Annotated in this window: 92 protein-coding genes, 1 other RNA gene and 2 pseudogenes (2 of these 95 running past the window's edge); 51 read left to right on the forward strand and 44 right to left on the reverse strand. The window is 38.3% G+C overall.

The features are described from left to right. The 3 genes from AA637_RS07675 to AA637_RS07685 all read right to left on the reverse strand — a co-directional run. Positions 1 to 2,403, reverse strand: the 5' portion of a protein-coding gene (locus AA637_RS07675; RefSeq protein ID WP_446682256.1) for a TonB-dependent hemoglobin/transferrin/lactoferrin family receptor. The gene continues 228 nt to the left of window position 1, outside the view; 2,403 of the gene's 2,631 nt are visible here — the first part of the coding sequence; it begins with the start codon at positions 2,401 to 2,403; its stop codon lies off the left edge, out of view. A gap of 155 nt (positions 2,404 to 2,558) precedes the next feature. Then, positions 2,559 to 3,377, reverse strand: a complete 819-nt coding sequence (locus tag AA637_RS07680) for an ABC transporter ATP-binding protein (RefSeq protein ID WP_446682257.1) — start codon at positions 3,375 to 3,377, stop codon at positions 2,559 to 2,561. A 14-nt stretch (positions 3,378 to 3,391) separates the two neighbouring features. Further along, on the reverse strand, positions 3,392 to 4,330 hold the full coding sequence (locus AA637_RS07685; RefSeq protein ID WP_446682258.1) for a FecCD family ABC transporter permease: 939 nt from the start codon (positions 4,328 to 4,330) through the stop codon (positions 3,392 to 3,394). A 375-nt stretch (positions 4,331 to 4,705) separates the two neighbouring features. On the opposite strand from AA637_RS07685, the gene ychF reads away from it, so the two are divergent. The 4 genes from ychF to pheT all read left to right on the forward strand — a co-directional run bounded on the left by ychF (position 4,706) and on the right by pheT (position 9,510). After that, positions 4,706 to 5,800: a redox-regulated ATPase YchF gene (gene ychF / locus AA637_RS07690; protein ID WP_446682259.1), complete on the forward strand. Its 1,095-nt coding sequence runs from the start codon at positions 4,706 to 4,708 to the stop codon at positions 5,798 to 5,800. A gap of 495 nt (positions 5,801 to 6,295) precedes the next feature. Next, positions 6,296 to 6,574, forward strand: coding sequence for a hypothetical protein (locus tag AA637_RS07695; protein WP_446682260.1), 279 nt, complete (start codon positions 6,296 to 6,298; stop codon positions 6,572 to 6,574). A gap of 36 nt (positions 6,575 to 6,610) precedes the next feature. Next, positions 6,611 to 6,817 (forward strand): hypothetical protein, encoded by a 207-nt coding sequence (locus tag AA637_RS07700; RefSeq protein WP_446682261.1) that lies wholly within the window; start codon positions 6,611 to 6,613, stop codon positions 6,815 to 6,817. Between the two features lie 260 nt (positions 6,818 to 7,077). Next, positions 7,078 to 9,510: a phenylalanine--tRNA ligase subunit beta gene (pheT, locus tag AA637_RS07705; RefSeq protein ID WP_446682262.1), complete on the forward strand. Its 2,433-nt coding sequence runs from the start codon at positions 7,078 to 7,080 to the stop codon at positions 9,508 to 9,510. 150 nt (positions 9,511 to 9,660) lie between these two features. On the opposite strand, the gene bchI is transcribed toward pheT, so the two are convergent. After that, the gene (gene bchI, locus AA637_RS07710) at positions 9,661 to 10,734 is read right to left on the reverse strand and encodes a magnesium chelatase ATPase subunit I (protein WP_446682263.1); all 1,074 of its coding nucleotides are present in this window, start codon (positions 10,732 to 10,734) and stop codon (positions 9,661 to 9,663) included. Between the two features lie 348 nt (positions 10,735 to 11,082). Between bchI and AA637_RS07715 the strand changes: the two genes are divergently transcribed. Next, a complete protein-coding gene (locus tag AA637_RS07715) occupies positions 11,083 to 11,454 on the forward strand; it encodes a cyclic nucleotide-binding domain-containing protein (protein WP_446682264.1) in 372 nt (123 codons plus the stop codon). Between the two features lie 9 nt (positions 11,455 to 11,463). Further along, positions 11,464 to 12,678, forward strand: a complete 1,215-nt coding sequence (locus AA637_RS07720) for an acetate kinase (RefSeq protein ID WP_446682265.1) — start codon at positions 11,464 to 11,466, stop codon at positions 12,676 to 12,678. Positions 12,679 to 12,891: 213 nt separating this feature from the next. Here AA637_RS07720 and crtD read toward each other — a convergent pair whose 3' ends face one another. Continuing rightward, positions 12,892 to 14,373 carry a C-3',4' desaturase CrtD gene (crtD, locus tag AA637_RS07725; RefSeq protein WP_446682266.1) on the reverse strand — a complete coding sequence of 494 codons (1,482 nt, stop codon included), beginning with the start codon at positions 14,371 to 14,373 and terminating at the stop codon, positions 12,892 to 12,894. A 236-nt stretch (positions 14,374 to 14,609) separates the two neighbouring features. Between crtD and ndhI the strand changes: the two genes are divergently transcribed. From ndhI to hemJ, 6 genes are all read left to right on the forward strand, one after another. Then, entirely contained in the window at positions 14,610 to 15,146 is a 537-nt protein-coding gene (gene ndhI, locus AA637_RS07730; protein ID WP_446682267.1) for an NAD(P)H-quinone oxidoreductase subunit I, read from the forward strand. 64 nt (positions 15,147 to 15,210) lie between these two features. After that, the gene (locus AA637_RS07735; protein ID WP_446682268.1) at positions 15,211 to 15,816 is read left to right on the forward strand and encodes an NADH-quinone oxidoreductase subunit J; all 606 of its coding nucleotides are present in this window, start codon (positions 15,211 to 15,213) and stop codon (positions 15,814 to 15,816) included. 24 nt (positions 15,817 to 15,840) lie between these two features. Further along, complete coding sequence (gene nuoK, locus AA637_RS07740; RefSeq protein WP_446682269.1) at positions 15,841 to 16,152, forward strand: NADH-quinone oxidoreductase subunit NuoK; 312 nt, start codon at positions 15,841 to 15,843, stop codon at positions 16,150 to 16,152. 75 nt (positions 16,153 to 16,227) lie between these two features. Beyond that, a complete protein-coding gene (dndD, locus tag AA637_RS07745) occupies positions 16,228 to 18,207 on the forward strand; it encodes a DNA sulfur modification protein DndD (RefSeq protein WP_446684551.1) in 1,980 nt (659 codons plus the stop codon). Positions 18,208 to 18,424: 217 nt separating this feature from the next. Then, positions 18,425 to 20,596: a molecular chaperone DnaK gene (dnaK, locus tag AA637_RS07750; protein WP_446682270.1), complete on the forward strand. Its 2,172-nt coding sequence runs from the start codon at positions 18,425 to 18,427 to the stop codon at positions 20,594 to 20,596. A gap of 120 nt (positions 20,597 to 20,716) precedes the next feature. Beyond that, entirely contained in the window at positions 20,717 to 21,289 is a 573-nt protein-coding gene (gene hemJ, locus AA637_RS07755) for a protoporphyrinogen oxidase HemJ (RefSeq protein WP_446682271.1), read from the forward strand. A gap of 89 nt (positions 21,290 to 21,378) precedes the next feature. Here the strand turns inward: hemJ and AA637_RS07760 are convergent, their stop codons facing one another. Together AA637_RS07760 and AA637_RS07765 are read right to left on the reverse strand one after the other, a co-directional pair. Next, positions 21,379 to 22,818, reverse strand: coding sequence for an aminotransferase class I/II-fold pyridoxal phosphate-dependent enzyme (locus tag AA637_RS07760; protein ID WP_446682272.1), 1,440 nt, complete (start codon positions 22,816 to 22,818; stop codon positions 21,379 to 21,381). Positions 22,819 to 22,821: 3 nt separating this feature from the next. After that, on the reverse strand, positions 22,822 to 24,048 hold the full coding sequence (locus AA637_RS07765) for a methionine gamma-lyase family protein (protein WP_446682273.1): 1,227 nt from the start codon (positions 24,046 to 24,048) through the stop codon (positions 22,822 to 22,824). 179 nt (positions 24,049 to 24,227) lie between these two features. Here AA637_RS07765 and AA637_RS07770 point away from each other — a divergent pair, with 179 nt between their 5' ends. The 4 genes from AA637_RS07770 to AA637_RS07785 all read left to right on the forward strand — a co-directional run bounded on the left by AA637_RS07770 (position 24,228) and on the right by AA637_RS07785 (position 29,057). Beyond that, positions 24,228 to 25,070, forward strand: coding sequence for a universal stress protein (locus tag AA637_RS07770; protein ID WP_446684552.1), 843 nt, complete (start codon positions 24,228 to 24,230; stop codon positions 25,068 to 25,070). An 86-nt stretch (positions 25,071 to 25,156) separates the two neighbouring features. After that, entirely contained in the window at positions 25,157 to 25,759 is a 603-nt protein-coding gene (locus AA637_RS07775; protein ID WP_446684553.1) for a DUF1517 domain-containing protein, read from the forward strand. A gap of 33 nt (positions 25,760 to 25,792) precedes the next feature. Next, positions 25,793 to 26,671, forward strand: coding sequence for a hypothetical protein (locus AA637_RS07780; RefSeq protein WP_446682274.1), 879 nt, complete (start codon positions 25,793 to 25,795; stop codon positions 26,669 to 26,671). 151 nt (positions 26,672 to 26,822) lie between these two features. Next, a complete protein-coding gene (locus AA637_RS07785) occupies positions 26,823 to 29,057 on the forward strand; it encodes a transglycosylase domain-containing protein (protein WP_446682275.1) in 2,235 nt (744 codons plus the stop codon). Between the two features lie 24 nt (positions 29,058 to 29,081). Here the strand turns inward: AA637_RS07785 and recG are convergent, their stop codons facing one another. Beyond that, positions 29,082 to 31,580 carry an ATP-dependent DNA helicase RecG gene (gene recG / locus AA637_RS07790; RefSeq protein ID WP_446682276.1) on the reverse strand — a complete coding sequence of 833 codons (2,499 nt, stop codon included), beginning with the start codon at positions 31,578 to 31,580 and terminating at the stop codon, positions 29,082 to 29,084. Positions 31,581 to 31,844: 264 nt separating this feature from the next. Here recG and AA637_RS07795 point away from each other — a divergent pair, with 264 nt between their 5' ends. The 9 genes from AA637_RS07795 (at position 31,845) to AA637_RS07835 (ending at position 40,835) form a co-directional block, all read left to right on the forward strand. Continuing rightward, on the forward strand, positions 31,845 to 32,861 hold the full coding sequence (locus AA637_RS07795; RefSeq protein ID WP_446682277.1) for an Npun_R2821/Npun_R2822 family protein: 1,017 nt from the start codon (positions 31,845 to 31,847) through the stop codon (positions 32,859 to 32,861). 121 nt (positions 32,862 to 32,982) lie between these two features. After that, positions 32,983 to 34,407, forward strand: a complete 1,425-nt coding sequence (locus tag AA637_RS07800) for an alkaline phosphatase family protein (protein ID WP_446682278.1) — start codon at positions 32,983 to 32,985, stop codon at positions 34,405 to 34,407. Between the two features lie 15 nt (positions 34,408 to 34,422). Then, complete coding sequence (locus tag AA637_RS07805; protein WP_446682279.1) at positions 34,423 to 35,235, forward strand: Stf0 family sulfotransferase; 813 nt, start codon at positions 34,423 to 34,425, stop codon at positions 35,233 to 35,235. Between the two features lie 69 nt (positions 35,236 to 35,304). Continuing rightward, on the forward strand, positions 35,305 to 36,483 hold the full coding sequence (locus AA637_RS07810; RefSeq protein ID WP_446682280.1) for a polysaccharide pyruvyl transferase family protein: 1,179 nt from the start codon (positions 35,305 to 35,307) through the stop codon (positions 36,481 to 36,483). Between the two features lie 16 nt (positions 36,484 to 36,499). Further along, positions 36,500 to 37,189, forward strand: a complete 690-nt coding sequence (locus AA637_RS07815; RefSeq protein ID WP_446682281.1) for a hypothetical protein — start codon at positions 36,500 to 36,502, stop codon at positions 37,187 to 37,189. 18 nt (positions 37,190 to 37,207) lie between these two features. After that, complete coding sequence (locus AA637_RS07820) at positions 37,208 to 38,122, forward strand: glycosyltransferase family 2 protein (RefSeq protein ID WP_446682282.1); 915 nt, start codon at positions 37,208 to 37,210, stop codon at positions 38,120 to 38,122. A 43-nt stretch (positions 38,123 to 38,165) separates the two neighbouring features. Further along, positions 38,166 to 39,179: a sulfotransferase family protein gene (locus AA637_RS07825; RefSeq protein WP_446682283.1), complete on the forward strand. Its 1,014-nt coding sequence runs from the start codon at positions 38,166 to 38,168 to the stop codon at positions 39,177 to 39,179. A gap of 98 nt (positions 39,180 to 39,277) precedes the next feature. Then, complete coding sequence (locus AA637_RS07830; protein WP_446682284.1) at positions 39,278 to 40,180, forward strand: glycosyltransferase family 2 protein; 903 nt, start codon at positions 39,278 to 39,280, stop codon at positions 40,178 to 40,180. 100 nt (positions 40,181 to 40,280) lie between these two features. Next, positions 40,281 to 40,835 (forward strand): glycosyltransferase, encoded by a 555-nt coding sequence (locus AA637_RS07835; RefSeq protein WP_446684554.1) that lies wholly within the window; start codon positions 40,281 to 40,283, stop codon positions 40,833 to 40,835. Between the two features lie 402 nt (positions 40,836 to 41,237). Here AA637_RS07835 and AA637_RS07840 read toward each other — a convergent pair whose 3' ends face one another. Together AA637_RS07840 and ffs are read right to left on the reverse strand one after the other, a co-directional pair. Further along, positions 41,238 to 42,149, reverse strand: coding sequence for a glycosyltransferase family 2 protein (locus tag AA637_RS07840; protein WP_446682285.1), 912 nt, complete (start codon positions 42,147 to 42,149; stop codon positions 41,238 to 41,240). A 314-nt stretch (positions 42,150 to 42,463) separates the two neighbouring features. Beyond that, positions 42,464 to 42,561: signal recognition particle sRNA small type (ffs, locus tag AA637_RS07845), an RNA gene on the reverse strand. A gap of 163 nt (positions 42,562 to 42,724) precedes the next feature. Here ffs and AA637_RS07850 point away from each other — a divergent pair. From AA637_RS07850 to AA637_RS07865, 4 genes are all read left to right on the forward strand, one after another. After that, positions 42,725 to 44,122, forward strand: coding sequence for an aromatic ring-hydroxylating dioxygenase subunit alpha (locus AA637_RS07850; protein ID WP_446682286.1), 1,398 nt, complete (start codon positions 42,725 to 42,727; stop codon positions 44,120 to 44,122). 191 nt (positions 44,123 to 44,313) lie between these two features. Continuing rightward, positions 44,314 to 45,714, forward strand: coding sequence for a magnesium transporter (mgtE, locus tag AA637_RS07855; protein ID WP_069789908.1), 1,401 nt, complete (start codon positions 44,314 to 44,316; stop codon positions 45,712 to 45,714). Between the two features lie 10 nt (positions 45,715 to 45,724). Continuing rightward, complete coding sequence (locus tag AA637_RS07860; RefSeq protein ID WP_446682287.1) at positions 45,725 to 47,245, forward strand: WD40 repeat domain-containing protein; 1,521 nt, start codon at positions 45,725 to 45,727, stop codon at positions 47,243 to 47,245. Between the two features lie 204 nt (positions 47,246 to 47,449). Beyond that, positions 47,450 to 47,992, forward strand: coding sequence for a DUF4330 domain-containing protein (locus AA637_RS07865; RefSeq protein ID WP_446682288.1), 543 nt, complete (start codon positions 47,450 to 47,452; stop codon positions 47,990 to 47,992). 66 nt (positions 47,993 to 48,058) lie between these two features. Here AA637_RS07865 and AA637_RS07870 read toward each other — a convergent pair whose 3' ends face one another. The 3 genes from AA637_RS07870 to AA637_RS07880 all read right to left on the reverse strand — a co-directional run bounded on the left by AA637_RS07870 (position 48,059) and on the right by AA637_RS07880 (position 50,222). After that, the gene (locus AA637_RS07870; RefSeq protein ID WP_446682289.1) at positions 48,059 to 48,802 is read right to left on the reverse strand and encodes a DUF561 domain-containing protein; all 744 of its coding nucleotides are present in this window, start codon (positions 48,800 to 48,802) and stop codon (positions 48,059 to 48,061) included. 78 nt (positions 48,803 to 48,880) lie between these two features. Continuing rightward, positions 48,881 to 49,072, reverse strand: coding sequence for a DUF2949 domain-containing protein (locus tag AA637_RS07875; RefSeq protein ID WP_069789904.1), 192 nt, complete (start codon positions 49,070 to 49,072; stop codon positions 48,881 to 48,883). Positions 49,073 to 49,760: 688 nt separating this feature from the next. Then, entirely contained in the window at positions 49,761 to 50,222 is a 462-nt protein-coding gene (locus tag AA637_RS07880; protein ID WP_446684555.1) for a DUF192 domain-containing protein, read from the reverse strand. 263 nt (positions 50,223 to 50,485) lie between these two features. Between AA637_RS07880 and AA637_RS07885 the strand changes: the two genes are divergently transcribed. Further along, a complete protein-coding gene (locus tag AA637_RS07885) occupies positions 50,486 to 51,241 on the forward strand; it encodes an LmeA family phospholipid-binding protein (protein ID WP_446682290.1) in 756 nt (251 codons plus the stop codon). A gap of 145 nt (positions 51,242 to 51,386) precedes the next feature. Here the strand turns inward: AA637_RS07885 and AA637_RS07890 are convergent, their stop codons facing one another. Then, entirely contained in the window at positions 51,387 to 52,169 is a 783-nt protein-coding gene (locus tag AA637_RS07890) for a DUF6816 family protein (RefSeq protein WP_446682291.1), read from the reverse strand. Between the two features lie 189 nt (positions 52,170 to 52,358). Between AA637_RS07890 and AA637_RS07895 the strand changes: the two genes are divergently transcribed. Continuing rightward, positions 52,359 to 53,030 carry a response regulator transcription factor gene (locus tag AA637_RS07895; protein WP_069789901.1) on the forward strand — a complete coding sequence of 224 codons (672 nt, stop codon included), beginning with the start codon at positions 52,359 to 52,361 and terminating at the stop codon, positions 53,028 to 53,030. Between the two features lie 96 nt (positions 53,031 to 53,126). Next, positions 53,127 to 54,443, forward strand: a complete 1,317-nt coding sequence (locus tag AA637_RS07900) for a four-carbon acid sugar kinase family protein (RefSeq protein WP_446682292.1) — start codon at positions 53,127 to 53,129, stop codon at positions 54,441 to 54,443. A 4-nt stretch (positions 54,444 to 54,447) separates the two neighbouring features. Here the strand turns inward: AA637_RS07900 and pth are convergent, their stop codons facing one another. From pth to AA637_RS07925, 5 genes and pseudogenes are all read right to left on the reverse strand, one after another. After that, a complete protein-coding gene (gene pth / locus AA637_RS07905; protein WP_446682293.1) occupies positions 54,448 to 55,044 on the reverse strand; it encodes an aminoacyl-tRNA hydrolase in 597 nt (198 codons plus the stop codon). A gap of 64 nt (positions 55,045 to 55,108) precedes the next feature. Then, positions 55,109 to 55,993, reverse strand: a complete 885-nt coding sequence (locus AA637_RS07910; RefSeq protein WP_446682294.1) for a hypothetical protein — start codon at positions 55,991 to 55,993, stop codon at positions 55,109 to 55,111. A gap of 116 nt (positions 55,994 to 56,109) precedes the next feature. Next, positions 56,110 to 56,772: a translation elongation factor Ts gene (tsf, locus tag AA637_RS07915; protein ID WP_446682295.1), complete on the reverse strand. Its 663-nt coding sequence runs from the start codon at positions 56,770 to 56,772 to the stop codon at positions 56,110 to 56,112. 226 nt (positions 56,773 to 56,998) lie between these two features. Then, positions 56,999 to 57,808, reverse strand: coding sequence for a 30S ribosomal protein S2 (gene rpsB, locus AA637_RS07920; protein WP_446682296.1), 810 nt, complete (start codon positions 57,806 to 57,808; stop codon positions 56,999 to 57,001). Positions 57,809 to 58,042: 234 nt separating this feature from the next. Continuing rightward, positions 58,043 to 59,133, reverse strand: a pseudogene (locus tag AA637_RS07925) (transposase). Positions 59,134 to 59,309: 176 nt separating this feature from the next. Here AA637_RS07925 and AA637_RS07930 point away from each other — a divergent pair. Further along, positions 59,310 to 60,110 (forward strand): annotated as a pseudogene (locus AA637_RS07930) (IS5 family transposase). A 27-nt stretch (positions 60,111 to 60,137) separates the two neighbouring features. On the opposite strand, the gene AA637_RS07935 reads toward AA637_RS07930, so the two are convergent. The 5 genes from AA637_RS07935 to AA637_RS07955 all read right to left on the reverse strand — a co-directional run bounded on the left by AA637_RS07935 (position 60,138) and on the right by AA637_RS07955 (position 64,659). After that, positions 60,138 to 60,461: a cupin domain-containing protein gene (locus AA637_RS07935; RefSeq protein ID WP_446682297.1), complete on the reverse strand. Its 324-nt coding sequence runs from the start codon at positions 60,459 to 60,461 to the stop codon at positions 60,138 to 60,140. Between the two features lie 34 nt (positions 60,462 to 60,495). After that, positions 60,496 to 60,966 (reverse strand): transposase, encoded by a 471-nt coding sequence (locus AA637_RS07940; protein WP_446682298.1) that lies wholly within the window; start codon positions 60,964 to 60,966, stop codon positions 60,496 to 60,498. A 70-nt stretch (positions 60,967 to 61,036) separates the two neighbouring features. Further along, the gene (locus AA637_RS07945) at positions 61,037 to 61,219 is read right to left on the reverse strand and encodes a hypothetical protein (RefSeq protein ID WP_446682299.1); all 183 of its coding nucleotides are present in this window, start codon (positions 61,217 to 61,219) and stop codon (positions 61,037 to 61,039) included. A gap of 118 nt (positions 61,220 to 61,337) precedes the next feature. Beyond that, the gene (locus AA637_RS07950) at positions 61,338 to 64,082 is read right to left on the reverse strand and encodes a phycobilisome rod-core linker polypeptide (RefSeq protein WP_446682300.1); all 2,745 of its coding nucleotides are present in this window, start codon (positions 64,080 to 64,082) and stop codon (positions 61,338 to 61,340) included. Between the two features lie 187 nt (positions 64,083 to 64,269). Beyond that, positions 64,270 to 64,659, reverse strand: coding sequence for a thiol-disulfide oxidoreductase DCC family protein (locus tag AA637_RS07955; RefSeq protein WP_446684556.1), 390 nt, complete (start codon positions 64,657 to 64,659; stop codon positions 64,270 to 64,272). 57 nt (positions 64,660 to 64,716) lie between these two features. Here AA637_RS07955 and AA637_RS07960 point away from each other — a divergent pair, with 57 nt between their 5' ends. After that, a complete protein-coding gene (locus AA637_RS07960) occupies positions 64,717 to 65,685 on the forward strand; it encodes an aldo/keto reductase (RefSeq protein ID WP_446682301.1) in 969 nt (322 codons plus the stop codon). Between the two features lie 2 nt (positions 65,686 to 65,687). Here AA637_RS07960 and AA637_RS07965 read toward each other — a convergent pair whose 3' ends face one another. From AA637_RS07965 to hmpF, 3 genes are all read right to left on the reverse strand, one after another. Continuing rightward, on the reverse strand, positions 65,688 to 66,116 hold the full coding sequence (locus AA637_RS07965) for a DUF4278 domain-containing protein (RefSeq protein ID WP_446682302.1): 429 nt from the start codon (positions 66,114 to 66,116) through the stop codon (positions 65,688 to 65,690). A 401-nt stretch (positions 66,117 to 66,517) separates the two neighbouring features. Beyond that, complete coding sequence (locus tag AA637_RS07970; RefSeq protein ID WP_446682303.1) at positions 66,518 to 67,258, reverse strand: hypothetical protein; 741 nt, start codon at positions 67,256 to 67,258, stop codon at positions 66,518 to 66,520. A gap of 59 nt (positions 67,259 to 67,317) precedes the next feature. Next, a complete protein-coding gene (hmpF, locus tag AA637_RS07975) occupies positions 67,318 to 68,949 on the reverse strand; it encodes a pilus motility taxis protein HmpF (RefSeq protein WP_446682304.1) in 1,632 nt (543 codons plus the stop codon). A 191-nt stretch (positions 68,950 to 69,140) separates the two neighbouring features. Here hmpF and AA637_RS07980 point away from each other — a divergent pair, with 191 nt between their 5' ends. Further along, a complete protein-coding gene (locus tag AA637_RS07980) occupies positions 69,141 to 71,846 on the forward strand; it encodes a CBS domain-containing protein (RefSeq protein WP_446684557.1) in 2,706 nt (901 codons plus the stop codon). Positions 71,847 to 72,007: 161 nt separating this feature from the next. Here the strand turns inward: AA637_RS07980 and AA637_RS07985 are convergent, their stop codons facing one another. Next, positions 72,008 to 74,584 (reverse strand): M1 family aminopeptidase, encoded by a 2,577-nt coding sequence (locus AA637_RS07985; protein WP_446682305.1) that lies wholly within the window; start codon positions 74,582 to 74,584, stop codon positions 72,008 to 72,010. A gap of 165 nt (positions 74,585 to 74,749) precedes the next feature. Between AA637_RS07985 and grpE the strand changes: the two genes are divergently transcribed. Beyond that, on the forward strand, positions 74,750 to 75,532 hold the full coding sequence (gene grpE, locus AA637_RS07990; protein WP_446682306.1) for a nucleotide exchange factor GrpE: 783 nt from the start codon (positions 74,750 to 74,752) through the stop codon (positions 75,530 to 75,532). A 246-nt stretch (positions 75,533 to 75,778) separates the two neighbouring features. Continuing rightward, entirely contained in the window at positions 75,779 to 77,794 is a 2,016-nt protein-coding gene (dnaK, locus tag AA637_RS07995) for a molecular chaperone DnaK (RefSeq protein ID WP_446682307.1), read from the forward strand. 299 nt (positions 77,795 to 78,093) lie between these two features. Here the strand turns inward: dnaK (AA637_RS07995) and AA637_RS08000 are convergent, their stop codons facing one another. After that, complete coding sequence (locus tag AA637_RS08000) at positions 78,094 to 79,089, reverse strand: ribose-phosphate pyrophosphokinase (protein ID WP_083260381.1); 996 nt, start codon at positions 79,087 to 79,089, stop codon at positions 78,094 to 78,096. A gap of 146 nt (positions 79,090 to 79,235) precedes the next feature. On the opposite strand from AA637_RS08000, the gene bioD reads away from it, so the two are divergent. Then, a complete protein-coding gene (gene bioD, locus AA637_RS08005) occupies positions 79,236 to 79,907 on the forward strand; it encodes a dethiobiotin synthase (RefSeq protein WP_446682308.1) in 672 nt (223 codons plus the stop codon). 68 nt (positions 79,908 to 79,975) lie between these two features. On the opposite strand, the gene AA637_RS08010 is transcribed toward bioD, so the two are convergent. Further along, positions 79,976 to 81,922, reverse strand: coding sequence for a PhoX family protein (locus AA637_RS08010; protein WP_446682309.1), 1,947 nt, complete (start codon positions 81,920 to 81,922; stop codon positions 79,976 to 79,978). 408 nt (positions 81,923 to 82,330) lie between these two features. On the opposite strand from AA637_RS08010, the gene AA637_RS08015 reads away from it, so the two are divergent. Further along, a complete protein-coding gene (locus AA637_RS08015; RefSeq protein ID WP_446682310.1) occupies positions 82,331 to 83,269 on the forward strand; it encodes an isoaspartyl peptidase/L-asparaginase in 939 nt (312 codons plus the stop codon). Between the two features lie 47 nt (positions 83,270 to 83,316). Here the strand turns inward: AA637_RS08015 and AA637_RS08020 are convergent, their stop codons facing one another. Then, the gene (locus AA637_RS08020; RefSeq protein WP_446682311.1) at positions 83,317 to 84,447 is read right to left on the reverse strand and encodes a transporter substrate-binding domain-containing protein; all 1,131 of its coding nucleotides are present in this window, start codon (positions 84,445 to 84,447) and stop codon (positions 83,317 to 83,319) included. A gap of 249 nt (positions 84,448 to 84,696) precedes the next feature. On the opposite strand from AA637_RS08020, the gene AA637_RS08025 reads away from it, so the two are divergent. Together AA637_RS08025 and AA637_RS08030 are read left to right on the forward strand one after the other, a co-directional pair. Next, complete coding sequence (locus AA637_RS08025; protein ID WP_446682312.1) at positions 84,697 to 85,968, forward strand: ABC transporter ATP-binding protein; 1,272 nt, start codon at positions 84,697 to 84,699, stop codon at positions 85,966 to 85,968. A 45-nt stretch (positions 85,969 to 86,013) separates the two neighbouring features. Next, the gene (locus AA637_RS08030) at positions 86,014 to 87,546 is read left to right on the forward strand and encodes a hypothetical protein (RefSeq protein ID WP_446682313.1); all 1,533 of its coding nucleotides are present in this window, start codon (positions 86,014 to 86,016) and stop codon (positions 87,544 to 87,546) included. Between the two features lie 35 nt (positions 87,547 to 87,581). Here AA637_RS08030 and gltX read toward each other — a convergent pair whose 3' ends face one another. Then, positions 87,582 to 89,021, reverse strand: a complete 1,440-nt coding sequence (gene gltX, locus AA637_RS08035; protein WP_446682314.1) for a glutamate--tRNA ligase — start codon at positions 89,019 to 89,021, stop codon at positions 87,582 to 87,584. A 735-nt stretch (positions 89,022 to 89,756) separates the two neighbouring features. Between gltX and AA637_RS08040 the strand changes: the two genes are divergently transcribed. Continuing rightward, positions 89,757 to 90,002, forward strand: coding sequence for a MoaD/ThiS family protein (locus AA637_RS08040; RefSeq protein ID WP_446682315.1), 246 nt, complete (start codon positions 89,757 to 89,759; stop codon positions 90,000 to 90,002). A gap of 91 nt (positions 90,003 to 90,093) precedes the next feature. After that, positions 90,094 to 91,215, forward strand: a complete 1,122-nt coding sequence (locus tag AA637_RS08045) for a 5-(carboxyamino)imidazole ribonucleotide synthase (protein ID WP_446682316.1) — start codon at positions 90,094 to 90,096, stop codon at positions 91,213 to 91,215. A gap of 63 nt (positions 91,216 to 91,278) precedes the next feature. Here the strand turns inward: AA637_RS08045 and AA637_RS08050 are convergent, their stop codons facing one another. The 4 genes from AA637_RS08050 to AA637_RS08065 all read right to left on the reverse strand — a co-directional run bounded on the left by AA637_RS08050 (position 91,279) and on the right by AA637_RS08065 (position 94,872). Then, positions 91,279 to 92,022 carry a Tic22 family protein gene (locus AA637_RS08050; RefSeq protein ID WP_069789876.1) on the reverse strand — a complete coding sequence of 248 codons (744 nt, stop codon included), beginning with the start codon at positions 92,020 to 92,022 and terminating at the stop codon, positions 91,279 to 91,281. Positions 92,023 to 92,274: 252 nt separating this feature from the next. Next, positions 92,275 to 92,979, reverse strand: a complete 705-nt coding sequence (locus tag AA637_RS08055; protein ID WP_069789875.1) for a response regulator transcription factor — start codon at positions 92,977 to 92,979, stop codon at positions 92,275 to 92,277. A 183-nt stretch (positions 92,980 to 93,162) separates the two neighbouring features. After that, positions 93,163 to 93,654 (reverse strand): NUDIX domain-containing protein, encoded by a 492-nt coding sequence (locus tag AA637_RS08060; RefSeq protein WP_446682317.1) that lies wholly within the window; start codon positions 93,652 to 93,654, stop codon positions 93,163 to 93,165. A 3-nt stretch (positions 93,655 to 93,657) separates the two neighbouring features. Continuing rightward, entirely contained in the window at positions 93,658 to 94,872 is a 1,215-nt protein-coding gene (locus AA637_RS08065; RefSeq protein ID WP_446682318.1) for an RNA polymerase sigma factor, RpoD/SigA family, read from the reverse strand. A 309-nt stretch (positions 94,873 to 95,181) separates the two neighbouring features. On the opposite strand from AA637_RS08065, the gene AA637_RS08070 reads away from it, so the two are divergent. Beyond that, positions 95,182 to 96,636, forward strand: a complete 1,455-nt coding sequence (locus tag AA637_RS08070; RefSeq protein WP_446682319.1) for a sensor histidine kinase — start codon at positions 95,182 to 95,184, stop codon at positions 96,634 to 96,636. Between the two features lie 278 nt (positions 96,637 to 96,914). Here AA637_RS08070 and AA637_RS08075 read toward each other — a convergent pair whose 3' ends face one another. The 5 genes from AA637_RS08075 to AA637_RS08095 form a co-directional block, all read right to left on the reverse strand. After that, positions 96,915 to 98,303 (reverse strand): MFS transporter, encoded by a 1,389-nt coding sequence (locus tag AA637_RS08075; protein ID WP_446682320.1) that lies wholly within the window; start codon positions 98,301 to 98,303, stop codon positions 96,915 to 96,917. 57 nt (positions 98,304 to 98,360) lie between these two features. Then, the gene (locus AA637_RS08080) at positions 98,361 to 99,278 is read right to left on the reverse strand and encodes an NAD(+) kinase (protein WP_446682321.1); all 918 of its coding nucleotides are present in this window, start codon (positions 99,276 to 99,278) and stop codon (positions 98,361 to 98,363) included. A 178-nt stretch (positions 99,279 to 99,456) separates the two neighbouring features. Continuing rightward, positions 99,457 to 100,734: a hypothetical protein gene (locus tag AA637_RS08085; protein WP_446682322.1), complete on the reverse strand. Its 1,278-nt coding sequence runs from the start codon at positions 100,732 to 100,734 to the stop codon at positions 99,457 to 99,459. A gap of 156 nt (positions 100,735 to 100,890) precedes the next feature. Next, positions 100,891 to 102,819, reverse strand: coding sequence for a sulfite reductase, ferredoxin dependent (gene sir / locus AA637_RS08090; protein WP_446682323.1), 1,929 nt, complete (start codon positions 102,817 to 102,819; stop codon positions 100,891 to 100,893). A gap of 96 nt (positions 102,820 to 102,915) precedes the next feature. After that, entirely contained in the window at positions 102,916 to 103,407 is a 492-nt protein-coding gene (locus tag AA637_RS08095) for a DUF1176 domain-containing protein (protein ID WP_446682324.1), read from the reverse strand. Between the two features lie 207 nt (positions 103,408 to 103,614). Between AA637_RS08095 and metK the strand changes: the two genes are divergently transcribed. From metK to AA637_RS08110, 3 genes are all read left to right on the forward strand, one after another. Continuing rightward, positions 103,615 to 104,856 (forward strand): methionine adenosyltransferase, encoded by a 1,242-nt coding sequence (gene metK, locus AA637_RS08100; RefSeq protein WP_446682325.1) that lies wholly within the window; start codon positions 103,615 to 103,617, stop codon positions 104,854 to 104,856. 92 nt (positions 104,857 to 104,948) lie between these two features. Continuing rightward, the gene (locus AA637_RS08105; protein ID WP_446682326.1) at positions 104,949 to 105,185 is read left to right on the forward strand and encodes a hypothetical protein; all 237 of its coding nucleotides are present in this window, start codon (positions 104,949 to 104,951) and stop codon (positions 105,183 to 105,185) included. Further along, positions 105,170 to 105,574, forward strand: a complete 405-nt coding sequence (locus AA637_RS08110) for a type II toxin-antitoxin system VapC family toxin (protein WP_446682327.1) — start codon at positions 105,170 to 105,172, stop codon at positions 105,572 to 105,574. Before AA637_RS08105 ends, AA637_RS08110 begins: the two co-directional genes overlap by 16 nt. Before the next feature lie 48 nt (positions 105,575 to 105,622). Here AA637_RS08110 and gghA read toward each other — a convergent pair whose 3' ends face one another. Continuing rightward, on the reverse strand, positions 105,623 to 108,130 hold the full coding sequence (gene gghA, locus AA637_RS08115) for a glucosylglycerol hydrolase (protein WP_446682328.1): 2,508 nt from the start codon (positions 108,128 to 108,130) through the stop codon (positions 105,623 to 105,625). Positions 108,131 to 108,403: 273 nt separating this feature from the next. Between gghA and AA637_RS08120 the strand changes: the two genes are divergently transcribed. The 4 genes from AA637_RS08120 (at position 108,404) to AA637_RS08135 (ending at position 112,750) form a co-directional block, all read left to right on the forward strand. After that, entirely contained in the window at positions 108,404 to 109,294 is an 891-nt protein-coding gene (locus AA637_RS08120; protein WP_446682329.1) for a PhzF family phenazine biosynthesis protein, read from the forward strand. 90 nt (positions 109,295 to 109,384) lie between these two features. Continuing rightward, positions 109,385 to 111,178 (forward strand): serine/threonine phosphatase, encoded by a 1,794-nt coding sequence (locus AA637_RS08125; RefSeq protein WP_446682330.1) that lies wholly within the window; start codon positions 109,385 to 109,387, stop codon positions 111,176 to 111,178. Positions 111,179 to 111,437: 259 nt separating this feature from the next. After that, a complete protein-coding gene (locus AA637_RS08130; protein ID WP_446682331.1) occupies positions 111,438 to 112,064 on the forward strand; it encodes a CHRD domain-containing protein in 627 nt (208 codons plus the stop codon). A gap of 104 nt (positions 112,065 to 112,168) precedes the next feature. After that, complete coding sequence (locus tag AA637_RS08135) at positions 112,169 to 112,750, forward strand: esterase/lipase family protein (protein ID WP_446682332.1); 582 nt, start codon at positions 112,169 to 112,171, stop codon at positions 112,748 to 112,750. A 3-nt stretch (positions 112,751 to 112,753) separates the two neighbouring features. Here AA637_RS08135 and cofG read toward each other — a convergent pair whose 3' ends face one another. Next, positions 112,754 to 113,704 carry a 7,8-didemethyl-8-hydroxy-5-deazariboflavin synthase subunit CofG gene (gene cofG, locus AA637_RS08140; protein WP_446682333.1) on the reverse strand — a complete coding sequence of 317 codons (951 nt, stop codon included), beginning with the start codon at positions 113,702 to 113,704 and terminating at the stop codon, positions 112,754 to 112,756. A gap of 104 nt (positions 113,705 to 113,808) precedes the next feature. Next, positions 113,809 to 115,343, reverse strand: partial view of a diflavin flavoprotein gene (locus tag AA637_RS08145; RefSeq protein WP_446682334.1) — the 3' portion only. Its footprint extends 214 nt past the window's final position; 1,535 of the gene's 1,749 nt are visible here — the last part of the coding sequence; the start codon falls outside the window, past its right edge — the gene reads right to left on this strand; its stop codon occupies positions 113,809 to 113,811.

Here is a 115,343-nt window from a genome sequence, read left to right on the forward strand (position 1 = left end):
GTTTGTTTTTGCCCCTACAAATGTTCCGACTAATTCTGAACCCCATCTATCTTCGGGGGCTCGATACCGTACACCTACTACGGCTTGAAAGGGATCAATGGAGTTGAGTGGTATAGAGTTACCATCGCTGTTATTATTACCTTCAGTCCATGCTAGGCTACCCACTAAGCTAAAACCGTCTTGTCTGGTGGGATTAAAGAAATATTCTGCCCTTGCTTCTACACCGTAAATTTCTGCACTATCAATGTTTTGAGCTTGAAATTGTCTAAATCCGTCACTGGGGCGATCGCCCAGAGCCACATTATCGATAAAATTATTGTAGTTGTTATAAAATCCTGCCAAACTAAAATCCACTTGAGGATATGAACCACGCACCCCAATTTCAAAACTATCACTGGTTTCAGGGCTTAAATTAGCATTGGGTAACACCGCATATTGAAATGCAAAATTAGTAAAACCAATATTAGCATCATCATAGGGAGGACTGCGAAAACCTCTGGCATATTGCCCATATAAAGATAACTCTGGGGTAGCCTTGTAAACTACGCCAATTTTGGGAGAAAAAGCCGAGTCATTACGATTTTCCACCTCGAAATTATCCACATTAATACGGCGAAAATCATCATCCTCATTGGCATTGAGACTAAAATAATCCCACCGTAAACCAGGTATTATTGACCATTTACCGATTTCAATTTCATCCTGAATATACGCCCCGATGCGAAGGGTATCAGTATCAGGGAAAGTCTTGTTAGGAAATTCCTCCCCAATGACAAATTTACTGGTAGTGCCATCACCGAAAATTAAGGTATTATCCCTTGGGCGAGAAGTGCTGGTGTTAAATAACTCTAAGCCATAAACTAAACGATGGGATGCTCTGGAGGTTTGAAAGTCACTTTGTAACTGAATTTCACCACCAAATACTTCTTGGGAAAACTCGTTAATTTCGTCTCTGGTGACAGAGGCAAATCTCGGTGGCCCCATGCCAAAGGATTGTTGGATACCGCTAGATATTTTTTGTTCTCGAATGAAGGCATCTTGATAATATATCTTGGCGTTAATGGCATCTAACCATGAAGGGCTAGGGTTGGTGCTGTTGTAGTCGAGGCTGAAACGGTTTCTTTTACGGGTGTCTGTGGCTTCGGATAATTGGCGATCGAAAAATACAAGATTAGGGGGGCGAAGGTTAAAAGGTGTTCTACCCACTTCATCAAGAAGGTTGGTTTCTACTTCCTCATCCAAAAATTCCCCTGTAAATTTAAGGCTACTATGGTCATTAAAGTTATAGACTAATTTGGCAGTAAGGCTTAAATCTCTAGTGTCTTGAGGATTGGCGATCGCATCTCCCCTCGTTTTAAATTCTGAACCACTACCAAAACCAAACACCGTGGAAAATTGTAGTTTTCCGTCTTCATCTTCCCCTGCTAATACCCCTGTGAGGGAAATGCTTTCATCTCGGCTATCGTAACTTATCTGCCCACTAGTATAAAAGGAGTTTCCAAAAACATCCAGATAGTCTTGAGGGTCTTTGGTAATAAAAGAAACTACACCGCCGATCGCATCGCTACCGTATAATGCAGAGGCTGGCCCTTTAATAATTTCTACCCTTTTGGTGGTTTCCATATTAAAGTAATCTCTACCCCTACCCACATAATTATCAGGTACTCTGATACCATCAACTTGTAATAATACTCGGTTGCCGTCAATGCCTCGAATATTAAAATCTTGATTACCAAAACGATTTGATGCTCTGCCGACGGATACCCCAGGCTCATATCTAACCAAGTCTTGGATATTTTGAATTAGTTGTCTTTCTATTTGTTGGGAGTCGATAATGGTAATGGAGTTGGCAGAATCAAGAAGTCTTCGGGCGGTTCGTGTGCCTGTTATGGTGATGGTAATGTCATCTTGGTTAAAAATGTTTTGTGCGGTGTTTATTTGTCCTGTGGTTAGGCTCAAAACTAGGTTGTCGGGGGAGGGTACTATTTCACCGAACGGGGTTTGTTGAGTGCCTGTAACTACCATTCTAACGGTGTTATCATCAAGGGTGGTCAGGGTAATATTACCAATGTCTGAGCTAACGTCATTTACCTGAAATTGGTTGTCACCGTTAATGTTGAGGGTGGTATCAACAAAGTCAATGATTACTTGCTCTGATTCGTTCATAATTAGGGGAACGGGGCGGGTGCCGTCTTCGGTTTCGATGGTGATTTCGATTCCTGATGGTTGGGGGTTGATTTGGATACCTGTAATGATGGTTTTGTTATCATTTTGGGCAACAATCAAGGGTTGCTGTTGATTTTTTATGGTTGTTTCTTGGGCTTCTACGGGATTGCCTATGGTAAGAATTGTTAATGATAATAGGGTTGATTTTTTTATTATTTGTCGTCGGGTTTTGTTCATTTTTTTGATGAGTTTTTATAAAGTTTTCAAGTTTTATCGTTCTATTTTTTTTTAATAGATCCCCCCTAACCCCCCTTAATAAGGGGAGAATGAGTGTTAGGTTTTTTAAATTTCTCAACTATGAAAGATTTTGACTCTCATGGTTTTGGTACTTACTAGGAGGCAAGGGGATTAAGCCCCTTGTTAAAAGGGTTAGCGGCAACAGAGGTACTAAGGGGACAAATTTGTTTGCCGATGGGGGTATCAATAATGATGGTTTCTACGTCAAAAACGGCGGATATATTTTCGGGGGTTAAGACGGTGTCTATGTCGCCGATTTGATAGATTTGTCCTTGTTTGAGGAGGCCAAGGCGATCGCTATAGCGCACCGCAAGGTTAATCTCGTGTAATACTGTTATGATGGTCAAACCTTGTCGATTTAACTGTTTCAATAGTTCTAATAGTTGCAGTTGATAATGAATATCAAGGTAGGTGGTAGGTTCATCGAGTAATAACACTTGGGGATTTTGGGCAAGGGCAAGGGCTAAAAAGGCTCTCTGTCTTTCCCCCCCTGATAATTGGCTGACGGGGCGATCGCCATAAGCCATTAATTCGGTTTCTTCGAGGGCTTGATATACCGCCTGTTGGTCTTCCCCTGTCAAATCCCACTGATACCATGATTGGTGAGGAGTACGCCCCAAACTGACCAATTGACGAACGGTTAAACCTTGGGGAATGGTTTGCTGTTGGGGTAAGATAGCGATTTTTTTGGCGACGGTTTGGGGAGGGAGGTTATGAATGTCTTTACTATCGAGTAAGATTTTTCCCTGACTAGGTTTGAGGATACGACAGATGAGCTTGAGGAGGGTTGACTTTCCTGAGCCGTTAGCACCCACTAAACTAAGCCATTCTCCCCTTTCTAAATCGAGGTCAACGGATTTAATAATCGCACTTTTACCGTAACCCCCATATAGGTTATAAGTATTTAAAGGCATGATTGATGATGATGTTAAAAAGAGCGTTTATACAGTAGCCAAACAAAAAGGGGCGAACCGATGAGGGCAGTAACAGCGCCCACGGGCAACTCCACCGCACCGATGCGAGAGAGTAAATCGGCCCAAGACAATACCATCGCCCCCCCTAATGCAGACATGGGTATCAAAAGGCGATAATCATTACTTTTGAACAAAAAGCGCATGGTATGGGGTACGAGTAAGCCCACAAAACCGATTAGTCCAGCGATGCTTACAGCCCCCGCCGCCAAGAGAGTTGCAGTGCCACCGATGAGTAAGCGCGATCGCCCCAAGGGAATCCCCAAACCCACCGCCAAATCATCACCGAGGTTAAGGACATTGACAAAACGGGCTAATAAACAAGCAAAGGCGATCGCCACTATAATGTAAGGACTAGCAAGGCGTAACTCCGCCCAACCACGCCCATTAAGGCTACCCACAATCCAATTAAGAGCCCTTTGAATCCTGCCATCATCCGAGAGTAACAGTAATGTAGTTTGTATCGCCCCAAACAGAGACGAAACCGCCACTCCTCCCAAAATTAAACGCTCTACGCCGATACCATTTCCCGTCCTTGCCAAGGAATAAACCAAAGCAGTGGTCAACACCGCCCCTAACCAAGAAGCAAGGGGAATCATGTACAGAAAAACATTGAAGGTGATTAACACCACCACCACCAACCCCGCCCCAGCGGAAATTCCCAGTAAAAAAGGAGTTGCCAAAGCATTACGTAACATCCCCTGTAACAACGCCCCAGAAGTACCTAAAGCCGCCCCCACCACAAAAGCAGCCAATATACGAGGTAATCTTAAATCCCAAATGATTACTTGATTAATTTCTTCCCCTTGATGTCTGAGGGCTTGATAGATTTCTGTAAACGTAAGAGAAACTGAACCAGATGATAAAGAAATAAAAAAAGTTAACAGTAGAGCCACACAAATAAATATAATTATCAATTGTGTTTTTTTACTATTGTTCTGATTTTTTAAATTTTTTAATGAACGGCTAGTTTCAACAGGTCTCATTTCTGTATCAACAGTCATGGCAAATTACTGCACTTACTATTATTAAAGGATTATGTAAAAACATAGCATAGGTTTATTGTCACAAACGCTATTAATTTCTTTTCTCATTTATAACCAATCCTGAAAATTATTGCAAATAATAATCAATTGATATAATAGTCAAATGAGAATAATATATAACAGTTTCATGATGCAGTGAGTCCATCACCCCATATTTAGTCAATAGTTGATTAATCGATCGCCCTTAGCAGATAATGAATTATTGATCAGTAAAAGAGAAATTATATGTTAAGAGCAGGAATCGTCGGACTTCCCAACGTAGGAAAATCAACCTTATTTAATGCCGTAGTAGCCAATGCCAAAGCCGATGCGGCGAACTTCCCCTTTTGTACCATCGAGCCTAATGTGGGAGTTGTAGCTGTACCTGATGGGCGTTTAGATGTACTCGCAAAAATATCTAACTCCGCCAAAGTAGTACCTACCCGTATGGAATTTGTGGACATCGCTGGGTTAGTAAAAGGTGCTAGTAAAGGGGAAGGGTTAGGTAATCAATTCCTTGCTAATATCAGAGAAGTAGATGCCATTATCCATGTGGTCAGATGTTTTGATAGTGATGATATTATCCATGTTTCTGGGTCAGTAGATCCAGTGCGTGACATGGAAGTTATCAATTTAGAGTTATCCCTCGCTGATTTAACTCAAGTTGAGCGCCGAGTAGAAAGACTCAAAAAACAAGCCAAAAGCAACAATAAAGAAGCAGTGGCAGAAATGGAAATATTAGAAAAAATCTTACCCATTCTCAACGAAGGTAAGGCCGTTAGGGAATTAGAATTTACCCCCGAAGAGGAAGAAATTATCAAGCCCCTTGGTTTGTTAACCTCAAAACCCGTTATCTATGCAGCTAATGTCAGTGATGAAGATTTAGCCACAGGTAATCAATGGGTAGAAGGAGTGAAAGCAGAGGCTACCAAACAAAATGCCATGGTTGTCATCGTTTCTGCGCAAGTAGAATCGGAGTTGGTGGAATTAGGGCCAGAGGAAAAGGCGGAATTTTTGGAATCTTTGGGGGTTGAAGAAGGGGGTTTACAGTCTTTGATTAGGGCTACTTATGAATTACTCGGATTACGCACCTATCTCACCACTGGGGAAACGGAAACTAGGGCATGGACTATTATTGCGGGAATGAAAGCCCCCCAAGCGGCGGGGGTAATCCATTCTGATTTTGAAAGGGGTTTTATCCGTGCTGAAACCGTTGCCTATAATGATTTGGTTAGTTGTGGCAGTATGGGGGCAGCCAAGGAAAAGGGTTTGGTTAGGGCTGAAGGTAAGGAATATGTAGTGCAAGAAGGAGATGTATTATTATTCCGTTTTAATGTTTAATTTTCTCTCAAACTATTACTTTTTAACATTTTTAAAATAGTTATATTTTTATTTTATGGGTAGGGGCGATCGCCCTTACTTTTTTATTATCAATAACAATAGCAACATAATTTTTAATTATTTTTATCTATTTACTATTATCCTATACTTAGTCTAGTTGAGTATAAATAATACATAAATGACTAAAAAATATGAAATTGCTTTAACAGGACTTTTAAATAATATTTTTTGTTATTTCTTTTATTTTATCTTTAAAAAACTTAAATATTGTGATGATAAACAAATACTATTTATCACCGATGACTATAAAAAATAAGAGAAAATCAATATTGTGATTACATTTATTAACTAATATAAAAATAACTTATTTAAAAGGTAAAGACAAAACAAAGTTGAGGTAGGGTAAAACGTACAAAAATTAGTAGTAAACATATTGATAATTAAAAATATATAAGTCATAATATCTTTTACAACATTAAGAACAAGTTAAGACAAATGAAAAACAACCGTATTTGGACATTACTAATGATTTTGTTATTGGGTGGTGCTTCTGTATCCCTCGCCGCCTGTGGAGATAACACCGAAGTAACTCCTCCTCCTTTAGGGGAAACCGAAGAAACTGAGGAAACTGAAACTGACGGAATGGAAACCGAAGAAACTGAGGAAACTGAAACTGACGGAATGGAAACCGAAGAAACTGAGGAAACTGAAACCGACGGAATGGAAACCGAAGAAACTGAGGAAACTGAAACCGAAGAAGGTGGACAACAGTGATTATGGTTAGTCAAGGATTTACAAACTGGTGATTTAATGTGTTATGCCACCTTACAAAACCCTGAAGGTAATGAAATTTATAAAGGAGCGAGTTTTGAAATTTGTGCAGATTCGCAAATCTATATAAATCAAACCGTTAGGCTAAGTTATGAAGTGGTAAATATCAACGATTGTGAATCTATTGAACCCTGCGGGAAAACTCGTCAAGAGGAAATTATCACAGGGATGGAAATTATTCCATAATGGTTACTAATTAACCATTTCACTCATTTTGAATTTTTGGTGTCAGGAGTTGGGGGAGAAGGAAAAAGTTTATTTTCATCAAGATAAATTTGATTACTTTTACCCGAACTTTTTTTGTGGAAATTAATAATAGATAATCAATCACCTAACACCCATTATCCATTGCCCATTTTCCCACCTCCCCAGACGACTTGTTTAACACCTCCAAAGTAGTTAATAATAGGAGATTAGGTTATTAGAAAAAATTTATATTTTAAACAATGCGTATCTCTTTCAAGTGGTTACAAGAATTAGTCGATATTAATATTTCCCCCGAAGAATTAGCTAAAACCCTCACCATTGCAGGTTTTGAAGTTGAAGACATAGAAGATAGACGCACTTGGGCTGATGGGGTGGTTGTCGGTAAAGTGTTAGAGTGCGATCGCCACCCAAACGCTGATAAACTAAGTTTATGTCAAATCGACATTGGCGAAGAAACCCCCTCCCAAATCGTCTGCGGTGCGCCCAACATAAGAAAAGATATATATGTGGCGATCGCCACCCTTGGTACATATTTACCCAACGTAGATTTAAAAATCAAACCAGCCAAACTCAGAGGAGTAGAAAGTAAAGGTATGGTTTGCTCATTAGCTGAATTAGGATTAAGCAAAGAAAGCGAAGGTATCAAAATCCTTGAAGGAGACTTAACCCTAGGGCAAGACGTGCGCCCCCTATTGGGGTTAGATGATGTCATCCTCGACATTACCGCCACCGCCAACCGTGCCGATGCCCTCAGTATGGTAGGTATCGCCAGAGAAGTAGCCGCCCTCACAGGAGGAGAATTAAAACTGCCCACCACCGAAACTACCACTTCCATTAATCAGACAGATAACCTCACCCTCGATATTCAAGAAACCTCCGCCTGTCCAGCCTATATTGGTACAGTCATAGAAAACGTTAAAATTGCCCCTTCCCCCCAATGGTTGCAATGGAGATTAGAAGCATCGGGAGTGCGCCCCATCAATAACGTAGTTGACGTAACCAACTATATACTATTGGAATGGGGGCAACCCTTACACGCCTTTGACAGGGAAAAACTAACCCAAATTACCAACAGCCAAACCTTAAATATTGGGGTGCGCTTTGCCCAAGAAAACGAAACCCTCACCACCCTTGACGGACAAAAAAGACAACTCAAAGAGCAAAACCTACTCATCACCGCCAACAATCATCCCATCGCCCTAGCAGGAGTCATTGGAGGCGAAGAAAGCGAAGTAGATGACAATACCCAAAATATTATCCTAGAAGCAGCCCTTTTCGAACCTGTGCCAATCCGCAGAAGTGCCAGAAGTCAATCCATCCGCACTGAAGCCTCCACCCGTTATGAAAGGGGAGTTAACCAAGTACAACTAGAAAAAGCCCTTCACCACGCCGTAACCCTTATTACTGAGTTAGCCCAAGGTAATCCTACCGCCCAAGCTACTGCTGATAATCGTCGAGGAGACTTTACCAACACCATCCAACTCAGACTTGAGCGTTTACACCAAGTATTAGGAAAAGTCATTGACGGGGAAGGTTTAACCGACGTTGCGCCCCAAGACGTGGAAAGAATTTTAACCGACTTAGGTTGTCAGTTGAAAGTAGAAATAGAAAAACCCTTAACATGGCTTGTTACCGTGCCACCTTACCGATACCGTGACTTGGAAAGGGAAATCGATTTAATTGAAGAAGTCGCAAGGTTATATGGTTATGATCGTTTTACCGATACCTTACCCCCTCAATCTCAAGTGGGTTATTTATCCTCAGAGGTGACAATTCAGCGCCAAATTAGCTCCGCATTAAGGGGTTTAGGCTTAACAGAATTGGTGCAATATTCCCTCGTCAGCCCCGAAAAAGCCCAAATCAAAATCGCCAATCCTCTTTTTAGTGAATATTCCGCCCTCCGTAGCAACCTCATGGACGGCTTAATCAATGCCTTTGAATACAATCTTGCCCAAGGAAATGGTTATTTAAACGCCTTTGAAATTGGACGAGTTTTTTGGCTTGAAAATGATAATCGGTGTGAAGGGGACGCTCTCGGAGGCATCCTCGGTGGTGATTTATATAGGGATGGTATTTGGGTAAATAGTGGCAAACCGAAACCCCTATCATGGTACGAAGCCAAGGGAATTTTAGACAGTTTATTTAACAGCCTCAAAGCCCCCATCACCTATCAAGCGGAATCTGATGATGAGCGTTTGCACCCTGGGCGCACCGCTGGTTTATGGTTACATAAAACTAAAATTGGGGTATTTGGGCAACTTCATCCTCAACTAAGGCAGGACAAAGATTTACCTGATAGTGTTTATGTTTTTGAGTTAAAACTTGCTCCTTTGATGGACTATATTAGCCAACGATATTTACAAGTGCCTACTTTTAAGGCTTATTCTACTTATCCTAGTGTGGAGCGTGATTTGGCCTTCTTTGCCCCTATGGATTTAACGGTGGCAGAAATTACCAACGCTATGCGCAAGGCAGGGGGTAAAACTCTGGTGGATGTGAAGTTGTTTGATGAGTATAGGGGGGAAAGTGTGGAGGAAGGTAAGCGCAGTTTGGCGTTTAGTCTGGTTTATAAGTCTCCTGATGGTACTTTGAAGGATAGTGATGTTGATCCTATTCATAACAAGGTTAGAGATAAGTTAGCGAAGCAATTCCCTGTGGAGTTACGCAGTTAGTTTTCTTTTTACTAAGGAAAGTAGTTGGTTTCGTTACTTTAACTTTCTCAAAAATTTTTAAGGTGGGTAATGCCCACCCTACTAATTATTCATTATTGAAAATGGTTTTTTGTCTCCCCAATGGAAAGTTGAGGAGGCTTTTTTTATGGTTTATTCAACTTCTAAACCGAAAATACGATCAACGGCTTTTTCTACTTTGTAGCCAGAATCAATGGATTCTAAGGGATCTTTACGTAAACGATGGCGCAGACATAGGGGCATTACACGGCGGATGTCATCTACAGTTACTTCGGTACGTCCTTCAAAAGCGGCGATCGCCTTTGCTGCCCTATTAGTAACAATGTCTCCCCGTAAACCATCTACATCTAATTCAGAACAAATTTCCGATACTTTTACTCTGATTTCATAATCGATGGTGAGTTGGGGTAACAGATTTTGAGCATCAACTAACTTTTGTTGTAAAGCCTTTTGATCATCATCATACTTCGCCAAGAAACCTTGAGGATCTTGATCAAATTCCCCTCTTTGTTCTACAATTTGTACACGAAGGTCTGGATCTTTTACAGTACGAATTTCAGCGTGCATCCCAAAACGATCTAACAATTGAGGACGTAATTCTCCTTCTTCGGGGTTTCCAGAACCAACCAACACAAAACGGGCGGGGTGACGGATAGAAATACCTTCTCTTTCCACGGTATTCCAACCACTGGCGGCGGAGTCAAGGAGTACGTCCACTAAGTGATCATCAAGTAAGTTTACCTCATCCACGTAGAGGATACCACGGTTAGCCTTAGCCAAAAGTCCTGGTTCAAAGGCTTTTACCCCTTCAGAAAGGGCTTTTTCGATGTCGATAGTACCACACACACGATCTTCGGTAGCCCCCAAGGGTAAGTCAATCATAGGCACTTTTTTCTGAACAGTATCAATTTGTTGATTTTGTTCTAATTTTTCTCTCAACTCCTCTCCCATCATTTCCATGTCTTCAGGATCTGAGTTAAAGGGATCTCCTGCTACCACAGCAATTTCGGGTAAAAGGTCGGCTAATGCCCTGATAGTGGTGGATTTGCCTGTGCCGCGATCGCCCATAATCATGACCCCACCAATTTTAGGATCGATAACATTGAGCAACAAAGCCAATTTCATCTGCTCTTGTCCGACAATGGCAGTAAAAGGAAATACTAATCTACGATTTTTTTTAGGGGGTGCTTGTAAGGTGGTTGTCATAGGTTATTAAATTTTATTATTGAGATACTCTAATTTTTATGTATGTAATTTAAGGATAACCTTTCTATGGTATGTGTTTGTTAGATCCGAGTCAAGAATTAATTACCTCTTAGAATTCAAATCTTAAATCTTAAGTATCATATTTGTGGAGAATACATAAATATACCTTAGAATTTGGCTACCAATTAAGTTGTGCTGACTAAATCTTAGGGGCTTAAACTGTTGTTGAAAAATACTATTATCAATTATTCACTCTCAATTATCAATTACTTAAACTGCTCTTAACGTTAAATAAACTAAGATCCTGACATAATAAAGTTTGACTAATACAAACTAATAAAAAATACCATGTTAGAACCAGGAGATCTCGCCAATCTTTTTTTTGAACACTTAGAAGTTAAAATCATTCCCGCAGGGAGCGTCATTTTTAACGTAGAAGATAAAGGCTCGGTAATGTATGCCCTTTTGAAAGGCGAAGTAAATTTAATAGTCCATGACAAAGTAGTGGAAACCATTTTTGAACATGATGTTTTTGGACAGGGGGCATTGGTACAACCTGAGCATACTAGGGCTTCCACGGCTGTAGCCCATACTGAATGTCAAATTGCCGAGTTAGATAGAGAAAAATTTGTCTTTCTGGTACAAGAAACTCCTTTCTTTGCCCTAGAAGTAATTCGCAGTCTTTCCACTCGTCTGCGTAAAATAAAAGGTGAAGTTTAGGTTTTAGTTATGAAAATATTAGTTCTCAATGCAGGTTCCAGTAGTCAAAAAAGTTGTCTTTATGAAATCCAACCCCATACAGATTTATCGACTCCCCTAGAACCTCTTTGGGAGGCTAGTATTGATTGGACGGTAAATGATGAATATGGGTTATTAAAGGTTTTTGCTAATAATCAAAAGCGCAAAATTGACCTACCTTTAGATAATAAGGGGGAAAGTATTTTGATTATGCTCGAAACCATTACCCACGGACATACCAAGGTTTTGTCCAGTCTTGAAGAAATTGATATTATCGGTCATCGCATCGTCCATGGGGGACGAAACTATTCTCAGTCTTGTGTCATTACCCCAGAGGTGGAACAAGCCATTCAAGATTTAATACCCCTTGCCCCTAATCATCACCCTGCCCACCTAGAGGGCATAAGGGCGATCGCCCGTACCCTCCCCAAAACTCCCCAAGTGGCGGTATTTGACACGGCTTTCCATAGTAAAATTCCCCCTGAAGCAAAAGTTTATCCAATCCCCTATGAATTGTACGAAAAGGGCATCCAGCGTTATGGTTTCCATGGTATCTCCCATGAGTATGTAAGCCAACGAGCGGCCAAAATTTTGGATAAACCATTGGAGGATTTAAGAATTATCTCCTGTCACCTTGGCAATGGTTCATCTATTACTGCTATCAAAAATGGACACAGTATCGACACGAGCATGGGTTTTACTCCCCTTGAGGGTTTGATGATGGGTACCCGTTGCGGTTCTATTGATCCTGCTATTCTTCTTCATCTTATGGATGAATATGGTTATGATAAAGAGCAATTAAATCAGTTACTCAATAAGGAATCGGGGTTATTGGGGGTTTCTCAAGTGTCCGCTGATGTTCGTAGTATTATCAGTGCGATCGCCAATGGCAACCATCAAGCTCAATTAGCCCTTGATATATTCGTGCATCGGGTACAATCGGTTATCGGCTCTATGATTCCTAGTCTTGGGGGTTTAGATGTTCTGGTATTTACCGCAGGAATTGGGGAAAATTCCCCTTTAGTGCGTGAGCAAGTGTGCGCTGGGTTTTCCTTTCTCAATCTTCAGTTAGACCTTGAGCAAAATAATCTTAAGTGTCTTGATCACAATATCGCCTCTGCTGATTCCTCCGTGGCTGTGGTGGTGGTTAAAACCCAAGAGGACTGGGCGATCGCCCTTCAAACTCTTCCTTTTTCCCCCTCATAAATATTAAAAAATGTTACAAAAATCGACTTTTTTCTTGACTTTTGCCCCCAGAAAGGAGATGATGAGAATGTCTTTACAATAATGGAAATCTGTCTGTTTATATTTGAAAATGCCAGTATTCCCATTATACAATAAGCATACCACAAACCCTGCCCCATAAACAACTCCAACCCCTTTTTTTGATAAAACTTTACACATTGATTATTCATTAAATTAATCAATTTGCCGAACAACCGTTAGAGCAGAATAACTAACTCCAGCGGTGCCTTCCCCCGGGTAAACACAATCCCCCACCAACCAAAGGTTTTTAATGGGAGTACGGGGGGCAAAACCAAAAGGACCAAAAGTATTGATGCGTTGTCCCACACCGCCCACCATGCCGTCTTCCCGGGCAGTATATTTAGCAAAAGTTAGAGGGGTGGCTACTTCTTGATGAATGATATGCTCAGGGCTGAGGTTAAAATATTCCCCTAAACGAGCGATCGCCTTTTGGGTGTATTCTTGTTTTAATTGGTCATAATCAACCTTATTTTTATTCCACCATAGGGCAGTATCCGTAAAAGAAGAAGCGATAATGGTGCGTTTACCCTGGGGCGCTCGTCCATCGTTAGGTTTACTCACCGACACAAACAAAGAATTCATCTCGCCAATTTCGCCCTCATAGTCATACAGAAATTGTAAATGGGGAGGACAATTTTCGGGAATAGCAGATTCATTTACCCCCAAATAAATAACAAAAGCCCCAGAAGCAGGTTCTAGTTTTTCTACTCTTTTACCATAGCCAGAAGGTAAATTTTCGGTCATTTTTACAAGGTTATTTACTGTCAAATTTCCCACTACATGATCAGCATTTTCTGTGAAGATTTCTCCTTTTTTCTTATGCTTAATAGTTACCCCTTTTACTTGACCATTTTCTGTGTGAATTTTTTCCACAAAATAGCCCATTTTTAACTCACCACCATATTTTTTGAGGGCAGTTACAAGGCGATCGCTCAGAACCTGCATACTACCATCTAAATGATATAATCCTTGGGGTTCTTGGGACACAGAAAGGGCCGTGGCAGCATATAATAGAGCCGTTTCCTCCATACCTACCTGAGAATATAACTTAAGTTGTAAATCAAGGAAAGTTTTTAGCCGGCGATCGCCCTTTAAACCCAATAAATCAAGAACATTAGCCACCGTCATAAAAGTAAAAGGAACCGTAATAAAAGTATCCCATCTCAAAGCCTTAATAAGCTGAGAAAAATCCCATAAACTGCGAGGAGGTAACACAGGATCTCTACCTTGAAAACGCCAACTAGCATCAAACAAAACCTTAAATAAAGACCAAAATCTTTCACTATCAGGAAACTGCTTATTTCTCTCTTCCTGCCATTTTTGAGGATTTCTCCACACCATAATCGGCTCCTTTTCATCAGGTAAAAAAACCGCACAGGCAGGATCACAAACCGTCATCGAAGGTAACTCCACATCCAACTCCCGAAAAATACGCTCATGGATACCCCCCTTCTCCAATCCAGCCACCTGAGTTGCCCCCACATCAAAAGTAAAACCCCGACGCTTAAAAGTAGAAGCACACCCGCCTGGCACAATAGCCTGATCATAAATCGTCACATCATAACCCCTTTTAGCCAACAAAGCCCCAGCCGTTAAACCTCCAATTCCCGCCCCAATGACCACAACTTTTTTCACAACTTAACCTTTATGCCATAACTTACTTAACATTTCTTAATCTTTATTATAAACCTTCTCATATTAATAAAAAATAAACACAGAACACTTTTTCTCAAACAAAAACCCTCAAACTCCATCAAAGCCACTCCCAGAGGCTTTAACCCCAAAAGCCTTTCCAAATTCTGATAACATCTTAAAGTAAACGACTAACGATGAGATAAAATAGACCCAAATAGCACTTATAGCAACGCACTATGTTTAAATTTCTCAAACAAGTAACCGATTACGCCAAAGGAAGTGTTGAAGCCGCCAAATATATCGGGCAAGGATTCGCCGTAACCTTCGACCACATGAAAAGGCGCCCCGTCACCGTACAATATCCCTATGAAAAACTAATCCCCTCCGAAAGATATAGAGGTAGAATTCACTTTGAATTTGATAAATGTATCGCCTGTGAAGTGTGTGTAAGGGTTTGCCCCATCAACCTTCCCGTAGTAGATTGGGAATTTAACAAAGAAGTCAAGAAAAAAGAATTAAAACACTACAGCATCGACTTCGGTGTGTGTATTTTCTGCGGTAACTGCGTGGAATATTGCCCCACCAACTGCCTATCCATGACCGAAGAATATGAACTAGCCGCCTATGATCGTCATGACTTAAACTATGATAACGTAGCCCTTGGACGTTTACCCACCAAAGTAACAGAAGATCCTATGGTAACACCTCTCAGAGAATTAGGATACCTTCCCAAAGGAGTAACCGAACCCCACGACTTACCCAAAAAAAAGTAAAAAATAGATAACATCCAGATAAAATTTGACCAACATCCATAAAAAAAAGGAGTAATAAAAAACAGTGGAAATATCACAAGGAGTTCAGTTTGTAACCTTTGCTATCCTTGGGGTAATGATGATAGCATCAGCCCTAGGAGTAGTTTTACTAGAAAATATCGTTTACTCTGCCTTCCTACTCGGGGGAGTATTTATTAGCATTTCAGGATTATATCTACTCCTCAACGCAGACTTTGTCGCCGCTGCCCAAATTCTGATTTATGTAGGGGCTATTAACGTCTTGATTCTTTTTGCCATCATGTTGGTAAACAAAACCGAAAACTTTGCTGAAATCAAAGGTAGATGGATTCGTAAAGTATCCACTGCGGCAGTTTGTGCAGGGCTTTTTGGCTTACTCAGCACCATGATTTTATCCACCTCTTGGAATATATCAACAATTTCTGCTTCCGTCATCGAAAACACTACCATTGAGCTAGGAAAGCACCTTTTTAGTGATTTCTTACTTCCCTTTGAAATTGCGTCAGTATTACTACTCATCGCCATGGTAGGTGCCATTATCCTTGCTAGAAGAGACTTTATCCCCTCCGCTACCAAAACAGGTGACGGTTTTACCACTTCTTTAACCCTTCCTGAGCAACCCAGAGAATTAGTTTCTGCCGACGATAAATAAAATTATAAGCACCAATCAACGATTATGGAATTACAATTACAATATTTTTTATTATTAGCCGCCGCCTTGTTTTGTCTTGGTATCTACGGTTTAATTACTAGCCGTAATGCCGTTAGGGTATTAATGTCCATTGAATTATTACTCAACTCCGTTAACATCAATTTGATGGGTTTTTCTAATTATTTAGATCCTGATAATATTAGAGGTCAAATATTTACTATCTTTGTGCTTACCATTGCAGCAGCAGAAGCCGCTGTGGGTTTGGCAATTATTTTGGCTATTTACCGCAACCGTGACACCATTGACATGGAAAAATTCAATTTACTTAAATGGTAAATATTCGTTGACACAATAGTTATATTGAATGTCATTATTATGGTGGGCATTGCCCACCTTCACTATTATCACAGAATGATTTTTAAAGAATTAATCTTAGAGAATTTTGGTCCTTATCAAGGCAAAAATATTATTAATCTTACCCCTGACACTGAGCAAAATGGCGCTTCAATAATTTTGATTGGTGGTATGAATGGGGGAGGAAAGACAACCATAATTGATAGTATTAAATTAGCTTTGTATGGACGTAGGGCAGAATGTTCTACTCGTAAAAATTTGAGTTATAACGATTTTTTATTAGAGTCCATTAATCGTGGGGCAAACATAACTGAGGTAACCAGAGTTGAGTTAACTTTTGAACATTTTATTAATGAGCAATGGATTGAGTTAAAAATTATTCGTCATTGGCAAAGTAATGTTAGGGATGGAAAGGATAATTTAATCATTATTGAAGGAGAATTTCCTGACCTCAATTTGACGGAAAATTGGGATGAATATATAGAGGATATTTTACCGTTAGGGATTTCTAATTTGTTTCTTTTTGATGGCGAACAAGTGAAGGAATTAGCAGAGCAAGATATTCCTAATCCTTCGGTAGTAGATGCCATGAGAGCTTTATTGGGCTTAGAATTAGCAGATAAATTAGCCAATGATTTACAAATTTTAGTTAGCCGTAAAAGAAAGAGTTTAGAAAGTACGAAAGAACAAAAAGAGTTATTAAATATTGAAGAGGAGTTAAAATTTTTAGAAAAGGATAAAAAAAGTGTTTTACAAGAATTAAAAATAGCTGAAAAGGAGTTAAAAACGGCTTCAAAAAATTATCGATTAGCTTCTGAGAGTCTTCGGACTGAGGGAGGAAAAATAGCTGAGAAAAAATATGAACTTAAGCAGAAAATTGATTCTTTATCTCAAGAAATAGAAATAATTAGAGAACAATTAAGTAATGTTTTTACTCAATATTTACCTTTGGGATTAATTAAATCTCATTTAAATTCTGTAAGGGTTCAATTAGCACAAGAGGTGAGGGTTAGTAAAATTCAAAATTCCTATGATATTCTCAGAAAAAAAGATCAAAAGTTATTGGAGTTTTTAACTACTTTATCTATTGATGATATTAATTATCAAAAAATAAATGGTTTTTTAGAGTCACAAAATGATAGTTTGGGGCAGGAAATCAATAATATTGATGTTTATTTAAATGGACAGGAAAAGGAGTTAAATTATTTAGATAATATTCTTAGTTATTCTTTGCCAAGGGAAGAAGAGAAGGCGAAAGAATATGTTGAAAAGTTAACAATGTTGGAGGAAGAATTAATTAATGTTGAGGTGATGGCTCTTAATGTGGAAGTATCTAAAGACTATCAAAGATTGGAGAAGGATTATCAACAAAAAGAGCAAAGGGTAGTGGAGTGTAAGGCGGAGGTGACAAGGTTACAAAAAACTTTGGAATCCATGGAGCGAGATATACAGTCTAAGTTGAAAAAGTTGGGAAAATATAGCGATCGCACCATAGAAGATTTACAGGCAGATCATTTATTAAATGCGATGCCAAAGGTAGAAAAGACCTTAATGCTTTTTAAGGAAAAACTTACTCTTAGGAAGTTAAACAAGTTAGAAAATGAAGTAACCAGTTGTTTTCGTTATCTTTTACATAAGTCTAATTTCGTCGGTAAAATAATTATTAATACTGACAATTTTGTACTTAATTTGTATGATAATTTAGGTAATTTAATTACTAAAAATAGATTATCAGCTGGAGAAAAACAGCTATTGGCGATCGCCCTTTTATGGGGATTAGCAAGGGTATCAGGCAGACAACTGCCCATCGTCATCGATACCCCCCTCGGCAGACTAGATTCCTCTCACCGCCATAATTTGCTAGAGCGTTATTTTCCTACCGCTTCCCATCAAGTAATTTTACTCTCTACCGATACCGAAATCGGCGAAGCAGAATTAGAGCAACTGCATCAGCAAAATGTCATTGCAAAAGAATATTTACTAGACTACAATTCAGCAAAAAATCAAACTACTATAAAATCAGGCTATTTTTGTTAAATAGGAGTAAAACTATTTACTACTTTTAAACATTGCACCACGGATATGAGCAATATCGTATGTTACCAATTATCAACTTCTTGTCAATTCCCTTGTAAATGCTAAAGTATAATAAATCGTTAAAAACAAGAATTAAACTGATATAGTTTAAATCACATTAATTAGTCAGCGCCCCCAGGGCAAATAGCGAGAATCACAACTGGAGAAAAAATCAACAATGGGAAGAGTCGTTGGTATAGACTTAGGTACAACAAACTCGGTAGTAGCTGTAATGGAAGGTGGCAAACCGTTAGTAATTCCTAATTCTGAAGGTAGCCGCACTACTCCTTCTGTGGTGGGATTTAATAAGGATGGAGAGTTGGTGGTAGGGCAGATGGCTAGGCGCCAAGCGGTTTTAAACCCCCAAAATACCTATTATGGTATCAAGCGTTTTATGGGGCGTAAATATGGAGAATTAACAGAGCAATCAAAACGGGTACCCTATACCATTCGCCGTGATGAGGTTGATAATATCAAAATTCGTTGTCCCCGTATAAAGAAAGAATTTGCCCCAGAGGAAGTTTCGGCGATGATTTTGCGTAAATTAGCACAGGAGGCAGAAAGATATTTAGGGGAGGAAGTAACGGGCGCTGTAATTACTGTACCTGCTTATTTTAATGATGCCCAACGTCAAGCCACAAAAGACGCTGGAAAGATTGCGGGATTGGATGTATTAAGGATTGTAAACGAGCCTACGGCGGCATCTCTGGCCTATGGTTTGGAGAAAAAAGGTAGTGAAAAGATACTGGTTTTTGACTTGGGGGGTGGTACTTTTGATGTTTCTATCCTTGAAGTGGGGGATGGGGTTTTGGAAGTCCGTGCCACCAGCGGTGATACTCAGTTGGGGGGTAATGATTTTGATAATAAGATTGTTAATTACCTTGCAGAGCGGTTTTTGGAGGAGGAAGGAGTTGATTTAAGGCGCGATCGCACTTCACTCCAGAGATTAACAGAAGCCGCTGAAAAAGCCAAAATTGAACTATCAGGGGTAAGTAACACCGAGATTAATTTACCCTTTATCACCGCCACCGAAGATGGCCCCAAACATATCGAAACTAACCTCAGCAGAGCCAAATTTGAAGAGATTTGCGGAGAATTAGTATCCCGTTTACGGCGCCCCATCCAACGAGCCTTAAAAGACGCAGGATTAAGCCCTATTCAAATCGATGAAGTAGTATTAGTAGGAGGCTCAACCCGTATTCCCTTGGTACAAGAATTAGTACGGAGCTTTATCGACATCGAACCTAACCAAAATGTTAACCCTGATGAGGTTGTAGCCGTTGGAGCAGCCGTTCAAGCAGGAATTTTGGGCGGAGAAGTCAAAGATATATTACTCCTTGATGTAACTCCCTTATCCATCGGTGTGGAAACCATTGGAGGAGTAACCAAAAAACTATTACCCCGTAACACCACCATCCCCGTAAGACGTTCCGATGTTTTTTCCACCTCAGAAAATAACCAAACCTCTGTGGAAATTCATGTGGTGCAAGGGGAAAGGGAAATGGCAGAAGATAACAAATCCCTTGGACGTTTTAAACTGACGGGGATTCCCCCAGCCCCTCGGGGAGTACCTCAAATACAAGTCGCCTTTGACATTGACGCTAACGGTATCCTGCAAGTTATGGCAAGGGATAAAACCACAGGTAGAGAGCAAAGCGTAGTAATTCAAGGGGCTTCCACCCTTTCTCAGGTGGAAGTTACCACCATGATGCAAGAAGCGGAAGCCTTTGCCAGAGAAGATAGAGAAAGACGGGAAAGAGTCGAAAAACGTAATCGAGCCAAGGCTTTGACCGATCAAGCCCAGAGAAGGTTACGGGAAGTTACCCTCGATTTTGGCAGTCAGTTTACTAGCCCCTATCGTCGGGATGTGGAGTCTTTATGTCGGGAAATTTTGGATAGTTTAGAACAAAATGACGATCGCAAATTAGACCGTACCCAAGCGGACTTACAAGATGTATTATATGAGTTAAACCGAGAGGTAAGACTGCAATACAATGACGAAGAGGAAGGCTTCTTTGAATCCATCAAGAAAACCTTTATCGGTGATGATGAGGACGAATTATATAATCCTCGAGATTCCAGAAATATTTATCGTCAAACTGATTCTACCCTTTATGGTGGCAGAATGTCCTCTGGTTATGACCGTGGTTATGGTGGTAACAGTGTTAATGACTATGATTATGGGGCAGGGCTTTCCTCTCCTCCCAGTCGTCGCCCTCCTTCACGCCCCGCACCTCCTCCTAGCCGAAGGGGAGGATATGATGATTATCCCGAAGATAGAAATTATCGCACCAATCGCAAACGTGACATCCCCTACGAGAATGACTGGGATGATGATGAATGGTTTTAAATAATTGATAATGGATAATTGATAATGGATAATGAAAGACTAGGGGAATGGGGAATAGTGAAAATTTGTTTTTAATTGCTTATTCTCTTTTCCTTGATTTCAAAGATATTAAAAAAAACTATGGCATATTATTGGTACAAAGCGTTTCATATTATTGGGATTGTAGTTTGGTTTGCTGGACTATTTTATATAGTGCGTTTGTTTGTTTACCATGCAGAAGCGAGGCAAGAAAGCGAACCGGCGCAAACTATTTTGACAAAGCAGTATGAGATAATGGAGAAGCGTCTCTACAACATTATTACTACCCCTGGGATGATTTTAACGGTAGCCATGGCAGTGGGGTTGATTTCCACTGAGCCAGAGGTGTTAAAATCGGGATGGTTACACGCTAAATTTTTGTTTGTGGGCTTACTCCTCATCTACCATTTTTGGTGTGGGCGTATCATGAGAAAGTTGGAAAAGAATGAAAATTCTTGGACGGGGCAACAATTTCGAGCTTTTAATGAAGCACCCACAATTCTTTTATTAGTTATTGTTTTATTAGCTATATTTAAAAATAATTTACCCCTTGATTTAACTACATGGTTAGTGGCAGGTTTGGTAATTTTAATGGCGGCAAGTATTCAATTATATGCAAAAAAACGTCGTCAAAATAAAGAAAAATTAGCCCAAGAATTGGCTCAGGAAAATTAGATTTTATTAGGGTGATTTGTTTCTTTTATTATTTAATATAAAGTGCAATCGCGAAGTGGCTCTGCGAGATCGCCCTTATTTATTTTCCTTTAATTAATTACCTTGATTGTATTTAAACTACTATCTATTGCTCCTGTAATAGTCGCCCCAGAAATAACAACTTTTTTAAGATAATCTAAGGCTTCTATGGTAATTTTTTCCCCCGCCATTAGAATAGGGATACCAGGAGGGTAAGCCGAAATTGTTTCTGCACTAATTTGATTTAAACTATCCTCTAAACCAACAACTTTTTTCTCTGCCCAATAGGCTTGACGGGGAGAAATAGAGAATTGAGAATCAAAATGAAAATAGCCATAATTATAAGATATTTCAGAGACCTCTTGATAAAAATTAGTAAGTTTTTTAAAACCATTAATTAATAAATTAATATCAGTATCGTCATTACCAATAGAAATAATAAAAGTTAAATTTTTTAGAGATGGTAACTCACAAGTAACGCCTAATTTTTCATGAAGAATTTCATCTGCCACATAACCAGCTATGCCCAATTTACTAACATTAATCGTCAATCTAGTAATATCTAAATCATCAAAATAAGGGGTCGCTTTTTCAAAATCAAGCACCTGAAAATAATCTAAATTTCTAATAGCTTTCTTTGCCATGGTTGCCAGATAAATAGTTTTATCTAATAACTCCCTTCCTTCCTCCGCCATCTGGGTAGTGGCAGACTCCAAAGAAGCTAATAAAAGATAACTAGGACTAGAAGACTGTAATAATTGTAATGCGTTACTAATGCCATCAGGGTTAACTAAATCCCCCTGTAAATGAACCATGGAAGCCTGAGTTAAAGCCCCCAAAACTTTATGGGTAGATTGAATAACAACATCAGCACCGCCATCTAGGGCGCAAGTTGGTAGTTGAGGATGAAAAGCAAAATGGGCGCCGTGGGCTTCATCTACTAGCAAGGGAATACTATAACTATGGGCAACCTTAGCGATTTCTATTATGTTGCTACAGATACCATGGTAGGTAGGGGAAACAATCATTACGGCTTTGACATCTGTATTTTGTTGTAAAGCTAGTTCGATTTGTTGGGAAGATAATCCATAACAAATATCAAAATTTTCATCATATTTCGGATTAATAAAAATAGGAATTGCTCCTGATAAAACTAACCCATAAATTACTGATTGATGAACATTTCTAGGTAAAATAATTTTATCTCCTTCTCGGCAAGTTGCCAAAATGGAGGCGATAATTCCACAGGTTGAACCATTAGTTAAAAACCATGTTTTTTTTGCGCCAAAAGTATGGGATGCAAATTTTTGGGCTTCTTTTATCACTCCTTCCGGGGCGAAAAGATTATCTAATTCTGGTAATTCTGGTAAGTCGGCTTTAAATACTAATTCCCCAAAGGCTTCTTTTAATTTTTTACTAACTCCCTTTCCTTGTTTATGTCCAGGGGCATAAAAGGGAGCATGATGTTTTTCTAAGGATTTTTTGAGTTGATTTAAAAGGGGATTATTCATTGATTACCCCATTATCTCTTGTAGTGCGTGTTCAAGGGCGATCGCACTGTGAGTCCAATGGGTACCGCCCTGGCAGAAAGCAATGTAGGGTTCTCGTAAAGGACCATCGGCGGACAATTCGGACGTACTACCATCAATAAAAGTACCCCCAGCCATAATCAAATTACTCTCGTATCCTGGCATGGGCGCAGGTACAGGATCAAGATAGGAACCCACGGGGGAATACCTCTGAATAGCACGGCAAAAGGCAATGAGGGCTTCAGGATTACCAAACTTAACCGCTTGAATAATATCTCGTCGGGGGGCAAAAGGAAAAGGATTCACCTCATAACCCAACTCAGCAAACACCATGGCAATTAGATGGGTACTTTTTATGGCCTCCCCCACCATTTGCGGTGCTAAAAATAACCCTTGAAAAAGAAGACGATTTTGGTCAAAAGTAGCTCCTCCACTACTGCCAATTCCCGGCGCCGTGAGACGACAACAGGCTTTTTCTACTAAATCTTCTCGCCCTGCAATGTAACCCCCTGCGGTTACGATGGTACCCCCCGGGTTTTTTATCAGCGAACCTGCCATCAAATCTACCCCCACCGCTGTGGGTTCAAGGGTTTCGATAAATTCCCCATAACAGTTATCCACAAAACAAACCGTATCAGGATTTTGAGCCTTAACTATGGTTACAATCCTTTCAATGTCTGCTACCGAAAGACTTTTACGCCAAGAATAACCACAGGAGCGCTGGATTAACACTAATTTTGTTTCTGGTTTTACCGCCGTTTGTAAACCTTCCCAATCAATTTCCCCAGAGGGAGTTAAATCTAATTCACGATACTTGATGCCCAATTCCCTAAGGCTTCCTTGCCCTTCTCCCCGAATGCCGATAACTTCCTCTAGGGTGTCGTAAGGATGTCCTGCCACCGCCAACATTTCATCAGCGGGGCGTAACACTCCATACAAGCAAGAGGCGATCGCATGGGTCCCCGATACTATTTGCACTCTTACGGCACTACTATTCGCCCCCACAACCCTCGCAAAAACCTGATCTAATACCTCTCTCCCAAGGTCATCATGACCATAACCACTTACACTACTAAAATGATGGACTCCTACTTTGTATTCCTGAAAAGCGTTCAAAACCTTATGAAGATTATGCTTTATCTGTTGGTCAATTTGAGCAAAGGTAGGGGCTAATTTTTCGATGGCGGTGGCTATTAATTGAGATGGATTCATTTGGGTAGGTTATAGGTTAAAAAGTGTTTTGGTTAAGGTTGGCAACGGGGAATGGGCCATAGGGAATAGTGTGAACTTCACTTTGATTTAAGATAGCTGTTACAAAATTTTAGATTTTTTGGCACTCAATCACTGTATTTTAAAAAATGAATATAAATACTCATAAAATACAAAACGCCATGTTAAAGAAAATTTTATACGCTGACTCTGGAAATGGTCACACCCAAGAAATGTTAAAGACTTTGCAAGATATTCCTGCTTTTCAAAATTGTGACCTAACCATTTTACACGTTGTTTCCCCCCAAACCAGCGCCGATGCCCTAGAGACTAAATGGGAAGAAGGGGGAAAAATTCTCTCAGACATAGTCAAAAATGTTAACATTGACCCTACCAAGGTTTCAACTATTCTTAGACAGGGTGAACCCAAGGACGTTGTTTGTCAGGTAGCCCAGGAAATTGATGCGGACTTGATTTTGATGGGTTCTCGGGGTTTAAAAAGGTTAGAATCTTTCTTGGAAAACTCTGTTAGTCAGTATGTATTTCAACTGAGCGATCGCCCCATGCTCTTGGTAAAAGATGATATATATATACGTAAAGTAAAAAGGGTAATGCTGGCCCTCGATAAATCCGAAGCCGCCCAATACGCCCTTGAGTTAACCATTAATATGCTCAAAGACTATCGGGAAGCGGAATTGTACTTAGTGAGGGTTAACCCTGATTTAGATGCCAATGTTGACCTATCCACCGCAGACATGGAACAAAATCCCGTCCTTGCCTCTGCCCTTGCCCAAGCCAAAAGAATGGGGATTAGTACCCGTTGCATCGTTACTGGGGGTAAACCGGGTAAAAAAATTTGTCAGTTAGCCGAAGATAAAAACATTGATTTATTATTATTAGGCTCTCCTGATCGTCGTCCTTCCATTGCCAAAAGTTTGGTAGATTTAGATCGTTTACTGGGTTCTTCTCTTTCTGATTATATACGGGTAAATGCCAACTGCCCTGTTTTATTAGTGAGAAAATAGGTGTTAGACGTTAGAGGACGTATCATGTTACGTCCTTAAATGTGTTAGGTATTGGTTAGATTATCAATTCTCCATTATCAATTATTATCATGTCCATAGGCGATCGTTTTAATCAAATTAGAGGAAAAACTAGATTTGTTGTCTCCCGAATTTTCATCCATTTACAGGGGGAAGAAATCGCCCCTTTGTTGGGGGTATTAAATGAAAATGCCCGTAATGCGGTGGATGCGGATGGAGATTTGGAGGTGATGGGGGAATGTTTGGTCAATGTTTGCCAAAGTCTGCTTCAATATCAAAACTATTGGAATAGTGCTTCCAATGAAGGGGATGTGGTTTGGAATGAAGGAGAAGCGGGGGATTATGTAGAAGAATTATTCACCGATTCAGCCAATCGTTATCTGGCACAACCCGATATTAATCCGATGGTAGGGGAAAACGAACCTTTATCCCTGCCCATAACCGATAACTTACTTGTTATGATCACAGTAGCTTTTGAAGGGGAATCCCCTGAGATTGAAACGGATTTGGCGGAATATGAGGCCCTCAGTGAAGGTTTAAAAGCTCTTATTAGTCTTAATTATAAAGGTGGTTATCGTGCGATCGCACTTCATTTTTCCCCCGCTCGACTAGGAGAAATCCTCACCGAAGAGCAAACCATTCTCAACTTCCCTGAGTTAATACCTCTATAAAAAAAGTATCAGTTTAAAAAAATAAAAATCATAATGTTTAAGAAATTACTAGCCATATGTTTAGTCATCACCCTCGGTTTTACCACCGTTGCCTGTGGCTCAAACAACGTTAGAAGTAACAATACCAACTTTACTAATAATACGGCTCAAACCATTAATAATATCCCCAGTGGACAATATCCCGTCCAACAAGCCACCTTTAACGATGTAGATGGGGAATATAACCTAATGCTATTAAATACCCCCTCTGGTAGTCGTCCTAACTTCATGACTACCGACTTACAGATGGCAAGGTTAACCGATGAAGAAATAGAAGCAGGTAAACAAACCTACGTAGAGATTAACGGTAGTGATGCAGTGATGCACCTCACCGAAGATTTCCGCATTGAATACATCCACAACGAAACGGAAACCGTTACCAACCCAGACACGGGCAGACAAGAAACCGTTATCGTCAGACAGCAATCTAGTTTCTGGAGTCCTTTTGCGGGCGCATTGGCAGGACAAGCTATTGGTAATATGTTATTCCGTCCCCAATACTATGTTCCCCCCGTATATCAACCAGGGGTAACTTTAACGGGTTTTGGTGGTTATGGTAGTAGCTATAGTCAAGCAGTGGACAGCTATCGCAGTAATCACAATACTGTACCCCCAGTAGAAAGAAATCGTCAATCGGTACGCACCACCGGCACCATTAGAAATAGTCAAACAGGGGCAGTAAGAGGTAGTACCCTAAGCGGTACAAGAGCCACAGGCTCTGGAGTGGGTTCTAGTAACCTCCGCAATAGTGGCACATCCAACAGCACCACCAGACAGAGAAATAATAGTAGTTTTGGTACTAATACAAGAAGAACCCCTGTTCGTCGTACTCCTACCCGCCGTAGTAGCGGTTTTGGTCGTCGTCGTCGTTAATTAAGTAGGGTGGGCATTGCCCACCTTTATTTATGCCCCTATCACCCCATAAAAACTATCTAAGTGTTACACCTGTAAAGACAAAGATTTTATCCAGAGCAGATTAAAATAGTAGCTACAACTTTTAATCATCGATTATCACTTTGCGAAAATGGGTAAAAAACCACCATCCCCAGCGACAATAGATAGAATGGTAACGGGAGTTTTACAAACTATCCAAGCTCAGTTTAGTTTACCAATTCTCAAACAAGGTGCGATCGTACCAAAAATAAAACTTAAAAATGGAAGTAATGGAAAAACCCATGAATATCCCCTTTTAGGGGAACGTTACATCATTGGTAGAAATAAAAATAGTTGTGACATTATTCTTCGTAATCCTATCATCAGTCAAATTCACTGTGCCGTTGAAAAGGACAAAACAACCAACAGATTTAAAGTAAAAGACTTACAATCTACCAATGGAATTTACCTAGGCAAAAGACGTTATCAATCTGTTACCCTACGTCATAATGATGTGATAACCCTTGGTCCTCCAGAATTAGAAGATGTCATAGAATTATATTTTGATAAACCTCCCTCTAAATTATCGTTAATTCTTCGCTATGGATTATTTACCCTTGCAGGTTTTTTGATTCTTCTGTGTGCCATTGTCGCCATAGCATGGTCAAGATATACTGTTTATCCGATGCCCCAAGGTAATACTGGTGCCACGGTGGTTTATGGAGAAGATGGCGTGACACCCCTTGCCCCCCGCATTTCTTCCCCCCATCGAGAGTTAGAAAAATTGAATGATTTTTCTTCCTATTTGCCACAGGCGTTAATTGCTTCGGAGGATTCTCGTTACTATTGGCATTTTGGGGTTGATCCTTTGGGGATTTTACGAGCTATCTTGATTAATAGGGGAGATAGTGGGGCTAGACAGGGGGCTAGTACCATTACTCAGCAGTTAGCCCGTAGCTTATACCCTGAAGTGGGACGAGAAAATACCATCGCACGAAAGGTGCGAGAAATGGTGGTGGCGACTAAGCTAGAGGCGGTATATAGTAAAGATCAGATTATGAAGGGTTATCTCAATCGAGTTTATTTGGGCATAAATCTTTATGGTTTTGAGGATGCTGCCAGATTTTATTTTGGCAAGTCGGCGCGGGATGTTTCCATTGAGGAGGCGGCGGCGTTGGTGGCGATTTTACCTGCCCCCAATGCTTATAACCCAGTGCAGGATTATGATACGGCTTTAGGATTGCGTAATCGTGTCATCAGTCGTATGCTCTCTTTGGGTATGATAACAGAGGATGAAGCGAATGGAGCGAGAAGATCTCGTATTGAGATAACCCCTGAAGCGAGGGAGACTTTATCAAATACCATTGCCCCCTATTTTTATAGTTATGTGTTTGATGAGGTGCGGATGTTATTGGGGGCGGATTTGTTGCAGGAGGGGGATTTTATCATTGAAACGGGGTTAAGTTTGAAGTATCAAAGGGAGGCAGAAAACTCCCTTAAGGATTATATTAATACTAATGGATCTCGTTTTGGTTTTGACCAAGGTGCGATCGCAACTATCAACAGCAGCACAGGGGAAATTGTTGCCCTAGTGGGGGGAAAAGATTTTCAAGAAAGCCAATTTAATCGGGCAACCCAAGCCCAGCGACAAGCCGCCTCCACCTTTAAACTATTCCCCTACACCGCCGCCCTCGAAGCGGGTATATCCCCTAATAAAACCTATTCCTGCGCTGCTTTACAATGGCAAGGGGTACAATTTCGCCCCTGCAATAACTTTTCTGGCCCCATCGATATGTTTCAGGGCATGGCACTCTCAGAAAATGCCGTGGCATTACGCATAGCCCAAGATGTGGGCTTAAATAAAGTGGTAGCCACTGCCAAAAAAATGGGCATCAATTCCCCCCTAAATCCCGTACCCGGTTTAGCCCTAGGGCAAAGTGAAGTCAACGTTTTAGAAATGACAGGGGCTTACGCCACCATCCCCAATCAAGGAATATGGAATCGTCCCCACGCCATCAAAGTCATTCGAGACGGCAGAGACTGCGAAAACGTAGATGAATATAACACCTGTAGGGAAGTATATCGTTTTAATCAAGGGGGCTATGAAACCAAACAAGCCATAACCCCCCAAGTCGCCCAAACCGTCCATCAAATGTTACAAAGAGTAGTGACTTCTGGCACAGGCAGAAGTGCCAGTCTTGGTAGAGGGGAAGGCGGTAAAACAGGCACGAATTCTGGGGGTATTGATTTATGGTTTATCGGTTATAGTCCCCAAGATGATTTAACCACAGGAATATGGCTAGGTAATGATAATAACTCTTCTACTAGGGGAAGCAGTGGACAAGCAGCTTCTTTGTGGGGTAGCTATATGAAAAAGTTACTTTGAGCAAAGTGTTTATTTTCTCGTCACCTAAGTTAACATTTCACTGCCAATTAATTTTTTATAACGCCTTGCTAATTCATTTTTTAAACTAGAATCGTCCTCCATATACTTATCTTGTAACAGAATCTTTTCCGCCGCATCCCTTGCCAATACTAACACCTCTTGATCTTCTACTAAACTAGCAAGGGCAAAGTCTGGTAAACCCGATTGACGAGAGCCTAAAACCTCCCCCGGCCCCCTCAACCTTAAATCCATCTCCGAGATAAAAAAGCCATCCTGAGACTGTTCCAACACTTTTAACCGTTGTAACCCATCGGGGGATTTACTACCGCTGATGAGTAAACAATGGGATTTGTGACTGCCACGGCCTACCCTACCCCGTAACTGGTGAAGTTGGGATAACCCAAAACGTTCGGCATTTTCGATGAGCATAACGGTGGCATTGGGTACGTCAACCCCTACCTCGATGACGGTGGTGGAGACAATTATCTGAGTTTCGTTATCCCGAAAAGCGGTGAGGGCAGCTTCCTTTTCCTCGGAGGACATTCGCCCATGGAGTAAGCCCACATTGAAGTTAGTGAAGATTTTCTCGCTAAATTTTTGATGTTCGACTACCGCTGCTTTGACATCGAGTTTTTCTGATTCTTCAATCATGGGAAAGATAACATAAGCCTGTCTCCCTTGGGCTACTTCCCTTTTGATTAACTCATAGGCCTGGGTGCGCTGTTTTCCTGCTAAGACTGAGGTTTGAATGGGTTGACGCCCGGGGGGTAGCTCATCAATTTGACTTACGTCTAAGTCACCGTGGAGGGTGAGGGCGAGGGTACGGGGAATGGGGGTGGCTGTCATGGTAAGGACATGGGGGGCTTTGCCTTTGGCTAACAGACGGGCGCGTTGTTGTACCCCGAAGCGATGCTGTTCGTCGATTACCACTAAACCGAGATTACGGAATTTGACAGGATCTTGAATTAGGGCATGAGTGCCGATTAAAAGGGGCAATTCTCCGCTTTGCAGTTGGGAATGGATTTCCCTCCGTTTGGCGGTTTTGGTTGATCCTGTGAGCAATTCTACGGGCAAATGGAGTAGGTTAAACCACTGTACTATCTTGCGGTAATGTTGTTCTGCTAATACTTCCGTGGGCGCCATGAGGGCGGCTTGATACCCCGATTGGAGGGCGGCAAGGATGGCAAATACGGCGACGATGGTTTTTCCTGAGCCCACATCTCCTTGCACTAGGCGATTCATGGGGGAGGATGATTCTAAGTCGGTTTCGATTTCGTTGATTACCCTTTGTTGGGCATCGGTTAGCTGGAAGGGGAGTAATTGGTTAAATTCTTCAATGAGTTTTCCTTGGGGGATGAAGGGGGAGGCTTGGCGGTTTTGCCTATCTTGTTTTCTCCTTTCTAAAAAGCCTAGTTGCAGGTAGAAAAATTCATCAAAGATTAGTCTTCTTCTGGCTTCTGTCAGTTGTTTTTGGTTGTCTGGATAATGGATATGGGCGATCGCCTTTTGCAGATTAACTAAGCTATACCGTCTTTTAAGATTAACAGGTAGAGGATCATCAATTTCCGAAAGAGTTGGTAAACACTCCACCACCGCCTTACGAATCAAATCCGCTGCCACTCCTTCCGTGAGAGGATATACAGGTAATAACCGACCAATTTTCAGAGAATTGATACTGCCTCCCCCAGAGTCCAAAACCTCAAACTCAGGATTATCAAGGGTAATGCCATACTTGTTTTGCTTCACCAATCCAGAAGCCGCAATCAATGCCCCCATGGCATAAGAGCGTTTCATCTTCTCCTGCCATCCCCTACTACTAAAATAATTTCCCGCAAAAAAACGACTGATTTTTAAGTCTCCTGTCTTATCCCGAATAACAAGACTCAGAATAGTTAATTTTTTATTTTTAGGACTACTAAAACAAGAACATTTTTTCACCGTACCAATCACGGTAACTGTTTCCCCTGCCTCCAAATCCTTAATGGCAATCTTATTACCATAATCAATATGTTCCCGAGGATAATAAAATAAAACATCCCTAACTCTATAAATACCAAGTTTTTCTAACAACTTATTTTGCCGATTATTAACACATTTCAAGTTAATAACAGGACTATCTAAAGTAATCTTCTCAACAGTTTCTTTCACCTTGGAAGTAACAGCAACAGTTTCCACCTTAGAGGGAAAAGGTATTATATTATCCTCTTTAATAGCCCCTTTCCTTTTAGCTTCTTCCTTTTGTTTTTCCTTTACTTCATCAATAAATCCTTCCACATAAGCAATCAAATCTTTTTTTTCTTGTAAAGTTAACTGAGGATATTCCGTAAACTCCTTGGCTACCTTTTGCCACTTAAAAGCAATCATTAAATTTAACACAGGGGGAATGCCCCCAAAACTAAGACAGAGAAATTCATGGAAACGATATTGATTCCCCTGTAAGTTTTGATAGCCATATTCTTTTTCTACCGACAACGCCTTTTCAATTCTCTCCCAGTCAGGGGATTTTCTGCCCTCTCCACTCATTACGATTCCCTAGTCTCAACCCGAAACTTTACGTTTTCTAGGATAACTGATTGTTGCGTTAGAAAAATCATCAAGCATTTAAATAGTAATTTATTAGAGTTGGTGTTCAATATTTAATTATTAGTGCGATCGCCCTTACTAAAACAGTATTCTTTTAAGCTGAAATACTACGTAATCTGCCACACTGCATGAACTTATTTTTGATCAAACAAAAAAATTGTAAGGAAAAATGGCTGTTTCGTTTTTTTGAAGATCGGCTACTATATGTTTATTGATATTGCCGAAATTCCCATGGAAAAATTAGGAATCTATACTTTAGCTAACGATGTGGTCTTTGATCAACTTGTTGCCTTATTGAATAGTATCGAAAAAAATGTTAGTCCCGATATTCCAATATGTGTTATTCCTTTTGATAACAATCTTGAGAAGGTAAAACAGGAAATACAATCAAGAGATAATGTCAATCTATTTGATAACCAAGAATCCATAAGGCGCTGGGAAAATTTTGCCACCGAAATATGGTCAAAACATCCAAAAGCAAATCACACTAAGCAGTTTTGGGGAAAAGGACATCATCACCGTTTCGCTGCCTTTGATGGGGCGTTTGATAAGTTTGTTTTTTATGATGCTGACAGCTTGGCGATGAAACCGTTGAATAAGATGTTTGACAAGTTAAATAATTATGACTTTGTCTTTGATGATTGGGAACATCGTAAACCTATAGAAACATCGGCTTTAAATATACCCTTAATTGAAAAAACTGGTATTTTTAACGAGGATCAAATTAGACCTAAATTACATTGTTCTAGTTTATTCGGCTCGAAAAAAGGAATTTTCAATGAGGAGGAATTATCGAAACTCAAATATCGATTAATTAATGATAAAGAAATTACTTGGATTCCCCGTTGGTGGGATGATGCTTTTTTGTTCAATTATTTAACTCTAAGGTGCGATCGCCCTTTATACAATTTTACATTAAGTGAAGATGCCCAAGATCGCACGGGTAACTGTGCTGATGCTGATCCTTTTGTCAATGTGGATAATGTGTTGTACAACGAGCAGGGGTTAAAACCTATCCATCGTATTCATTATATGAATTATTCTTCCGCAGACTTTGCTCGTTTAACGCAGGGATATGATACGAATATTCGTTATCAAGAAGAATTTTTATACTATCGTTTTTTGAAAAATCCTGAACAAAAACCAAAGGAGTTAAAGAAACGTAGCCTATGGCAAAAAGTAGCAAACAAAGTAAATTTAATAAAGAAAAAATTTGCTTGAATAAATAACTATACAAAAAAGTTAATATAATGGGTATTAATTAATTTTCTAAAAATTTAAATCTTAAACAATAACTCTACAAACATAAACAATTATTTACTTTAGAATAGGTATTCTCAACATGAAACAATTAATTATCGGGATAGATGGAGGAGATCAAGACATTTTTTCTCAAGTTTCCATGCCTCATCTACATCAATTATTTAAAGATTGTTATACCCTGAAATTGACAGAAGACTTATTAAGTAGAGGTTGGGCAGAAATACTGTCAGGGAAATATGCCCGTGAGACAGGGGCTTTCTATATGAAACCCAAATTAGATAAAACTCATGATTTGATCTTACGCTTTAGTTTAAAAGATTTGCTAAATAATCCTGAAGTTCTTCCAATTTGGGCAATACCAGCTAAACAGAATAAAAAAGTTGGCATGATGAATGTCCCCACCACATTTCCCGCACAACCAGTAGAAGGTTTCTTTGTATCTGGTGCAGGGGGAGGCGTTAACAAGGTAGAAGGAATACCAGAAGATTTATGTTATCCCAATTCATTAGCCAAAGAATTAGAAGAATTAGGTTATGTCATTGATATTCGGGTTGGAACTGCCGGAATCAAAGATATTCAACTATTATTTGATAAGGTCAATGAGATGCAAGAAAAACGAGTAGAAGCATTTATTCGTCTGTGCAAGAAACAGCAACCCGACTTTGGCTTTATTGCCACAAGAGCTACAACTGATATACAGTATCTAGCTATGAGTGAACTCCAGTCTTATTTTGCTTATCGACGTGGTGAACTTACAGATGAAGAAGCAAATAAACACGCTATCTGGTTCGAAAATTTTGAGAAGCACTACAACCTCTTGGATCAGCTACTTAAACGGTTAATTGAAGAACTGAGTCCTGAACACTTTATTATCACGTCAGATCATGGAGCCGTACCTTATAAATATAAAGCTAACTTTAATGCTTTTTTACAAAATTATGGCTATCAACAAGAAAAATTAGTAATCAAAGGGACGTTAAATTCTCTAATTAACTCCTTCAGACGCAAAAAGTCTTTTCAACCAGTTTACAGAACACAATGGGAGAAAACGAAAGCCTTTACTGGTTGGTATGATCCCAGAATTTTTATTAATGATTCTCGTCGCTTCAATGGTCCTGTGAAGGAAGATGAAATTGACCAAATGGTAGCTCAAATTTGTGGTGACTTTAATAAAACGCCAGAAGCCAAAGAATACTATATGGAGGCTAAACCTTATCGTAAATTGTATCCTGATGCTAAATATAACCACTATTTACCTGATATTAAAATTCACTGTCCTACGACAATTTTTCCCGCTCCTGATGAAGGACCCTTCATAAGACCAAATGAAGATTATGCTCCATTACCAAACTTAGATAATGTCAAAGGGGGAATGCACTCAGGCCAAAAAGGAGAACATCCACTTTTTTGTTGCGATCGAAAGACTGCGACCCTGATACAGGAAGAAGATATTAGAGATTTAACTTTAATTTATAAATTGACAGAACGCATATTTAATTCATAGAGAGTAAAAATGATTTTGAAAACTTATATTATTTGTTTCGTAGGAAGAAGTGGAAGTACTTTATTAGCTCGAAGTTTAGCTGAGTTGGGCTACGTCGGTAATCCTATTGAATTTTTTCATTGGAGGAGAATTCCTCAATTAGCAAAGAGTGATTCTCAAATCTTCAAAGATTATCTTGATGAAATTAGAAACCAAGGAACAACTTCTAATGGCGTTTGTGGAATTAAGCTCCAGTGGGGACAATTGCAAACCTTGACGAGTATGGCACGGACACATTTATCTTTAAATGGAAAAAAAGACGTAGAAATAATCTCTCTACTATTTCCCAACCCCTATTACATATACATTGAAAGGAATAATTTATTAAAACAAGCAATATCTTTGGAACTTGCTCAACAAACAGGAGTTTTTACCAAATTCTCGGATACAAATTCTAAACAAATAGAAACATCACTTAGTCAACAACTGTCTAATAATCAGTTGTTGATTTTTAAACCTTTAAATATATTTAATCATAAAAAAAATATTAATATTACAAATCAAAAATGGCAAAATTTTTTTGAATTAGAAGACATAAATTATTATAAAGTTGTCTATGAAGATTTCTCTCAATCAATACCACAAACAATTATTAATGTAATTAAATTTCTAGAGATTGAACCTTTACCATCTGAAGATCAAATTAAAATCCCACTTAAGCGATTATCTAACGAAATTAATGATCAATGGTTTAAATACTATAATTATATTCCTGAAATTTTCCTTAAGTTGGGTGATTTAATAAACAAAAAATTTGGAAGCATAGCTAAAAAATTAATAAGAAGATAAACAAGCGTAAGAAAAATTATTAAAATTTAAAATAAAGACTTTGTATCAAAAAATAAACAAAATTTTACCGTGAAAATTGGAATTATTACATATCACTTTTTATATAATTTCGGTGCCAATTTGCAAATCTTGGCAACTATCAAATATTTAGAGAAACTTGGTCATCAAGTATGTGTGCTTAATTATCGCCCCCCTGAATTAGTAGAAAAATATCGAAAAACCGTTGCATCAATACAAGCTGAAGCACATCAACAATTTTGCGATTTATATTTGCCAGAATCACCCGTTTGCGAAAATCAAGAAGCTCTTATTAAATTTGCCACTGAAGCCAAATTTGATGTAATTATTTCAGGAAGTGATGCTGTATTAAGACTATGGCAAAAAAATGTTCGAGAAGATACGAGATTTCCGAATCCTTTTTGGTTAACTTGGACAGAACAAGTTGGGGTAAAACGAAAGGGAGTTTTAGCAGCTAGTAGTATGGGTACCAATTATTTAACTTTTCCCAAAGAGGTAAGAAGTGGTATTAGAGAAGCTCTCAAGAAAATGAACTATATAACTATTAGAGATAGGTGGACAAAAACGTTACTTTCTCTCATTAGTTACAATCAATATTCCCTGAAACTTTGTCCAGACCCTGTAATAATGTTAAATGAAGTTTTTGCTATCCCCGAACAATATTCTCAAGAAGCAGTTGCAAAAAGAAAGGAATATATTCTATTAAGCATCTATAAAGATACCGTGTCGAAGCAGTGGATTAAAGATTTTATTGAAACCGCTCATAACAAAGGACTTGAAGTGTATAGTCTACCTCTACCTGAATATGAAGTACAGGGAAATTTTGATAAAATTATTGGATTTCCCCTATCACCTTTAGAGTGGTATGCTTGGATTCAGAATGCGGCAGCTTATGTCGGAGTTCGTTTTCATCCCATTGTTTGTGCTTTAACGAATCAAGTACCATTTGTGGCACTGGATCAGTATGAATGGGGTATCAAAAGACGTAGAGATAGAATCTTAACTAAACCTTTAAGACCATTACTCCGTTTTTCGAGTAAAACTTATGACGTTTGTTGGAGTGCTAAGCTTACAAAATATTGTTTAAATCCCGTTCAATATAATCAATTATCTCCAGCTCAGATATTAGATTTAGCAACCGAATCAATAAATTTGCAAAGCAATCAATCATTCATCGCAGACTCTCAAGAAAGTTTTATTAAAACGATCAATAAAATTTTACTAAGATAACCAACAAAATTAATTCATGTTAGTCAGTCATCGTTATAAATTCATTTACACCAAAACTGTCAAAACTGCAGGAACATCAGTTGAATCTTATTTTGAGCCTTATTGTATGAAAGAAGGTGAATGGTCTTTTGCTCACAGCCGAGACGAATATACTTCTGAAACAGGAATAATTGGTTATAGAGGAAATCAAATACCTGATGATTGTGTTTATTATAACCATATGCCAGCGCAGAAAATAAAAAATCTTTTGGGAGAAGATATTTGGAATTCTTATTTTAAGTTTTGTGTAGTTAGAAATCCTTTTTCTAAAGCTGCTTCTTATTATTATTTTCGAGGAAGAAAAGAGTTACTTACTGGCAAAAAAGGGCTTTTAAAAAGACTTTTATATCCTACGGAAAAACTTAAATTTTTAGAGTATTTGAAAAAAATTAAGCCCGTTATAGACAGAGATAAATATTTAATTAATGATAAATTTTGTTTGGATGATGTGATCTATCAAGAGGAATTGAATAGAGATATAGAAAGAATTTGTCATAAACTTTCAATTCCTTTTGAACCTAAAAGAATACAGTTTTTAAAAAAAGAAGAGAAACAAAAAAAATTAAGTTTGCAGGAACTTTATTCATATGAAGCCAAGGCAATTATTAAACAAGTATATGCTTTTGAGTTAGACTATTTTAACTATTCATTTCCTCATAATAAATGATTACACAAAGTTTATGTTATGAATAATCCTCTAGTTTCAGTAATGATAACCAGTTATAATCAAAAAGATATTTTACCTAGAGCCATAGATAGTGTGTTATCTCAAACTTACAAAAATCTTCAGATAGTTATTGCAGATGATGGTTCTACTGACGCTTCACAGGATTTAATTAATCAATATTATCAAAGGTTTCCTGATCAAATTAAACCTATACTATCTCCCAAAAATCAAGGTATTCCTAAAAATAAAAATATGGGCTTTCGAGCCTGTGACGGGGATTTTATTACTTATTTGGATGGAGATGACTTCTACTATCCTGAGAAGATAGAACGAGAAATAAAAGTTTTTAAGTTAGAACCATCTTTCGGTGTTGTCTTTTCTAACTTTGCTTTTGTGAATCAAAACTGCTCAACTTCCAAATATTGGAAAAGAGAGGATATTTTTGTACCCCAAGGAGATATTTTTATAGATGTTTTCTCTCGGAATTTTCCTTTTTGGACTCTTTACCGTAACGAGTTGATTAGAAAAGAACTTCTTGAAAAAATTAATTATTATGATGAAAATTTAATTGCCTATGAAGATTGGGATTCCAGAATTAGACTGAGTAAAATCGCTAAGATTGGCTATTCTGACTATGTTGGTGCAGCTTATGTTGATGATCCAAAAGGCATTTCCAAAACAGAAAAGCGCCAGCGTCTTCTTCAAGAGATGAGATACGTTATGACAAAAAATTCACGTCTATTGAATGATTTAAAATTATTTGAGAAAATTAAAGTATTAAGAACATTAGAAATAGCAATTCTTGAGAGGGAAATTTCTTGTTCCCCATCTTTAGAGAAATTATTTTTGACTTTTAAATATGTTGCTATTACTGGTAATTTAAAGTTTTTTCTGAATTTAATAAAACAAAAAATAAAGTCAATTATGGACTAATATTAAATTGCAAAAGAATACAATAACAAGATTTTAGAAGAAAATGTCATCAAATTTTGACGAAAAAAACTTAATTTTCCTGATTTCTCAGCCACGTGCTGGTTCAACGATGCTGCAAAAAATTTTGGGTTCTCATCCCGAAATATACACAGTTTCTGAACCATGGCTATTACTTCATCCTGTTTATGCCTTAAGAGATAGTGGATATGAGGCAGAATATGATGCCAAACTGGCAAAAACTGCCTTGGATAGTTTCTTAAACTTATTCCCTGATCAAAAACAAGTTTATTTAGAAACTATTTCTGAAGTTTATGGAAAACTGTATCAAAAAGCTTTAGATCAAACAGATAAAAAATATTTTCTTGACAAAACTCCGAGATACTATCATATTATTCCTGAACTAGCTAAAATTTTTCCCGAAGCAAAGTTTATTATCTTATTAAGAAATCCTCTTGCTGTTTTAAGTTCAATTATTAGCACTTGGATTGTTCCTCATCCAGATCGTTGGTTTTATCTTGAGAATCATAAAGATGATCTTTTTAAAGCTCCTGAATTACTGTTGCAAGGTATAAATTTGTTACAAGATAGATGTCTAGTTGTTCATTATGAAAAGTTTTTAGAGAATCCCGATATTCAGACTAGATCAATTTGTGATAAGTTAAACATCCCTTTTCATCAAAAGATGTTGGTAAATGACAAAACTAATTCTGCTCAATGGATTTTTGGGGATAAAAAAGATCCTTATAAAACTTCTCAACCGAATGCTAAAAATATTGTTACTTGGCAAAATAACATTAACTCTCCTCAAATTTTAAAATCATTGAATGACTACTTAGATTTTCTTGGTGAGGAGATACTAACCAAAATGGGTTATTCATATCAAGAGTTATGGCAATCCCTACAAACCTATCATTCTGATTATCGTTTTTTATCGTGGACTACCTTGCCTTTAGAATATATAGTAAATAAACCGAAAACTTATACAAGTAATAAATATAGATTCTATAAAATAAAGCTAATTAATAAACTAGAGAAAAAAGGTATTTTAAATTTTTAAAAGAGTGATGATAAATATTTTTATTAACATTAATAAAAATTGCTCAAAAAGAACTATCAAGAAAATTAAACCGCAAATCAATTATTACAACAAAATTTATGATGAACAGACAACAACTTCCTACAATATCTATTGTTACCCCTTCTTTTAATCAAGGGAACTTCTTAGAAGCGACTATCGAAAGTATACTATCGCAGAAATATCCGAACCTAGAATACATTATCATAGATGGTGGTTCAACAGATGACAGTGTAGAGATAATTAAAAAATATGAAAAATATCTTCATTTCTGGTGTAGCGAACCGGACAAGGGACAATATGATGCTATTAACAAAGGATTTACCCATGCTAACGGTGAAATTATGGCTTGGCTGAATAGTGATGATATGTATTTTCCTTGGACATTAAAAACAGTGGGGAGTATCATGTCAGAATTACCAGAAGTGGAATGGTTAACGACCTTTCTACCAGGAACATGGGATTATCAAGGATTTTCCAGAGGTTTTCAACGCATCAGTGGTTATTCAAAAAGTGCTTTTCTTGATGGTTGTTATCTTCCTATTCACAATTATTTTTTAGGATGGATACAACAAGAGTCAACGTTTTGGAGAAGAAGTTTATGGGAAAAAGCAGGAGGTTATATTTCTACAGATCTTGATCTAGCTAGTGATTTTGAATTGTGGTCAAGGTTTTTTTCTCAAGCTGAATTATATGGGACAATTTCGCCGTTAGGTGGATTTAGAAAACAAGCCAATCAAAAAACTTCTCAAATGACTAAATATATGAGTGAAGCAAAAAAATCATTAATAGAATATCAAGAATTATTCCATTGGCGACCAAATAAATTTCTTACCTTTTTACAAGAAAAAAAACTATATCGAATACCTAAGCTAAATAAAATTATTAAAGATAATTATGGTTATGTAGGGAAAAAAGTTATTAGAAAAGATGAAAATTTATCCAGTGGTTATTGGCAAGTTCAAGAATATAAATTTATGTAGTTTTTTATGAACATTTTACAAATCAATCAGTCTGATATTTATTCTTGGTGGTACTAGGACCGCATCTTATAGTTTACATCAAGGACTATTAGAGGCAAACATTGACTCGAAATTATTGGTCGGCAACGTCCAAAAAGAAGATAAATTAGTTCAAAAAGTTCCCCGTCAAGGAAAAATTGACACTCAACTATATCGAATTACCAGTAGGTTAGGGTTAAATTATATACATCTACTCAGTACCTACAATATTCTCAAACATCCCTTTTATAAAGAAGCAGATGTCCTTAATTTTCATAACCTACATACAGGTTACTTTAACTATCTAGCTGTTTCTGCCTTCACCAAAAATAAACCTGCCGTTTATACCCTCCATGATATGTGGAGTTTTACTGGACATTGTGCTTATAGTTACGACTGCAATAAATGGCAAACAGGTTGCGGAAAATGTCCCTATCCTGATACCTACCCAAAAATTAAACGAGACAATACCAAATGGGAATGGAAATTAAAAAATTGGGTTTATGAAAATTCTAACCTAACCATTGTCACCCCTAGCAATTGGTTAGCTGAAGAAGCTAAAAAAAGTATGTTGAATCGCTTTAATGTTCAATGTATTCCCAATGGTATCAATACAAAAACTTATCGGCATTGCTGATTTTGAGTATGATTGGTATTGAGTACGAGTCACTAAATTATTCAATGGCTGTTATTTATAATTGCTAGATTTTTATTCTCATACCTTGATTCAGCAACGCCTTGATAAAGAAAAATGCCGTCAAATTTTAGGAATACCCCAAGGCAAAAAAGTATTAATGTTTGCTGCACAGAGTCTCACAGAAACTCGTACTTTTAATAATGGGGTCTGGTGCTGGTAATTTTAGTAAAACCCTTGACATTGAAACTGTCAGTTTAGGTTACTTAATATAATATCCTTTCGGTGGTCCCAATACTTCGGAGCTAACGGGAAACTGTCTAATAATTCTCAATAGCAACTGACGAATTATTTGTTTTATACGGTTTATATTTTTTCTCATTATTGATCTCATAAAAGTTGATATTATTTTGATAATAAATTTTTACATTTCAGAGCAAACATAAATAAATAAGAACTACTTAACCAATAAAATTTGGCGTATACCTTTTCCCATGAAGGTAAATTTTGCCAATGTTTATTAAAAACTGCCATATTTTCCTTGGCAAAACTACCCCAACCCTGACCAGATTTGCAATCAGAATGTAAACGAAAATAGGCAAATTCTTGGGGAATAAAGTGAAATTTATAATGACCATACAACATAACCCTTAACCAATAATCATAGTCCATAGACAAATTGAGTTCTTCATCTAGCAAACCTGTTTTTGTAAAAACTTCTTTATGCCAGAATGTTCCTTGTTGTGGAGGCATAACCGTTGGTAATCCTTTCATACCTGATTGCTGATGGAATAAGAGATTATAACGGGAAAATACGGGGGATAAGCCATGAAAAGTATTTATATTACTTAAAAACACCTTCCCAGTAACCACAAAGCGTTTTTTCTGAGGATTAATTTCTTGAGCAACTCTGCTTAATACTCCCTGAAAATAATAATCATCAGAATTAAGCCAAGCAATTATATCACCAGTTGCTTTTTGAAAACCTTTGTTAATGCCATTACTTTGACCTCCATCTTTTTCACTTACCCAATAAGCCAACCATGGGGAATATTTTTTGATAATTTCCACAGAGTTATCGGTACTACCACCATCAATGATAATATATTCAAGATTGGGATAACCTTGAAGTAACACTGAGCGGATGGTTTCCTCTAAGTATTCCCCTTGATTATAAGAAGGAGTCACAATAGTAATTTTTGGCCAGTCACGACCATCCGGCATCTTATTCTCTACTGGAGGAGTTTCTTCCGTCCAAGGCCAACCCTGGTTATTTTCAGGTGGTGCGGGTAATACTGCTAATTTGGCGGTTAACATCTTAATATTGCTTTGGTTCTATTGTTTATCAATTGATGGAATAGACTATGTATTTATAGAGAAAGATAATAGTGTTATCTACACATACTCGATCAAATGATTGATTTACCGAATCCTATCATATATTTATAGGACTTAGATAAATACAATATTAAAGTTATTATCGGTTTTCCTTGCTCACCCTAACTTCTTTCAGAGAGTAGCAAAAAAGATTTGTCGCTCAAATTGTGAAAAAATGTTGAGTATTATAAACTTTAATGACTAATATTGAGAGCGATCGCATCTATCCTTATGTAGAGAAATAGTGGGACCATTAAAGACCCGAATCTTACGCCCATTTCAAGCATCCCGTATTGCTGCTACCTTCCGGTCCTGACAAGGTTTGAGCGTCGAAACTGCATAAGTCCGAGTCATTTATTACTATAACCCATTCTGGAGATAAATTTCAAGGTTTTTTTTGATAACGCTAAACACGCTTAGTTTAAAAAGTCAAGGCTTGTTATAAAACTTTAGATAAGCAAAAAATTTTGTTAACATTTTGTAATAGTTACTTAAATCAATAATTTCTGCAAAATATGATAAAATCTACCCTTGAAAAAGCAAAAGCCCCTGTTGTTTTACCCGTGGGGGGTGAAGACGAAAATAATTTTAATTATCAAGAGGTTTGGTATCCTGTTTTTTTTGTGGAGGATTTGGATAAAAATATACCCAATTCTTTTACTCTTTTAGAAGAGGATATTGTGATTTGGTGGGAGGAAAAAACTACTCAATGGCGAGTGTTTGCGGACAAATGCCCCCATCGTTTAGCGCCTTTAACAGAGGGAAGAATTAATGAAGAGGGTTTGTTGGAATGCCCCTATCATGGTTGGGCTTTTTCTGGGGGAGGAGATTGTGAGGTGATACCCCAACAACAGGAAAATCAACGGGCGCATACCTCTTCTCGTGCCTGTGTGAGGTCTTATCCTTGTAAGATTGAGCAGGATTTATTGTTTGTGTATGCTGGTAATGCTAATAATGCGGATAAAACTCCTATACCCATAGTAGATCCTTTGGAGGAAGATAAGGATAAGTGGTTAGTGTTAAATACTTTTCGGGATATTCCTTATTCTGCCCTCACTTTATTGGAGAATGTTTTAGATTCTAGTCATATACCCTACACTCATCATGGTTCTGTAGGCGATCGCACCAACGTTTCTACAGTAGAATTAGAAATTATCAGCAGTAATAGGCAAGGATTTAGAGGAGTATGGCAAGAAGGGCCAAGAAAAGGGAAACTAGGCACCCAATACACTACCTTTGTCGCCCCCAATTTAATGTGGCATGACTTAACCTCCAAACAATTTGGACGCACCATGACGGTGGTTTATGCTACCCCCATTAGTAAAGGAAAATGTCGTTTATTTGCCCGTTTTCCCTTCCAATTTTCCTCTAAAATACCTCAATTTTTTATTAAGTTGACTCCCCGTTGGTATTCCCACCTGAATCAAAATGCGATTCTTGAAGATGATCAAATTTTCCTCCATTACCAAGAGCGATATTTAGAAAAATTAAGAGGTAGTGAAAAGTACGAAAAAGCCTGTTATTTGCCTACCAAAGCTGATTTATATGTAACAGAATTTAGACAGTGGATAAATAAATTTAATGCGGAGTTATTTCCCCATCAAACTTTACCCCCAACTCCTGCCCATGATGTGTTATTGGAGCGTTATCATTCCCACACAGAAAATTGTTCTAGTTGTCGTCAAGCCTTAAAATATATCAAAAAAATACGTCAAACTTTATTAGTTTTTAGCGCCATTATTTGGTCACTAATTCCTTTGATAACCCTTAAAGTCGCTAGTATATCTCCATTAATTATTTATTCTATTGTCACAGTTAATTTAATCAGCATTTTATTATACTTTTACTTAGGAAAAATTGAGCAAAAATTCTATCTAGGACAAACAATAGCTCCAAGAAATGTGAAAAAGTAATTGTTTTAGATCTCAAAAATTGTTAATACGAAAATGAAAAATAAAGAAATCAATAGATAATTATTTTTTATTTTTGATAATCCATTGTAATCATAACTATATCCCAAGAAAAATTTTAACAATAACTAACATTCGCTAAAATTAAATGTCAGCAAAAAAAATCTGACGCCAACTACCAAGGGAGGAACTAGGTGAGTGATAATATAATCATTAATAAACAAGATTCTCGTCACGAATTAAGAGAATTACTCAATTCGCAACTAAGATTAATGTTGGATAAAAATAATCTTGAAGGGGCGAAATCGTTACTAATACCCGTGCAACCAGTTGATATTGCCGAAGCTATTGGGGATTTACCTGAAACCCAAAAACTAATCGCCTTTCGGCTTCTCAATAAAACAGAATCTATCGATGTTTATGAGCATTTAGACTACAACAGTCAAGAGTCGTTAATTCAAGAATTTAAGCGTCAAGAAGTCTTAGATATTGTTGATAAAATGTCCCCTGATGACAGGGCGAAACTGTTTGATGAATTACCCGCCGTGGTGGTTAGTAGAATTTTAGAGCAACTTAGCCCAGAGGAAAGACAAACAACTAATTTGCTATTGGGTTATGGGGAAGATACCGCTGGGCGGATGATGACTCCTGAGTATATCGCCCTCAAGGAAGATTTTACTGTGGCACAAACCCTTGAGAAGATTCGCTCGGAGGCTAGGGCTTCGGAGTTGATATATTATATGTATGTGACGGATGCTTCTCGTCATCTCTTGGGCATTGTTTCCCTACGGGATTTGGTAGTAAGTTCCCCTGATGATACCCTTGATAAGGTGCTAACTAAAGACATTGTATATGTTAATACGGATATGGATCAAGAGGAGGTAGCCAGACTGATTCAACGGTATGACTTTTTGGCGGTGCCTGTGGTGGATAAGGAGTTGCGTTTGGTGGGTATCGTCACTGTGGATGATGTGATTGATATTATTGAAAGGGAGGCAACGGAGGATATTTATGCCCTAGGGGCGGTGCAGTCAGATGGAGATAATAGTTATTTTAAAACGAATTTGTTTGTGGTGGCGAGAAGAAGAGTTGTATGGTTGTTGGTGTTATTGTTAACCAATACGGTGACAGGGGCTATCATTGGGGCGCAGGAAGATATACTGGGTAGAGTGACGGTTTTGGCAGCATTTATTCCTCTTTTAATTGGCACGGGGGGAAACATTGGTACTCAATCTTCTACGGTGGTAATTAGGGGGTTAAGCACTGATAAGGTGAATGATTATGGCCCGAAAAAAATTATTTTTAGGGAGGCCATTGCTGGTTTAATATTAGGTTTAATATTAGGTTTATTGGCTACTATTTGGGCTTATTTTTTGCCACAAACAAACCAAAATTTGATGGTATGTGTAACGGTGGGATTTAGTTTAGTGGCGATCGCAATTTTAGCTTCTGTGGCAGGTTCGGCATTACCCTTTTTGTTTCGCTCTTTTGGATTAGATCCTGCTTTGATGTCTGCACCCTTTATTACCACTGCTGTAGATGTTTTGGGGGTGTTGATTTATTTTACTATCGCCCGTATTTTATTACCATTTTAGGAGAGAGGCAATGATTTTTAAGAATTTTACTTGGTGGGAGATTGGGGAATATATTAGCACTCTAATTTTATTAATTTTACTTATTATTAATAATCCTTGGCAGGGTAATTTTGTAGTTATATTTTTCGTTGCAGTTATTCTAATTCTTAATATAATTAATCGTAAATCATTAGAGTACAGAAACAAAAAAAGAATAGCAGCTGCTCTTAATATTCAACTAAAAAGATTCTCAGAACAAATTGCAGAAGTTAGTAATAGAGTTAATATTTTAGGTAGTAAAATATCCGTCAATCAGCCGCCCTTATCTAGTTCAAAAATGGGGTTATCAGAAAATGAAGTAATTGCCTCTTTGCAAAAAGACATCGCCACCATTAATCAGTCGGTGACAAGTATGATTGATTATGTAAATAAAAGTGACTTACTAGAAAGAGTAGCTATCATTGAACAAAAATTACCCTATATCGATGCTTCAAATTATAGTGGTAGTGCAAAAAATGACGATGGCATAAAGTTACCTAGTCCTGAAATTATTCATCAAAAGTTACCAGAATATAATTATGATTCACCTCCTCGACTTGCTTGGAAATGTATTCATGTTATGGAAGCCCATAGTCAATCAGTTACTGATGTAAGTGTCACCTTTGATAAAAAATATTTAGTTAGTGTTTCTTGGGATCAATATTTAAAATTATGGTCTTTGGAAGATGGTTTAGAAGTAGATGCAATTCAAGGCTCTGAACAGGGTTTATTAGCGGTATCGACCCACCAAACTAACTATTTAAATCATGGTATAGCCACAGGAAGTTTAGATCAAGACGTTAAAATTTGGTCTTTGGAAAAAAAGGGAAAAAAAGAATTAAAATTTAAGTTAGAACATACTTTAACCGAGCATACAGGTTCAATTCATGGCTTAGAAATTGCTCCAGAAAATAACTGTTTAATTAGTGGTAGTTATGACCAAACTTTGAAAAAATGGGATTTAATAAAAGGGGATTTAATTGATAGTTGTTATGATGATAATGGGGCTATAAATGCGATCGCCCTTAATGATAAAATCGGTATCATGGTAAGCGGTGGTGGAGATGGTACTATTTCTGTGTGGGAAATCAACAGTAATCGTAAACTAGCGGTTTTGGTGGATAACTTAATATCCTTAGAATCCATCGCCATTAGTACATCAGGGGAATATGTGGCGGCAGGTTGTGCCAATGGAGACATCAAAATTTGGTATCTACCCCCTTCCATTTTTAGCCTTTTCCAAGAAGTTTCCCCCTCCCTCCAACTCCAAGGGCATCATGGGCAAGTGATGGATTTAGCTTTTCATCCCGATGACCAATTATTATATACTGTGGGAGTAGATGGGCTTTTGAAAATTTGGTACTGTGCCACTGGTAAGGAATTAGGACATCTAAAAATTAGCGAAGATAATCGCATTTTTTCCCTTGCCCTCAGTGATGACGGAGAAATTTTGGTGGCAGGAGGAGTTGATGGTACTATCAAAATTTGGCAACAAACTAAAACAATTAACTAGGGTTTGCGTAAAAAGTGGAGTAGTGAGGGTAATTGAGAATGAAGAATTAAGAATAATATTCACTATCTCAGTTTATTCAACGCACCATATTTACTTATTACTCATTGCCTAATTACTCATCCCTCATAACCTAATACCCAGTACCTACCACCTAACACCCATTAAGATATAATACTTGAAGTTTTACGGTGTAAAGAAAATATTATGAAAATCATCGATGGTAAAGGTCGTTTATTTGGGAAGGTTAACATTCTTGACCTAGGGGCGATCGCAGTTATACTATTAGTAATAGTGGGTATCTTTATTGTACCAAGCCCATCAGGCTCTGTGGCTCAAGTAACAGGGGGTGGCAATAGAGTAGAAAAAGTAGAAGTCAGCCTTATTGTGAGGGGTTTAAACACTACCAACTCCGATGATACCCTTGCGGAATTGAATGATGATGCCGAAGTAAATGTTATCGTCAGAAATGAACCTGCGGGGAAATTAAAAATTGAATCAGTGCGAGAATTACCCAACTATGTGGCAGCCACTCAACCCGATGGTAGCGTAACAGCACAACTAGATCCACGCCCCATCGTCAAAAATAGCATTGATATGATTTTAACCATGACAGGCAACGGACAACTCACCAACGATGGATATGTCATTGCTAACCAAAAAGTAAAGATTGGCACAGTCTTAGAATTAGATAACCCCCGCTACAACTTCCGAGGCACGGTAATAGATGTTACTAATGCTGACGATTAATGGAAAAGATGATATTTCGGTTTAGGTGGGCAATGGACAATTAGTTACCCATTACCTATCACCTAATTAGATGGTAGCTTTTACCTCAGAGGTGTCTAGGGCTTCCACTAGACTGCGTACCACAGCCATCATGGCTACTTCGTCATTAAGTTTGTTTACCGCAGAGCCTACCCCCACTCCAGAAGCACCAGTGGCGATCGCCATGGGTACAGTGACATCAGATAAACCAGAGGCACACAATACAGGAATTTTTACCGCTTTAGAGATGGCATGGGCGGCGGCAAGGGTAGGACTGGCTTTTTCGATTAATCCTAAAATACCACTATGATTGGGTTTAGAACTTGTACCCCCTTCAGTTTGAATTATATCAGCACCTTCAGCTTCTAATGCTTGAGCTAATTCCACTTGCTCATGGAGGGGAAGGGTATGGGGTACAGTAACGGAAAGAAGAACATTGGGTAATAAAGCTCGGGTTTGACGGGTGAGGTTTAAAACATCCTCGGCACTGAAGTTGATTCCCTGAGCATAAAAACTATCAAAGTTTCCGATTTCGATTAAGTCTGCCCCTGCTTCTACGGCGCTGACAAATAACTGAGGCTCAACGGCACTAACGCATACAGGGATATTAATAGATTCTTTTACCGCTTTGATAATTTCTACATCAGCAGCAATGTCCACAAAAGTCGCTCCCCCTAATTCAGCGGCTTTACACACTGCCTTTACATTGGCTAAATCAAAGTTGTTTAAACCACTAATTACTTTAAGGGCTTTTTTCTGGGCGATCGCATTTATTAAATTCTTAAGACTCATACATATACCATGGTAGTGTTTAAGAAATTAATTATATCAGAATAAAGAAATTTGTTCTTTGGTAAGGTTCGTGGAAATTTAGAACTTTTCTAACCAATCGCAAATACGATCTAATTGTTCAATGGTAACTAAACCGTATTGCCATAATACCATGGGCATAAACTCAGTATTTTGTTCCACTGAACGCTGGGCGACAGCAATGGATTCGGGAGAAAGATTGATTTCTTCGCTAAGAAATTCTATGAAATTAGAGTAAATGATTGGTGGCATAATTGATTTTTTTTATATTCTTTAAATGTGTTAAAAATGATCGTAAAAAATGATAATTTCTATTATTATTTTCATTAATAAAGTAGATAAACTTTTCCCCATAAAACCTAAATGGCAAACTTTTATAGGTGTTATTAATATTTTATTGATATTGCTTGTCTTACTCTTCAATGGGTTATAGACAAGGAAATTTTATAGTAAACCTCACTCCAGTATCTCGTTAGATAACTAACTAAATTGATGAACAACATCCTAACAAATTAAACAATTGATTCCTTGATTTTTAACTATGATTTAACAATCCCAATTTTTAAAAAGTCAAGTTTGGTATTTTTATTTTGTTAGTAGTTAATTTCTTTTCAAGTTGTGATATTGATAGGTACTGTTATAGTTACTTAATATCTGACGACAATTAATAGTCTAAATTAATTAGACTTTAGGATAAATCCAATTATCTTTGTTTGATTATTTTAGTCACAAAACTTATCAATGGATGACTATAGTTTTGATTTTCAGGGTTTATTGTAAATAAACACTGATTTTAGTTCATTTAACTTAATCAATAGATAAATCAATGGGGTTTATGACTAGCTAATTTAATAGACTTAATCAATTATCTTTGGCAGATATTTTTTTATATCCAACTTTTGAAGCTATATTATAGTTTATTTTTTTGATTTTGTGTAGTCTATTTTACATTATTTTCTAAAAACTGGATAGAAATGCGATCGCCCTGTTGAATATTCAACTCATCTGCTCTCCCCCCAGCCAACTCCAAAACCTGATCAACTATAGCTTCTGGACCATAAATGGGGCATGGCTCACTCTCACAGGGAGGAACATTTGCCTCCACCGATACCACTTCACCCCCATAAAGAAAAATCATATCAAGGGGCATACTAACATTTTTCATCCAAAAACTAGCCCGACGGGGAAACTCAAAAGGAAATAACATCCCTCGATGGGGGGCAATAGAATCACGGTACATCAAACCTTGAGCTTGTTGTGAAGATGTTTTTGCCACCTCCAAATCGATTTGTTCACCATTAATGATAGTATTAGCCGTGATAGGCAATTCAGGAATAATATGGGGTTTTTCTACTGCAACCTCTGGAGAATCAGCTTTTGAACTATCTAATTCACACCCCATTAAAGGGAAAGATAGCAAAACAAAATAACCAAAAGAATAAATTAACAACCCATATTTTTTATTAAAAAAATTCAAGGATTTTCTAAGCATAAAAAAGAATAATCAATAATTGCATCAAAATAAAATTAAGCATATATACTTAATCAACTTTTAAAATCAGAAGGTATTAGAACTTAAACACCATCAAGATTGTTATAGTTTTAATTAATAACTTAAAACAATGTTACAATACTTAATCATTTTCAGCAAATACTCATAAAATCATGGCATTACCTAACCTTAATCATATCGGGGAAGCAACAATTAATAAGATAGCGACAAAGGCTTTTGAAACTCAGGTGACACAAGCAAGGGAATTGAGTGTTAATGTGAAAGTCAGTCGTCAAAATCTTCGTAAAGGCATTCTCGAATCCTTGGAAATTAATGGACAAGGGTTAATAATGAAAAGGGGCTTGAGTTTAGAGCAAATGAATATTAGTCTCCATGAGATTGGAGTTAACCCCCTCAAGGCATTGATGGGCAATGTACAGTTAACCAAACCCAGTGAAGGTAATGCTTGTATTATTCTCTCTGAAAAAGATATTTGTACGGCGTTAAATATCGGCTATCTCAACGGCATCGCTTCTCAATATGATGTTTCTGTGGATAATCATCCTGTACATATTAAGTTTGAGAATGTTAATTGTCGCATTTTATCTGACCATCGCATCATGGTTGAGGCTAAAGTATTGGTAAAGGAAACAAATACCATGGAGAGGGTATGTATATTATTTAAACCTATTATTTGTGATCAGGGTAATGGTGTTTTGCTGGATGATTTGGAATATGTAGAGGGTAAGGGTTTATCTTCTATAATCATTGATGCTTTCATTTCTCAGATTTGTGATGTTTTTAATTTAGACCATTTTGTTATTGATGGTATTTCTTTACAGGTGAATAATCTTGATTTTTCTGAGGGTATGTTGCGTTTATCGGCTTTAGCTGGAATTACCCATTTTCCCATGGGTAGTAATGGATGATACTAAATTTTGTTTTAATAAGGTACTAATTATTTGGGGAACGAGGAACAGTTTATAATTATATATTAATAAGCTAATCCTCTCTATTTCATCAGGTTAATGAATGGGTATGTTATCTAATAAGGATTTGCTATGGTTCAATATTTTATGGTTGTTTAAGCAAACTTAATTCATAAAAATAAAGAGCAACGGGCTTATTAAATGCTAGAAAATAATCTGGATCTTGGGGTGATAAATAGACAGCAGTATATTGCTTTGCTGTAATATAATTGGGGTCAATTAATTCATATTTGGTAGTAGTTTCCACTAGATTAATATAAATATTGTTAGGGCGACGAAAAAATTGTCTGGTAATTTCACTGGTGATAAACTGTTTTTTATTAATAGTTTGTTGTTGTCTGCCTATGACGGTGGAAATTAGTTCATTTTCTTCACTAAATTTGGTAATTTGTTCAGTGGAGTTTTGTTGATTAATGATGACATTTTTAACATTTTCCTCTCCTAAATAAGCCTGTGCGATCGCCCTTGCATTAAAACCACGATCTGCTATGATTACTTGATTATTATTAATTGTTGTGGGCAAAAACTTGTTTGAATTACTATTAATAATAGTAGGGATAAACTTTACATTAAAATTTATATTTTGGTCAATATATTGAGCATTTTGTGAAAAACCAGGGGTTTCAAATTTAGGAGCAAGGGGTGCTATTTGCTCTTTTAAAATATTACTAACTTGCCAATTTCCTTCAAACCAACGGGGATAAATTAATTCTTTTTCTGGAGATGGTAAAGATATTTGATTATTCCAATTAGGATAACTATTGATTCTTTGTTCTAAGTTTTCGGCAAGAACTGGATTAATATAAATTAGGAAAAAAACTAAAGTTAAAGAAATTAATATAGAAATTATTTTGACAAATGGGAGCATTATTTCTTTTTTTAGGTATGATAATGTGAGCTATAAACTATAGATTATAAATTAATTCTGACGATGTACTATCAACAAAATTAATTTAATTGTTAATTAGACATTGATTCAGATATTTCTTCTATCGTCTCATCTCTTTTGACCATAAAATATTGTAAAATTTACTGTATCTTAGTCATAATTAAACTTATGAGTAAAATATTAATTGTCGAAAATGAGCAGAAACTAACTAAGTTTTTGCAAGAAGGATTAAAGTATCAAGGTTATGAGGTGATGATTGCCGAGGATGGGCTAGTTGGTTTAACCATGGCAAGGGAATCTCGCCCTGACTTGATTGTTATTGATTGCATTTTACCAGGGTTATCAGGGTTAGAAGTTTGTCGCCGTTTACGTTTAGCAGGGGATAAGGTGCCTATTATTCTCTTGACGGCACAGGATGAGATTAACGACAGGGTAGCAGGATTGGACGCAGGGGCGGATGATTATGTATTGAAACCCTTTACCATGGAAGATTTGTTGAGTAGGTTAAAGGCTAGTTTACGACGTAGTGGGGAAGAAGATCCAGATTTATTGCATTTTGTTGACCTTAGCTTAAATCGTCGCACTAGGGAAATTAAAAGGGGCGATCGCACCATAGACTTAACCGCAACGGAGTATGATTTACTAGAGTACCTTATCTCTAATGCAGGGGAGGTTTTAACCCGTGACCAAATTTTGCAGAGGGTATGGGGATATGACTTTGGGGGCGACTCCAACATCATTGAAGTATATGTGCGCTATCTTCGCTTAAAATTAGAAGCCAATAAAGAAAAAAGATTGATTCAAACCGTCAGGGGTGTTGGTTATGTTCTCAAGGAATAGGAAAAAATTGACAATAAATCATTGACCATTAACAATAAAAGAAGAAGAGATAATTAAAAATTACTTCTATTAAAGACACTCCCAAAACTGTTAAATATGAATAAACAACCTAAAATAATTGTATTAGACGATGACCCTACAGGTTCTCAAACCGTCCATAGTTGCTTATTATTAATGCAGTGGGATGTAGATACCCTTCGAGATGGTTTACGGGATGAATGTCCTATTTTCTTTATCCTCACCAACACAAGGGCTTTAAACCCTCAAGAAGCCTCCCGTACTACCCAAGAAGTATGTCGTAATCTCAAAAGTGCGATCGCCCTTGAAGCCATAGAAGACTACGTCATTGTAAGTCGCTCAGATTCAACCCTCAGAGGACATTACCCCATAGAAACCGACACCATCGCCCAAGAATTAGGAGACTTTGACGCCCATTTTCTCATTCCAGCTTTTTTTGAAGGGGGTAGAATCACTCGCAACAGTACCCATTATCTAATCATTGATGGAGTAGAAACCCCCGTCCACCAAACAGAATTTGCCCAAGACTCAGTATTTGGTTATAGCTACAGCTATTTACCTGATTATGTCAGCGAGAAAACCGACGGTAAAATTAAACCAGAAGAAGTACAATGCTTTGTATTAGAAGACATTAGAAAAGGCACCCAAGAAAGACTCAGAAAATTAAATAACAATCAATGTTGTGCCGTCGATGCCGAAACACAATCCGACTTAGATAAATTCGCCCAAGACTTACTCGCCGTTGCCAGAGAAGGCAAAAAATTTCTTTTCCGTAGTGCCGCCAGTATTCTAACTTCCCTTGCAGGAGTAGGCAAACAGCCCGTCCAAGCCGAAAATATGGGTAAATATAAACCCACCAATAACACTGGAGTTATTTTAGTCGGTTCCCATGTCAAAAAAACCACCCAACAACTAAATCAATTATTACAACAACCCGAAATTGCAGGTATTGAAATTGACGTAGTATTACTGCGAGATAACCCCGACTCCCGACAGGAAATCATCACCCAAGCCCTAGCCAAAGTAAGCCAAGCCCTCTCAAACAGTAAAACCCCTGCTATTTATACCAGTAGAGAAGAATTAACCTTTGCAGACATAGCCACCCGTCTCGAATTTGGGAAACAAGTATCGAGTCTTTTAATGGAAATTGTCAAAGGATTACCCCAAGATATTGGCTTTTTGATTAGTAAAGGGGGTATCACCTCCAACGATGTTTTGAGCGATGGTTTAAGCCTGAAGGAAGCCAGACTACTAGGGCAAATCCTGCCAGGATGCTCAGTTATTACCACCCCTGCCAATCATCATTTATTCCCTAATCTGCCTGTGGTTTTATTCCCCGGAAATGTGGGTGACAAGGACGGTTTAGTTACCGCTTATCAACGTTTAAATAGTTGATGGTTTAATTATACAAACTCATCGCCTTCTCAATACCATCTTTTAAACTAAGCTCGATCGCACTTTGAGTAACATCCATCAAATCTTGTACAATGGGGGCTTCACTGGAGGAAAACTTTCCTAAAACATGACCGATAGTTTCTTTTTTGCCCTCGGATTTGCCAATGCCGATGCGACAACGGGGAAACTTTTGACCCCCTACATGACTTATAATCGATTTCATGCCATTATGACCCCCCGCCGAACCAGAAAGCCTTAATCGGATTTTGCCTAGGGGAATATCCATGTCATCATAAACAATCAAAAGGTCATCAAGACTCAACTTATACCAATCAATTACCGCCCTCACTGATTGCCCAGAGCGATTCATATAGGTTAACGGTTTTAACAGCCTTACTTTTTGACGATGGGGGGCTATACCTTCACAAAAAAGAGCGTTAAATTTACTATTTTTTTGCCAACTAAAACCCCATTTATCTGCTAAATAATCAACTATTTCAAAACCAATATTATGTCTAGTTTTGTCATATTTTGACTCAGGATTTCCTAAACCCACAATTAAGCTAGAAATAACTATTTTTTTTTGTTTTTCTTCTTTCATGAATCTGGTTATTTTTAATTATTTCATTAATTCTCTTAATATTTAAAAAATATTTCCCATTCCCTCAGTTTTCCTCACTCCAACAACTACGCCACTGAGATTCTGCCTGTGCGATCGCATATAACCTTGTAATACGTTGATAGCGTTTTTGTAAAGCGTTTAACTTATTGATAATAGCAACGATTTTAGTGCGATCGGCACTTAACCCTGTATCACCAAATTCAATCTCCCCCAACCGTAAACACATAGCCACCACAGGAGTAATATCCTTAATTTCCTTACTAGAAATATCCTCCTTTTCCACCACCAAACTAAGAAGATTAGGAGCATCAGCAATACCCTTAGAATTATCCCTATTTTTCAGAGCCATCTCCAAAACCTTAGCAGGAATTTGAGCAGGAAGAATATTATACTCCTTCAACAAATCATTTCCCCGAGAAGAAATTTCCGTCAACACCTCCCCCAAAGAATCCTCAATTTCATCATAAAAATGTAAAACATCATCAGGATTTAAAACATCAGAAAAAAGATTAACCCCAGAAGAAATCTCAGCACTTAAACCCTCAATACCAGCTTGTAAACTATTAACCTCCGACGGCACCTCCTGCGGAATAACCCCCGTCAAACTCTGAGGAAAATCCACAAAAAGATTATTATCTGGCACATCTATCTCCACCAAATAATTAGATAACTTGACCAAAAAATCCTTACCTAATCCCTTAATTCCCCCCTGTAAATCAACCTTTTGTTGATAACTCAAAGCCAAAAAACTATCAGGATACTTTTGAGTACATATCTGATAACTAGCCAACACCAACTGCTTAGCCACCACGGGAGTAAAATGTTTAATATAGTCCTCATATAAACTGTACAACTCCTTGCCCAGTAACCGAACTTCCGTATCCAATACCGTCAAATCACCACGTAACTGCTTGATTGACTTGGCCATTACTCTACATCCATAAACAACAACACATAATCAAAATCCCCCTTCCTCCCCAAAAGGGAGTAGCCATCAGGCAAAGGGGGAAAGATTCACAAATCTAACAAATGCAAGGGAAAAATCTACACAACGCCGCCAGTTTGAGCAGCAACCTCTTCAGCAAAATTAGTCTCTTCCTTCTCGATACCTTCACCTAAAATGAAACGAGAGAAACGACGAACTTGGATATTTTCACCAATTTTAGCAACTTGTTGAGTAATCAACTCCTCTACAGTAACACTTTGATCCCTTACATAGGGTTGAGAAAGTAAACACATTTCGCCAAGGCGTTTTTGGATTCTACCCTCAACAATTTTTTCCTTGATATTGTCTGGCTTATTACCCAAATCATCACGGCCCATTTCAATGGCTTTTTCCTCATCCACAATCTCTTGAGGAATATCAGAAATCTTAACATATTCCACATTAGGACAAGCCGCAATCTGCATAGCAATGTTTTTGGCAAGGGCTTGGAAATCTTCCCTTCTAGCTACGAAATCAGTTTCACAGTTTACTTCTACAATTACCCCAATGCGTCCACCAGTGTGGATATAGCTTTCCACGATACCTTCAGCGGCAACTCTACCAGCTTTTTTCTCGGCGGAGGTAATACCTTTTTGACGTAACCATTCCATCGCCTTTGCGATGTCGCCATCACTTTCCTTGAGGGCTTTTTTGCAGTCCATCATCCCTGCATTGGTTTTATCTCTAAGCTCTTTTACTTGCTTTGCTGATATTTCTGCCATAATTAATTACTTTAGTTTGTATTAAATTTTAAAAATTATCTTAAATAATCATTACATAAATCGAGTCCCATGCTCTTAGTTTTTCTGGAAACAGGATTTATCATTTCACCATACAACGGAAATCAAAAACAAATTTTACTCACCGCCAAAAGTATCTAGGTTATAGACACAATTAACAGTAAGTAAAAGTTACATTGTCAACGGCTAAGTTGTCAATTAAGAGAAATTACTCCTCTTCGCCACCAGCATCTTCGGTGTCAGAGTAATCATCATCTTCATAATCTTGGTCTTCAGCAGATTCTATGGTTTCTACAGACTCAAGAAACTCATCCACAGTGCCTTCAGCCACAGCTTTACCATAGCGCCCTTCATAGATAGCATCAGCTAATTTACCAATGATTAGCTTAATGGAACGAATAGCGTCATCATTAGCAGGAATAGGTAAATCAACCAACTCAGGGTTACAGTTAGTATCCAACATAGATACCACAGGTAAATTAAGTTTTTGACATTCTTTGATGGCGTTATGCTCACGACGAATATCGACAATGATAACAAGGTCAGGAATTCTGTTCATGTCCTTGATACCACCGAGGTACTTTCTGAGTTTGGTTAACTCACGACGTAATACCGAAGCCTCTTTTTTAGGTCTTCTGTCTAATGCACCACTTTCCTCGAGGGCTTCTAAGTCTTTGAGGTGAGCAACACGGGCTTTGATGGTTTCCCAGTTAGTTAGCATCCCCCCCAACCAACGTTGGTTAATGTAGAATGCACCACAACGGGCTGCTTCTTGGGCAATGATACCAGCAGCTTGGCGTTTGGTACCTACAAATAAAACTTTTTTACCGCTTTCGGCAGCTTTTTTGACGTAGTTATAAGCCTCGTCCATTAATTGGGCGGTTTGTACTAGGTCAATGATATGAACCCCATTTCTAGCGGTGTAGATGTACTGAGACATCTTGGGATTCCAACGGCGCGTTTGGTGTCCGAAGTGAACACCAGAATCTAATAGCTCTTTTAAGCTAACTACTGGCATTTGATTTTCTCCTTTATTCGGGTTTATCCTCTATCTAGGCGATTAAAATTTCTCTGTCAGAAACACCCGACATCCTAGATATGTGAATTTTTTACAACTTTTCTAGTTTAGCTCAATTACAGCTTTTTTTCCATACCTCAGCATAAAATCAGATGGGCATTGTTTTCCCATAATCAATCCATTGAATATCCCTCTTTTGTCACTTTCCGAAATAACTAATCGGAAAAAATGAATTTATCCACTGAGAAAATGAATCATACAATTATTGCTGTGGTTCAGTAAATGATTAAACCCTATCCATAATAAATCGCTCTCCATTATTCTTAACCAAGGTAACATTGTGCAAAAGATGAGCATTGGTTTAACCATAATTCGATAGTTAATCAATGTATTTTTCCAACTACTAAAATCACGCCAATCTTCTGTGATGAAGATTTTCTTATCTTGAGTCTCTACTATTTTTTTTTGATTAATTAAGTCTGTAATAGGTTTAGTTTTTAAGCTAATCATCCAGTAAACACTATTAATAATTTCCCACCATTTTTCTATATCTTCTCCCTTGGTTAAACGATAATCTGTCCAGCCTAATTCTTGTTTACACTGCCGAAATCCATACTCTACCCATGTACGTTGACCATATAAATTTCCCATGGTTTTTTTCTGTTGAGTTCTCGTTTTTTGGATGTTAGTCATTACAAAACTAGTGCTGTTTTCTGGCATAGTTTCTGTGTTAGTAGTAATTTGCCAATAAGTTATTTCTCTTCTGAGACCATAAATAATTTCTCTAATGTATCTATCTTCTTTTTTACCATCACTAAAGGGAAAGTAATATTTCTATAAAGACCATAAACATTTACTGATACTATACCTTGATCTATTTTCCCTAAGCTTCCCAAATATTGTCGAGAAGTATAATCTGTGTTATTTCCTTATCTTGGTGCGCGTTCCCTTGCGTCTTTCGCCGACGCGGGGTCGCACCGCTTTTTACGATCTCCTGTTTCATCAATGATTACTGTAATCGGTGTATCAATCAGTATACTTAAAATATATTTTAAACGTACTTTTTCCAAGTCTGATGAATTCCAATTAGATTTTGTCAAAAAATGATGTAAACCTTGAGAGGAAACATTAACAATTTTACTTATTTCTGGCAAAGATTTTCTTTTGAGTGTTGAAATTAATCCTAAGTGTAAATATTTAAAATATTCATAATTACGCACATCGGAAAATAAAGAACGATAAAACGAACAATAGTTATCAATCAGAGGAACTGTTTCTGTGGGATTTCGAGGTAAGTGTTGCCTGATTTGTTCAGCTATATCCATTGCCATAATTGCGTTTCATTTTTACTATCTTTTTATTTTGCCACTTTTTCTCTCGGAAAGTGACAAAAGAGGGATATTCTTTATTATGTGGATGTTTCAGTTTTAAGGTTACCTAAGAACCTGTTTGAAAAGTCTTGATGTAGAATATGTCAGTGAAAAACTGACAAAAAAAAGAAATGACAAGACTATCATACGATACTGACCTCACTGATTACCAGTGGGAAATTTTAAAATCATTAATTCCTCCGGCTAAAACTGGGGGCAGAAATAGCTCTGTGAATATTAGAGAGGTACTTAATGCCATCTTTTATCTTCTTGCCAATGGAATAAAATGGAGGGCAATGGCTCACGACTTTCCCAAATGACAAACGGTTTACACTTATTTTCGAGGTTGGGAATCTTATGGTACATGGCGTGGAATTAATCAGCAACTATGGGAACAAGTACGAATAGAAGCGGGAACAAACCCAAAACCTAGTGCCGGTAGTATTGATAGTCAGTCGGTAAAAACCGCAATGGGTGGAGAAGAAATCGGCTTTGATGGTGGAAAGAAAGTCAAGGGTAGAAAAAGAACGATTTTGGTTGATACCATGGGTTTGGTACTAGATTTATGTGTTCATGGTGCAAAACGTTCAGATCATCAAGGAATGAAATTGTTAGCCCAAAACACTTCGCAGTTTTGGGCATGTTTAAAAATAATTTGGGTGGATAGTACTTTTGCAGGGAAAGAATTTATCGCCAAGATACAGAGAGAATTTGGCTGGAAATTAGAGCATGTAAAAAAGACAGATGAAGAACCAGGTTTCACGGTGATACCCAAAAGATGGGTAGTAGAGAGGACATATTCATGGTTTGGTCATTATCGAAGATTGAGTAAAGATTATGAATTTTTACCAACTACCAGTGAAATGATGATTTTTGCCAGTATGATTCATATTATGCTGAGAAGATTTGAGCGTCAATCTCAAAATATCTAACCCACTTCTGAACTTTTCAAACAGCTTCTAAGAAAACTGTTCCGAAAGAGTTAACAAAAATGCAAGTTCTGTTGATGATTGAACAGCATGGGGTGTATTCGAGGGAATAAAAATAAACACTCCTGGTTTCAATGAAATCTCTTTACCCGCTAGGGTTAGTATTCCTTCCCCTTCAATCACGTTGACTGTCGCATTGCGAGGGTTGGTATGTTCGGCGATTTTCTTCCCCGATGAGAGACACATTAAAGTATATCGACAGTTTCCATCTTCTAATAGAATCTTACTTTTGATTCCTGTTGTAGGATATTCAATTATTTCTTTCCAATGAATGGTAGTATTCTCGTTTGACATTATCATCATGGGATTACTCCTTTATTTGGGTAAATTATGGAAATACAATTTTGGAAATTGGTGGGTGTCCAAGGAAAATATAAGCTGCTGGTTTTAGTACGCTTTCGGAATAAATAATTTTCTGAATATTTAGACTTTTTACCCTTTTAGCCGTAGCATTGTAAGCTATTATTTCCCCTTCTAAACTAAAATCACTATGGGTAATATAATGATCGTGATCATGCACTGCTTGAAAGATAAAGCTATAAATTGGATTAAGTTCCAATGAGATGTCATAATTTTCCGCTGATACCCACAAATGATTTTGCTTAATATCATCAAACATTTCACTGGTGTTAGCGTAATGCTTGTACCATGAAAATTCTATATTTAGAGGTGTCGTCTGAAACTCATTCCAGAGCCAATCACACAATTGAGCAATCATCACATCAGAAATTTCGGCAGGTTCACTTTCTAAATAGAGTGCAGCAAGATTTTTAACTTTAGATACTTCTGAGAGTTTCATATTCTTATTTTATCTTTTCTTTGATCCTCTACTTATTCAATACTTCAACTTTGTCAGATGATAGGTTTATTTAACGTTTGAGTTGATTGAATACGATATAAAAAGTAATGAAAGGTTGAAATAGATTAACCAACCAGTCTTGATAACTGTTGGATAATGATTCTAGTAATAATGCAGGTGTTTTTTTGCCAACAATTAAATCCGTTTCAGAAAGATTATTTACCTGATGGTTAATTAATTTTTTGACTGACATTTTTGATTAATTATTTATAACTAATACTATTTTAGTGGATGAAAAAAGGTGAGCATTGCCCACCTTTGATTTTCTCTAGCTCCCTTCATAAAGAAGGGAGAATTTAGCTGAAGATGATTTATTTAATAGATGCACCTGTACCGGTGGCAGGGGCAAAACTAGGTACTACAACTTCATTATCCTGTTTGGTTAACTTGTTATAAAGTCTTTCGGTATTGGGGAAGTTGGCAGCGGGTAAGGTGGGATAACGACGATAAGGCACGGTATCTTCACCAAATACTTGAGAATATTCCATACTACCTACCAAAGCAGAGATAAAGGCACGAATACCTTGACTAGCAAGGATGCGGTTATAGTGCTGAATCTCTTTTTGATTCATAGGCGCCCGTCCTAAGAAATGTTTAGTACCCAATTCAATTACTTTAGTATTAGGGAAGGGGGTATAGAATTCTTTGAGGTATAAATCAGAGCAACCGATGGCTTCGATAAACTCTTTGACAGAAATTTCTCCGTTGCCGAGCTTACTTTCTAAGTTGGTGAAGTTGGCGTTTACCACATAGGGTTCTACATCCCGCTCGAATACTTGACGATAGGCCGCACGAATGGCATTTTTAAGAGCTACTTTGTCAACGTTGTTGGTAAGTTTAAATACCTTGGTTTGTTGACGTTGAACTGTTACACCTTGGTTAACACGGGATTTAACGTCGGGTTCGGTACGGAAGTTGGTTACTTGTCCGAGTTCGATAAATCTGGGAGTTACTTCTTTATCAACTCTTTGTCCGATGTCTTCTCTGATTGTTCCCACTCTGGCGTTACGCATTTGTAAACCGTTGGGGGTAAGATAGCGCTCGTAGGGTACGGTGTCTTCGCCGAAGGCTTCTGAGTATTCTTTACTATCCATCATGGCATCTACGAGGGCATAAAAGCCTTTTTTGGATGCTAAGTCGAAGTAAGGATTCATCTCACTACGTCCGTAGGTGGGACGACCTAAAAGACGACGGTGGATATATTCGATCGCCTTGCACACATAGAAAGGAGTCCAGTAGGTTTTGAGGAATAGCTCGGATTTAGCTAACATACGGATAAAGTCTCTGAGGGAAATTTCACCGTTTTCGAGCTTGATTTCCGCTACTTTTAATCTTTGTCCTTCATAGACATCACGACCAAATACTTGGCGATAGGTGGCTTTGATGACGGCTTGGGTAGAACTTTCACCAAATTTAACTCCTAAACCATTACTTGCTCCTGGTAATTCGTTGTTGAGGCGAACTACTTTGGGCCCTAAGGTACCGGGGAATTCTCCACGGGCGCGGGGGTTACTGTTTTGGTTATTGATACCGGGTCCACGGTGGATTAAGATACGTTTGGTATCTTTGCTGAAAGGTGCAGGGGCGCTACTAGGATTACGGGTTTCTTTGGGGAAAATGGCTCCAAATTGAATTTCGAGGGGGTCATTTCCAGAACCGTAAACGTGTTGATCGGGTAAGGGGCGATCGTATTTAGCAAAGGTAGTCACAAATTGAGGTACTTTGCGGAAAGGTGCACTGTAGTTAAACAAGTCTTGTTGCATTCCCCAGTTACGACATTCTTGAGCCTCAACCCCTAAACCTCTGAGGTAAGGTACGGTTTCTTCTCCGAAGTAATCTCCATATTCTTGGGAATCCACGAGCGCATCTACCAGCGCCCCTAAACCTCCAGTGGATACGATAGAGAAGTAGTCTTGTACTTCTTCACGGGAAGAAGGGCCACGACCTAAGATATGACGGAAAGCAAGTTCTAAGGCACGGGAGTTGATAAAAGGCTCAAAGAATTGCTTACGGTATAAAGGAGATTTGGCTAGACGGCGGACAAATTCTTTCATGGAAATGTCGCCATTTTTTACCTGAGACTCAAGGTAAGAGATAGATTGAGAATAGGCTTTGCTGATGTCACGCTCGAATACTTGACGATAGGCGGCTTTTACTACGTCGTTTTTCTCGGTGGCAGATAAGCCCGTTTTCATCACAAATTTAGGACGACGTTCAGCGGCATTAAAATAGCTCTGAGGTAGTTCTAAACCTTGTAAATCATTGGATTGTCTTTGACGTACTTTGTTGGCTGGAGTGGGGGCTTGTAGCTCGGCAAGGAGGATGTCAAAATATTGAGCAATAACTTCCTTTGCTTCTGCATCACCCTGAAAATAGCCAAGACAGGAGGCTTTCATATCCAGTAATGCTACTACGGTGGCATCAATGGAACAGGCTCTTTCTAAGACTTCTCTTAAACCTCTGGTATTGACCACCAGAATGTTAGGATCTCCTGACACGATCGCATAGCTCACATAGCGCAAAAACCAAGACATATCCCGCAAGGACTTGGTCATGTTGCTAGGACCATAACGAGATACGTTAATAGGTCTAAAACCTGCAGGAATAGCCCCAATGCTAGGAGCGGAGGAGAAGGAGGAAAATAAACCCGTAAAGAAATTACCTTTTTTGGCTTTGGTTTTAGTTTTTTCTTCCACAAAGGTTGCGGTGGAGTTTTGGGCTGCTTTGATGTCGCTAGGTACTTCTGTACCACCACCTACCCCTGCCAAAACCATTGAGGGTGCTTGAACAGTGGGCTTTTCAAAGAAAGCCATGGGAGAACCACCGGTAAAGATACGGTTAGCAGCGCGAGAAACGATTATGTCTGAATTATTGGTAATGGTTTCTGCGATCGCCAATCTTCTTAAGCCAGAATCAAAGTATGTTTTTAACTCACCTAACTCTCTTTGATCGGGAAAACGATCTTGCTGTTCTGCCTGAATAATAGTTGATACAGCTACAGTTTGGTATAATTGCGGTTTCGCTAAGGAACTACCGCCACTTGCTTTTATAGTCATTGATTCTTTTTATTTTAAAACTTTGTTTTTTAATCAATTCGTTCTATTTAGATTAAATCTTTTTGGGCTTTCTTAGGAGTTTTATTAAGTTTTGTTTCATTTTTTACCTACTCGAAGCAATACTAGATAAGGGAATGGGCAATTAAATTGATTTTTATTTCACCCCATCACTTCATCTCCCTTGCTCCTAATCCCTCATTCCGTACTTAGAGGTATAAGTTTCTAGTCTTTTACCGAATAGCTGATAACGATTATCTCGAATGATGGCGTAAAGGCGGTCGCCCGTATCCTTAGCAAAAGGTAAACCCTGATATATATTGACAAACCAACTCCCAGAAGGCAAGATTCGGGCAATCTCCTCGGCTGCATCGCTTCCCTGCCACCGTTGGTTATTTTCCTTATCAATCAAAATCATGCCCTTTTCACAATCACAGGCACTCACTTCCATCGAATCAAGAACTTCCTCATTCTGCATAGGAGTATATACAAAAGACTTTCCCTGATCAAAACTCTCTAATAATTGCACTAAATTAACACAGAGGTTGCAGTTGCCGTCATAGATGACATGGTATTTCATAGCCATTTGTTATAATTTTTTATATATTGCAATAAAACTTAATATAACTAATTATCTATGACTACTGACAACATTACCCAAACCAGAAAACTAGGCAATACGGACATAGAAGTATCAGCCCTCGGCATTGGTACATGGGCGTGGGGAGACTCCTTTTTCTGGGATTATGGCAAAACCTATGGTAAAAGCCAAATTGAAGAAGCATTTAAGGCAACGGTGGCGGGGGGAGTAACTTTTTTTGATACTGCGGAGGTATATGGCAGTGGTAAATCCGAGCAACTTTTGGGGGAATTTTGTAAGGCTACAGACCAAAAAATTGACATTGCTACCAAATACGCCCCCCTACCTTGGCGGTTATTCGGTGGTTGTGTAGCTGATGCCCTTACCCAAAGTCTCAAAAACCTACAAATGGATTATATCCCCCTATATCAAGTCCATTGGCCTTTTATGCTCATGAGTCAAGATACCCTCATGAATGCCTTGGCAGATGAAGTGGAAAAAGGTAGAATAGGGGCGATCGGAGTTAGTAACTATTCCTCTGAAGAAATGAAAAAGGCAAAAGATATTCTTGCCAAAAGAAATATCCCCCTCGCCGTTAACCAAGTAAAGTATTCCCTCGTTACCCGCAAAATTGAAGCCAAAGGCATCCTCAAAACCGCCCAAGAATTAGGTATTACCCTTCTTGCCTATAGCCCCCTAGCCCAAGGTTTACTAACAGGAAAATATAACCTTGATAATACTACTAAGCCAGAAGGTGCAAGGAAAATGGACTCTCGTTTTAGTTCCAGCGGTTTAAGCAAAATTGCCCCCGTACTCGAACTTTTAAAACAACTGGGAGAAAAATATCAGAAAACCCCTGCCCAAGTATCCCTTAACTGGTTAATGGCACAGGAGAATGTCATACCTATTCCAGGGGCAAAAAATGCCAAACAAGCCCAAGATAATACAGGGGCATTGGGGTGGAGTTTAAGCAGTGATGAGGTGGCGCAATTAGAAGAAATTACTAAACCTTGGCTTAACTCATAAGGTTAACATTTGATGCTTTTTTTCTCATCGAGGGCATCAGCTTCTTTTTTTAACATTGCCAACAAATGATAGTTTTCATTGGTTTGAGCTATTTCCATGCGACGTTCTAAATTACGGCGCAAATTGGCTTGATGAATAGCACCTAAATTACATTTAGTTTCTTCGCTGATAACATTAACAGTGGAGAGACATTCTTTTTCTTGTTGCCCTTCCTCTTGGCGAGGAATAAAGTAAGGTTGCGCATTGGGATTACTACTATAGGCGACACCACGATATGTCAAGAAAATTTTTGGTTGTAACTGGGGAATGTGTCGGGGAAGTTTCTGGCGACATTCGACACCTCTATATTTACCTAATATATCTGCTTCTTTTACTTCTAATAAGGATGTTTCACTGGGTTGATGTTGATTTCCTCTGTAGGACATTTTCATTTATTTATACCTCTTTTCAATTATTTAAAAATTTATTTATCAACTTAATTAAAATTTCATCTCAGTGCTGATTAGATGTTATCTTTTGTGCTTATTTCCATAGAGTTTTAGCACTGTTGATATTATTTGCTCTTTGCTATGGGGGATATATTTTTCCCTATACTCAATGTAGCATCTTTTAAATAGGATGGATTTTTTCTGTATCGATTGTTACAGAAAGTTGTTATTTTGGTTGTATTTTGTAATAAAATGGAGAGTTAATGACAAATAAAAGTGCGATACGGCTTATCTAACAAAGAAATCCTCATCTCTAGAGCAGATAATGCTTTATATCAGGCAAAAGAAAGGGGTAGAAATACTGTTATTTAATTTCAAGGTAACGAATGATAAATTATTAATTATCATTTAAACATCCATTCCAAACCCACACTAACTTGAGAGTCTGCCTGTTGTATAGAATTTTGCCACTCGATTTGGGTAGATAAACGTAAACTCTTGTTAATGGCATAGGCAGCGGTAATTTCTGTAATACCAACTTCATTACTACTACCCAACCCTACAAAATTTTGAGTGACAAACACATCTGCCGCCCCTTGGGGTGACAATGGTAGGGCGAGTCTTACCCCTAAATTTATACCATCGGTACTATAATCATTTGTTGTAATAGAGCGATAGCCAACCACAGGGGCAATGTTAAAATAACCCCCTAATGGTAATACATAGTAGTTTAAATTAGCACTCACAGAACGACGCTCTAAGGAATTTCCTTGACTATCTTCTTCATCAAAGGAAGTAGCATATTTGGCACTGAAGGTTAAAGGGGTTTTACCGATAAATACATCTTCTATTCCCACAGAAATTCCCCCAATGGCATTATTAGAAGGAAACTCACTATAACCGATTCTCAGTCGAGTGGGAAAACTAGGCTTATTTCTGATTTCATCTAATAAATTCGGAGTTTCTTCTACCCATTTTTGCCATACAGGGCTATTTTCCATGACATCAGCAGGAATGTTAAATTGTTGTTGTCTATTTTCTAGGTCAATATTTTGGGCAAAAAGAGTATTATTAATTCCCATAAAGGAGGGAAAAATAATGCCTAGTATTAAAACATATCTATGGGATAAAAAACTAATTTTCATAAAGGCTTGTAGAGCTTATAATTATCAAATTAAATCTTAAAGTTAATTTCATTCAACTCCTAATTTAACATTGATTGTAATTCATTCATCGCATTATTTTGAGCCTCTACTTTTGTATGAATTTGTCCAACATCCGCTTGAAGTTTTTGGGCATTATTCCTAATATGATTTAATTGATCTTGGATGGGATATAATGCCTGTTCTAACAGGTTAACTTTTGCCTGTATTTCCGTAGTGTGACGACACATATTTTCAACATTTCCTTGATTTGACTGCAACTGCTTTTCAGTCTGTTGATAATTATTTTCTTGAAAATTAACGGTTTCTTGTTCGTTTTGTTGAGCTTTTTTTAACTGATTTAATTCATTCGTAAAATGCTCAATTTTTTGGTCAATTTCCATTTGTTGACCTTTTACTTCTGCTAGAAGTGGTTTAATATTAATTGTCTCGGCAAAATCGAGATCAATAATTCCTTTACGGCGACTAAATACTTTCAGATACTCATTCAATACCTTTTGTTGCTTTTTAAGATTTCGTCTTTGCCCCACGAGAGTTTCATTTAATAGTTTCATCGCTTCTTGAGAATCCGCTAATTCAGTTTCAAGACTCAGTTTATCTACGTCACTGGCACTATAAATTTTCTCTTGAATCTCTTTTACTTCATCGCTTTGGAGGGTTAATTCTTCTTCTTGCATATTAACAAAATTAACCACCTTAGCAGTTTCGTCTTTTACTTCATTTACTTTGGCTTCTAAATCACCTAGGGGCATAGTTTCTAAGGCTTCAATATCCACTTGTTGCTCTTCTCCATCATCCCCTAAAAGGTAGATTTCCTCTTGTAAACGGTGGATACCTTCTTTGGTGAGATTAAATTGGCGTAAAAGACTTTCTTTTTCTTGTATTTGGCTGTTAATGTTTTGTAGGGTAAATTTTGCTTTGGCTAATTCTTCCCTTGCCATCAACAATTCTTCTTGTTTTTGTTTTAGGTATTCTTTTTGATTGTTAAGTTCGTTTTGTTGTTGTTCTAAACTACTTTTACTATGTTCTAATTCTCGCCAATATTCATCTAATTTGGTTTGTTGATTATTTACCCCTGAAAGTATTTCGTCGATGGGTTGGGTAAACATTTCTGGTTGGGGAATGTTATTTTTTATCGCTCCAGAAATTGATTCTAATTTTTCACGGATTTCCCCTTGATCTATTTTATTATTATTAAGTCTTTGTTGTTCGTTGGTAAGTTGTTCCCAAGCGGCAGTTAATTTATTTTTTTCTTCTTCGAGGAGGACAAGTTTCGATTCTTGCTCTTGTAATCTTTGTTGTTGTCCATCTAATTCGGCTTGTCTTTTGGCAATTTCTTCCCCTTGAATTTGTAGGGAAACTTTCCATTCTTCTATTTCTTCTTCTTGGGATTTAGATTTTTCTAGGGTGCGAGAAAAATGGCGCAAATAGTTAACAATACGAGAACCTGCTAATTCTGGTGCGCCTTGAATTTGTTTGTTATTATCTAGGTTGAGGATGTAAAGAGTACCTTTGCCAGTTTGTTCACTAATGGCATCGGTGGTGATGATGTCTTCTCCTGCAATTGCCGTCCAAGTTTGATCGGCTGCTTGGGAGGTTAATAATTTTAATTCTGTTTTGTAACCACCAACAAACCCTCTTGTTTGGGTTTTAACTTCTGCCAGATATAACACAAATCTTTATTCCCTTATATTTTCTGTATGAATAGTACTTATTCCCATGTTAAACCATAATCCTATAGGTTAGGGTATCTTACTCTAGGACTATGTTAAGTCTATTTTAATCCATTGATTATAGCAAATTTTTTTTTCACGACAATAGCAGTCTGGTAAATTTGGTTTATGGAAAGATTATCATGGGTAGTATGGATTTAATTTTGTGTCATCGGACGGCGGATTTTGATACTTTGGGGGCGGCGGTGGGTTTGAGTAAAATTCATGGTCGGGCAAAAATTGTGTTGACGGGGGGAGAGCATCCTTCGGTGAGAAATTTTTTGGCGTTTCATCGTGATGAGTTGGCGTTGATTGATCGGCGTACTATCCATCCTCAAGATATTCGTCGTATTTTTATTGTGGATACTCAAAGGGGCGATCGCATCGGGAAGGCGGTAGAATGGTTATCATTGCCTAATGTAGAGTCTGTCACTATCTATGATCATCACCCTGAAAATGAACATACTTTGACGGCTACTAATAAATATATCGAAAAAGTAGGCTCTACCAGCACAATTATTTGTGAACTTTTGCAACGGCATAATATTACCCTCAATGTCATTGAGGCGACGGTGATGGCTTTGGGTATCCATGTGGATACAGGCTCGTTAACTTTTGAGCAGACTTCCCAAAGAGATGTTCTTGCCCTTGCTTGGTTGATGGGTATGGGCATTAATTTATCTATGGTTTCTGAATATGCTGAACCTAGTCTATCTCCTCTGTTACAGGATTTATTACCCAATATTCTTAATAAAGTAGAGACAGAATATATTAATGAAAGTGCGATCGCCTTTATACTTTTAGAAACCCCTGATTTTATCCCAGGACTATCTAGCTTAGTGGCAATCATTGGAGATTTACTGGAAGTAGATGTGCTAATTTTCGGGCATTTTTATCAGCAAAAAAAAGGAAAACAAAATAAACTAGGTATCATTGGACGCTCAAGCCTAGATTCAGTCAACTTAGGACATATTTTTGCTAAATATGGAGGAGGAGGCCATAGTAGTGCGGCTTCTTTTTCCATCCGTTGCGACAATGCGCAAGAAATTTTAGACGAAATAAAAAAACAAATCCATACCCAAATCCCCGCTGCCCTCACAGCTTTCGACTTGATGTCCTCCCCTGTGCGTACCATTCGCCCCCATACCACCATCGAAAAAGCTCAACGCATTCTCCTACGTTACGGACATTCAGGGCTGTTTGTGGTTAATGAAAAAGGGGAATTGGTGGGGGTTATTTCTCGCCGTGACATTGATATTGCCCTCCATCACGGTTTTGCCCATGCCCCCGTAAAAGGTTATATGAGCAAAAATTTGCATACCATTGTCCCCCATACGGGTTTATCCACCATTGAAGCCATGATGGTAAATAACGATATTGGTAGGCTTCCTGTGTTGGATAACGGCAATTTGGTGGGCATTGTCACCCGCACCGACATTTTACGGCAACTCCACCAAACCCGCATCAGCAAACATCAGAATACCCCTGTTTCCCCTGTGGTTTCTTGTTTGTTGCCCTCATTTCAAGAAAAGCTACATCCTCCCATCGGGGAGTTATTACAAAAAGCCGCCCAATATGCTGAAGAAAAAGGATGGCATCTTTATCTGGTGGGGGGAGGAGTGAGGGATTTATTGTTGACGGGGGATGATGATACTCTTAAGTTACAGGATATTGATTTGGTAGTAGATGGTTTTCACCGCAACACCACCACCGAGGCAGGGGTTGCCCTTGCCCAAGCCTTACAAGCAAGTTATCCCCAAGCCCGTCTGAGTATCCACGGAGATTTTCAAACCGCTGCCCTCACTTGGCATGATGATGATAATTTAGGCTCATTATGGGTTGATATTGCCACGGCACGCACGGAGTTTTATCCTTATCCAGCGGCTAATCCAGAGGTGGAAGCAAGTTCGATTCGTCAGGATTTGTATCGCCGAGATTTTTCTATCAATGCCCTGGCGGTACGTTTAACTAATCCTAATCCAGGAGAATTACTAGACTTTTTTGGAGGAGTGCGTGATGTGCGATCGCAACTTATCCGTGTATTACATCCCAATAGCTTTATAGAAGATCCTACCAGAATATTTCGAGGAGTGCGCTTTGCGGTGCGACTAAATTTTGCCATGGAAGCCCAAACTTTAGAATATATCGAGTATGCTATCGGTAGCGGTATTTTTGAAAAAGTATCCCTGGAAAAAACTTCTATCCCTGCGCTTACTACCCGTCTCAAAGCCGAATTAAGTTATATTCTCCAAGCTGATTACTGGAAAAAAGCCCTCGAACTTTTACAACAATTAGGGGCGCTCGCTTGTATCCATCCTCAATGTAAAATTAGCCCAGAAATATGGTGGCAAATTCGTTATTTAGATCGCTGGTTAAGATACTACAATTTAGAACAAGAAAACCATAAAACTCCTTCTTGGTTACTACGATTAGAAATAATTTTAACTAGCCTTGAATTACAAATAAGAGTAAAAGTAGCTGAAAATTTACAATTGCCCAAAGATAGTATAACAAGACTCAATCAATTAGAAACTAACCAAGAAAAGATAGAGCATAGTTTTGATAATAGTCAAAAATTAAGTCAAAAAGTAGAATTTTTTAGCCCCTATAAACCCCTTGATTTAATTTTAATTGCCGTGAAAAGTAATAAGAAAATTAGGTCAAATATTTGGAATTATCTATTCCATTGGAGCAGAATAAATTCCCCTATTAATGGCGATGACTTAAGAAAATTAGGTTATAAACCAAGCCCCCAATATCAAATTATTTTAAAAACCATCAAAGGATTATTTTTAGATGGAGAAATTACCACAAAATCCCAAGCCCTCGATTTTATTCGTGAGAAATATCAAAAATAGGATTTAATGAAAAGGTGTGGTCATGAAGGCAGGGAATAGGGAACGGGGAATAGGCAATGGGTAATAATAGCTTTAGCCCAAGAATTATTTTTAACAAAAACATATTCTCCATTCTCTCCCTGTTAAGGAGAGATACCCATGAGCAAAAGCGTTTAAAATAGTCACTTTGCCTCTAATTTAGCGAGACGACTTTTTAAGTCTTGATTTTCCTCTTTCAACTTATCCACTGCCTGACGTAAATCTTCAAGATTTTTGTCTTTACCCAATTTCGCCCTCACCTGATTAACCGCTTCTTCTTCTGCCCTTCTTTTTACCCTACCATCGGGGGTGCTTTCGGCAAGGGTGGATAAAAGATTAATGGCTTGGTTGTCTTCTATCTGAGATAAACCGCTGATAAGTGCCATTTGGGTAAGGAAAAAAGTATCCTTGAGGATGTCTTCAAATTGTTCAAGGATAATGGCTAATTTGTCGGCTTTTTGCCCTTTGGCAACCGCCCCAAGGCAACGAATGGCAGTTAATCGGAGGGGTTGGGGAGTGCCAAGTTTGGTATATTGGGCGATTAAGTCGGCTGCGGCGGGAGAAGTTTTTAATTTACTTAGACCGTTGATCGCCCCTGATCTAATTATCTCATTTAAGCCACTTCTATCTTTCAATATTTGACCGAAAAGCTCAATTACCTCATTTTCCTTATCCGCTAATGTACCCGTCACCAATGAGCCAAGAGCGTTAATTGCGGAGGCTTCTGCGTAGTAACTGGGGTCAGAGGCGATCGCCACTTGTTTGAGGGCATTGTAACTAGATTCGGTTTTATTTTTGCCTAGGGCTTCTATAACTGCTCTTCTGACACGGTGATTTTCTTCGGCTAAAAACTCTATGAGGGTATCAACCGCTTGATCTAGTTTTATTTTGCCTAGTTGTTTAACAATTTCTACTTTTACCCCCCAAAAAGACTCATTTTCAAAAGCATTTTTAAGGGTTTTTACCGCTTCTAAATTAGCTTTCTTACCAATAGCGATCGCACTGTAAATGCGAGAAATAGGGTCTGGATCATACTTTAACTGAGCTTTTAACTCGCTAAATCCATATTCTAACTTAACAGTTTTAAGATGGTTATTATTAACATCAAAACTCACAAAATCAGGTTTTTCAGCTAGGGGAAAATAAAAACTTTGTTCGGGTTTATTTAGCTTAAGAAGAAACTCTGTGGATGTAACGCCTTTTTGGGCAGAATAGTAACCAAAAGCAAGGGGAATTTTCAACTCAAATAAATCTATATACTTGCCATTTTCCTCTTTAGCCTGAGTTTGTTTCACTGTCACACAAGCCAAATTAGAATCATTATCCCAACTGTAGCTTACCTTAAAATCAGGATGTCCACCCCTAAAGACATATTGATCAAAAAGAGAGCCTAAATTATAGCCCGTTGCCTTCTCCACTGCCCTTAATAAATCAACGGTTTCCACGGTTTTGTGGGCATTATCATTGATAAAAGTATGAATCGCCCTGTCAAACAATTTATCCCCCAAAATCGAGCGTATCATGTGATATACACAAGCACCCTTTTCGTACAAATGACGGTCATATAATTCGATCGCCTCCCGGTACACATTTGTTACAATGGGACGACGATAACGGGAGGAATCTTCTTGTAAATAACTCCTTGCCTCCCCTAAAAGATAATAACGGGCATCATCATCCCCATATTCATGCTCTGTCCACAAAACCTCTGCATAGGAAGCCGCCCCTTCCTTTATCCAAGCATGACTCCAATGTTTTATTACCACTAAATCCCCAAACCATTGATGGGCTAATTCGTGCGCCACAAGGCTTTCAGTGCGATCATTATCTAGCGCCCCTCTTTCGTCCAACAAACAACGATCCGTTAATAGAGTAGTAGATGTGTTCTCCATGCCTCCAAAAATGAAGTCATCCACACACACTTGAGCATATTTTGAGAAGGGATAATTATAACCATATTTTTTACTAAAAAACTCAATCATTCTAGGGGTTTTACCCATGCTGATAGTAGCTTCTTTTTCTTTGCCTTTTTCTACATAATAATCTACAGGAATCTCTCGCCATTTATCCTCAATTTTAGCAAATTTCCCCACAGCTAAAGTCATTAAATAAGTAGGATGAATTTGAGGTTGTAACCAATGATATATTTTACTACTTTCTACTTCTTGAACTTCTACTAATTCTCCATTAGAAATAGCTGTATATTCAGCAGGAACTTTTACTTTTATTTCCGAGGTGGCTAACTGCCCAGGATAATCAAAACAAGGAAACCAGTAACGGGAATCTTCATCTTCTCCTTGAGTCCATACTTGATGAGGTTTATCTGGATAATGTTCATCGGGGGCGATAAAATATAATCCTCTTTGGGGTTTTTCTTTACTATATTTAATAACAATTACTAAGTCTTTTGTGGTAGTAGGCTGTAGTAAATTAATAGTTAAAGTTTCACCGTCATAATTAAAAGGTTGGCTGATACTATCAATCAAAACTGACTCAATTTCGAGGTCAACAGCATCAAGGGTAAGTTGACTAATGTTTTCTCGGATAGGGGTTAGGGTAATATTACAATTTCCCCCAAATTTCTGGGCGCTTATGTCTAATTCTAGGTCAAGAAAAATATGTTGTACCTGCCCATAGCGATCTGGATTATAGTGGGGTTTTGCTCCGGGTAGTTCAAAACTTTTTTTGGCTTCAGAATCAAAATAATAGCTACGGGTCATAGTTTGCTTACTGATAACGATATTTTTCCTTATTATTTATCTTATCTTAAGATGTGAATTGCCATGTTCGTTTTTTCAAGGATTATGGAGAGTTAAACTTAACGAAGTACCTAGAATTAGTTACAATTATGAGTAACTATCAAGTAAATTTTATTACAGTTAGCTATGACTGAAACAAATAATTATATGGAATTGGATCAAGAAATTAAGGAACAAGAAAATATAGAAGAAAATCAAAATATAGATTCAGTGATGGAACCTGAAATTTTGGAAGATGATTCGGATGGGGTAACTGATGATGAAGCTCAGGATGATAGCGTAACCTCTGAAACCACTGATGATATTGAGTCAGAGGGGACTTCTGATATTGGCGATGATGAGAGTGAAAGTGTAAAGGCGATCGCCCTTTTACAAGAAGAAATAGCCAATCTTCACCAACAACTAGAGCTTCAAAAAGAACAAACAAAAAGTGTTCAAGGTCAATTCATGAGGCTAACTGCTGACTTTGATAACTTCCGTCGTCGCACCGCCAAAGAAAAAGAAGAACAAGAAACCACCATCAAAAAGAAAACCATCACCGAATTACTTCCTGTAGTAGATAACTTTGAAAGAGCTAGAACCCAAATAAAACCAGCGAATGATGGCGAAATGGGTATTCACAAAAGCTATCAAGGAGTATATAAAACCTTTGTCGAAAGTTTGAAAAAACTAGGGGTTTCTGCCATGCGTCCAGAGGGTGAACTTTTTGATCCTAACTACCAAGAAGCGATGCTCAGAGAGCCTACTAACGAATACCCTGAAGGCACAGTCATAGAGCAATTGGTAAGGGGTTATCTTCTCAATGATCAAGTGCTACGCTATGCTATGGTAAAAGTGGCAGCCCCCAAAGATGATGACGAAAATGAAGCAACCGCTACCCCAGAAAACGGCGAGAATGCTGAAAATTAATCAACACCTTTTATTAGTAAAATTAACTAATATAAACTAGCAGGAAAAATAGAAAAAGAGCCACCCATTATGGCTCTATAAAAAAATTGATCAAAATAAATTACACTTAGGTGGAGGTGTTGTCCATCAAAAATAATTGTCGTAAAAAACAATAATTGATGACAACAAATATTCCTAGGGTATCCTGTAAAAAACGATCAAGACCAATACCACAAGAAAACTTATAAATCGCAACTGCTATCAGTTATGGGAAAAGTAATCGGAATCGACTTAGGAACAACAAATAGTTGTGTTGCCGTACTAGAAGGGGGCAAACCTTTAATTATCAATAATCAAGAGGGTTCACGGACAACCCCCAGCATAGTAGGCTTTGGCAAGGGTTCTCAGCGCCTAGTGGGACAACTAGCCAAACGTCAGGCCGTCACCAATGCCGAAAATACCGTGTACAGCATCAAGCGATTTATAGGTAGAAGATGGTCTGATAGCGATCACGATCGCACTCGGGTAACATATCAGTGTGTAAAAGGGAAAGATGACACCGTAGATGTCCAAATACAAGATCGTAGCTATACCCCCCAAGAAATCTCCTCGATGATTCTCCAAAAACTAAAAACCGATGCCGAAACATTTTTAGGAGAACCCGTCACCCAAGCCGTAATCACTGTTCCTGCTTATTTTACCGATGCCCAAAGACAAGCCACCAAAGACGCTGGTACTATTGCTGGGTTAGAAGTGATGCGGATTATTAACGAGCCTACGGCGGCCGCCCTTGCCTATGGTTTAGATAAACAAGACCAAGATCAATATGTATTGGTATTTGACCTTGGGGGAGGTACTTTTGACGTGTCGGTGTTGCAACTGGGTAATGGTATCTTTGAGGTGGTATCTACTTCGGGGAATAATCAATTAGGGGGAGATGATTTTGACGGAGTTATCGTTGATTGGTTAATTAAAAAATTTAAGGAACAAGAAGGCATTGACCTTAGTTCCGACAAAATGGCACTGCAAAGGCTCAGGGAAGCTGCAGAGAAAGCCAAGATAGAGTTGTCCAACCTCATGGAAACATCCATTAATCTTCCCTTTATTACCGCCGATGACAGTGGACCAAAACACTTAGAACTAGAACTTTCTCGCCCTGATTTAGAAGAACTAATCGCTCCATTGGTACAAGAAATCGTCCCTCCCATGCAAAGGGCGCTGGCTGATTCAGAACTCCGAAAAGACCAGATTCATCGAGTCGTGTTGGTAGGGGGTTCAACCCGTAGCCCTGCCATATCCGCCAAGATAGAAGAATTTTTCGGCACAGGTATTTCCATTGACCGCTCCATTAACCCCGATGAAGCCGTAGCCCTAGGGGCGGCAGTGCAAGGGGGAGTATTAGGGGGAGAGGTGCGCAACCTACTTTTATTGGATGTTACCCCCCTATCCTTGGGCTTGGAAACCCTTGGGGAAGTATTTACCAAAATTATTGACCGTAACACCACCATTCCCACCAGTCGTGCTCAAGTATTTTCCACGGCCGTGGATGGACAAACTTCTGTGGAAGTTCACGTGTTGCAAGGGGAGCGTTCTATGGTCAAAGATAATAAGAGTTTGGGCAAATTCCTTTTGACGGGTATTCCCCCAGCGCCTAGGGGGGTACCACAAATAGAAGTATCCTTTGATATTGATGCCGATGGTATTCTTAAAGTAAGTGCTAAGGATAAAGGTACAGGCATTGAGCAAGGAATCGTCATTAGTAATACTGGCTCTTTGGATGCCCAAGAAATTGATCTTATGCGTCGGGAGGCTCAAGAATATGCTTCTAGCGATCGCCGTCGGGTACAATTAGTTGAAATTAAAAAACAATTAGATAGTCTTCTCTATAGCTACGAATTGAGCTTAGAAAAAAATCCTTTCCTTGTGGGTGAAAGTTTACAAGAAGAAATTAACCAGAAAAAAGTCAACATTGCCGAAGCCATTGATTCTTCCGACATTCCCGTAAGTCAAGTAGAATCGATGATTAATGACTTGAGAGAAACCATTATCGGATTAGGTAGCAAAGCCTATGAAAGCGTTTCTCAACCCCCAGAAACCAATGCCGAACCTCAAGGAGAAACCATGTTTGAATCCTTGGATGGAGATGATCTTGATCCTGAATTTAAGAGTATTGAAGATGAAATCCTTAGCGGTTTGAGCCAAATTTCTGGTGGCACTGCGGAGTTTGATTTTGACTATGATCAAGATGAGACTATTACAGGGGATTACGAAACTGTAGATTAACCTGGGTTCGGGATAACATTTTCTGGTAAGGGCAGGGAATGGGCAACGGGCAATAGGCAATGGTGGTAATATTTTTAATAATCAATGGTTTTGGTCATCAAAATATATTTCGCACTGTAATTAAGCAACATCACACCTCTCACCAACTCTCCAAAACTTATGCTATTCATAACCCCTTATCCCGAATTGAGGTTAGATTAATAGTTAGGGTGCGCTAATTTTATATTACTGAATCTCTATAATCTCATAAAAAAAGGGGTTTGCACCCCCTCTTCTTTTTGCTCTGTTTTAATAAATAATTAACGGAACATAATACTTACCGAACTATCCTCATGGATACGCCAAATAGTCTCACCCAGTAGGTTTGCTACGGATAAAACTTTTAGCTGAGGAAAATAGTTATCTAAAGGTACAGGAATCGTATTAGTTACAATCACTTCCTCAAAAACATCACTAGATAAACGAGATATGGCTGGGCCAGAAAATACCGCATGGGTAGCACAGGCATAAATTTTCTTAGCACCTTCTTTTTTGAGAAGTCTTGCCCCTTCTAGTAGTGTTCCTGCGGTGTCAATCATATCATCCACCAAAATGGCGTTTTTGCCTTTCACATCACCGATGACGTTCATTACCTCGGCTACGTTGTGGGCTTGACGACGCTTATCAATGATAGCTAAAGGAGCATCATTTAACTTTTTGGCGAAGGCTCTTGCCCGGGCTACACCGCCCACGTCAGGAGATACCACTACAAAATCTTCCAACTCTTTTTGAAGGAGATAGTCAAGAATAACAGGAGAACCATAAACATGATCTAAGGGTATATCAAAATATCCTTGAATCTGGGCAGAGTGTAGGTCCATGGCAAGGACTCGATTTGCCCCTGCTTGGGTGACTAAGTTGGCTACTAATTTGGCGGATATGGACTCCCTACCTGCGGTTTTACGATCGGCTCTGGCATAAGAATAGTAGGGAATAACTGCGGTAATTTGCCGTGCTGATGCCCGACGACAGGCATCAATCATGATCAGCAACTCCATTAAGTTATCGTTGACAGGATTACAACAGGGTTGAATTAAATAAACGTCACACCCCCTGATGGATTCTTGGATTTGGACGTATAACTCTCCGTCGGCAAATCTCTTCCGAATCATCGGTCCTAGATCCATGCCTAGATAGCGCGCTACTTCTGTAGCTAGTCCGATGTTTGCTGATCCTGAAAATAATCTGAGGCGATTATTGTCGGATACTTGATGTTGTAACATGGGACTGAGTGTTAAAGTGGCAGAATGACTCACGGCAAATTCTTTAACCTCGTAAAATTTAATAATAATTTAATCTTTATCTTACCCTTTTAAAATAGGAGAAGTTTTACTCTTGTATTCTAATTTACAATATATATACCATTTTGCTTCATTTATTTTGAGGTTGTGTTGATTTTTTAATGAAAACTTTATTTATTACGGGTACGGATACGGATGCGGGAAAAACTATCGTAACTACGGCATGGAGGGCGTATTACAAGATTTATTATCCCCATCTATCTACAGGTTTGATGAAGTTATTACAAACTGGTAGGTTGGGGGATGCGGAATTTTATCAACAATTTTTCGATGATGTGATTATTCCTTTACGTTATGATGCTCCTTTGGCTCCCCCTGTGGCGGCGGCTATGGAACATCGTTCTATTGATATGGATTTGATTTATAGTCAGTTACGGCAGGGGCAAACCCAATATGATGTTTTTTTGGTGGAGGCTTTGGGGGGTTTGGGTTCTCCCATTACTGATAATTTGACCATTGCCCATGTGGCTGATAGTTGGGTTTTGGATACGGTTTTGGTGGTTCCTGTGAAGTTAGGGGCGATCGCCCATACTGTAGCCAATATCGCCCTTGCCAGACAACATAATATTAATCTCAAAGGGATTATTTTTAATTGTGTAAATCCCTGTACCGAGGAACAGATTAATAATTGGACTCCCAAACAAATGATTGAATCCTTTACCAATATTCCCGTACTGGGTTATTTTCCTTATATAGAAAACCTTTCTAATTTAGAAGACTTAGCCAAAGCCTTTAAAAATTCCATGGACATGACCAAAATCCAAGATATATAAAGTAGGGTGGGCAATACCCACCATGAGATATTTTGATACCTTAAAACTGGTATGTCCAACCAAGATAATTAAGAACCGATGATGCCACCATCTTCCTTGGTAATAACCACCGTAGCCGAACGAGGATAAGGAGAACCATTACCATCAGGCCACTGAGAATTAATTTTCCCCTGCGCAAAATCCTCCTTAGTTGAAGTAGCCCCTGGATGCTGAACATTAATAAACATCGTACGGCGATCAGGAGTAGTAATTACCCCAGTAATTTCCTGACCCACAGGACCAGTTAAAAAACGGCGAATAGCCCCAGTTTCAGGATCAGCCGCCAACATCATATTATTACCAAACTGAGCAAAATCTCCAGTATTGATGACACTTTCACTCATATCAGTTTGAATCCAGATGCGACGCTCCGCATCAATCCACAACCCATCAGGGTTACAAAATTGATTCTCTCTATCCAAAGAATCACCCTTCAAAGTCTGGCTGTCATCCTCAGGCCCTGCCAAAACAAACATCTCCCATTTAAAAGCATTAGTGCTAGGGTTATTGCCTTGCTCTTGCCAACGAACAATTTGTCCCCAACGATTACTGGCACGAGGATTAACCGTATCAACTTGGTCAGCTTCACGACTGGTATTATTAGTAAGAGTAAAATAAACCTCTCCCGTTTGAGGATCAATAGCCCCCCATTCTGGACGATCCATTTTTGTAGCACCGACAAAATCTGCTGCGCTACGGGTATTAACTAAAACATCAGCTTGGGAGTTAAACCCATTTTCGGGAGTTAAACCATTTTGTCCAAAAACTAATGCTATCCAATCACCACTTCCATCCTCATTAAATCGAGCCACATAAAGAGTGCCATTATCCAATAAATGTCCCCCCGCAGTTTGTGCAAAATAGGGTTGAGCGGACACATATTTATAAATATATTCAAAACGAGCATCATCCCCAGAATAACAAACAATAGGTTGACCCTCTACCGCAGGATGAAATACAATTCCTTCATGGCGAAAACGTCCTAAAGCAGTACGTTTTTGGGGGGTATGGTTAGCATTAAAAGGATCAATTTCTACCACCCAACCGAAAGTATTTGGCTCATTACGATAATCTTCAATGGCATTATTGCCTTTTGTAGAAGCATCAAAGCGAATATACTCATCATTACCATTAGCCGCTAATTCCCAACCATAGCGGGTATCCCCTGTACTAACTCCATAACGGGAATGTTCTCTGGGTAAATTAGGATTACCTTGATTATCCACATCACCATTACGAAAATAACCATGCCAGTTTTCCTCCGCTGCTAGGTAAGTATTCCAAGGGGTTACTCCATGGGCGCAGTTGTTAAGAGTGCCACGGGTGGCTGTTCCATCCTTACTGTAATGAGTTTTAACAAAGTCTGTACCACGGACAGGGCCATTAATTTCCATGGGGGTTAAACCTGTAATGCGACGATTACGAGAATCTTTAACTACCGTCCAATTACCATTACGTTGCTTACGGATATGAACAATGGAAACTCCGTGGGCATTCATTTCTTTTAATACTTCATCGCTATCTCGGCGATTTTCTCCTATCATAGTTACATCTCCTCGGGTTAGGGCTTTCCCTTGGGCGGAGGTGTGCATATAGCGCGGTTCAATGTATTCATGGTTCATAACCAAAAATCCTTCTTCCGAACTGCCTTCATAGGGGGAATTTCCATCAATGGGAAAAAAGTGCATTCCATCATGGTGACTACCAATTTGCATTCCTTGTTCTGCACCAGTGTTTTCTAAGCGATAATCGGGATAGTCTCCTGCAATGGGTTCTCCCCAAGGAAGAATGACTTGAGCTTTATATCCTTCTGGAACGATAATGGTATCAGCTTCACTAATGGGAATGGCTTTAAATCCTAGTAATGGGTTTTGGGCTTTGGCTATGCGGGGGCGAATGGCGCTGAGAATAGGACTGGCAAACATGGAGGTAATGGCTAGGGCAACACTACCTTTTAATACTTGTCTCCGCTGCATTTTTTTTCCAATTATTGCGCTCAGACTGTTATTTTGTGAGGGATTGCAGTGTGGTTCATGGTTGGGGTCGAAGGGTCGAGAACGATTTATGTTCTTAGTCATTGTTGGTTTTCCTCTGTGACTCAAGGGGTGTTTTTGAGGAACAATACTTGAGCTATGTTGTTTTTATCATCAAGGTCGATAGTAGATAATTGAAGTTAGGAAAAGGTTAAACTAAGAATAAGTTTCGGTTAACTCAAGGTGAAAAGGAGTAAAACAATTTGAAGGTAAATTTTCAATGATTGTATGGTTGTGATTTTAGGTTTAATAAAGTTTTATTGAATAAATACAGTTAGTAAAAAATGTATATTTTTTATAGGATAAATATAGTAAAATAGCTATGAAATAAATATTTATTTAATTTATCAAATGTCTAATCAAATTACTCCTAAATTAATCATCCATGGTGGTGCTGGTAGCTCTTTAAAAGGAAAAGGAGGCCTAGAGGCGGTAAGGGAATCCCTCCATAACATTGTCAAAGAAGTATATGAGTTACTTTTGGCTGGTAAAAGTGCCAATGAAGCAGTAATTTTGGGTTGTCAATTATTAGAAGATAATGAGCGTTTTAATGCGGGTACAGGCTCTGTATTACAGTCTGATGGACAAATCCGCATGAGTGCATCGTTGATGGATGGGGAAGCCCAGCGTTTTAGTGGGGTGATTAATGTTTCTCGGGTAAAAAATCCCATTGAGTTGGCGAAAACTTTACAGCATAAGGAAGATAGAGTTTTATCAGATTACGGCAGTGCCCAACTGTTACGGGAATTAGGTTTTCCCATTTATGACCCCCTCACTGATTTAAGATTACACGAATGGATTGAGGAGAGAAAGGGCAACTTTAGTAGCAAAATGGCTGGGGTTGTGGCAGAGGCTGAAAATGCTAGACGAGGCACCATTGGGGTGGTTGCCCTTGATAGTATGGGTAGAGTGAGTGCGGGGACTTCTACGGGGGGTAAGGGTTTAGAATATGTGGGCAGGGTAAGTGATTCGGCGATGCCTGCGGGAAATTATGCGAATGGGGTGGCAGGGGTTAGTTGTACGGGCATTGGGGAGGATATTATTGATGAGTGTTTGGCGGCAAAGGTGGTAATTCGTACTACGGATGGGTTGTCTTTGTCGGAAGCGATGCACAAATCTATGGCGGAGGCGAAGGAAAATAAACGGGATTTAGGGGCGATCGCCCTTAGCCGTGATGGTAAGATAGTATGGGGTAAAACCAGCGAAATATTATTGGCTGCCTACCATGATGGCAACGGCATCAACGATAGTCTCGAATGGAATGATGATAGCTTAACCGATAGTATTTAGGTGTTAGGTTAAGATGTTTTTGTGTTAAAAATTGTCTTATCTATTCTCTAAAACTCATCATTTCTACCAAACCAACGTTCATAAATTTGATCATAAGTACCATTTTCTCGTAAAGCAAGGATAGCCCGATTAATATCATTACGATAACGGCTACCCCTAGGCAAAACGATGGCATAACTTTGAACATCAAAAGTGCTGCCGACGATTTTGGTACTATGATCACTTCCCCTTTCATTGATAAGATAAAGCAAAACGGGCTCATCATAAACCACAGCCTCAATATCTTGGTTTATTAACCCTTCATAAGCCTCTTCAATGCTATCAAAGGCTATAACATTAGCTGACAAATTTTGTAAAAACTCTACGGAGGTACTACCCTCTACCGTACCCACCGAACGTCCCCTTAAATCATTGTATCCTTTAATTTGGGTATCTAGGCGATCGACTGTCATAGAAGAACTAATAGAAGCAGTAAAATAAGAAATTAATAATATTCCTGCAAACATCCAAATTGTTGCTACAATTCTCCCCCCAGCGGTGGTAGGGGTTTTGTCACCATAACCCACCGTAACTAAAGTTACCACAGACCACCAAAAAGATTCCCAAATACCACGCCAATATTTACGGGGAAACATTTGAGTATTTTCTTTCCTTTCAAATATCCACATCATATGGGCAGCTAAAATAGTAAACAAGCATAAAATTCCCACCGTAATCCAAATGGTTGGTACAAATATATAATTGATTGCCATTCTGAAGGGGGAAATAGGCTCTCCTGATACCATTATATTTAATCCAGATTCAAAGAAAGGGTGAGAAAAATCGATAATTTGTTCCCTTTCCGATGTCATAGAAATTCCTGCCACAGATACATCTGCCCTGCTTTCTATCACGGAATTTAATAATTCTTGAACATTATCCTCTGAATGAAGTTCGTATTCTATGTCCATTTTGTTAGCAATTTCATCCCATAAATCAATACTAAATCCAGAATATTCTCCGTTTTCTTGTTCAAATACAAAGGGAGGAAAGGGGCGGGTAGATACCCTAAGGGGATCATTTTTTTCTTGGGCTAGTAAAGGTTGTGCCGAAATTATGCTAATACCTAAAACAACAAGTTTAATCCAAAAGAAATTAGTTATTAAGTGGGGGAAATTAATTTTCTTGGGTGCGAACATATTTTTTTATGTATTGTATTTTGCCCCCATTATACAAGGATAATTCTATTACTTGATTTATTGATATTTACCAGTAAAACATAATTATTATTGTCTTACAAAAAGTGATTAGGAATAGTTTTTGAAGGTGTAGTTAAAATCTATTTAGAAAAAAAAGGACTCTCGCTATGGGCCTTCTATTTGCTAAACGATATTCCTTGAAATGCTATAATTTGACGTTGAATGCTTATTTTGGATAGATGGTAAATTTTGGCACAAGTAATTATTGAAAACCTTTATAAGAGTTATTCTGGCTCTAAGTCAAAGCTATCTGGTGGTAATAATATAGGAGTTATTTCCCCTGTTTCTGTTCCTGTGGAAAACGAGAAAAAGGAGTCTAACTCCAACGATAATACGAATGTTCTTAAGGGGATTAATTTAGAGATTAGGGAAGGGGAGTTTATGGTATTGGTAGGCCCTTCAGGGTGTGGTAAAAGTACCCTGCTGCGGTTAATTGCCGGGTTGGAGGAAATTACGGCGGGTAAGATTATTATAGGCGATCGCACTGTAAACAATTTACCACCAAAATCGAGAGATATTGCCATGGTATTCCAAAATTATGCCCTTTATCCCCATCTTAGGGTATATGACAACATCGCCTTTGGTTTACGGCGGATGAATCCTGATAAAAAGAAATTTTCTGCTGCTAAAATCATGGCAGATATTAGTCGTAGTTTACCGCCTCCTTTTCGTTATCTGAGTCAGGAGGAACAAACTATCCAACAAAAAGTCATAGAAGTAGCCCAATTATTACAAATTGATCATCTTTTAGATAGATTACCAAAACAATTGTCGGGGGGGCAAAAACAAAGGGTAGCCTTGGGCCGTGCCATTGCTAGAAATCCCCAAACTTTTTTAATGGATGAACCTCTTTCTAATTTAGATGCTAAACTAAGAACTGAAACTCGTAGCCAGATTGTTACCCTACAAAAACAATTACAAGTAACAACTATTTATGTTACCCATGATCAAACAGAAGCGATGACTATGGGCGATCGCATTGCTATCATGAATAGTGGAGAAATTCAACAGGTAGCTACCCCCCTAGAAGTGTATCGTCAACCAGCGAATCAATTTGTCGCTCAATTTATTGGCTCACCTCCCATGAACTTTATTGAAGTTACTTTTATCAAAGAAAAATCAATGATTGTTCATCAATGTTTTAAAATAGTTTTACCCCAAAAATGGCTCAATATTTTCGCTGATTATAATTACGAAAAAATTAATTTAGGAGTTAGACCAGAACATTTTTATTTAACCAATGACACTACCGAAACCCTATCTTGTACTATTACAATGATTGAATCTTTGGGAAATGAAACCCTGTTAAATGTGAGTTTAGACAATGTAAATTATCCTTTACAAGTAAGGGTATTTGGAGATGATATATTTAATATAGGGGATAAAATAAATTTAGGAATTAACCTAGATAAAGTTAGTTTTTTTGATTCATATCAAGGTAAAAATATTAGTTTAAAATAAGAGAAATCTCCCTTAACTTTTACCTCATCTGCACAAAATTATTAAATGACCATGAGAAAAATTACCTACCAAGAAACTATAGATAAAATATGTTTATTTACCATTGTTATTTGTACTGTAATTATAATGATATTGGTCATTGGTAGTAGGGTATGTCCTAACGATATTTGTTTATTTAGAACTAACCCTCATGTAGAAAAATTTTCTTGGGACGATCGCACTATAAACTCTAATGATAACGCCTTTATTCTTGATTTTGATCGCCCTGTATCCCAAGAAAGTGTAGAAAATAATTTGGAAATTGAACCAGCTTTACCAGGTAGAATTAGTTGGGCTGGAAAAAGATTAGTTTACACATTAAATAATGTGATTCCCTACGGGAGAAATTATCGTTTATCCTTAACCAATGCTCAAGAGAAATTTAGAGGGAAAGAAGAATTAGGAGAAGAAATAGAACCTTTTATCGGGCAATTTCAAAGTAGAGATAAAGCCTTCGCTTATGTCGGTAGTGATGGCAACGAAGCAGGAAGATTAATTCTTAATAATACCACCAAAGAAAATCAAACTATTTTAACACCAGAAAACCTAATTGTTACCGATTTTAAATTTACCCCCAATACCGAAAAAATTGTTTTTTCCGCTGCCGAAAAAGACATCAATCAAGAAGGAGTTAGAGACTTATCAATTTATGAAGTAACCACAGGTTTATCCAATGATGGTACTACCAAAATTCCGGGGCAACTAAAAACCATTCTCGGTAAAGATGAATATTTAAACAATAATTTTGATTTAGCAGGGGAAAAAGGAGATATTATCGTTGTACAACGAATCAAAAAAGATGATCCCACCGATTTTGATTTATGGAAAATAGAAGATGGTAAAATTCCTCAAAAATTAAACACCGATGGAGGTAACTTTATTGTAACTCCAGATCGAAATGCGATCGCCATTGCCCAAGGAGAAGGAATTTCCATTGTGCCATTACAAAAACAAGAAGAAAACGAATCCCTCAACTTTCTACCCCAATACGGGCAAGTATTAACCTTCACCAGGGATGGTAAGGCAGCTGCCATGGTAAACTTCAATACCGACAACGCTGAATTGCGTTATACCCGTTCATTGTTTTATGTTAATAATCAAGGAGTAGAAAAAGAATTAGTTACCATCGAAGGCTCTATCGTTGACTGTGAATTTTCCCCCAATGGTAATAGCCTTTTTTGTCTTTTAACCGAATTAATCGACACTGAAAATCAGTTTCAAGAAAAACCCTACTTTGTCGGCATCGATATTGAATCAGAAGATGTTATCCCCCTACTAGCCCTTCCCCATTATCAAGACATAAAAATAAGTATAGCTCCCGATGGTTCAGGAATATTATTTGACCAACTAATAACAGAAAGTAACCTTAACGAAGATACCGTCATCAATAAAGCCCCCGCTGCCGAATTATTTAGTGACTCCGCCGAATTAATCTTGAGTAGTCGTCTTTGGGTGTTAAATTTACCCAGCACAGATTCCCCTCAAGCCTCCTTACAAGAGTTACCCATCCCTGGTTTTAAACCCCAGTGGAGTCCATAATTAATTATAGTAGTGGGCAATGCCCACCAAACCATTTAACTCAAAGTTTTAAAAAGATTTTCCAAACGAGCTTTTGCCACACCCTTTTTATTTAACAATAACCAAGTTTGAATCAAATCAGGGCCATGTAATTCTCCCGTTAAACCAGCACGTAAAGAGCGCATTACTAAACCTTTTTTAACCTTTAAATCTTTTGTTACCTGCTTAATGATACCCTTAGCTTCATCCTCTGTTAAATCCTCTGAAGTAGCGGAAATTACCGAACCTAAAACCTCTTTTACTCCTTCTTGGGTAACAAAATCCTTGGCTTCATCAGAAAGATTAATTTCCGAAGCAAAAAATAAAGCAGTTTCCTTGACACCATCGGTTAAACGAGTGAGACTGGTGGAAATTAAACCCGTTAACTCCAATAACCAATCCTTTTGGGTTTCCCCATCAAACTCATAACCAGCCTCTTCCCAATAGGGAATTAAAGCAGGTAATAACTCCTCTGGGGGCATGGTATGTAAATATTGACTGTTAATCCAGTCCAACTTATCCCAATCAAACTTCGCCCCAGCCTTATTTACCCTATCTAAATTAAACTTTGTGGCAGCTTCATCCAGGGTAAAAATTTCCTCTCCATCGGGGGAAGTCCAACCCAACAAAGTCATATAATTCACTAGGGCAGGGGCAACAAAACCCATTTCTCTAAAATCATCAATGGAAGTAACGCCATCACGTTTAGAAAGTTTTTTCCCTTCAGGGTTAAGAATTAGGGGAGTGTGAGCAAATTCGGGAACTTTTCCCCCAAGGGCTTGGTAAAGTAAGATTTGTTTAGCAGTATTGGCAATATGATCTTCTCCTCGGATAACATGACTAATATCCATATCCATATCATCCACCACTACAGCCAAGTTATATAAAGGTTGCCCAAAAACATCTCCTTCTGAAGCCCTAGCGATTACCATATCTCCTCCCAAGTCGTTACCTTGCCAAATGACTCTATCCCTAACTAAGTCATTCCAAATAATTTGTTGGTTATCTTCGATTTTAAACCTAATGACGGGTTTACGTCCTTGGGTTTCAAATTCGGCAATTTGTTCGGCGCTAAGGTTACGATGACGGTTATCATAACGGGGGGCTTGGTTGGTGGCTTTTTGTTTCTCCCGCATTTCGTCTAATTCTTCGGGGGTACAATAGCAGGGGTAAGCTAATCCTTTCTCTACTAAGGTTTGGATTGCTTGACGATATTTATCTAGTCTTTCGGTTTGGAAAAAGGGGCCTTCATCCCAGTTTAGTCCTAACCATGTTAAACCTGATTTTATATTTTCAGTATATTCGGCTTTTGAGCGTTCGATGTCGGTATCTTCTACCCGAAGAATAAATGTACCTTTTTGATTACGGGCATACAGCCAGTTAAAGACGGCGGTGCGCGCGGTGCCTATGTGTAAGTTTCCTGTGGGGGAGGGTGCTATTCTAACTCTAACTGACATATGATTTTTTTATAGTGATTTTATGTGCAATCTCTTATTTTATCTTTAAATGTGGGGGCTACATTCTACAGGGGTTCTTTTTTTCGTAATTTTGACGGTTTTTTTTGTTTCTAATTAGTCTGATTAGGTATTTATTTTTAAGATGGTTTGTTCTTTTATTTGGTTATATGTTTTTCTAAAAGGCTTTTAAAGATAACGTTTTTATCCTTTTAGTATAACCATGATAATTTGTTCATAAGTCATTTATTATTCTGATATATGTCTTGGGGTTAAAATATTTTGTACAGTATTTATACTTAAAGTTTTTCTTGTAATATTGTTATTTCTTATACCATAAAAAGAATTATATTAATAAATATAAACATCTAATCTATCAATATTTAAGAAAATCTAAAAAAAGTAAAAATAATAATGAAAAGTCATTTTAAACACAATCAGCCACAAAAATAACTGTTACAATGGATGGTATATAAAAACATTTTAATTAAGACAAGGTTTAATAAGGTAAATTTATGGAAGCCAGTGGTAGGTCTAGAAACAATCAAGAAAGTAACCCTAGACAGATAACAGCGAATATTTTTGGAACTACGATCGCCCTTACAACCCTTATCGTACCATTACTATTAATAACAAACTTTTCAGACAAAATCCAGAATCCATCTTTGCAGAATAGAAATATTATGACCCTCACTCGCTAAAATGAAATATTGAGTTGCAAAAGCCAACAGATATTTTATGACAGTAAAAATAAAACTATTCGCCATCTATCAAGAAGTATATCAACAGTCAGAGCTAACCCTAGACATCCCCGAAAATACTAAGGTTGGGGATGTTTTGCAACAAATGATTACCGAAAAATCAGCATTGCAACCATGGGAAAAAATAACTCGATTTGCGGTAAATCTTGAGTTTGTTTCCTCTGACTATATCCTTCAGCCTGGAGATGAAATCGCTTTTATTCCCCCCGTTAGCGGAGGCTAAAATTAAGCATTGGCAATAAAAACCCCTCAACCTTAATTCTCAATTATCCATTAAGATAGTTGAGGGAAAAAACAAAGAATAAAAAAAGAAGATGACAAGAGTAGGTGTTATCGGTGGAGGGCAGTTGGCATGGATGATGGCAAGAGAAGCCCCTGCCCAAGGAATAATATTATCGGTACAAACCCCTAGTAAAGATGATTCGGCGGTTAGTTTAGCCCAAGAAGTGGTATGGGCGCCCGTGGATTCGGTGGAGGGTACAGAAAAACTAGCCCAAAAGTGTGATGTAATAACCTTTGAAAACGAATTTGTTGACCTTGAAGGGTTGCAAGTTTTGGCAAAAAAAGGAGTTTGTTTTCGTCCTTCTCTCCAGAGTTTGGCTCCTTTATTAGATAAATATGAGCAAAGATGTTTTTTAGCAAATTTGGGTTTGCCTGTACCTCAGTTTAAAAACTTTGAGACGATAGAAGACTTGGAAAGTTTTGGTTTTCCCGTGGTGCTAAAGGTGCGTCGCCATGGTTATGATGGACAGGGTACAATCATTGTAAAATCCCCTGATGAGTTGGATTCGGCGTTAAAAGTGTTGGGGGATGTACCTTTTTTAATAGAGGAATTTATTCCCTTTGAATGTGAGTTGGCGGTGATAGCTGCCCGAGGAGTGGATGGCACGGTGACTAATTATCCTGTGGTAGAAACCTATCAAAAAAATCAGGTGTGCCGTTGGACGATCGCCCCTGCTAAGATTACTATAGCTCAAATGGAAGAAGTAAAAGCGATCGCTCATAAACTATTGAATGCATTAGACTATATCGGGGTAATGGGCATCGAATTATTTTTAACCAAAGATGGCAGAATTTTCGTTAATGAAACCGCCCCCCGTACCCATAATTCTGGACATTATACCCTCGATGGTTGTCGAACTTCTCAATTTGCCCTTCAACTGCAAACCGTCACAGGGCAACCCATGGGGGATTTAAGTTTTTGTAAACAAGGGGCGCTCATGGTTAACCTACTAGGTTTGGATTCTTCCAACCTTAACTATGAAGAAAGATTAACCCGCATTGCTCATCTAAAAGATACTTTTGTTCACTGGTACGAAAAAAGCGAGTCTCGCCCCGGGCGTAAAATGGGTCATGTTACTGTTTTAACTAATAATGATACCATGCCTAGGGCTAGGGCGATCGCCCAGCACATAGAAGCAATCTGGTACAGCTAAAGGTATATCATGATTAACAAAGGTGGGGTTCACCCACCATTTTTTTGTGATGGTCAATGATTATTACTGTTGAGGTTGTTGGGGAGAATTTTGTTGAATAAACTGGATAGACTCTTGAGAAGGCCACAGCATAATTCTTTCTAATAAATCATCATCACCCTGTTGAAGGGCAGAAATTACCCCCTCAAGGACAACAACTTCAATTTGTACAGAATTAGCCATATCAGGTTGAGACTCCTTAAAACCTTCTACCAAATCTCTCACCTGGGATTCTTCAAAAAAGAAAGGAATAAATTCTTGATCCCCCTGTCTAACGGTTAAATAACCTTGGTCATCCCCTGCCGTGGCAACAAACAAAGGAACGCCAGTACGATAACCAGAATTTAATTCCCTAGCTTGGTCAACATCCGCCTGACGAGGTACATAGGCAAATCTAATGCCATCAGGTTGATTTGCATTGGCTTCTGACATTTCGTAAACTTCCCCTAAAGATACAGGAATAACCTGTACTTGCCCACCTAATTCGGGGTTATTTTGCTTCAATTGCTCTACAAAATTATTCGCATCGGTTTTACTGATAAAAACCCCCGCCACTCTTTGATTATTATTCTCTCCGTTAGTAGCCACTAAAGGTGCTCCTTCTTCATCAGCAACGGTAAAAACAGGAATTGACTGTAGTTTTTCGACGATTACTTCTTGGGGTAATGCCAATAATTTGCCCATGGGGGCTAACCAACAACTTAAGACTGTCGCACTTACTATACTGGCGTTACGAATAGTGTTTATAAAAGATTTTTTGTTTAACATAATCTCTCTCAATAAAAAATTAACTATGGGTTTTGACGAATAGCTTAATATATAGTTTCACCTAACCAAAAAGTTATTCATCTCATTCTACCCAGATCACTAGAAAACAACAATTGTTAGTAAAATTGTCCTATCAGTTTAGTTAAGATTGTCTCTAAAAAGGTTCAATTGTTTTCCCATAAGGTTAAGGGAAAAGGTAAGAAGTAAAGCAATTGCACTATTAATTACCTATTACCCTCTCCAAACTTTGTACTAATGGATTGGTAATTCCAGGCAGTATCCTGCACCATAAACTGTTTTAATATAGCGAGGACGACGAGGATCTGGTTCTAGTTTTGTCCGTAAGTGGCGTACATGAACTCGGATAGTTTCAATGTCATCATTGGGATCATAACCCCATACTTCTTTTAAAATGTCACTGGGGGAGACGGTTTGACCATGTCTTTGTAAGAGACAGTGAAGTAATTCAAATTCGAGATGGGTTAGTTTGATGGTTTTGTCAAACCAAATCACTTCAAATCTTTCGGGTACGATAGTTAAAGGACCATAATTAAGAATTTCACTATGTTTGGCACTTTGGGGGGTGCGATCGCTCCTACGCAATAAAGCCTTAACCCTTGCCAACATTTCTTCTACCTCAAAGGGTTTGGTGAGGTAGTCATCAGCCCCTGCGTTAAAACCTTCTACTTTATTTTTTGTTTGAGCCAACGCTGTTAACATTAGTACGGGGATATTTGCAGTACGTTCATCCCTTCTTAACCTTTGGCAAACGGTAAAACCATCTACCTTTGGCAACATTAGATCTAACATAATTAAATCTGGTTGTAATTGAAGGGCGAGGGCTTGACCTTTTATACCATCTTCTGCTTGGGATATATCATAACCTGCCATTTCTAGGTTAATAGCTACTAATTCTGAGATCGCTGGATCATCGTCAATGACCAATATTCGAGACATTCTATATCAAACCTTTTGTTATCTTGAGTTTTAATTTGTTTTATTAAGAAATTATAAATTGTTATCTTATGTAACCGATTATAAGCAATATTACAAAAGGTGAACGTTTTTTATTTATGAAATGTTACGAAAAATAGGGAATGGGGAATAGTAATCTAATAATATTTCCTAGTTTTTAATTTCTTACAGTTGGGGTCGATCGCCCGTTAACTTATAATGAATATAATCAGCTAAAATGCGATCGTGATCAAAACAAAGATTTTTAGGAATATCCCAAAGGGGAAAAAGTGACACATTTAAAGCATCATCATCGGCTTTTGGCTCACCCTTAGCACGGGCAATAAATACAATACTAATGGTATGTTTCCGTTTATCCCTCTGGGGGTCAGAATAAACATAGAACTGCTCCACCAAATCAACCCTTAAACTAACCTCCTCAAGGGCTTCCCTGATAGCCCCCTGCTCTACCGATTCTCCATAATCCACAAATCCCCCCGGAATAGCCCACCCAAAAGGCTCAAACTTACGCTCAATTAAAACAATAGGCGCAAACGAATTATTTTGAAACTGAGTTGCAAATTCAGGAGCGACAGAGGTATGATCAATCATCTCAATGATAATATCCACCGTGGGCGCTGGATTTTTATAAATAACGGTATCTACGTCTAGCACCATGGGTTAACTAATAATTTCTAAATAATCGTGTAGTTGTTGGCGGGTGTTAGGCTGTCTTAATTTTTGAATAGCCTTGGCCTGAATTTGTCTCACCCTTTCCCGTGATAGGTGCATCATCTCGGCAGTATCACTGAGGGAATAGGTTTTGCCGTCCTCAAAACCATAACGCAGACGTAAAATTTTAGCTTCCCTTTCACTCAAACTGCTTAGTAGGGTGTTGACATCCTGACGCATGGAAATCAACATCAAATTTTCTTCGGGGGTGGCGGAGTCCGTCTCAATTAATTCTACTAATTCGGTGTTGTAGTCTTCCCCTACCTTGGTTTCAAGGGAAATAGAGCGAGGAATCTGGCTGAGAAAATTTCGTAACTCAAAGGCCGTCATTTCCATTTTTTCTGCCAACTCTTCGGCTTTGGGAGTCCTTCCCAGGGTTTGGGATAGTTGTCTCTGAGTTTTTTTGAGTAAGTTTAATTTTTCGGTAATATGGATAGGAATACGGATAGAACGGCTCTGAGTGGCGATCGCCCTTGTCATCCCTTGACGAATCCACCAATAAGCATAGGTACTAAAATGATAACCCTTGCGATAATCAAACTTTTCCACCGCTTTTTCTAATCCTAAAGTTCCCTCTTGGATTAAATCCAGTAAGTCTAAACCACGGTTTTGATACTTTTTGGCAATGGAAACCACCAAACGCAGGTTTGCATTAATCATATGCTGTTTAGCACCCTTGCCCGTGGACAAGATTTCTTCTAATTCAATTATCTCTAATTTAGCTAACTCAGCCCATCTTTCGATGCCATTTTGCAAAACTTGTTTTAATTGAAGCGATGTTAAATCAAGCTCTGCACACCATTCATCCATACTTGGTAACCGTGACAATTTTTTTGATAAAGACTCATAACACTCAAAGGCGTTGATATAGTCCTTAATTTTGTCCTCCTCCTTGTGCTTGTCTCGTAAATCAATGAGCTTTTTGGAGGAGCAAACTTTTCTGGCCAAATCAATTTCTTGTTCTTTGGTTAAAAGTGGAATCCGCCCAATGTCCCGTAAATAGAGCCTGACAGAATCTCTTGAGTTGGGGGGACGATGGACGGACTGATTTTTTTCCGAAAAAGTCACGGTAGGAAGTTTTCCAGAGGAAGACGGTGAAGCAGAAGATAATTCTTCAAAAGACGAGGCTCGGACATTTTCTGGGCGAAAATAAAACTTTGACATAATCGCTGTTCTTTTCCTAATGTGACTTATTCGATTTCCCTCAATATACACCAAAAAAAAAAATTCGCTACATTTTTTGTAAAAAAACTTTAATCATCTTCGAAAATATACACATTTTAGTTAAGTTGTGATAAGAAAAATGGTTTGGAGCCAAGAGTGTTTATATGTTCAAGGTTTTAAAATAAACAAAGCAAAGCTCATATTTTAATGGTTAATAATGCACTAACGTTCGGTTATACTCATTTATGAAACCTAGGACAACAGGTTATTATGAACATGTGCGAAACGTTATTAGTATGACATTAAGTAATGATTGTATCTGATCCTCTATCCCTCCAGTTAACAGATCTTTTTCCTTCCAATGGTTCTTTTAACTCCCAGTTTGTTGGTGTTGCCCCTCAGAAAACCGAGGTTAAGGCACAGCAAGAGTGGTACAGTGCGATCGTATCTATACAACAATTATTACACTTAACTATTTCCCCCCAATGCCCCAAGACAGTACAGGGGGTAGTAATTTCATCACCCACTCCAGCCATTACCCACACAGAATTGGTAGGCCACCTAGAAGTTGCCGTTTTTTCCCCCTCCCTAGAAGGAAAAATGATACTTCCCGCTTGTGAAAAAAATACCGTTGTCACAGATCAACTTTTTTCCCCCATTAATATCCCCCTACAAGGGCAAGACTCCCTCAACAACGAAGATTTTTGTCTTGTGTTAACTAATGAGTTTAGCTGTCTCTTAGTAAAAGGAATAAACTCCCATAAACAAAGTATTTTTAACTTTTCTTTTGATCCAGATTTGATTAATCAAGCATGGGTTTTATTAAGAAAAAAATTAGTTATTAACTACCAATATCAAGAAAACTATTTACAAGAGTTAATAAATAAATTTAGTCCTAGAAGTCCTCACTACAAAATAGTAAGTCATTTTAGTCAGTGTTTATTAGAAAATCTCAGATTAACTGAGTTAAAAAAATCAGAAGAAATTATTTCTCAAACAGAAAAAAAACGTCATCAAAGTATTTCTCTCAAGAAAACACCTCTACCTCCTTATCCAGAAATTGAGTTATTACAAGCCCTCACCCACGAAATTAGAACTCCTCTAACTTCCATTAAAACTCTTACGAAATTGTTACAGAAAAAAGCAAAATCATTTCCCGAATTAACTAAATATTTAGAGATGATAGAGCAAGAATGTAGTGAACAAATTAACAGAATGGATCTAATTTTTCGGGTAGCAGAATTAGAAGCAACTCCCCATAAACAAAAAGAACTTAATTTAGTTCCTGTATGCCTAGAACAAATCTTAAATCAAACTATTCCTATCTGGAAAAGACAAGCCCAAAGAAGAAATATTGTTCTTGATTTTATCGTACCCCAAAAGTTACCCCAAGTAGTAAGCGACCCCGTGATTTTAACCCAAATGTTGGGGGGATTAATGGAAAAATTTACTCGAAATATTCCTAGTGGGGGACATTTTCAGGTGTTAGTTTTACCGTCAGGAGATCAACTTAAATTACAATTTTTATCAGAGTCAAATTTGAATAGTAATCAGGTAAAATGTCTAGGCAAATTACTTTTGTTTCAACCAGAAACGGGTAGTTTATCTCTAAATCCTGATGTGACTAAACACATTTTTAATGTGTTGGGTGGTAAGTTAATTATTAAACAAAATCAAAATAAGGGTGAAGTTTTAACGGTTTTTCTTCCCCTCGGAAAACAAAAAAGAACCACTAACCATCCACAATTAACAATGGATAGTTAGGAGTTACTACTAAAGTGGAAATGTTCGTAAAATAAAACTCTTACAAATATTATTCTTCTCACAAAATAGCCCAATTGTAGTAATTATCATGGTTACTGGGTACAAAACGATCCTCCTAAATCCCCCGCAAATTCGGGGGACTTGAGAACAATAAATGCACCTCATAGTTACAAAAAACGCTATATTATTGACATAGATGATAAATTATTTAAAATAAATACTATTTAAAATACACGGTCATTTTTACTTATACTTAACCCCTGTAGAGACGTAACACCCTAATTATCCTTAATGGCATGATAATCAGGAACTTTACCCCATGCAAACTTGAGGGAGTTGGATAGATTTTTGTTGGCACTCGTCACAAAGATAATGAGGGCGATAACTGCCATAAATCCTGCAATGGCAAAAAGGAGAGGATAGCCACCAAAGTCGAGGAATATTGAGCCGATGACGGCGCTACCAAGGGCTACTCCGATGTCGAAACCACCGACACAGAGGGAAAATGTTTTGCCTCTTTCTTTGAAGTTACAACGATCTGAAATGAGGGCGAGGGTAACGGGAATAAGCATTCCAGCCCCTGCTCCTTCAAATAGGGCGGCTACAATGAGGGCGGAGGGGGTTATGGCGGATACTAACAAAATCATGGAAATGATATAACAAAAAAGGCTGACGGTGATGAAACGCCCTCTACCATAGACATCGGAGGCTTGACCTGCAAAAAATCGGACGGAAAAAGAGGCGATCGCTGTTCCTGTGTAAAAAAGACCAACGTTAAAGTTAATATCTAATTCTCTGATGTGAAGGGGAAGAAAGGTGATGATGGTACTAAACAGTGAGCCGACTAAAAGTAATACTAAGGCAGGTACCAGAAAAGAACGGTCTAAAAATAATTCTTTGAAACCACGACTATAGTTGTCTTTTTGTGAGGTGGGATTGTGGGCGGATGCTTTTTGTTTTTCTCTGATTTGCTGTTGTCTTTCGGGGGGAAATTCCCTCACCCGACAGGCGAGAAAGAGGGACAGAAATCCACATATTGCACAGAAGGAAAATAAAACTTGATAGGTGCTATACTCTTGTAAAAAACCTCCCACCGCCGGCCCTACTGCCATACCGAGGGGTATTACTAAGCTCATATAGCCGATTAGTTCTCCTTTTTGTTTGGGGGGTGATATGTCCACCACAAGGGCGCTGTAACCTGTGGTAAAGGCGGCGATGCTGATGCCGTGAAATGCTCTAATGGCCATCAGTTGGGGAATTTCGTTGAACAATAAGTAACACATAGGGGCGATCGCCGCTACCGTTGCACCGATGAGAATAATTACTTTACGGCTGGGGTAATAAACCAGACTACCGAATATTGATTTACCTAAATTGAAGATAAATTGATTAATAGTTTTAGGAAAAGGGCTTTTCTGTAAACAAAGGTTGAGGCTTTCATCGGCTAACTGTCCTAACCATACTCTAGAGCCTAATAAACCGATGGCAAAGAAACTCATCACTAGGGCTACTTGTTTAGGGGCGGCACCCATATCTTCTATGTAAGCAGGAAGGGTGGGAAGCAATGATGACATACTCATCCAAAATAGTAACCCCGAGGCGAATAAAATGGCGATGTCTATTAGTTTTTGGCGCTCGATGGTTTGAAATACCTTCAGAAAATTCACTGTTTGTGACTAATTTTGTTACAAAAGTTCATCTTCTATTATCCCTTAAAAAAAATATTACGGCAGTTCTACGGAGCTGGGTTTGGCGATGTGGGGTAACCCCCAACCTAGTTTTTCTCTGAGAATGCGGAAAAATTCGGGGGATTGCAAACGGATAAATCTGGCATCATAGGGCGATCGCACCATACGCACTTGATCATCCGGCAAAATATAACATCCAGCGTTACCATCTCCTACCATCACCATTTGATTGTTGGTGGCAGGATAAATCGTGACAGGCTCTTTGTCAGAAAAAACTAATGCCCGTGAAGCGAGGGAATGGGGGCAAATAGGAGCCAGTTGAAACACAGGTACATCAGGAGTTACCACAGGCCCCCCCGCACTGAGGGAGTAAGCCGTTGAACCCGTGGGGGTGGAAATAATTACTCCGTCGGCGGCAATATCTACGGGGGCGTGTCTGCCGATTTTTATTTCAAAATGACACATACTCGTGAGGGGTTCTCGGTGTACTACTACTTCATTAAGGCAAAGGGCTTCCCAAAGTTTGACCTTGTCTCGAACCACATTTACCTCAATCATCGATCGCACCTCAACCTCATAATCTCCCTTAAGTACCTGTGCGATCGCCGTATCAAGCTGATTAAGATAAATTTCGGTCAAAAAGCCCAAATGTCCTGTATTCACCGTCAAAACAGGAATATTGTGGGGAGCAACCTGACGACAAGCCGATAAAACCGTACCATCTCCCCCCAACACAATGGCGAGTTTCATGTCCTTGTCAAATTCTGGCTCCGCTATCTGTTCGATAGGGCTATGACATACGGGGCGATCGGGATAAGAATAACCTAAAATACCAGTGTAGCCCGTGGCTAAGTAAACATCGTAACCCTTTGCCGTTAAACTTGATTGTAATTCCGCAGCGATTTGACAGGCAATAGGTTTTACATCGTTGTAGATAACACCGATTTTAGGCATCAATAAATATTCCTAGTAAAATTTGACCGAGAAAGACTTAAGTTCCCATAACACCATAGGCATTATACCAGAATCAGCGATTTTTCCCCATGAACTTTAATTATTTTCACTTTTAAACTCAGATTTTTAAGAAAATTTTAAGGGGTTATGGAGTCGTTTTCCTATGCTTTTACTATTGTTATCGAGATTTTAAACTATTAATTTGATTTTGAGCATCGCTAATTAACATCTGTGCTTCGGCGTAAGATGTTGAATTTGGATCTATGTCTTGTAAAATATTTATTATTTCTTGAATTTGAACAATACGCCGATTAATATTATTTGGTGAATCTTCCATATTTACTGTACTAGAACGATAATTATTAATTAAATCTTCGGCTTTATTAAAATTACGTAAAGAATCTTCTTCTGCCTCTTTTCTTAATCTTACATCTCGTAAACTGTCTTCATATTCAACAATAATACGGTTAGCTTGACGATAGCCCTCTAAGTCGTCACGAGAAATTTGTTTTAATTCACCAATAGCCCTTTCCCATAAATTTTCAATCTCTGACCATTCACTTACCGTGTAGGGGGGATTTTGTCCTCTTACTTTAGCCAAATTAGCAAAATCTTGAGCGGTACTAATAAAAGTAACTAACCTTTCATTATTAGCAGAAAAACCCACGACATCTTCAAAATCTAATTGATGAGCAACCAATTTTTGTTGAGCAATAGTACCCGCAAAAGTAGATGGAGAAATCAAGTTAAATTCATTAAGCATAGTGCGCCATTGTTGAATTATTTGTCTTCTTTCTGTGTCAGAATTACTATTTTGATATTGATTTTTAATTTCTGTGAGTTGGTTTTCTAGTCTATTTAAAGTAGTTTTAGCATTATTTCCTTGAAAAATTTTCGCCTCTAATTCTCCTACCTTTCTGCGCATTTCTACAAATCTTGAACCAGAAAAACTAGAACGATAAAGAGAACGAGAACCACTGTATCCCATTAAGTCATTTTGAGCAACAATAGGAATATTATCTAAATAAATCTTACCTTCTTGCAATCTTTGGGAACCTAATTCAAGGTCAGAAAAATCGGTGGCACTATCAATTAATTGTTCTGCTTGTTCTGTTAAATTAAGAGCTTTTTTGAAATTATTTTCTACTATAATTTGACTAGGCAAAAGTAATACAGGAGCGTGATTATTGATAGGGCGACGAATAGCGGCGTAGGGTAAATTGACGATGTATAAAAATCCGATGGGAATACCCAAACCTATACAGGTAATTAATATTTGCCTAATGGATGATTTAAATTTCGGTTTTGATTTTGATTTTTGAGGAGAATCTTTTGTTTTTGGATTATTAATTTCTTCTTCTAGCTGTTCTAACCTTGTTTTTGATTCGATTTTTGGTGGGGCTAACTCTAGGCTGTTATTTTCTTTTTTTTTCCTAAAAATAGTTTTAAAGAACATGGTAAGCTCAAATATTTGTTATGCATAATATATATTATGCCCGTAAAACATCTTCTAACTCTCATCCAAGAAAAAAAGGGGCTATGGGGGAAGATGTCCCCCTAAAATTAATGGAAAATCAATAACTCGATTAAAAAATTAATTGTCAATTATCCATTATTTAGTGAAATAGGCTTCTAAAGCCTCGGCAACAATTTGATTCATCGCTTTTTTCTCTTCACCAGCAATGGTTTTTAATTTTTGGTACCATTCCTCGTTAACACTGATACGATGTTCATTACGTTTTGCACGGGGTTTCTTTTCGCCTTTTTTCATAGTTTTTTGATTATTAGGTTGATAAGTTTGGGCATATTCTCTGAGGGCATCGAAACCGACACGATTACAGAAGTCGCCAAAGGTTTCATTTTTCTTTTTGCTATCACGAAAGTAAACAAATAGAGGTTCTAAAAACTGCTCTAATTCCGCAATATTGAGTTTTTCTTGGTAGGTACGCGCCAATCTGGTTTGATTTGGGCAACCTCCTAACCACATTTGGTAAACATTGGGGGCCGAACCCACAAACCCTAATTCTGCCATATAAGGGCGCGCACAACCATTGGGGCAACCCGTCATCCGAATGACGAAGGTTTCTTCTGCCATACCTAATTTAGCCAAAAGGGTGTCAATGCGATCGATTATGCTAGGTAAAATTCGCTCTGATTCAGTGGTGGCTAATCCGCAGGTGGGTAGGGCGGGACAAGCCATGGAATAACGGGTAAGATGATTGACGTTATCAGGATCTAATTCTACGCCGTTATTACGGAAAACTTGGTTAATGTCTTCTTGCCATTGGGGATTAATTTCATAAAGAATGATGTTATGGTTAGCACTCAGGCGGGTAGGTAATTCATATTTGGTGATTACTTCCTTGAGGGCGGTTTTGAGTTGGAATTGACCATCATTTTTTACTCTACCGTTTTCTACAGAAATACCAAGGAAAAGTTTACCATCTCCTTGCTCATGCCATCCGAGATAGTCTTCATATTTCCACTTGGGTAGTTTTTTGAAGGATTCTAATTTTTTGCCGAAGTATTCTTGTAGTTTGGTTTTAAATCTTTCTACTCCCCAATCATTGATTAAATACTTCATTCTGGAATGACGGCGGTTAGTGCGATCGCCATAATCCCTTTGAGTAGCGACTACTGCTTTGACTAAATCAAATACATCATCTTTTTTCACATAACCAATTTCATCAGCACTACGGGCAAAGGTTTCCTCTTTACGATGGGTACGTCCCAAACCACCCCCAGCAAGGACATTAAACCCCTGCAATTCGCCTTTTTTATTGGTAATCACCACCAAACTAAGGTCATGGGTATAAATATCAATGGAGTTGTCTCCCGGCACAGTGACAGAACATTTAAACTTACGAGGCATATATTGAGTACCGTAAATAGGCTCTGGGGAGTCCTCAAAATTAGTACCATTTTTGCCTTTTTGGCGGGCTGCTTTGACTTCGGGGGCTTCTTCGGCAGTGATGGCTTTTTCACCATCTAACCAAATCTCATAATAAGCACCACTTTGGGGAGCGAGTAAATCCGCTATTTTGTCGGCATATTCCCAAGCGTATTGATAATCTAACCTATTCTTGTAGGGGGCAGGAGGTGCCATCACATTACGGTTTAAGTCTCCACAAGCCCCTAGGGTAGAACCCATGTTCTGCACAATGGTTTTAATGACGGTTTTAAGATTTTTCTTTAAAATACCGTGGATTTGATAACCCTGTCTGGTGGTAACTCTGAGGGTATGGTTGCCATATTCTTCCGAAAGTTGCTCAAGGGCAAGGTAAAGTTGAGGAGGAATAAACCCTCCTGGGTTACGGGTACGTAACATAAACTGATAGTCTTTTTCTTGCCCTTTTACCCGATTGTCTCGGTTATCTTGTTGATAAGAGCCGTGAAATTTTAATATTTGAATACCATCTTCACTAAAATGGGTGGTATCTTGCTTTAATTCCGTGGCTACTGGTTCTCTTAAAAAGTTACTACGCTCTTTAATTCCTTCCACTTTTGAGCGTTTTTTCTCAATGGTTGAACTGTCTGTCATTACTTTTGTATATTTTTTGTCAGATTCCTATTTACTATTCTAGTGCGATCGCACTTTACCTGCCATTAGAGACACAAAAATTAAAAACAAAAAAACCTACGGATAAATCAAAGGATACTCCTCCACAGGGATGTAAACCCCATCACACTGCCCCTTATAACGATATTCCACCAGAGTAAAATTACCATCTTGCCATTGATAAGTAGCATAACTGCCACAATCTCCCAAACCCCTCGCTTTTCTATCCACCATCAACTGCTCTGTTTCAGGATCAAACTCCAGAGCACCCGTTAACAAAGAAGTTTCTCCAATTTGCAAACTCCCTCCCCGCTCCTCAAAAACAGTAAAACTCAACGTACTAATAAGATGTTCCGCTTGATTAGCATCATAAAATAAATATTGATAACTTCCTTGATACGCCCCCACAAAACAAAAAATTTCTACCAAATATTCAGTAGTATTCAACTCATAAATATTAGTATTTTCATCAGAAATAAGGTGATTCTCACTGTTACAAACGCCTAAATCATCTTTTTCCCCAAGACTTCTAATAATTTCCTCATTATCTAAAGAAGGAACATCTGCCAAGCCTTCCAACCTTATCAAAGGATTATTTTCACATCCTAAAATAAACTGTAGAGTCAGTAGAACGAAAATAAAAAAAGTATTGTGTTGGTATTTAAAAATATTTCGTTTTAACAATTGATAGGAAGTAAAAGAATGAAAGTATTTGCTTAAATGTAATCTTAACTTATAAGATATAGAGTTAAACAACCAAATCATCGAGGGAAAAAGTTGAGTAGAAAATATTTATTTACCTCCGAGTCTGTCACCGAAGGTCATCCCGATAAAATATGTGACCAAATATCTGACACCATTTTAGACGCTTTATTAAATGAAGATCCATATAGTAGAGTGGCTGCGGAGGTTGTAGTCAATACAGGATTAGTCCTCATCACAGGGGAAATTTCATCAAAGGCTCAAGTTAATTATATTGACTTAGCCCGTAAAAAAATCGCTGAGATTGGCTACACCGATGCTAACAATGGTTTTTCTGCCAATAGCTGTTCGGTATTAGTAGCCCTAGACGAACAATCCGCTGATATTGCCCAAGGGGTTAACCAAGCCCAGGAGCAAAGGGAAAAGCTCAGTGACAATGAGTTAGATAAAATTGGTGCAGGAGATCAAGGGTTAATGTTTGGTTTTGCCTGTGACGAAACCCCTGAATTAATGCCCCTGCCCATTAGTTTAGCCCATAGGATGTCCAGAAGATTAGCAGCTGTTAGAAAGTCTGGAGAATTACCTTATTTAGGGCCAGACGGTAAAACTCAAGTTACTGTAGCTTATGAAAACGATCGCCCCGTAGGCATTGATACCATCCTTATTTCTACTCAACACACCGAAACCATCGGCAATATCAGTGATAATGACAAAATTCAAGCTACCCTCAAAGAAGCCATCCAAGAAACCGTCGTTCACCCCGTCTTCCACGACTTAGAAATTAAACCATCTAACAAAACCCGTTTCTTGCTCAACCCCACAGGAAAATTTGTTATTGGGGGGCCCCAAGGAGACTCAGGCTTAACAGGAAGAAAAATTATCATCGATACCTATGGCGGTTATTCTCGCCATGGCGGGGGTGCATTTTCAGGAAAAGACCCCACCAAAGTAGATCGTAGTGCTTCCTATGCCTGTCGCTATGTTGCCAAAAACATCGTTGCGGCTGGACTCGCTTCTAAGTGTGAAGTGCAAGTCAGCTATGCCATTGGAGTAGCCCAACCCGTGAGTATTTTTATCGAAACCTTTGGCACTGCTAAAGTATCCGAAGAACAACTGTTATCTGCGGTAAAAACTCACTTTGACTTGCGCCCTGCAGGTATTATTCAAATGTTTGATCTTTGTTCCCTTCCTTCCCAGAGAGGGGGTCGTTTTTATCAAGACGTAGCGGCTTACGGACATTTTGGCAGAAACGATTTAGATTTACCTTGGGAAAAAACCGATAAGGTATCCGCACTCAAACAAGAGTTAGGAGTTTAGATGCAACAAGGGGGGGGTATATTCCATAACATAACCGCCCCTATAAGTTTTTTATTATCTACAATAAAAATCATAGTCATGAATAGAGCAAGATGATTAAAACTTATCAAATTACCCTTGAAGGAGATAAAGTAAAGTGGTTAGGGGAAAAACCAAAAGCAGATATTACCCATGCCATTTTGGTCGTAGAAGAAAAAGAAATAATTCCCACTCAAATTTTAGAACCAAAACGTACAACCCCAGAACACTTGAAAGGACAAATCAAGACATTTGGTGATATTGTTAGCCCCGTGGTTGATGAGGAAGATTGGGAATGTCTCAAAGAATAGTTCTCGATACTCATATTTGGTTATGGTATATCAACGGAAATTTTGATAAATTTCCTAAACATTGGCACGAACAAATTAGAAATGCTGACTTAATAGGGGTTTCTTCGGTTTCTTGTTATGAAATTGTTTTAGCCCATAGTAAAGGACGTTTAGAATTAAATATACCTGTTAAACAATGGTTAATTGATGCTCTGCAACCATCAGGAATTGAATTGTTACCCTTAAATCCTGAAATTTCTTTCAAAGCGGTGAATTTATCCCTCATTCATAAAGATCCGTTTGATCGTATTATTATTGCGACAACACTTGAATATAAAGCAAAATTAGCGAGTATTGATAGTTTATTTTGTAAATACCCTGAGCTTCAAGATAATTTGATGACTAACTAAAAACAGTTAACAATTTGTTGTTGGGTGGGCAATGCCCACCATAAAATCTTATAAATTAGGGGTTAATAATACACCCTGACTTTGACCCAGAATAATATGGTTTAAGTCCTTAATATCCTCAATTTCAGGCAAATTAGGGGTAGTTAACTCCACTTTCCATTCCGTAGGATCTAACTGTAACCAATCGAGGAGGTTAATTTCAACCTTTTGCCCTTCAAGATTGGCAACCATGACAATTTTTTTATCAGGCATTTTAGGGTGCGATCGCACTCCATAAAAAATAGTCGCATCATCTTCTTCAATCTTATTAAAGCGATCGCCTCCATGCAAACTTTTACCAAGCCATGGATTATGACGACGTAACTCCCTCAAACGAAGATTATACTCAGCAAGGGCAGGATCAACCATTTTAGTATAGTGAGAAACATTACAAATCTCAGAACAATCCTCCATAAACATCAAAGCCCACCGTTTAAGATTATCAATGTCCAGATTTTGACAAAAAGCAATCATATTACTCTCCCTCATCTCCTTCATTTCCTCAATATTACAAGCCCCATCATCAAAACAAAGCTGACAAACCTTCACCACCTCCTGAAGATCATAATTCCGAGCTATCATACTCGCATTAAGAGCATGGGTAAACTCCCTTAACTGTTCCAACTTATCAAACCCTAAAGACTTCATCCGTTGAAAAGCATCCTGCCGATGATAACGCTCCTCAGTCATCTGCCAGTCCAAAAAGCCCACTTCCTCAGAAACCACCTTAACCCCATACTCCTCATCCGTATTACGGAAAAACATCCAAGGGGCGTGCATCAAAACATTAATAAAATCCATCGGTAAACCAGGGCTAAAACCATATACCCACATGGTCACCGCAGGATTATCATAGGCACCCCGAATCACATCATTGAGAGTTTCTCCCAAACGCCAATTAATCTCAAGGCGAGTATCTACCTGACTACCACGGCGTAACGTATCATGGTTACCACACCCCGTAATCCAGTTTTGTCCTTGATACATCACCTCACACACCCGTTGCCACTTTTTGCGCCAAAAACCTTTAATACTAGGGGTATTGTGGGCAAAAATTAGAGGTCCCCACTGATAGGACTCTGGTTTAAGATTAATTAAATCCATGTAGGTGGACTTGCTTTCCCAACCCTCCTCTGGCCAAGGGCGTCCATCTTCAAAAATAGTGAATAATAACCTTTTATAACCCCCTACCTCTTGCACCAAATCACTCATGGCAAGAAGATATTGATCATCCTGCTCTACCCTACCAGTAAGGGGATTAAAAAAGCGAAAATCTTGACCGCCATCAACCCGAATACCATCTGCCCCAGTATTAATTTTTCTCCTTTGCATTTCTAGTAAAATGGATCTAACCATGGGAAGCTGGTGGTTTAAATCCTGCCCATACATATTAGGACCCTTGAAAAATTGATTGTTTATTAATAGTTCCGCTTGGTTGTCCGCATGACCATATACTAAATCATAGATAAGACCAATGGGTTTATCTGGAAAATTATGTAATACCCCAATCAAGTCATATAATTCATCAGGACGTAAACTAGAAAGAATAGAAGGGCTAGTGGCAGCGGCTCCGATAATAGGTACATCATAACCCCAGCCTTGGGTATTGGGTTTAGTTACTTTAACTTGAATACCTTCAATACTTTTGAAAATATCATCCCCTTCAGGAATGCTTTTAGGGGCAATACCACAACATTCTTCGACAATTTCAAACAATCTACTATCCTGACTCAAATCTTTACGATATTCGATAGTAGGCTCAATGGGAAGTAGTTGGACTGCATCATAACCTATATAATGTTCGTCTTGGGGTTCTAGAGGCTGGTTATTCCTTATTTTTTTGCCAATATCTTTATATACCTTAGTTAACCCAGCCAAAGTACCTTCAGCAGAAGCTGTACCTACATGGAGTTGCAAAATATTAATGGGAGTAGCAGTGCGAGGGATATTTTCTTCTTCAGTGGTACCTGTGACTTTAAAATAATCTAGGTCTGTTCTTTCTTTTTCTAGTTTGCCCATGTCATACAATTCTGCGGGGGCAAATACTCCGAAGGGCAATGAATAAGCTAGGGCATCTCTGATAATTTCAATTTGTCCGTAGGGGTTGCGATAACGTAGCCAATAAAATGAGCCAAGGGTTTCTCTGGTTCCTGCTTTCATTCCCTCTATGATGCCCCAAAAGAATTTACCTCTTTTTTTTAGGAAAATACAATCTCGTCTCATTTCGATGGTAGAGCTTTCTGAGGATAAAAGATCTTTTACTTTTACATCTTCGCTAGGGGTAAAGACTTCTAAATAAATCTCGTTAAGGTGCATTACTTCCCTAAGTAGTTGGGGAGTCCAAAAACCTATTTGAGTTAGTCCATCTTCTCTATAGTTGGCACCGAGATAGGTGGCTACCTCCTGATTTTCTTCAAAAACAGTATTAGATGATTTTTCAATTTTTTTGATTTTATTTATTAATTTTCTCGTTTCTGATTCTACGAGGGCAATTTTAGTTTTGGTTTTGGTTTCCACAGTCAATTATTCTCTATTTTTACAATCAATAGCTTTAAAATCACACTGATTTTATTATTAATAGAAACTATTTATTATTATTTTTTTTATAGTTAATATTCTTTTTTTGGGTAGGATACAAAAGGGATTTCCTATCAATGGTCAGCCATGACGGTAAAGCTATATTGACCAATTATAGATCAAGTTTTTCTATTTGTACTTTAGTTTGATTAGATGGCATGATTTTCTGATAATTTAAGATACTGATAATAAAAATTAGATTTTGATTTTAAGATGAAATTTTATACTTTGGACGTTTTTACAAATCAGCTTTTTTCTGGTAATCAATTGGCGGTTTTTCCAGAAGCAGAAGGTTTAACCACGGAGATTATGCAAAAGATTGCCATCGAGTTTAATTTTTCGGAAACGGTGTTTGTATTTGATGATGAGGACACAGATTTTTATCTGAGAATTTTTACCCCGGGGGGAGAAATTCCTTTTGCGGGGCATCCTACCATTGGCACGGCTTTTTTGTTGGCGAAATTGGGTAAGTTTTCTCTGGATTCTGAAGAAACAGAGGTTATGTTTAGGGAGGGGGTTGGTAATGTTCCTGTGATGGTATTTAAAAATGAGGATGGTAAGATATGGACTCAGTTAAAAGCGCCTTGTCCTCCTGAATTTTATACGGATTGTCCTTCGAGGAAGGATTTAGCTCAGGTTTTATCTTTGGATTTAGATGATTTGATGGTGGATAATTTTGTGGTGGAGGGGGCTTCTTGTGGCTTACCCTTTTTGTTGATTCCTTTGGCTAGTTTGGAGGCGTTGAGTCGGGCAAAAATTAATCTGGGGGTTTGGCAGAGGGTTTTAAAGGATTTTTGGTCGCCCCATGTATATATTTTTGTACCAACTGGGAAAGATAGTTTTCAAGGGAGAATGTTTGCCCCTGCTCTTAATATAACGGAAGATCCTGCCACGGGTTCGGCTGCCACGGCTTTTGCTGGTTATTTGGCTAAGTATCAAGCCCAGAGTGAGGGGTGTTGGCGTTGGAATATTGCTCAAGGGTTGGAAATGGGGCGCCCTAGTCAGATAAGGGCGATCGCCCTTAAACAAAACCATATAATTAACGAAATAAAAGTGGGGGGCGAGTCGGTAATAGTTACGGAGGGAGATTTAAAATTAAATTAACAAAAAAAGTAACCCTAATTATTAAGTATTAATTATTTTTTTTTCATAAATCTAACAAGTAACTATAATATAAGATATAGACTAACAGAAATGAATATGTCCCCTAGCCCAGACGACTTGATTCTTTGCCAATGTATTTTTAGCACTCCCAAAGATGTAAACCTAAAAATACCTTTCGGAAAATTGGACGATAGCGAAAACCTCTCTCGTTATGCCCTAGCTATGCCCTACGAGCAAGATCACCTTGAACCTTTTGCCCGTAAAGGCGACGTTTGCTACTATGAAGTTTTGGTAACGGATACCCAACCAGAAAAACTGTCATCCCTAGACGAAAATTTAGAGAAGGTTGTAGAATTTGACCGTAAAAGTTTGATAGAAGCAGGAATACCAGGTTTAGCTTTCCCTTACCTGACTTTAACCGAATATTCTCCCCTCATTCCCGATTTATTGGATGCTTGGCAGGATCAAGAAGGACAAGAATACGTCATCATAAACCAAAGAAGTAATTGGGAATCCTTAGGCCAATATTTTGCCCGTAATCATGTCCCTAATAACCAAGTCTTTCATCATCTCCAAACCATGGCTAAACTCTGGAAAGACTTGCACAAGTTAAAATGTTCTCAAACTCTCCTAGAAGAAGACAATCTGGGGGTAGGAGATTCTGGAGATTTAGAAATCAAAAAGCTATATTTTGATGATCTCCATAACCCTCCCCATCTCAGACAATTAGTAGAACTCTGGATCATAATTTTAGAAGAAAATAATCAAACGGACAAAGCAACCATCATCAAAGGATTGATGGAGCAGATAGAAGAAGGTCAAATTGATACTATCAAGGAATTATCCGACGCTTTAAACATAATGTATCAACAAGCTCAGTTAAATGATTTACTAGATGATACTGAAGAAGAATTATTGATTCCCCCTGATGATGAATTAGAAGAACTTACCGATCAATTTGACTTTGATGAGGTGGACGATGATCAAGATGCTACGGTGATCAATAGTGGGGATAGTATTGACGAACAACCCACCGTTGTTTTACCCATGACTCTCTTGAGTTTGGCGGAATGTGGCATGACTGATATTGGTATGAAACGCTCTCACAATGAAGATTGTTTTGCGGTGGAAACCAAGATTAATAAGCGAGAAACTCCCCAAGGCATTTTTTGTACGGGAAAAGGATTCTTTCTTGTGTGTGATGGTATGGGAGGACACGCTGGAGGAGAAGTAGCCAGTGCTTTAGCCGTTAAGACTCTTTATAAATATTTCCAAGACCATTGGCAAGATGGATTGCCCGACGAAGAAACCATTAAAGAGGGTATTTTAGAAGCCAATAGAGTGATCTATGATGCCAACATTGAAAAAGGTAATCTTGGCGCGGGAAGAATGGGTACAACGGTAGTAATGACCCTTGTTCAAGATAACCAAGTTGCGATCGCCCATGTGGGAGACAGTCGCATTTACCGAGTTACCAGAAAATGGGGTTTAGAACAAGTCACCACAGACCACTCCGTGGCCCAAGCAGAAATGAAAAACGGCATAGAACCAGAAATTGCCTTGGCTCGTCCTGATGCCTATCAACTTACCCAGGCTCTAGGCCCTAGAAAAAGAGAATTTGTCCATCCTGACGTTAATTTTTTAGAAGTCAAAGAAGACACAATCTTTTTAATGTGTTCCGATGGTTTATCAGACAATGAACTATTAGAAAATAATTGGCAAAGTGTTCTTTTACCCCTACTCAGTGCCAAAGCCAATCTTCAAGAAGGAGTAACCCATCTCCTCGAATTAGCCAATCAAATTAATGGTCATGATAACATCACCTGTATTTTGACCAGAATTAAAGTTCAACCTAATTTAGAACAAAAAAACCCCTTAATCTAAGATAATAATGAATATTAGATAATAAAAGTTAGGTAATGAGTAATTATTAATCATATGAGTATATAGCCTATGTAATAAAGGATTAAGCTATTTTATCAACCCCAAAATAATTGAGATAGATTTCAGAATATAAAATTTTTAAGAAAATTTTGTGAACTTAATTGATCAATCTTTCGTCTATAGAGGCGTAGTAAAACAAACTACTTCGTACTTATTCATTTATTCAATATTCAAACTTAGATTTATCAAATCATTTCCCATGAAAAAAGTTCAATCCTTACTGTCCAAATTTTCCATTAGTGCCTTTGCTCTAATCTTTGCTGCTAACTTTAGCATCCCTTCCCACGCACTAGATGCTTCCTCTGAATCCCAAAATACAGCGAATAACCTTGCAATGATGCACGGTGACCATGACTCAGAAGAAGAAATGGAAATGATGGAAGATGCCTCAGAAGAAACCACAGAAATGGGTTTTAAGGTGATGACCGCAATGTTATCTGGTAATAACATTTATCCTGAGCCTGTCATGACCAATGCAGGAGGGGTTGCTGTGGCAATCTTGGGGCAAGATAATACCTTAATGGTTTATGGTAGTTTCAACGGTTTAAGTAGTGCCTTAAGAGATTATGAAACCGATCCCTTAGATCCTCCTAATCCTGCCGTTACTTCTGCTGTACATTTACATTTAGGTACTCCCGAGGAAAATGGCTCTTTTGCCCGTGCTTTATCTGTCACCACTTCTGAAGATGGCTTAAGTGGTCTTTTCACTGGCACTTATCAATTATCTGACGAAGAAGTTATGGCTCTAGGAGAAGGTAATTTATACATTGATATTCACACAACCATGAATCGTGGCGGTGAGTTGAGAGGAGTTGTTCAAGAGTAATAGTGTTTGAACATTGTTAAATTGATTAATGAATTGAGGGATTTTTGATAGAATCTCCTCTGGTGGGTATATAGCCCACCTTTTATTTTTTGTAAGAATAATTGATGAATCCCATTGTTTTAATTCATGGTTTTATGGATCAAAGTGCTGTGTTTAATTCCATGTTTTTATATTTAGAAAATCAAGGATATAATGTTCATGCAATTGATCTTACTCCTTGTTACGGCACAGCAGATTTGAAAGTATTGGCTCAACAGGTTAAGGAATATATTGATAAGACTTTTGAGAAGGAAGAAAAAGTTAATTTACTAGGTTTTAGTATGGGTGGTTTAGTTACCCGTTACTATTTACAAAAATTGGGAGGTGTGGAAAAAGTAGATAAATATATTAATGTTTCTGCCCCCAATAATGGAACTATCATGGCTTATTTATTACCTTTTTTGGGCATTAAACAAATGCGCCCACAAAGTGATTTTTTATTAGATTTAAATAAGGATATAAATGAAAGTTTATCAAAAGTTAAATGTTTATTTTTATGGACTCCTTTTGATTTAATGATTTTTCCTCCTAAAAGCTCTATCATGAAACCATTTCCCGTGGAAAGAATACCTGTACTAACTCATAAATGGATGATTAGCGATCGCAGGGTTTTAGAAAGAGTTAATAAATTTTTGAAGGAGAAATAAAGTTTAAATTAGTCTCTTTGTATCTTGATTTCCTAGGATTTTTAGACGGGTAAAAGTTTCTTGATAATATTGAGGATAAACAGGTAATCGGGGCTTTAAAAGCCAACCATGGTTTAATAATGTGGTAGTTAAATCCTCTAAGCTATGGTGATAGTAGTCTGGGTTAACTTCATCCTTGGGTACTATCCCCCCTAAATCTGTAACCCCTAATTCTAAGCATTTAATGAGAGTGTTTTCATCTTCAATTAAGTTTGGGGGAATTTGAATGGCTATATTATTTGGTAATATTTCCTTAGCTTTTTTGATGGTTTCAAGCATTTCTAAAGAACTAAAATTATTTTGGGAATAATTATCTTTATTACCTTTGGAATAGGGTTGTAAGATTACTTCTTGAATGTGACCATATTTTTTATGGATAGATGCGATCGCCCTTAAACTTTCCATACGATCACAAGATGATTCCCCAATACCTAATAGGATACCTGTCGTAAAAGGAATCTGTAACACTCCAGCCCATTCTAGTTGTTCTAACCTAAGTTGTGGAATCTTGCTAGGGGCAAAATGATGGACAGTATCTAACAATGATGGGGTTACCTGTTCCACCATCAAGCCCATAGAGGCATTTACCGTCTTTAATAAAGTCATTTCCTCATAACTTAAAGGCCCCACATTGCTGTGAGGAAAAAAGCCCATGGAGAGAGCTAAATGGGCTATGTCATAAATCAACTGTAACCAATCCTTACGCCTTTTTGAGTGGGGATGCACCTCACCACTAAGGATGAGAATTTCTGTAACTTCCTTGCCCTGCAAGGTTGTTAAAATTTCCCTCGCCCTGTCTAAAGTTAACCATACATCTTCTTCAGGATTGGTGCGAAAATTGCAGTAACTACACCGATTAAAACATTCATAGGTTGGTACTAGGGTAAAAGCTGGACTATAAGTTACTATGCGCATTCAATGATTGGGGATTGATGAAAAAGTGTTTTGGTTAGGGTAAGGAATGGCTTTTATTATCATGGTGAAAATTTTGTCACTTCAACCTAACACCTAAAACCTACTTAATAATGAGTGCCAGATTTACGATGATGCACCGCTGTGATACCGTCATCTTTTAACAATTTACCAGCCTGGGCGATCGCATACATAACCCAATGATCACCACATTCGAGGCGATTTTTAACCTCACACTCCACATAGGCGAGGGCATTATTCAAAATCGGGCTACCGTTATCCGCCACATCATGATCAATATTCTGAAAACGATCTTCCCCTGGAGCAAAGGGTTTGAGAAAATGCTTCATCAACTCCACATATCGCCCCTCTTCAAGGACATTGAGGGCAAAACAACTGCCGATGGGCAACAAAGATTCGATCGCCCTTTCCTTGGCCACCGCAACGGTTAAACCGGGGGGGTTAAAAGTAGCCTGAGACACCCAAGAAGCCACCATGGCACCCTTTATCTCATCCCTTTGGGTGGTGACGATACATAACGAGCCTACCAAACGCCCCAAAGCCTGTTCAGTTCTGGCGGTGAGGGAATTGGCGGCGGCGGATTCTTTTGATTTAAGGGCTTTTTTACGTTTTTTCAGGGCTTGAGCAAAATCTGTTCCCGCCTCCTCACAGGTTTTTAGCACTGCTTCCGTGGGTTTAAATTTGACTCGGATGGTATCAAAACCGAAACGATAGCCCCCATCCCTAAATTTATTTTCCAACAAATCGATGGCTTCTCCACTCCAACCAAAAGAACCGAATGCCCCCACTAATTTATTCTTATCGGCGTTGGCAAGGGCGATACCGAGGGCGCTTTGGATTTGGGTAGGGGCGTGACCGCCGAGGGTGGGAGAACCGAAAATGAAGCCTTCACAGCCTTGTATGGCGGTTTTTATTTCCTCGCTTCCTGCAAATTCAGCGTTGATGGATTCTACCCTTACCCCTGCTTTGGTAATGCCACGGGCGATCGCATTTGCTAGGGTTGCGGTGTTACCATAGGCGGAGGCATAAACTAGGGCGACATTAAGGGTTTGATTTTTCTGGGTTTCTAACCACTGTTGATATAAACCTGTTAATTCGGTTAAACCATAACGCACCAAGGGGCCATGGTTGGTGGCATAGATGAAAGATTCTTTTTCCTTAACCTTTTCAATGGCTTTACTAACTTGGGTGGCGTAGGGTGCAATGACACAATCGAAATAATGTCTTCTATCTTCTTGGTAAATACTCCAACCCTCGTCCAAAATTTGATCACCGCATACATGGGCAGAAAATAGCTTATCGGTATAAAATACCTTAGTTTGGCGATCGTAGGTCAAAAGTTGGTCAGGATAACGGGGGTTAGGGGTGGTGATAAATTCTAGTAAATGTCCTTTGCCTAAGTCTAATTGAAGCTCGTTTTTAACAACTGTAATATTGAGGGGATTTCTGGCAGTGGTTTCTTGATAGTTATTCTCGAAGATGGTTTCTAAGGATTTTGCCCCCGTATTGGAGATGATGATATTAATTTGGGGGGCTTTTTGCAATAGGGTATTGATAGTTACTGCCCGATTGGGGTTGATATGTCCTAGAATGAGATAGTCAATTTTTTGTAGGTCAATTC

Source organism: Cyanobacterium sp. HL-69, from assembly GCA_002813895.1.
Taxonomy (GTDB): Bacteria; Cyanobacteriota; Cyanobacteriia; order Cyanobacteriales; family Cyanobacteriaceae; genus Cyanobacterium.

Coding starts and splice junctions, on each gene's coding strand:
- AA637_RS07680 (WP_446682257.1), bottom strand. CDS start 3,377: ATGCCTTTAAATACTTATAACCTATATGGGGGTTACGGTAAAAGTGCG.
- ychF (WP_446682259.1), top strand. CDS start 4,706: ATGTTAAGAGCAGGAATCGTCGGACTTCCCAACGTAGGAAAATCAACC.
- AA637_RS07695 (WP_446682260.1), top strand. CDS start 6,296: ATGAAAAACAACCGTATTTGGACATTACTAATGATTTTGTTATTGGGT.
- AA637_RS07700 (WP_446682261.1), top strand. CDS start 6,611: ATGTGTTATGCCACCTTACAAAACCCTGAAGGTAATGAAATTTATAAA.
- pheT (WP_446682262.1), top strand. CDS start 7,078: ATGCGTATCTCTTTCAAGTGGTTACAAGAATTAGTCGATATTAATATT.
- bchI (WP_446682263.1), bottom strand. CDS start 10,734: ATGACAACCACCTTACAAGCACCCCCTAAAAAAAATCGTAGATTAGTA.
- AA637_RS07715 (WP_446682264.1), top strand. CDS start 11,083: ATGTTAGAACCAGGAGATCTCGCCAATCTTTTTTTTGAACACTTAGAA.
- AA637_RS07720 (WP_446682265.1), top strand. CDS start 11,464: ATGAAAATATTAGTTCTCAATGCAGGTTCCAGTAGTCAAAAAAGTTGT.
- ndhI (WP_446682267.1), top strand. CDS start 14,610: ATGTTTAAATTTCTCAAACAAGTAACCGATTACGCCAAAGGAAGTGTT.
- nuoK (WP_446682269.1), top strand. CDS start 15,841: ATGGAATTACAATTACAATATTTTTTATTATTAGCCGCCGCCTTGTTT.
- dndD (WP_446684551.1), top strand. CDS start 16,228: ATGATTTTTAAAGAATTAATCTTAGAGAATTTTGGTCCTTATCAAGGC.
- dnaK (WP_446682270.1), top strand. CDS start 18,425: ATGGGAAGAGTCGTTGGTATAGACTTAGGTACAACAAACTCGGTAGTA.
- hemJ (WP_446682271.1), top strand. CDS start 20,717: ATGGCATATTATTGGTACAAAGCGTTTCATATTATTGGGATTGTAGTT.
- AA637_RS07760 (WP_446682272.1), bottom strand. CDS start 22,818: ATGAATAATCCCCTTTTAAATCAACTCAAAAAATCCTTAGAAAAACAT.
- AA637_RS07765 (WP_446682273.1), bottom strand. CDS start 24,048: ATGAATCCATCTCAATTAATAGCCACCGCCATCGAAAAATTAGCCCCT.
- AA637_RS07770 (WP_446684552.1), top strand. CDS start 24,228: ATGTTAAAGAAAATTTTATACGCTGACTCTGGAAATGGTCACACCCAA.
- AA637_RS07780 (WP_446682274.1), top strand. CDS start 25,793: ATGTTTAAGAAATTACTAGCCATATGTTTAGTCATCACCCTCGGTTTT.
- AA637_RS07785 (WP_446682275.1), top strand. CDS start 26,823: ATGGGTAAAAAACCACCATCCCCAGCGACAATAGATAGAATGGTAACG.
- recG (WP_446682276.1), bottom strand. CDS start 31,580: ATGAGTGGAGAGGGCAGAAAATCCCCTGACTGGGAGAGAATTGAAAAG.
- AA637_RS07795 (WP_446682277.1), top strand. CDS start 31,845: ATGTTTATTGATATTGCCGAAATTCCCATGGAAAAATTAGGAATCTAT.
- AA637_RS07800 (WP_446682278.1), top strand. CDS start 32,983: ATGAAACAATTAATTATCGGGATAGATGGAGGAGATCAAGACATTTTT.
- AA637_RS07815 (WP_446682281.1), top strand. CDS start 36,500: ATGTTAGTCAGTCATCGTTATAAATTCATTTACACCAAAACTGTCAAA.
- AA637_RS07820 (WP_446682282.1), top strand. CDS start 37,208: ATGAATAATCCTCTAGTTTCAGTAATGATAACCAGTTATAATCAAAAA.
- AA637_RS07825 (WP_446682283.1), top strand. CDS start 38,166: ATGTCATCAAATTTTGACGAAAAAAACTTAATTTTCCTGATTTCTCAG.
- AA637_RS07830 (WP_446682284.1), top strand. CDS start 39,278: ATGATGAACAGACAACAACTTCCTACAATATCTATTGTTACCCCTTCT.
- AA637_RS07840 (WP_446682285.1), bottom strand. CDS start 42,149: ATGTTAACCGCCAAATTAGCAGTATTACCCGCACCACCTGAAAATAAC.
- AA637_RS07850 (WP_446682286.1), top strand. CDS start 42,725: ATGATAAAATCTACCCTTGAAAAAGCAAAAGCCCCTGTTGTTTTACCC.
- AA637_RS07860 (WP_446682287.1), top strand. CDS start 45,725: ATGATTTTTAAGAATTTTACTTGGTGGGAGATTGGGGAATATATTAGC.
- AA637_RS07865 (WP_446682288.1), top strand. CDS start 47,450: ATGAAAATCATCGATGGTAAAGGTCGTTTATTTGGGAAGGTTAACATT.
- AA637_RS07870 (WP_446682289.1), bottom strand. CDS start 48,802: ATGAGTCTTAAGAATTTAATAAATGCGATCGCCCAGAAAAAAGCCCTT.
- AA637_RS07875 (WP_069789904.1), bottom strand. CDS start 49,072: ATGCCACCAATCATTTACTCTAATTTCATAGAATTTCTTAGCGAAGAA.
- AA637_RS07880 (WP_446684555.1), bottom strand. CDS start 50,222: ATGGGGTGTGAATTAGATAGTTCAAAAGCTGATTCTCCAGAGGTTGCA.
- AA637_RS07885 (WP_446682290.1), top strand. CDS start 50,486: ATGGCATTACCTAACCTTAATCATATCGGGGAAGCAACAATTAATAAG.
- AA637_RS07890 (WP_446682291.1), bottom strand. CDS start 52,169: ATGCTCCCATTTGTCAAAATAATTTCTATATTAATTTCTTTAACTTTA.
- AA637_RS07895 (WP_069789901.1), top strand. CDS start 52,359: ATGAGTAAAATATTAATTGTCGAAAATGAGCAGAAACTAACTAAGTTT.
- AA637_RS07900 (WP_446682292.1), top strand. CDS start 53,127: ATGAATAAACAACCTAAAATAATTGTATTAGACGATGACCCTACAGGT.
- pth (WP_446682293.1), bottom strand. CDS start 55,044: ATGAAAGAAGAAAAACAAAAAAAAATAGTTATTTCTAGCTTAATTGTG.
- AA637_RS07910 (WP_446682294.1), bottom strand. CDS start 55,993: ATGGCCAAGTCAATCAAGCAGTTACGTGGTGATTTGACGGTATTGGAT.
- tsf (WP_446682295.1), bottom strand. CDS start 56,772: ATGGCAGAAATATCAGCAAAGCAAGTAAAAGAGCTTAGAGATAAAACC.
- rpsB (WP_446682296.1), bottom strand. CDS start 57,808: ATGCCAGTAGTTAGCTTAAAAGAGCTATTAGATTCTGGTGTTCACTTC.
- AA637_RS07935 (WP_446682297.1), bottom strand. CDS start 60,461: ATGTCAAACGAGAATACTACCATTCATTGGAAAGAAATAATTGAATAT.
- AA637_RS07940 (WP_446682298.1), bottom strand. CDS start 60,966: ATGAAACTCTCAGAAGTATCTAAAGTTAAAAATCTTGCTGCACTCTAT.
- AA637_RS07945 (WP_446682299.1), bottom strand. CDS start 61,219: ATGTCAGTCAAAAAATTAATTAACCATCAGGTAAATAATCTTTCTGAA.
- AA637_RS07950 (WP_446682300.1), bottom strand. CDS start 64,082: ATGACTATAAAAGCAAGTGGCGGTAGTTCCTTAGCGAAACCGCAATTA.
- AA637_RS07955 (WP_446684556.1), bottom strand. CDS start 64,659: ATGAAATACCATGTCATCTATGACGGCAACTGCAACCTCTGTGTTAAT.
- AA637_RS07960 (WP_446682301.1), top strand. CDS start 64,717: ATGACTACTGACAACATTACCCAAACCAGAAAACTAGGCAATACGGAC.
- AA637_RS07965 (WP_446682302.1), bottom strand. CDS start 66,116: ATGAAAATGTCCTACAGAGGAAATCAACATCAACCCAGTGAAACATCC.
- AA637_RS07970 (WP_446682303.1), bottom strand. CDS start 67,258: ATGAAAATTAGTTTTTTATCCCATAGATATGTTTTAATACTAGGCATT.
- AA637_RS07980 (WP_446684557.1), top strand. CDS start 69,141: ATGGATTTAATTTTGTGTCATCGGACGGCGGATTTTGATACTTTGGGG.
- AA637_RS07985 (WP_446682305.1), bottom strand. CDS start 74,584: ATGACCCGTAGCTATTATTTTGATTCTGAAGCCAAAAAAAGTTTTGAA.
- grpE (WP_446682306.1), top strand. CDS start 74,750: ATGACTGAAACAAATAATTATATGGAATTGGATCAAGAAATTAAGGAA.
- dnaK (WP_446682307.1), top strand. CDS start 75,779: ATGGGAAAAGTAATCGGAATCGACTTAGGAACAACAAATAGTTGTGTT.
- bioD (WP_446682308.1), top strand. CDS start 79,236: ATGAAAACTTTATTTATTACGGGTACGGATACGGATGCGGGAAAAACT.
- AA637_RS08010 (WP_446682309.1), bottom strand. CDS start 81,922: ATGCAGCGGAGACAAGTATTAAAAGGTAGTGTTGCCCTAGCCATTACC.
- AA637_RS08015 (WP_446682310.1), top strand. CDS start 82,331: ATGTCTAATCAAATTACTCCTAAATTAATCATCCATGGTGGTGCTGGT.
- AA637_RS08020 (WP_446682311.1), bottom strand. CDS start 84,447: ATGTTCGCACCCAAGAAAATTAATTTCCCCCACTTAATAACTAATTTC.
- AA637_RS08030 (WP_446682313.1), top strand. CDS start 86,014: ATGACCATGAGAAAAATTACCTACCAAGAAACTATAGATAAAATATGT.
- gltX (WP_446682314.1), bottom strand. CDS start 89,021: ATGTCAGTTAGAGTTAGAATAGCACCCTCCCCCACAGGAAACTTACAC.
- AA637_RS08040 (WP_446682315.1), top strand. CDS start 89,757: ATGACAGTAAAAATAAAACTATTCGCCATCTATCAAGAAGTATATCAA.
- AA637_RS08045 (WP_446682316.1), top strand. CDS start 90,094: ATGACAAGAGTAGGTGTTATCGGTGGAGGGCAGTTGGCATGGATGATG.
- AA637_RS08050 (WP_069789876.1), bottom strand. CDS start 92,022: ATGTTAAACAAAAAATCTTTTATAAACACTATTCGTAACGCCAGTATA.
- AA637_RS08055 (WP_069789875.1), bottom strand. CDS start 92,979: ATGTCTCGAATATTGGTCATTGACGATGATCCAGCGATCTCAGAATTA.
- AA637_RS08060 (WP_446682317.1), bottom strand. CDS start 93,654: ATGGTGCTAGACGTAGATACCGTTATTTATAAAAATCCAGCGCCCACG.
- AA637_RS08065 (WP_446682318.1), bottom strand. CDS start 94,872: ATGTCAAAGTTTTATTTTCGCCCAGAAAATGTCCGAGCCTCGTCTTTT.
- AA637_RS08070 (WP_446682319.1), top strand. CDS start 95,182: ATGATTGTATCTGATCCTCTATCCCTCCAGTTAACAGATCTTTTTCCT.
- AA637_RS08080 (WP_446682321.1), bottom strand. CDS start 99,278: ATGCCTAAAATCGGTGTTATCTACAACGATGTAAAACCTATTGCCTGT.
- AA637_RS08085 (WP_446682322.1), bottom strand. CDS start 100,734: ATGTTCTTTAAAACTATTTTTAGGAAAAAAAAAGAAAATAACAGCCTA.
- sir (WP_446682323.1), bottom strand. CDS start 102,819: ATGACAGACAGTTCAACCATTGAGAAAAAACGCTCAAAAGTGGAAGGA.
- AA637_RS08105 (WP_446682326.1), top strand. CDS start 104,949: ATGATTAAAACTTATCAAATTACCCTTGAAGGAGATAAAGTAAAGTGG.
- AA637_RS08110 (WP_446682327.1), top strand. CDS start 105,170: ATGTCTCAAAGAATAGTTCTCGATACTCATATTTGGTTATGGTATATC.
- AA637_RS08120 (WP_446682329.1), top strand. CDS start 108,404: ATGAAATTTTATACTTTGGACGTTTTTACAAATCAGCTTTTTTCTGGT.
- AA637_RS08125 (WP_446682330.1), top strand. CDS start 109,385: ATGAATATGTCCCCTAGCCCAGACGACTTGATTCTTTGCCAATGTATT.
- AA637_RS08130 (WP_446682331.1), top strand. CDS start 111,438: ATGAAAAAAGTTCAATCCTTACTGTCCAAATTTTCCATTAGTGCCTTT.
- AA637_RS08135 (WP_446682332.1), top strand. CDS start 112,169: ATGAATCCCATTGTTTTAATTCATGGTTTTATGGATCAAAGTGCTGTG.
- cofG (WP_446682333.1), bottom strand. CDS start 113,704: ATGCGCATAGTAACTTATAGTCCAGCTTTTACCCTAGTACCAACCTAT.